The 115,343-nt window shown below is 45.7% G+C and carries 75 protein-coding genes, 1 other RNA gene and 3 pseudogenes (2 of these 79 only partly in view); 52 read left to right on the forward strand and 27 right to left on the reverse strand.

Annotation, left to right across the window (positions count from 1 at the left end):
* Nucleotides 1–291: the 5' end (the start) of a Holliday junction branch migration protein RuvA gene (gene ruvA, locus BQ7489_RS10985; RefSeq protein ID WP_072532141.1), read on the reverse strand. Its footprint begins 306 nt before the window's first position; only the first 291 of its 597 coding nucleotides appear in the window; it begins with the start codon at nt 289–291; its stop codon lies beyond the left edge, outside the window.
* Between the two features lie 156 nt (nt 292–447).
* Between ruvA and BQ7489_RS10990 the strand changes: the two genes are divergently transcribed.
* Entirely contained in the window at nt 448–1,347 is a 900-nt protein-coding gene (locus BQ7489_RS10990; protein ID WP_072531036.1) for a diaminopimelate dehydrogenase, read from the forward strand.
* Between the two features lie 149 nt (nt 1,348–1,496).
* Here the strand turns inward: BQ7489_RS10990 and BQ7489_RS10995 are convergent, their stop codons facing one another.
* From BQ7489_RS10995 to BQ7489_RS11005, 3 genes are read right to left on the reverse strand one after another with little or no spacing between them, the layout of a single operon-like run.
* Nucleotides 1,497–3,848: an ABC transporter permease gene (locus BQ7489_RS10995; protein WP_072531037.1), complete on the reverse strand. Its 2,352-nt coding sequence runs from the start codon at nt 3,846–3,848 to the stop codon at nt 1,497–1,499.
* A 15-nt stretch (nt 3,849–3,863) separates the two neighbouring features.
* A complete protein-coding gene (locus BQ7489_RS11000) occupies nt 3,864–4,562 on the reverse strand; it encodes an ABC transporter ATP-binding protein (RefSeq protein WP_394334069.1) in 699 nt (232 codons plus the stop codon).
* A 55-nt stretch (nt 4,563–4,617) separates the two neighbouring features.
* Complete coding sequence (locus BQ7489_RS11005) at nt 4,618–6,969, reverse strand: FtsX-like permease family protein (RefSeq protein ID WP_072531038.1); 2,352 nt, start codon at nt 6,967–6,969, stop codon at nt 4,618–4,620.
* A 405-nt stretch (nt 6,970–7,374) separates the two neighbouring features.
* On the opposite strand from BQ7489_RS11005, the gene BQ7489_RS11010 reads away from it, so the two are divergent.
* The 20 genes from BQ7489_RS11010 (at nt 7,375) to folE (ending at nt 38,024) form a co-directional block, all read left to right on the forward strand.
* Nucleotides 7,375–8,742: a sigma-54-dependent transcriptional regulator gene (locus tag BQ7489_RS11010; RefSeq protein ID WP_072531039.1), complete on the forward strand. Its 1,368-nt coding sequence runs from the start codon at nt 7,375–7,377 to the stop codon at nt 8,740–8,742.
* On the forward strand, nt 8,739–10,013 hold the full coding sequence (locus tag BQ7489_RS11015) for a sensor histidine kinase (protein WP_072531040.1): 1,275 nt from the start codon (nt 8,739–8,741) through the stop codon (nt 10,011–10,013). Before BQ7489_RS11010 ends, BQ7489_RS11015 begins: the two co-directional genes overlap by 4 nt.
* A 165-nt stretch (nt 10,014–10,178) precedes the next feature.
* Nucleotides 10,179–12,665 carry a glycosyl hydrolase 115 family protein gene (locus tag BQ7489_RS11020; protein ID WP_317042540.1) on the forward strand — a complete coding sequence of 829 codons (2,487 nt, stop codon included), beginning with the start codon at nt 10,179–10,181 and terminating at the stop codon, nt 12,663–12,665.
* Nucleotides 12,587–13,162, forward strand: a complete 576-nt coding sequence (locus BQ7489_RS17905; protein ID WP_317042541.1) for a hypothetical protein — start codon at nt 12,587–12,589, stop codon at nt 13,160–13,162. Before BQ7489_RS11020 ends, BQ7489_RS17905 begins: the two co-directional genes overlap by 79 nt.
* Nucleotides 13,163–13,300: 138 nt before the next feature.
* Nucleotides 13,301–14,929: a family 43 glycosylhydrolase gene (locus tag BQ7489_RS11025; protein ID WP_072532143.1), complete on the forward strand. Its 1,629-nt coding sequence runs from the start codon at nt 13,301–13,303 to the stop codon at nt 14,927–14,929.
* Between the two features lie 97 nt (nt 14,930–15,026).
* The gene (lgt, locus tag BQ7489_RS11030; protein ID WP_072531041.1) at nt 15,027–15,851 is read left to right on the forward strand and encodes a prolipoprotein diacylglyceryl transferase; all 825 of its coding nucleotides are present in this window, start codon (nt 15,027–15,029) and stop codon (nt 15,849–15,851) included.
* Nucleotides 15,852–16,046: 195 nt separating this feature from the next.
* A complete protein-coding gene (locus BQ7489_RS11035; RefSeq protein ID WP_072531042.1) occupies nt 16,047–19,169 on the forward strand; it encodes a SusC/RagA family TonB-linked outer membrane protein in 3,123 nt (1,040 codons plus the stop codon).
* Nucleotides 19,170–19,184: 15 nt separating this feature from the next.
* Nucleotides 19,185–20,924 carry a RagB/SusD family nutrient uptake outer membrane protein gene (locus tag BQ7489_RS11040; RefSeq protein WP_083580703.1) on the forward strand — a complete coding sequence of 580 codons (1,740 nt, stop codon included), beginning with the start codon at nt 19,185–19,187 and terminating at the stop codon, nt 20,922–20,924.
* A gap of 32 nt (nt 20,925–20,956) precedes the next feature.
* Complete coding sequence (locus BQ7489_RS11045; RefSeq protein ID WP_072531043.1) at nt 20,957–22,762, forward strand: glycoside hydrolase family 32 protein; 1,806 nt, start codon at nt 20,957–20,959, stop codon at nt 22,760–22,762.
* Between the two features lie 232 nt (nt 22,763–22,994).
* A complete protein-coding gene (locus BQ7489_RS11050; protein ID WP_072531044.1) occupies nt 22,995–25,403 on the forward strand; it encodes a 2,6-beta-D-fructofuranosidase in 2,409 nt (802 codons plus the stop codon).
* Nucleotides 25,404–25,492: 89 nt separating this feature from the next.
* On the forward strand, nt 25,493–27,361 hold the full coding sequence (locus tag BQ7489_RS11055; RefSeq protein WP_072531045.1) for a glycoside hydrolase family 32 protein: 1,869 nt from the start codon (nt 25,493–25,495) through the stop codon (nt 27,359–27,361).
* 238 nt (nt 27,362–27,599) lie between these two features.
* Complete coding sequence (locus BQ7489_RS11060; RefSeq protein WP_072531046.1) at nt 27,600–28,763, forward strand: MFS transporter; 1,164 nt, start codon at nt 27,600–27,602, stop codon at nt 28,761–28,763.
* Between the two features lie 6 nt (nt 28,764–28,769).
* Nucleotides 28,770–29,660, forward strand: a complete 891-nt coding sequence (locus tag BQ7489_RS11065; protein ID WP_072531047.1) for a carbohydrate kinase family protein — start codon at nt 28,770–28,772, stop codon at nt 29,658–29,660.
* Between the two features lie 173 nt (nt 29,661–29,833).
* Complete coding sequence (locus BQ7489_RS11070; RefSeq protein ID WP_072531048.1) at nt 29,834–32,578, forward strand: hybrid sensor histidine kinase/response regulator transcription factor; 2,745 nt, start codon at nt 29,834–29,836, stop codon at nt 32,576–32,578.
* A 94-nt stretch (nt 32,579–32,672) separates the two neighbouring features.
* Nucleotides 32,673–33,314: a DUF3256 family protein gene (locus tag BQ7489_RS11075; protein ID WP_072532145.1), complete on the forward strand. Its 642-nt coding sequence runs from the start codon at nt 32,673–32,675 to the stop codon at nt 33,312–33,314.
* Nucleotides 33,315–33,664: 350 nt separating this feature from the next.
* A complete protein-coding gene (locus BQ7489_RS11080) occupies nt 33,665–34,573 on the forward strand; it encodes a peptidoglycan DD-metalloendopeptidase family protein (protein WP_072531049.1) in 909 nt (302 codons plus the stop codon).
* A 175-nt stretch (nt 34,574–34,748) separates the two neighbouring features.
* Nucleotides 34,749–36,086, forward strand: coding sequence for a BT_3928 family protein (locus BQ7489_RS11085; protein ID WP_072532146.1), 1,338 nt, complete (start codon nt 34,749–34,751; stop codon nt 36,084–36,086).
* Between the two features lie 24 nt (nt 36,087–36,110).
* Nucleotides 36,111–36,866, forward strand: a complete 756-nt coding sequence (tpiA, locus tag BQ7489_RS11090; protein ID WP_072531050.1) for a triose-phosphate isomerase — start codon at nt 36,111–36,113, stop codon at nt 36,864–36,866.
* 106 nt (nt 36,867–36,972) lie between these two features.
* A complete protein-coding gene (locus BQ7489_RS11095) occupies nt 36,973–37,440 on the forward strand; it encodes an SPOR domain-containing protein (protein ID WP_072531051.1) in 468 nt (155 codons plus the stop codon).
* Nucleotides 37,437–38,024 (forward strand): GTP cyclohydrolase I FolE, encoded by a 588-nt coding sequence (gene folE, locus BQ7489_RS11100; protein ID WP_072531052.1) that lies wholly within the window; start codon nt 37,437–37,439, stop codon nt 38,022–38,024. Before BQ7489_RS11095 ends, folE begins: the two co-directional genes overlap by 4 nt.
* Nucleotides 38,025–38,032: 8 nt before the next feature.
* Here folE and dnaG read toward each other — a convergent pair whose 3' ends face one another.
* From dnaG to BQ7489_RS11120, 4 genes are all read right to left on the reverse strand, one after another.
* A complete protein-coding gene (gene dnaG, locus BQ7489_RS11105) occupies nt 38,033–40,174 on the reverse strand; it encodes a DNA primase (RefSeq protein WP_072531053.1) in 2,142 nt (713 codons plus the stop codon).
* A 56-nt stretch (nt 40,175–40,230) separates the two neighbouring features.
* The gene (locus BQ7489_RS11110) at nt 40,231–40,887 is read right to left on the reverse strand and encodes an HAD-IA family hydrolase (protein ID WP_072531054.1); all 657 of its coding nucleotides are present in this window, start codon (nt 40,885–40,887) and stop codon (nt 40,231–40,233) included.
* A gap of 84 nt (nt 40,888–40,971) precedes the next feature.
* Nucleotides 40,972–41,973: a malate dehydrogenase gene (locus BQ7489_RS11115; protein WP_072531055.1), complete on the reverse strand. Its 1,002-nt coding sequence runs from the start codon at nt 41,971–41,973 to the stop codon at nt 40,972–40,974.
* 207 nt (nt 41,974–42,180) lie between these two features.
* Complete coding sequence (locus BQ7489_RS11120) at nt 42,181–46,563, reverse strand: hybrid sensor histidine kinase/response regulator (protein ID WP_072531056.1); 4,383 nt, start codon at nt 46,561–46,563, stop codon at nt 42,181–42,183.
* A 329-nt stretch (nt 46,564–46,892) separates the two neighbouring features.
* Between BQ7489_RS11120 and BQ7489_RS11125 the strand changes: the two genes are divergently transcribed.
* From BQ7489_RS11125 to BQ7489_RS11180, 12 genes and pseudogenes are all read left to right on the forward strand, one after another.
* Entirely contained in the window at nt 46,893–50,000 is a 3,108-nt protein-coding gene (locus BQ7489_RS11125) for a SusC/RagA family TonB-linked outer membrane protein (protein ID WP_072531057.1), read from the forward strand.
* A 7-nt stretch (nt 50,001–50,007) separates the two neighbouring features.
* On the forward strand, nt 50,008–51,723 hold the full coding sequence (locus BQ7489_RS11130; protein WP_072531058.1) for a RagB/SusD family nutrient uptake outer membrane protein: 1,716 nt from the start codon (nt 50,008–50,010) through the stop codon (nt 51,721–51,723).
* Nucleotides 51,724–51,850: 127 nt separating this feature from the next.
* A pseudogene (locus tag BQ7489_RS11135) lies at nt 51,851–53,350 on the forward strand (glycoside hydrolase family 43 protein); the annotation flags it as partial.
* 49 nt (nt 53,351–53,399) lie between these two features.
* Complete coding sequence (locus tag BQ7489_RS11140) at nt 53,400–54,791, forward strand: glycoside hydrolase family 28 protein (RefSeq protein WP_072531059.1); 1,392 nt, start codon at nt 53,400–53,402, stop codon at nt 54,789–54,791.
* Between the two features lie 239 nt (nt 54,792–55,030).
* The gene (locus tag BQ7489_RS11145; protein WP_072531060.1) at nt 55,031–55,498 is read left to right on the forward strand and encodes a hypothetical protein; all 468 of its coding nucleotides are present in this window, start codon (nt 55,031–55,033) and stop codon (nt 55,496–55,498) included.
* A 33-nt stretch (nt 55,499–55,531) separates the two neighbouring features.
* Nucleotides 55,532–56,488 carry a biotin synthase BioB gene (gene bioB, locus BQ7489_RS11150; protein WP_072531061.1) on the forward strand — a complete coding sequence of 319 codons (957 nt, stop codon included), beginning with the start codon at nt 55,532–55,534 and terminating at the stop codon, nt 56,486–56,488.
* Complete coding sequence (gene bioA / locus BQ7489_RS11155; protein ID WP_072531062.1) at nt 56,478–57,764, forward strand: adenosylmethionine--8-amino-7-oxononanoate transaminase; 1,287 nt, start codon at nt 56,478–56,480, stop codon at nt 57,762–57,764. The genes bioB and bioA overlap by 11 nt, the downstream gene beginning before the upstream one ends.
* 30 nt (nt 57,765–57,794) lie before the next feature.
* Nucleotides 57,795–58,952 (forward strand): 8-amino-7-oxononanoate synthase, encoded by a 1,158-nt coding sequence (locus BQ7489_RS11160; protein ID WP_072531063.1) that lies wholly within the window; start codon nt 57,795–57,797, stop codon nt 58,950–58,952.
* Between the two features lie 26 nt (nt 58,953–58,978).
* Nucleotides 58,979–59,650: a DUF452 family protein gene (locus BQ7489_RS11165; RefSeq protein ID WP_072531064.1), complete on the forward strand. Its 672-nt coding sequence runs from the start codon at nt 58,979–58,981 to the stop codon at nt 59,648–59,650.
* Complete coding sequence (bioC, locus tag BQ7489_RS11170) at nt 59,635–60,384, forward strand: malonyl-ACP O-methyltransferase BioC (RefSeq protein ID WP_072531065.1); 750 nt, start codon at nt 59,635–59,637, stop codon at nt 60,382–60,384. The genes BQ7489_RS11165 and bioC overlap by 16 nt, the downstream gene beginning before the upstream one ends.
* 14 nt (nt 60,385–60,398) lie before the next feature.
* Nucleotides 60,399–61,046, forward strand: coding sequence for a dethiobiotin synthase (bioD, locus tag BQ7489_RS11175; protein WP_072532148.1), 648 nt, complete (start codon nt 60,399–60,401; stop codon nt 61,044–61,046).
* A gap of 9 nt (nt 61,047–61,055) precedes the next feature.
* Nucleotides 61,056–61,979 (forward strand): DMT family transporter, encoded by a 924-nt coding sequence (locus BQ7489_RS11180; RefSeq protein WP_072531066.1) that lies wholly within the window; start codon nt 61,056–61,058, stop codon nt 61,977–61,979.
* Nucleotides 61,980–62,011: 32 nt separating this feature from the next.
* Here the strand turns inward: BQ7489_RS11180 and BQ7489_RS11185 are convergent, their stop codons facing one another.
* Nucleotides 62,012–62,335 (reverse strand): hypothetical protein, encoded by a 324-nt coding sequence (locus BQ7489_RS11185; protein WP_072531067.1) that lies wholly within the window; start codon nt 62,333–62,335, stop codon nt 62,012–62,014.
* A gap of 292 nt (nt 62,336–62,627) precedes the next feature.
* Between BQ7489_RS11185 and BQ7489_RS11190 the strand changes: the two genes are divergently transcribed.
* From BQ7489_RS11190 to BQ7489_RS11215, 5 genes are all read left to right on the forward strand, one after another.
* Complete coding sequence (locus BQ7489_RS11190; RefSeq protein ID WP_239496947.1) at nt 62,628–63,086, forward strand: DUF805 domain-containing protein; 459 nt, start codon at nt 62,628–62,630, stop codon at nt 63,084–63,086.
* A gap of 150 nt (nt 63,087–63,236) precedes the next feature.
* Nucleotides 63,237–63,626 carry a zinc ribbon domain-containing protein gene (locus BQ7489_RS11200; protein ID WP_083580581.1) on the forward strand — a complete coding sequence of 130 codons (390 nt, stop codon included), beginning with the start codon at nt 63,237–63,239 and terminating at the stop codon, nt 63,624–63,626.
* A 223-nt stretch (nt 63,627–63,849) separates the two neighbouring features.
* Nucleotides 63,850–64,611, forward strand: coding sequence for an SDR family NAD(P)-dependent oxidoreductase (locus BQ7489_RS11205; protein ID WP_072531068.1), 762 nt, complete (start codon nt 63,850–63,852; stop codon nt 64,609–64,611).
* A gap of 133 nt (nt 64,612–64,744) precedes the next feature.
* On the forward strand, nt 64,745–66,532 hold the full coding sequence (locus BQ7489_RS11210) for a fimbrillin family protein (RefSeq protein WP_239496948.1): 1,788 nt from the start codon (nt 64,745–64,747) through the stop codon (nt 66,530–66,532).
* A 16-nt stretch (nt 66,533–66,548) separates the two neighbouring features.
* Nucleotides 66,549–67,421 (forward strand): fimbrillin family protein, encoded by an 873-nt coding sequence (locus BQ7489_RS11215; RefSeq protein WP_072531069.1) that lies wholly within the window; start codon nt 66,549–66,551, stop codon nt 67,419–67,421.
* Nucleotides 67,422–67,633: 212 nt separating this feature from the next.
* On the opposite strand, the gene ssrA is transcribed toward BQ7489_RS11215, so the two are convergent.
* The 14 genes from ssrA to dxs all read right to left on the reverse strand — a co-directional run bounded on the left by ssrA (nt 67,634) and on the right by dxs (nt 83,053).
* Nucleotides 67,634–68,030, reverse strand: a transfer-messenger RNA (tmRNA) gene (ssrA, locus tag BQ7489_RS11220).
* A 93-nt stretch (nt 68,031–68,123) separates the two neighbouring features.
* On the reverse strand, nt 68,124–69,095 hold the full coding sequence (locus BQ7489_RS11225) for a type I phosphomannose isomerase catalytic subunit (RefSeq protein ID WP_072531070.1): 972 nt from the start codon (nt 69,093–69,095) through the stop codon (nt 68,124–68,126).
* Between the two features lie 167 nt (nt 69,096–69,262).
* Nucleotides 69,263–70,681, reverse strand: a complete 1,419-nt coding sequence (locus BQ7489_RS11230) for an NADH-quinone oxidoreductase subunit N (protein ID WP_072531071.1) — start codon at nt 70,679–70,681, stop codon at nt 69,263–69,265.
* 9 nt (nt 70,682–70,690) lie between these two features.
* Nucleotides 70,691–72,172, reverse strand: a complete 1,482-nt coding sequence (locus tag BQ7489_RS11235) for a complex I subunit 4 family protein (protein WP_072531072.1) — start codon at nt 72,170–72,172, stop codon at nt 70,691–70,693.
* Between the two features lie 63 nt (nt 72,173–72,235).
* Nucleotides 72,236–74,125: an NADH-quinone oxidoreductase subunit L gene (nuoL, locus tag BQ7489_RS11240; RefSeq protein WP_072531073.1), complete on the reverse strand. Its 1,890-nt coding sequence runs from the start codon at nt 74,123–74,125 to the stop codon at nt 72,236–72,238.
* Between the two features lie 32 nt (nt 74,126–74,157).
* A complete protein-coding gene (gene nuoK, locus BQ7489_RS11245) occupies nt 74,158–74,475 on the reverse strand; it encodes an NADH-quinone oxidoreductase subunit NuoK (RefSeq protein ID WP_072531074.1) in 318 nt (105 codons plus the stop codon).
* A 2-nt stretch (nt 74,476–74,477) separates the two neighbouring features.
* Nucleotides 74,478–75,008 (reverse strand): NADH-quinone oxidoreductase subunit J family protein, encoded by a 531-nt coding sequence (locus BQ7489_RS11250; RefSeq protein ID WP_072531075.1) that lies wholly within the window; start codon nt 75,006–75,008, stop codon nt 74,478–74,480.
* A gap of 7 nt (nt 75,009–75,015) precedes the next feature.
* Nucleotides 75,016–75,483, reverse strand: a complete 468-nt coding sequence (locus BQ7489_RS11255; RefSeq protein ID WP_072531076.1) for a 4Fe-4S binding protein — start codon at nt 75,481–75,483, stop codon at nt 75,016–75,018.
* Between the two features lie 11 nt (nt 75,484–75,494).
* On the reverse strand, nt 75,495–76,595 hold the full coding sequence (nuoH, locus tag BQ7489_RS11260; RefSeq protein WP_072531077.1) for an NADH-quinone oxidoreductase subunit NuoH: 1,101 nt from the start codon (nt 76,593–76,595) through the stop codon (nt 75,495–75,497).
* Between the two features lie 20 nt (nt 76,596–76,615).
* Nucleotides 76,616–78,238, reverse strand: a complete 1,623-nt coding sequence (locus BQ7489_RS11265) for an NADH-quinone oxidoreductase subunit D-related protein (protein ID WP_072532152.1) — start codon at nt 78,236–78,238, stop codon at nt 76,616–76,618.
* 21 nt (nt 78,239–78,259) lie between these two features.
* On the reverse strand, nt 78,260–78,850 hold the full coding sequence (locus BQ7489_RS11270; RefSeq protein ID WP_072531078.1) for an NADH-quinone oxidoreductase subunit B: 591 nt from the start codon (nt 78,848–78,850) through the stop codon (nt 78,260–78,262).
* Nucleotides 78,841–79,191 carry an NADH-quinone oxidoreductase subunit A gene (locus BQ7489_RS11275; RefSeq protein ID WP_072531079.1) on the reverse strand — a complete coding sequence of 117 codons (351 nt, stop codon included), beginning with the start codon at nt 79,189–79,191 and terminating at the stop codon, nt 78,841–78,843. The genes BQ7489_RS11270 and BQ7489_RS11275 overlap by 10 nt, the downstream gene beginning before the upstream one ends.
* Nucleotides 79,192–79,808: 617 nt before the next feature.
* Entirely contained in the window at nt 79,809–81,149 is a 1,341-nt protein-coding gene (gene trkA, locus BQ7489_RS11285) for a Trk system potassium transporter TrkA (protein ID WP_072531081.1), read from the reverse strand.
* A complete protein-coding gene (gene dxs, locus BQ7489_RS11290) occupies nt 81,146–83,053 on the reverse strand; it encodes a 1-deoxy-D-xylulose-5-phosphate synthase (RefSeq protein WP_072531082.1) in 1,908 nt (635 codons plus the stop codon). Before dxs ends, trkA begins: the two co-directional genes overlap by 4 nt.
* An 87-nt stretch (nt 83,054–83,140) precedes the next feature.
* On the opposite strand from dxs, the gene BQ7489_RS11295 reads away from it, so the two are divergent.
* From BQ7489_RS11295 to BQ7489_RS11305, 3 genes are all read left to right on the forward strand, one after another.
* Nucleotides 83,141–84,127, forward strand: a complete 987-nt coding sequence (locus BQ7489_RS11295; protein WP_072531083.1) for a GSCFA domain-containing protein — start codon at nt 83,141–83,143, stop codon at nt 84,125–84,127.
* The gene (locus BQ7489_RS11300) at nt 84,103–86,568 is read left to right on the forward strand and encodes a bifunctional UDP-N-acetylmuramoyl-tripeptide:D-alanyl-D-alanine ligase/alanine racemase (RefSeq protein WP_072531084.1); all 2,466 of its coding nucleotides are present in this window, start codon (nt 84,103–84,105) and stop codon (nt 86,566–86,568) included. Before BQ7489_RS11295 ends, BQ7489_RS11300 begins: the two co-directional genes overlap by 25 nt.
* A 360-nt stretch (nt 86,569–86,928) precedes the next feature.
* Nucleotides 86,929–88,191, forward strand: coding sequence for an acetylxylan esterase (locus tag BQ7489_RS11305; protein ID WP_239496994.1), 1,263 nt, complete (start codon nt 86,929–86,931; stop codon nt 88,189–88,191).
* Nucleotides 88,192–88,303: 112 nt separating this feature from the next.
* Here BQ7489_RS11305 and BQ7489_RS11310 read toward each other — a convergent pair whose 3' ends face one another.
* From BQ7489_RS11310 to BQ7489_RS11320, 3 genes are read right to left on the reverse strand one after another with little or no spacing between them, the layout of a single operon-like run.
* Nucleotides 88,304–89,773 carry an MFS transporter gene (locus BQ7489_RS11310; RefSeq protein WP_072531086.1) on the reverse strand — a complete coding sequence of 490 codons (1,470 nt, stop codon included), beginning with the start codon at nt 89,771–89,773 and terminating at the stop codon, nt 88,304–88,306.
* 52 nt (nt 89,774–89,825) lie between these two features.
* Complete coding sequence (gene kduI, locus BQ7489_RS11315) at nt 89,826–90,749, reverse strand: 5-dehydro-4-deoxy-D-glucuronate isomerase (protein ID WP_072531087.1); 924 nt, start codon at nt 90,747–90,749, stop codon at nt 89,826–89,828.
* A 30-nt stretch (nt 90,750–90,779) separates the two neighbouring features.
* A complete protein-coding gene (locus BQ7489_RS11320; RefSeq protein ID WP_072531088.1) occupies nt 90,780–92,168 on the reverse strand; it encodes a PTS galactitol transporter subunit IIC in 1,389 nt (462 codons plus the stop codon).
* A gap of 323 nt (nt 92,169–92,491) precedes the next feature.
* On the opposite strand from BQ7489_RS11320, the pseudogene BQ7489_RS17910 reads away from it, so the two are divergent.
* From BQ7489_RS17910 to BQ7489_RS11365, 11 genes and pseudogenes are all read left to right on the forward strand, one after another.
* Nucleotides 92,492–93,652, forward strand: a pseudogene (locus tag BQ7489_RS17910) (glycoside hydrolase family 88/105 protein); the annotation flags it as partial.
* 36 nt (nt 93,653–93,688) lie between these two features.
* Nucleotides 93,689–94,558: a pectinesterase family protein gene (locus tag BQ7489_RS17915; protein ID WP_317042551.1), complete on the forward strand. Its 870-nt coding sequence runs from the start codon at nt 93,689–93,691 to the stop codon at nt 94,556–94,558.
* Between the two features lie 111 nt (nt 94,559–94,669).
* Nucleotides 94,670–97,924, forward strand: coding sequence for a SusC/RagA family TonB-linked outer membrane protein (locus BQ7489_RS11330; RefSeq protein ID WP_072531089.1), 3,255 nt, complete (start codon nt 94,670–94,672; stop codon nt 97,922–97,924).
* 29 nt (nt 97,925–97,953) lie between these two features.
* Nucleotides 97,954–99,903: a RagB/SusD family nutrient uptake outer membrane protein gene (locus tag BQ7489_RS11335; RefSeq protein WP_072531090.1), complete on the forward strand. Its 1,950-nt coding sequence runs from the start codon at nt 97,954–97,956 to the stop codon at nt 99,901–99,903.
* Nucleotides 99,904–99,932: 29 nt separating this feature from the next.
* Nucleotides 99,933–101,555, forward strand: a complete 1,623-nt coding sequence (locus BQ7489_RS11340) for a DUF5123 domain-containing protein (protein WP_072531091.1) — start codon at nt 99,933–99,935, stop codon at nt 101,553–101,555.
* A 143-nt stretch (nt 101,556–101,698) separates the two neighbouring features.
* Nucleotides 101,699–103,276, forward strand: coding sequence for a pectate lyase family protein (locus tag BQ7489_RS11345; protein WP_072531092.1), 1,578 nt, complete (start codon nt 101,699–101,701; stop codon nt 103,274–103,276).
* A gap of 254 nt (nt 103,277–103,530) precedes the next feature.
* Nucleotides 103,531–104,973, forward strand: coding sequence for a pectate lyase family protein (locus BQ7489_RS11350; RefSeq protein ID WP_072532154.1), 1,443 nt, complete (start codon nt 103,531–103,533; stop codon nt 104,971–104,973).
* A 394-nt stretch (nt 104,974–105,367) separates the two neighbouring features.
* Nucleotides 105,368–106,336: pseudogene (pelA, locus tag BQ7489_RS17805) on the forward strand (pectate lyase); the annotation flags it as partial.
* Nucleotides 106,337–106,345: 9 nt separating this feature from the next.
* Nucleotides 106,346–107,497 carry a dienelactone hydrolase family protein gene (locus BQ7489_RS17810; RefSeq protein WP_394334081.1) on the forward strand — a complete coding sequence of 384 codons (1,152 nt, stop codon included), beginning with the start codon at nt 106,346–106,348 and terminating at the stop codon, nt 107,495–107,497.
* Entirely contained in the window at nt 107,494–109,218 is a 1,725-nt protein-coding gene (locus tag BQ7489_RS11360; RefSeq protein ID WP_072531094.1) for a pectinesterase family protein, read from the forward strand. Before BQ7489_RS17810 ends, BQ7489_RS11360 begins: the two co-directional genes overlap by 4 nt.
* A gap of 172 nt (nt 109,219–109,390) precedes the next feature.
* Nucleotides 109,391–113,851: a hybrid sensor histidine kinase/response regulator transcription factor gene (locus tag BQ7489_RS11365; protein ID WP_072531095.1), complete on the forward strand. Its 4,461-nt coding sequence runs from the start codon at nt 109,391–109,393 to the stop codon at nt 113,849–113,851.
* Here the strand turns inward: BQ7489_RS11365 and tamL are convergent, their stop codons facing one another.
* Nucleotides 113,852–115,343, reverse strand: the 3' portion of a protein-coding gene (gene tamL, locus BQ7489_RS11370; protein ID WP_072532155.1) for a translocation and assembly module lipoprotein TamL. Its footprint extends 836 nt past the window's final position; only the last 1,492 of its 2,328 coding nucleotides appear in the window; its start codon lies beyond the right edge, outside the window — the gene reads right to left on this strand; it ends in the stop codon at nt 113,852–113,854.

A 115,343-nucleotide genomic window follows, 5' to 3' on the forward strand; every position in this document is an offset into this window, starting at 1 on the left:
CAGTTCAGACGGCGTCAGGGCCGACAGGATCATGCGTGCCGTATTGCCTCCGATACCCGAAACCGTAATGAGCAGCAGGAACAGTTCGCGTTCCTGTTTGGTTACGAAACCGTAAAGTACGTATGCATCTTCACGGATGGCTTCGTAGATATATAGCTTTACCTCTTTCTTGTTCTGGATGGTCGAGTAGGTATTCAGCGAAATGTTTACGGCATAACCCACTCCGTGACATTCCACTACGGCCAGTGCCGGAGTGATTTCAGTCAGTTCTCCTTTTACGTATTCAATCATATATCTGTTAATAAAGATAATGCAAAAATATGAAATCATAAGTAAACGCAGAAAATAAAATATGAAATATTTAAAAACATAGCCTGGAGGCTTGTCTGGAAATGTTCTAATTCCGTATATTTGTCAATCAAACAATAAATAAATCAAACAATTGATATGAAAAAGATTAGAGCTGCCGTAGTTGGATACGGAAACATTGGTAAGTTTACATTGGAAGCGCTGGAAGCTGCTCCCGATTTTGAAGTCGCAGGTATCGTGCGCCGTCATGGTGCAGAAAACAAGCCTGCCGAATTGGCCGGTTATCCTGTTGTCAAAGATATCAAAGAACTGAAAGACGTGGATGTGGCTATCCTGGCTACTCCTACCCGTAGCGTGGAACAGTATGCAAAGGAAATCCTGGCTTTGGGTATCAATACCGTCGACAGTTTCGATATCCATACCCAGATTACTTCATTGCGCCGTTCATTGGGCGAGACAGCCAAGGCACACAATGCCGTATCTGTCATTTCTGCCGGATGGGATCCGGGAAGTGACTCGGTGGTACGTACGTTGCTGGAAGCCATCGCTCCGAAAGGTATCACTTATACTAATTTCGGCCCGGGGCGCAGTATGGGACATTCTGTAGCGGTGCGTGCCATTGCAGGTGTCAAGGACGCGCTGTCAATGACTATTCCGGTAGGGACAGGAATCCATCGCCGTATGGTATATGTGGAACTGGAAGAGGGTGCCGATTTCAAGACTGTTGAGGCTGCAATCAAGTCGGATGCCTATTTCGTGAATGATGAAACCCATGTTATCCAGGTCCCTTGTGTAGACGACCTGAATGATGTTGGTCATGGAGTGAACCTGGTCCGTAAGGGGGTATCCGGAAAGACACACAACCAGTTGTTCGAATTCGATATGAAAATCAATAACCCTGCTTTGACAGCTCAGGTATTGGTGTGTGTAGCCCGTGCTTCCATGAAACAGCAGCCGGGTTGCTATACGATGATTGAAATTCCGGTAATCGACCTGCTGGCCGGTGACCGTGAAGAGCTGATTTCTCATCTGGTATAATCACTTGTCATGGTGATATAGCTTACGTTATTTGTTGATTCTATAGGACAGGATGTCTCGTTTCCCTGATGTTTTGAGTGGGAAGAGACATCCTGTCCTTTTTTCAAAATAGGGATTACCTGTATTGGAGTATTGTGCCGTAAGGATGATCAGTCTTGTTTCAGGAACCGGATAGGACTGCCTTTCAGAATTTCCTTGCAGCTTGTGCCGATAATCAGCAAGGTAAACGCGCCGACAACCAGGAGGGGGAGCAGGAAATGCATGACATTTATTCCGGAGCGGTATTGGAAGCCTTCCAGCCAGTGGTGCATTGCCGGATATGTTATAAGGGTGCTGACGGTGAATGCAACGCCTAGATACCGGATAAACGGACGTGCCAGATAATACAGGATCTGTTCCGGCCCGGCTCCATGGATGCGCCGGATGCAGAGTTCTTTCAGGCGCATGCGGACTGTGAAACGGATCTGCCCGAACAGTCCGAAGAATGTCAACAGCAGGCTGATGGCCGTGTATAGCAGCAATACATCCGAGAGTGATGTCGTATCCTTGTTCTCGTTCAGGAAAAACTGGTGGTCGTCTGTGAAACTGAATGGGGTATCCGGATAACGTTCTTCCCATTTTTCCTGAAGTTTCTTTATGAGTTTCCGGTCTGCTTCAGGCTCCTGCCGGTTGATACGTACCGTGAGACAGGCAAAGTCGGAAGGTGTTCCTTGGCGTATTTTCAGGTGCAGCGGGTAGACGGGCTTGTCCAGGGACAGCTTGACGAAGTCTTTGATGACACCGGCTATAGTTTCTCCCTCCCAACTGGCTTCGTCTACATACCGGGTGACGGGTTGTCCTATCGGATTTTCTCCGGACGGAACAAACATGTGGATGAAAGTCTCGTTGACCAGTATCGGTCGGGGAAGCCGGGAGAGGCGTTGCATGGTCTGTACGGAATCCTGCAGTTCCATCCGGTAGAAGGACAGAAAATTCTTGTCACATTCAATCATGTCGACCAACTGGACATGGTTCTGGTCCTGTCCGGGTAGTATGACGGCTATCATACCACTGTAGATGCCGCTTGATGAGGCGGTGGCATCGGCGGTCTCTTTCCATCCTTTTACCTCCTGGAGCCAGTTGCCGACGGCTGGAGTCCCCGTTCCCTCATGGTAGAGGGTCAGGGTATGGCGGAAACGTTCCCCTCCTGACGTTATGAGTGCAGTCTGGCTCTGGATAATAAGGAAGGCCGATAACAATCCCAGGGTAAAGGTAAACTGCAGTGTCTGTAGTGATCCGGTAATGAAACGGCGTTTCCGCCCGGTATAGAAGTCGCGGTAACGGCTTTCTGACAGATGGATCAGTTTCCGGCTGGTGTACAGGGATGGCACTACGGCCATGAACGCAAGAAAGACTGCCAGCCATGGAAGTACCTGCCACGAGAACAGATAGCCAGTGGTGATCTGTGTGTCAAGCATCCGGTTGAAGACCTGTAGCCCGTCGTGCATCAGCAGCAGAGAAAACAGGAAGGAAAGCAGGATCAGCAGGAATGTATCTGTAAAAAGCTGGATACGGATATCCTTGCTGCCGGCTCCCATCAGCATTTCAATGCGGAGGGTATGTATCTGCTTCAATAACCGGGAGAAACTGAGGTTGATATAATTGGAACATCCGATGAAGAGGATCAGCAGGGCGGCAACCAGTCCGATGTGCAGCATCTGCGGATTCCGATGCCGGAAACAGCAGTAATCGGCGTCTTCCAGCCGGGTGTCGAAATATGATTCCTGCAGGGTTTGTGCCTGGTAATGTCCGGTGCCCAGCAGGCAGGGAAGTTCTTGCCCGGCCAGATGTTTCCGGAATGTCTGCAGGTCTGTTTCCGGATGCAGCATCAGATAGCAGTTGATTCCTTGTTCAGGCTTCAAGGCAAGCAGGGCGTCTGTCTTCAGTACACTTTGGTCGGGATGCCGGTATACGGCGGCAACGCGTACAAGCTGTTTCCCGTAAAAAGGAAGAGTCAGTACGTTCCCTATACATTCTGCTGTACCGAATATCCTCGTGGCGGTTTCCTGACTTAGGGCTACCTGGTCGGGGCGGGTAATGGCTTCCCGGATATCTCCTTGAAGTACCTGCAGAGGGAAGAAGCGGGTGAAGTTTGAATCGGTTGCCATTACATGGTCTAGCCGGAAAATCTCCTTCCCGACCTGTACCTGGATTTTCTCTTGTGTCTGTGTGCGCAGGAAACTTTCGGCTTCGGGCAGGGCTTCCATGATTTCGGGAACGCTTCCGCCGTATACAAAACTTCCCTGTACGGTTTTGTCGGATACCGGCATGGGTTGGGTGAGGCGTACGATGCGGTCACGGTTGGGATTACCCGATTCGATGTTCGATTCATACGTCACGAAGGCTGTCAGCAGGCAGGTGAAGCAGATTCCTGCTGTCAGGCTGAAAAGTGAGATGATGGTGAAAAGCCTGTCGTGTCGCCAACCGTGCAGGATGAGCCTGATGTGTTGTATAAGTGTCATATGTTTTCTGGAGCGTTAAAGGGATGTCTCGGTTACTATCTGTCCGTCGAACAGGTTGATGATACGGTCGGCATAGCCGGCGTCATGGCGGGAATGGGTTACCATGATAATGGTGGTGCCTTCCTGGTTCAGTTCGGTAAGGAGTTCCATCACTTCCTTGCCGTTCCTGGAGTCCAGGTTACCGGTAGGTTCGTCGGCCAGTATGATTTTAGGTCCGGCTACCACCGCCCGGGCTATGGCTACACGCTGTTGCTGACCTCCTGAAAGTTGCTGGGGGTAATGTTTGGCACGGTGGCTGATAGACATCCGCTTCATGACTTCTTCTACCTTCCGTTTCCTTTCGGATGCGGGAATGCCCATGTAAAGCAGGGGGAGTTCGATGTTTTCGTATACGTTCAGTTCGTCGATGAGGTTGAAGCTCTGGAATACGAAGCCGATGATTCCTTTCCGTAGTGCGGTACGTCTGGATTCGGGAAGCATGGCCACTTCGTTTCCGTTCAGGACGTAGCTTCCTGCTGTCGGGTTGTCCAGCAGGCCGAGGATATTGAGCAAGGTCGATTTTCCACAGCCGGAAGGTCCCATGATTGCGACGAATTCTTTTTCCTTTATTTCCAGGTTTACGTTGTTCAAGGCCCATGTCTCCACTTCGTCGGTGCGGAATACTTTCTGCAGGTGGGCTACACTGATAATCGGATTTGAGTCTGTTGTTACCATATGCATGTTTTTTGTTTGGTCCGTTGTTTTTGACAGGTTATATATAATGCCGATGTTATTCTGCCCTCATGATGTCGGCGGGGTTGATCCGTACGGCTTTATGGATCTGCCAGCAGAGTGTACCCAGCGTGAGGAGGCCGACGATGGCCAGAGCCCACAGGAAGATGGCAGGTTCTACAGGGACTTTTACCGCATAGCCGAGGGTATAGTAATGGATCAGCAGCAGGGATGCGGGGACTGCGGCGACGAAGGCAAGGCCCAGCATGTATACGTATTTGCGCCACAGCAACCGGTAAAGGTCTCTGTTTCGCGCTCCGTTTACCTTGCGGAGGGCTATTTCACGGTAACGCTGGCGGATGTCGAAAAGTGACAGTCCGAACAGGCCGAGGCATGAGATGATGACGGCCATTCCGGCAAAGATGCCGTAAAGGGTGGCTGTACGGTGTTCGGCCGCATAGATGTGTCTGACTTTATTCTCGAACAGATCATATTCAAAGTCTTCTGTGCCGTACACTTCTTTTTCCACTTTCTTCAGGAAACCGGTTACCGCCTTTTCCTTTCCCGGATAAAAGGCTATCTGGTAGTAGTCGCTGTATGAGAAGTTACTTACCGAAAAGATCATCGGCCGGATACCGTCACTGATCCGCCCGTCGTAATAGTCGTCAATGACGGCCCGTATGGGGAGTGCGTTGTCGTCTCCTTTCAGCTTGATGGACTTGCCCAGGCAGCTGGTGTATCCCAGGGCTTTCAATGCGGCTTTATTGACCACATAGAAGGATTCGAAACCGGACAAGTCGTCCGTTTCTGTTTCTGCCGTGGAAATACTTCCTTCGATGACCGGCAATTCATAGAGCCTGAAGAATTCGGGGGTGGCATACCAGTTGTAGAGCGGGACCACTTGTCCGTCGGCACCGATGGCGTCCAGGGTATATTCACTGGTTCCCAGCCAGGTGGCGTCACTTGTCCATGTTTCAATGTCGGGGCAGGAATTCAACAGCGAGGCTATCTGCCGCACCCGGCTTTTCCGGTTTTTCCGGTCTTGGGCCTTGTAGTCTTCACTTTCATGGTACAGTTTGGCTATCAGTATGTCTTTGGTCCGGAAACCGGGATCGGTCTGTAACATGACGTCCAACTGCCTGTTGAAGTAGCAGGCCAGGATAACCAGGACAAATGTTAGCAGGTACTGGAAGAAAAGCAGTCCCATACGCAGGCGGACCGACTGCCGGGAGTGGGTCGTGACATTCAGGCGTACGGCCGGAACTGTACGGGTATACTTCAGGTAGGGATAGACGGATGCAAGGAGTGGAAAAAGTAGCAGCAACCCTATCGACAGTATGCCGTCGAACGGAGTGTAGCTGAATCTCGTACCGAAGAACCGGGCTGTAGGGTGGCCGGTTAGCTCCACTGCCGCCCAGGCTACGGTCAGGGCTGCAAGCATCAGTAAGAGGTTTTCGGCGTAGATTTGCAGGAAGATGCTTTTCGGAGATGCGCCGAATACTTTCTTTAGGCAGTATTCACGTGTACGTTTCTGCATGAATACCAGATAAAGGTTGATGAAATTCAGCAGTCCGGTAAGCAGCAGGATGATACATACCGCCGTGAATATATGGAGCTGCTGCCGGTTCCCCCATTGATAGATACTGTCAATGGAACTTCCCAGTCCCGACCAGTACAGGTCTTTGTCGGATATCAGCTTGAACTGGTAACTTCTCCAGCCCGGATTGGACGGGCTTACCGGGCGTCTGATCCTGCCCGATGCGGCAATCTTCTTCAGGTCGGTTCCGGGAGTGAAGGAGTAGAATTCGATCGGCATCCTTGACCATAGGCTGGCCTGGAGAGAAGAGACCAGTATGTCGAAGTTCAGGAAACATTTGTTGGCCGGATCTTTCAGAATTCCTCTTACGGTCAGTTCTTTTCCGTTCGAGAACAGCAGTGTCTTCCCTACCGGATTTTGTGCTCCGAACAGTCTCCTGGCAAAGCTTTCCATCAGGAGGGCCGATTCGGGGGTGTCGAGCGATAGTTCACCTTGTACGGTCTCGAAGTGGAAAAGCTGGAAGTAGTTATCGTCGGCTACCAATGCCTGCAAAGGATAACGGTGTCTGTCTATCAGTACGAATTCGTTTTCCAGCGGAATGACGGTTGCCTTCGTCCTGATCCAGGCAGGATCGATGACGGCACTGTCCGATTCAAAAGTCAGCCCTCCCAGGTATCGGTTCCCTTCCATTTCTATCTCGATTCCGTACACCGAATTCCGGTCGGAACAATGACTGTCTACCGTCAGTTCCCGGTAGATGTAACGGATCAGGATGATACTGCACGCCAGACTGAAGGCCAGTCCCAACAGGTTGATTACCGTGTAGGTCCGGGCATGCAAGAGAAACCGTAAAGCATATTTCATCGTTTTCATATAATATATGGTGTTGTGTATGTGTGTCTGTCTTCGTGACCGGGTATCCGGATGGCACCAAAGGTATCATATCCTTCGGTAATTTTACCGGTGTTTTCCTGAATTTTAATTTCAAAAAGTGTGCCAACTATTCAAACTGTTGTAATACAGCGATATATGCAAATATTGAAACTTATAAAAGTGTGCGTATACGCACAAAAAACGTGCGATGTAGCACGTACAGCACAATTTCTTTTTTTCTATATTTGCCTGTACCGTAAGGAGTGCGGTAGATAATAGGCCGATCTGATCTTATCACCTTAGTGATAAGATCGTTTCACCAATGTGATAAGAATTTATCACTCGGGTGATAATATCTTTTCACTCGGGTGATAAAATGAACGGATACTGTAAAACAGATGGATTATGGATGAAAAAGGGAAAATATTGATTATAGACGACAATGAGGATGTGCTTTTCGCTCTCAACCTGCTGCTGGAGCCTTATATGGAGAAGGTCAAGGTGACTACGCAGCCTTCCAGAGTGGAGTATTTCATGAAAAGTTTCCGGCCGGACGTTATCCTGCTGGACATGAATTTCCGTCGGGACGCCATCAGCGGGCAGGAGGGTTTCGATTGTCTGGAACAGATTCTGGCACTTGACCCTCAGGCGGTTGTTGTGTTCATGACTGCCTATGCCGATACCGACAAGGCGGTACGTGCCATCAAGGCGGGGGCTACCGATTTCGTGTCGAAGCCTTGGGAGAAGGAGAAACTGCTGGCTACACTTTCGTCGGCCGTGAAGCTGAGCCGTTCACGGCAGGAAGTGGGACGCCTGCAGAATCAGGTGAATATCCTGCAGGGAGGGGATGATCTGCCCGAACTGATTGGAAATTCGCCGGCTATGATGCGGGTTAGGGAAACGGTGGCGAAGCTGTCGGATACCGATGCCAATATCCTGATTCTGGGAGAGAACGGAACCGGGAAGGACTTGGTGGCCCGCATGCTGAAGTTCTTTTCCCCGCGTCGGCAGGACGTTTTTGTGACTATCGATCTGGGCAGTATCCCGGAGCAGCTGTTTGAAAGTGAGCTGTTCGGCTATGAGAAGGGGGCGTTTACGGATGCCCGCAAGTCGAAGCCCGGACGGATGGAAATGGCTTCGGGGGGAACCTTGTTCCTGGATGAGATAGGTAACTTGTCGCTGCCTATGCAGGCAAAGCTGCTTACCGCTATCGAAAAAAGGTGTATTACCCGGTTGGGGGCGGTAGAGCCGGTATCGATCGATGTACGACTGATCTGTGCCACCAATGCCGACCTGCGTCGGAAGGTGGACGACGGGACTTTCCGGCAGGATTTGCTTTACCGTATCAATACCATCGAGCTTCCTATCCCTCCCTTGCGTGAAAGAGGGGAGGATATCCTGCTTCTAGGCAGTCATTTCCTTACTTTATATAACAGGAAGTACAAGAAGGAGATCCGTGGCATGACCCGGGAGGCGAAACAGAAACTGATGAGGTATGGCTGGCCGGGCAATGTACGCGAGCTGCAGCATACCCTGGAGCGAGCTGTAATTCTGGCCGACCATCCGCTGCTGCGTCCCGATGATTTCCTGTTCCCTCCTTCCGGAAAATCGGTAGAAACGCCGGCCGACGGTGAACTGAATCTGGAGAAGGTGGAACGGAATGTGATAGAACGGGCTTTGCGTGCGAGCGGAGGTAACATGACGCGTGCGGCCGAACTTCTGGGAATTACCCGGTTTACCTTGTACCGGAAAATGGAAAAGTTGGGATTATGAAAACATACGTTTGTTCTTTGGTGGCCCATATCCTGGGTCTGGTACTGTCTGTTGCAGGTGCCATGCTGGCGTTTTACTGGCAGTTGTGGTTCTGCCTGGCGTTATGCGTACTCGTGGCGGCAGGACTGTGCTGTAACCTTTACCGGGTCCAGATGAAGCAGGTGGAAATGATGAGGCGGATTGTGGAGGGGATGAAACGCTCCGACTTCAGTCAGTTGCCTTATCCTGTTTTCCGTAACAGGGCCATGAATGAACTGGCTGCGGAATGGACTTCGGCCATAAAACAGGTCAGGGAGCGTCTGGCAGATGAAGAGGTGCGTCGTCAGTATTATGGAAATCTGTTGGATACGGTAGATACGGCTGTAGTGGTGGCCGACGGCGACGGAAGGAACGAATGGATGAACAGGGCCGCCCGGGATTTGTTCGGCGATGTACACCGGATGCCGGATGAAGTATGGGACGGAATCAGAAAGAATGACCCGGTGATCCGCCTGGAAGGAAGCGTTCCGCCTGTTGATCTGGCCTTGTCGGCAGTCAGGGTGCAGTTGCAGGGGCGTGAATGTTACATGGTGAGTCTGAAAAACATCCATGGGGCACTTGAAAAGAATGAGATGGAAGCCTGGCAGAAGTTAATCCGTGTCCTGACCCATGAAATAATGAATTCCATCAGTCCGATTATATCATTGTCGGAAACGTTGAGTGAACGCACGCAGAGTCCCGGATCAGACAAACTTCTGCAGGAGCATATCCGGCAGGGGCTGCAGGTCATCCACCGCCGCAGCAAGGGATTGCTCGAATTTGTCGAGAATTACCGTAAGCTTACCCGTATTGCGTCGCCAGTGAAGCGTTCCGTACAGGTCTCTTCCTTTTTCTCCGATTTACGCCGCCTGTTCCCCGATGAGGCCTTGCGTTTCGGTGAAGTTACGCCCTCGTGTGTAGTGCAGGCCGACCGTGCCCAGTTGGAACAGGTGTTCATAAACCTGTTGAAAAATGCCCGGGAGGCTTGTTCCGGCATCCCTTCCCCAAAGATAGAGGTCGAGGCTCTTTCCTGTTCGGGAGGTGTCACCTTTATGGTCCGTGACAATGGGGTGGGTATCCTTCCGGAAGTGGCCGAACGGATTTTCGTGCCTTTCTTCACCACAAAGTCGGGAGGGTCCGGAATCGGATTGAGTCTCTGCAAGCAGATCGTATCTCTGCATGGGGGATACATCCGGGTAGCATCGGAGCCGGGTAAGGGATCCTGCTTTACTTTGTTTTTTCCGGAAAATTAATTGTATCTATATTCGATTGTCGGTCAATTTGTCCATGGCGGGTATTGCTACATCCCTTAATGAATGATTTTGAGATAAAAACGATACGGATGTGGATTATAGTCTGGACAGTTTTTTTATTTTTGTATGGAAAAGCCGATAAAGTAATTTTAGGATATATATTGTATGAAACAGATTGTCATTATTTCCATTATTCTTCTGACGATGTTCGGATATACAGGCAAGTGTGAACCGGTAAAGACTGGCCTGTTGAGTGGGGTACCTCAGTATGTCCGGTATGAAGGTTCGTCCGGTGCTTTCTGCATTGTGGCAAAAGGTAAGGCGGCTGCCGTCTGTGTCTCTCCTGAAGATTGGGAGGGGGTGATCCGTGCGGCCGGTGACCTGGTAGACGATATTTATAAGGTAACGGGTGTAACAACAAGTCTGGAGAAGGTCACTTCACCTGTATCACAATCCGTCATCATCGGTACAGTGGGGAAGAGTCCCTTGATAGACCGGCTGGTTGCCGAAGGTAAAATAGATGTGTCTGCTATCAAAGGACGGTGGGAATCGTTTCTGATACAGACCATAGACGGAAATCTGGTTGTTGCCGGAAGTGACAAACGTGGCACTATCTATGGTATCTACGACATTTCGGAGAAGATGGGGGTATCGCCGTGGTATTGGTGGGCGGATGTACCGGTACGTAAAAGTCCATCTGTCTATGTGGCGGCCGGCAAGTACGTCCAGCCTTCGCCTAAAGTGAAATACCGTGGCATTTTCATCAATGATGAATGGCCTTCGTTCGGTGGTTGGGCATCGGCTAAGTTCGGGGGATTGAATTCACAAATGTATGGCCATCTGTTTGAGCTCTTGTTGCGCTTGAAGGCAAACTATTTCTGGCCGGCTATGTGGGCTACAGCCTTCAATGAGGATGATCCGCAGAATCCTGTTCTGGCAGACCTATACGGTATCATTATGGGGACATCGCATCATGAACCGATGATGCGTGCCCACAAGGAATACACGAAGAGAAAAGAGGAGGTAGGGGCATGGAATTATGCCACGAACAAGGAGAACCTTGATAAATTCTTTCGGGAAGGGTTGGAACGGAACAAGAATTTTGACAACCTCATCACCATTGGTATGCGTGGCGACGGTGATGTGGCAATGGGTAACGGCAGTGATGAAGAGAACATGAAGGTATTGCGTGACGTGATAAAAGGGCAACGTCAGATCATACAAGACGTGTACGGGAAAGATCCGTCGGAGGTTCCGCAACTTTGGGCGATCTTTACCGAGGTACAACGGTATTACGATAAGGGATTTACGGTGCCTGATGATGTGCTTCTGCTCTTTTGCGACAATAATTGGGGCTATATCCGCCGGGGTGGCCCATTGAAGGAGAAACAACGTAAAGGAGGATTGGGCCTGTATTATCATATTGATATGAACGGAGGCCCGTGGAATGACCGTTGGGTGAATACATCGCCCATACCGAAACTCCGAGAGCAGTTTCATCTGGCCTATGAAACCGGAATCGATGACTTGTGGATCATTAACGTCGGCGATTTAAAGCCTAAGGAACTCCCTATTGATTTCATTATGCGTTATGCCTGGAACCCGGATGCCATTCCGGCCGACAAGGTAGATGAGTATACGCGGGAGTGGGCAGGACAGAACTTCGGTGACGAATATGCGGAGGATGTGGCCGACATCGTTTCAAAATATGCCAAGTATAATCTTTGGCGCAAGGCCGAGGTACAGGTTCCCGGTATCTTCAGTGTGGTGAATCACCGGGAGACAGACCGGGTGGAACGGTTGTGGCAGGATTTGGAAGAAGAGGCGGAACAGCTCCGGGCACGTATTCCGAAAGAAGAGCAGGATGCCTATTTCCAGTTGGTGTATTATCCGGCGGTCGCATCTTCCGGCATAGCCCGGATCTATTCGGCCGTTACCAGGAATCGTCTTTATGCCCGTCAGGGCCGGCCGTCGGCAAACGGCTATGCTAAGTTGGCGGAAACCTTGTTCGAAAGGGATTTGAGTCTCAGCCGGTACTATAATGATACGTTGGCAAACGGTAAATGGAAGAATATGATGTCCGACATCCACATTGGCTATACCCAGTGGTCGATGCCTGAAAAAGCCAAGTTACCTGAATTGAAATCGGTCGACCGGTTGGAAACTCCGGCCATGGGAATCAGTGTAGAAGGAAGCGAGGCGACGGAAGCAGAGGGAAAACTGGAACTTTCGGTATTCGACGCCTTGCTTGACCAGACATATTATATTGATCTCTTTAATCGTGGCAAGGGTAGTTTTGATTTTACGGCCGTGGCATCGCAACCTTGGATCAAGGTCAGCACCGGAAAAGGGAAAGTAACGGAAGAGAAACGGATTGAGGTCGGCATTGATTGGGAAGCGCTTGCCGACGGAACACACGAGGCCCGTCTGGATATTCAGAGTGAAAAGGTGGATGTGCCAGTCGTGATACGGGCCGTAAAGGGAAGAGTGCCTGAAAGTGACGCACCTTACTTCGGGAATCTGAGTGGAAGCGAATTCTCCATACCTGCCTACCTTTATAAACAATTAAGAATGTGCCGGCTCAGAAAGCTTCATGGACTGTCTTGCCCGATTTGGGTAGAGGGAAGGCGTGTATGGGTATCGTTCCGGTAACGACAGAGAGCGTATCTCCCGGAGATGCACCGTATCTGGAATACCAGGTATTGTTGCCCGATACGGGGAATCTGTCCGTCTGCATCGGTATTCTGCCGGTACAGGATGTCTATCCCGAAAGGGGGTTGCGCATTGCGGTAGGTCTTGATGATAAAGAGCCGCAGGTAATCGATGCGCGGCAAGGATTCCATGACGAGTTCAGGGAATATACCCGGGCTAATCTTGCCAAATCGCCCAATCTGAAACCTTTGCCCGGGCAGGATACAAGTATCAGGCTTCTCGGGAAAGGGCAGCCCCGTCGTGACGAGGTATTCGACAACCAACGTTGGCTTACCGTAAAATTGGATGTGGAAAAGGCCGGTATGCACACCTTGAAAATTTTCATGGTCGATCCTGAAATTGTCCTTGAACGCATTGTCGTGAATCCCGACAACCGCTATCCGAGTTATTTTGGTGCTCCGGAGAAACGGCACGGACAGGAAACCGGCCTTGATTGACAGACATGGGGATGACCGGATGTTACAAGGATATGAATGCGTTTGATTTTGTATGAATAAATTGTTTTATACCGCAGGCGCATGTTTTTTAATCCGAATTTATTATTTTTGAATCAGTATATATTTTATTATGATGACATGAAGAAAAGAAACCGTTTTATCCGTATGATTGTACCGGCTCTGCTGGGCGCTTTTTCCTGGTTTCATACGCCTGAGGTGCCGGCGGCCAATCCGTTCCTGCCTTTGTGGGAATACATCCCTGATGGGGAGCCTTATGTATTTGAAGACCCCGACCAACCGGGCAAGTACCGGGTCTATGTCTACGGGTCGCATGATTCCATGAAGACAGAGTATTGCGGGCGCGAGCAAGTGGTGTGGTCGGCTTCGGTGGATGATTTGAACAACTGGCGCTATGACGGAGTGATATTCGAGTCGAAGACCGATGCCGAAGGCAATCTGCTGAATGTGGACGGTACCGGTGATATACTTTATGCCCCCGATGTGGTGGAAGTGACGGGTAAGGACGGGAAGAAGACCTATTACCTTTATCCCAACAACCAGGCTGGCGGACGCAACGGTATGATAGCCAGGTCCGACCGTCCTGACGGACCGTTTACGGTATGCAACTGGAGCAAGGAATCACCCAAGACTACAGATGGAGTATTGGCCTTTGATCCGGCTGTATTCGTGGATGACGACGGACGGGTATACGGCTACTGGGGCTTCGAGGAGTCGTTGGGTGCCGAGCTTGATCCCGCTACCATGGCTACCGTAAAACCGGGGACCCGGATTGTGAAGGATATGGTATCAAGCCGCAAGCAGGACGGGGTATTCCGCTTTTTCGAGGCTTCGTCCATCCGGAAGATCAAGGATAAGTATGTCTTTATATACAGCCGTTGGACGGCCGAAGGTGAATTCGGTTTTCCCGGCAGCAACTATACATTGGCTTATGCCTATAGTGACAACCCATTGGGGCCTTTCACTTATGGCGGTACGCTGATTGACGGCCGTGCCCGTGGTGTGGATGCCGAAGGCAAGCCTATCCTGACGGCTACACCGGGTGGAAACACCCACGGCAGTATTGTGGAGATTAAAGGCCAGTGGTATGTGTTCTATCACCGCCAGTGCGGAACGAACGAATACGCCCGTCAGGCAATGGTGGCTCCCATCGAAGTGAAGGTGACCGAGGGGCCTGGAGGTAAAGTGGAGATAACGGAAGGGGAATATACGTCCGAGGGTTTCGAAACGGACGGTCTTAATCCTTATAAGCGCTATTCGGCCGGTATTGCCTGTTACTATACAGGACCGCGTCCGGCCTATAACGAGTGGCCCAATTTCTTCTTTTCGGGCTCTTACGTTCAGCCTACGTATGGTGACGAGACGAATTTCGATGCGCTCTATGACCTGCGTGTGAACAGCAATCCGGTGGTGAACAATACGGCAGGTTCCATTGTCGGATACAAATACTTTAACTTCGGCCTTCTTGATCCGGATAAAGAAGCCGAGCTGCTCCTCTCCCTCAGACCGTTGGGAGTGGAAGGTACTGTCGACGTCATGGTGGGCAGTCCCTGGAGCACCGCCGGAGGGGTGAAGATCGGTACGTTGCACCTGGACAGGGATGCCCGGCAGGAAATTACCGAGATGCGTATTGATGTTCCGAAAGCCAAGGATTTCAAGGGTAAGCAGGCCTTGTTTTTCGTCTTTTCCTCTGATACGCCCGACAAGTCCCTTTGTGAACTCCATAACCTGGTATTTGCCGGACGCTGAGGCCGGATGTCTTTTTTAGGAGCGGATTACACGTTACCTTTTTCGGTTTCTCACATTTATTCGTACCTTTGCTGGCAAAACAAAAGAGAATAAAGACATGATAGCAAGTATTGTATGGGATGTAGACCCCGTGTTGGTGCGCCTCGGATCGGTTGAGCTTCGTTGGTACGGGCTGATGTGGGGGGTGGGATTCATCCTTGCCTATGAAATGGTATCCCGGCTGTTCAAGAAGGAGAAATGTCCCGACAACTGGGCTGACAAGCTGTTTGTATATTGTATTGTCAGCAGTGTGATCGGAGCCCGGTTGGGGCACTGCCTGTTTTATGAGTGGGATTATTATGGAGCCCATCCGATAGAGATCCTGAAAATATGGAAGGGTGGTCTGGCCAGCCATGGCGGTGTGTTTGCCCTGATTCTGGCTCTGGTATGGTACTCGAAGAAAGTCACGCGGAAAAGTGTATGGTGGCTGTTCGACCGTATGATTCCGGCCGTGGCCGTGGTATGTATGTGTATCCGTTTCGGTAACCTGATGAATTCGGAGATTTTCGGATTCCCGACTTCCGCGCCATGGGGATTTGAGTTCATACGTTCGCGTGAATGGCAGGAACTTTATAACCGTGACGGTGTGGCCCAGGCTTGTCATCCTACCCAGATATATGAGATGCTTTACTGCCTGATAGCTCTGATCGTTTCATGGGTGATGTATTACAAGTATCATCTGCAGAAATACATCGGACTGATAACAGGTGTGTCACTGATCATCTTTTTCGGTTCCCGTTTCGGGTTGGAATTCATGAAGAACCCGCAGGTTGCGCAGGAAGTGGGGATGACTTTGAACATCGGTCAGCTCCTGAGCCTTCCTCTGATATTGCTTGGTATTTATCTTATTGTAACCTGTAAGAAACGTAGGGAAGAATTCTGATACTCTGCTATTTCCGGTTCCCGATAATAAAAATGTTTCATCCTCCACAAAGAATGTTTCATGTAACATTATTTGTGGAGGATGAAACATTTTTTATATACCGTTTTATGCCGACTCTGTAATTTTACGGCACCGTTTTCGGACGGTATGGTATTTAAATTCAATTTTTATGTTAAACTTAATCTATATGTGTAAATGGGAAGCATAAGAAGAACATTCTGTCTGACACTCCTATTTGTTATGGTGTGTTCAGTGCTGCGAGCACAAAGTTTACAAGTTTCGGGAACTGTCGTTTCCAAAACAGATGGGGAGCCTGTTATCGGGGCTACTATCCTTGAACGTGGTACAACCAATGGTACGATTACCGATTTTGACGGTAAATTCTCTTTGACGGTAAATCCGGCATCTGAAATCTCAATTTCCTATATCGGTTTCAAGACTCAGATATTGAAGCCCCAGAGCGTGATGAATGTCATTCTGGCAGAAGATACGGAAATGTTGCAGGAAGTTGTTGTAACGGGTTACACTACCCAGCGTAAGGCTGATTTGACAGGTTCTGTAGCTGTTGTTTCTACCGATGCGTTGAAAACGGCTCCGGACCCAGACCCGATGAAAGCTTTGCAAGGAAAAGTAGCTGGTATGACAGTTACGACCAACGGTTCTCCGAGTGGTACGGCTACGGTACGTATTCGTGGTATCGGTTCTTTCAACTCTTCTCAGGATCCGCTTTATGTGATCGATGGTGTGCCTACCAACATGTCTCTGAATTCATTGAATGCCAATGATATTGAGAGTATGCAGGTATTGAAGGATGCGGCTTCCGCTTCTATCTATGGTTCACGAGCTTCTAATGGTGTAATCATCATTACTACTAAAAAAGGAAAGAAGGCAGACAAGGTGAAAGTAGATTTCTCTGCTAATCTGACTGCTCAGTTCTATTCTTCTCAGTCATTGATGGATGTATGTAATTCATCGGAATACGCCACTGCTATGGCGCAGGCTGCATTGAATGACGGACTGGATCCGGTGGCGTATGCCAGCAACTATGGCCTGAACTTAAATGCAGCTTCGGGTACACCGATTACAGTTTGGGACCCGAGTACCAGCCAGTATATGAATTATACGGTCAATGGTTTGTATGCCGGATATATCAACAGCAAGAAGACGATGCGTTATGCGGATACAGACTGGTTGGATGAAATTTCAAGAGTCGGTTTTTCGCAGAATTACGATATCTCTCTTTCTCATGCGAATGACAAACATTCTACCATGTTCTCATTGGGTTACAAGAAGAACAACGGTATCTTGAAATATACGGATTTTGAGAATATTTCAGCCCGTATGAACTCTTCATACAATGTGAACAAGTATATCACTATCGGTGAAAATTTCACGATGACTTATTCAAGTCAGGTGGATTGCGCTCCGATGGAAAATGCGTTGAAGATGGCGCCGATTGTGCCGGTATATGAAGAAGATGGAACCACTTTCTCTGGTCCGGTGGGTGGTATGAGTGACCGTCAGAACCCGATGCGTGAACTGTATCACAACAAAGACAATCATTTGGACTACTGGCGTCTGTTTGGTAACGGATATATCGATATCAAGCCTTTCAAAGGTTTTGTATTCCGTTCTAACTTCGGTATCGATACGTATAACTCACTCATTAACTCAATGACACATACCTTCCATTCTGATATTGTCAACAATGACATTGCGAAGACGACATTGACCAATAAGAATGAGGTGAACTGGACATGGTCAAACACCATCAACTACAATTTCAAGATTGCGAAGAAACATGATTTCAATGTTTTGCTTGGATCTGAATTGTCAAAGCAGAGTTCACTTGAATTCGGTGCTTATTCAGAAGGTTATGCATTGGAAGATGTGGATTATATGTGGCCGAACGCTGCTACAGGCGTCATGAAGAATACAGGTGCGAAAGTGGGTTATCGTCTGGCTTCTTTCTTTGGTAAGATTGACTATAACTTCGATGACTTGGTGCTGGCTTCATTTACTATCCGTCAAGATGGCTCTTCCCGTTTTGGTAAAGGTCACCGTTGGGGTACTTTCCCGGCAGCTACATTGGGTTTGCGTGTATCTAAATGGATCAAAGCAAACTGGATGGATGATTGGAAAGTGAGATTGTCTTGGGGACAGACTGGTAACCAGGCAATTGATAACAATGCACAGTTTGGCTTGTATGTAGTGGATTACGGATTGGACCGTGTGACTTCAACGGCATACGACTTGTTTCTTCAGGGTTCAGGAACCTTCCCTTCAGGATATCGTGCAACTCAGCTTGCCAATCCTAATTTGAAATGGGAATCTGCTACACAGTATAACGTAGGTACCGACTTTACACTCTTGAACGGCAGTTTGTATGGTACGATCGATGGATATGTGAAGAATGTAGGTGACATGTTGATCAATCCGGCTTATCTGGGTGCCATTGGTGAAGGTGGTAATTCTTGGTTGAACGGTCCTTCTTTGCGCAACTGGGGTATGGAATTCAACGTAGGATACCGTAAGTCACTTGCTTGTGGATTGGGTTTGGATATCAGTGCCAATGTCGACTTCTTCCGTAACAAGGTTACTTATCTGCCGTCGACTACTACTGGAGCTTATGCCCATACTTCTAGAGAAAACTTGGTACAGTCTGGCATGCCTTATGGCTCTTCAGTAGGTTATATTGTAGAAGGCTTGTTCCAGAACCAAGCTGAAGTAGACGCTTCCGGACAAGCTAATGCCCGTGTAGGTGGTTTGAAATATAAAGATGTAGATGGAAACGGCATCATTACTCAAGATGACCAGGAGTGGATCTATAATCCGGTTCCTGCTTTTTCTTATGGTTTGAACATCGTATTGAACTACAAGAATTTCGATTTGACAATGTTCTGGCAGGGCGTTTGCAATCAGGATGTATATAACAACCAGAAAGCACAGACTGACTTCTGGAGTATTGTGGATGCTGGTTCTAACAAAGGAACCCGTTTGTTGGATGCCTGGAATACAAACAACACCAGTTCTACTATTCCGGCTTTGACTACCAATAATACTGCCGATGAAGGTAGAGCTTCCAGCTACTATGTAGAAAATGGATCGTATATGAAATTGCGTACCCTCCAATTTGGATACACTGTGCCTACTACTTTCTTGTCTAAGTTTAAGATGTCTAGTGCCAGAATCTACGTGTCAGGTCAAAACCTGCTGACTATCAAAAGCAAGAGTCTGACTTGTCCGGACCCGGAAAATCCGAACTGGAATTACCCGCTTGCAACTTCTGTATCATTTGGTTTACAAATTGGTTTCTAATTTAAAATAATGAATATGATGAAAAAATATATACTGCTGGCAGCTTGTGCATTGGGTTTGTCACTGAGTAGCTGTGAAGATTTCTTGAATTATACTCCGACTGCAGTAGTAGACGAAGACAAGGCCTTCTCAGATCCGGAGAAAATGGTAAATGCGGCTTACGCTATGTTGGGCGACTGTTGGTACACTTACCCGTTCAACTTGTTCCCTTATGGTGACGTGAGTTCAGACGACTGTCTGAAAGGTGGTTCAGGAACCACGGATACAGGTTATCATGCTTTCGATATCTGGACTACTCTGACTGCTACTACTCCTGGTGAGATGGATGAATTGTGGTATCGTCTGTATGTAGCTATTTCTCGTTGTAACCGTGCATTGCTTGCGTTGGAACGTAATGGCGATCAGTTAGGCGAAGATGTGAAAGCGCAGCGTATAGCCGAAATGCGTTTCTTGCGTGGACATTTCTATTTTAAACTGCTCACTGTGTTCCGTCAGATTCCTTGGATTGACGAGCAAGTAGTGGAAGATAATGCGTATGAACAGGTCAGCAATACTGCCTTGAATTATGAACAGCTTTTCCAGAAAGTGATTGATGATTTTAAGGCGGCTTATGACGTGTTGCCGGTGAAAGAGCCGGGTGAAGACGGTCGGGCCAATAAGGTAGCGGCTGCCGCTTATCTGGCTAAATGCTATCTGACTTTGGCTTGGGGAGACGGATATGAAGCTACTACTGGTGAAAGCCATATCAACTCTGAATACATGCAGAAGGTGGTAGACTATACGGATGAGGTAGTGGCTTCCGATTACGGATATCTGGAAGATTATGGTGACATCTTCTTGCCTGCTTACAAGAACAGTAAGGAGTCTGTCTTTGCTGTACAGTGTTCGGATTACGAAGATGACAATACAACTTATGGACGTGCCAACTGGTCGAACATGCTGAATGGTTGCTGGCAGATGTGGTCTTGCGGATGGGATTTCCACAAACCTTCTCAGAATCTGGTGAACGCCTTCAAAACCAAGAACGGCCTTCCGATGTTTGATGACTATAATAATGAAATTGATTATCCGATTAACGGTCAGCCGACCAGTCAGAAATGGGATCCGCGTTTGTTCCACACTGTAGGTATGCCGACCTTCCCTTACAAGTATGAAGCTGAATATACGATGACTACTGCCAATTCACGTACGCCGAATACTTACGGATACTACACTTCCTTGAAAGAAGTTCCTCAACGTTCTGAAGGAGAAACCTATAACGGTTCATGGCAAGCTTTTGCAATGAATGATTACGTATTCCGCTATACGGACGTAATGCTGATGCGTGCGGAAGCACTGATTGAGCTAAACAGATTGAGCGAAGCGGAGAACATCGTAAATGATATCCGTAACCGTGCTGCACAGTCGGTCGACAAGCATATCAGCTATGCAAAAGACCAGTGTGAGATTGCTCTCTATCCGGACAATTATTTCTCAAACAAGGAAATTGCACGTAAATGTCTGCGTTGGGAACGTCGTCTGGAAATGGCCATGGAAAACGGACGGTTCTTTGACTTGCGTCGTTGGGGTATTGCCTCAGAAACATTGAATGCTTATTTTGAAAGTGAACAGCATGACGTTTATGAGGGTCAGCCCTATGGACAGTATTACAAGGATGCTCATTTTACGTCTGGAAAGAACGAATTCTTCCCTGTGCCATACAATCAGATGTTCTACATTCCTGGATTGTATACTCAGAATAAAGGATATGAATAAATTGTGGATAGGATGATTAAAATATTATTTTTATGAAAAAGTATACATATACAATAAAAGCTGTGCTTTTGGGAGCCTTTTTAGCGATGGTACCATCTATGCAGGCAGAAGACTTGTCTGTCCGTCACTTGGCAAACGAGCAGAATATAATTGTCCTGGATCAGGCGAAGAAGTTTTTACTTCTTCCCGTCCAGGAGGACGCTCCCGAAGGTAAGATCAATGTCATCATTGATAATGAAGCACAGTTAGGACAGAGTATCAACATCCGTCTGGCCCGTGAAAAGGTTGATTATTATGTTCCTTTGGATTTGTCTGCCTATGCCGGTAAAACATTTTCTGTAGATGTTACAGGGGTTCCGGCAGAAGCCTTGTGTTGGAAAGAAATCAGTTTGTCGGATACATTCGACATGTCCAACCGGGAGGTTTTCCGTCCGGTTTATCACCATACTCCGGTTTACGGATGGATGAACGATCCTAACGGAATGTTCTATAAAGACGGTGTCTACCATCTGTATTTCCAGTATAACCCTTACGGATCCATGTGGGGAAATATGACGTGGGGACATGCTACAAGCAAGGATCTGGCTCATTGGACTTACGAAGGTACTGCCATTCTTCCTGATGCGTGGGGTACAATTTTCAGTGGCTCCTGTGTAGTCGACAAGGACAATACGGCCGGCTTCGGAAAAGGTGCTGTGGTAGCATTCTATACTTCGGCCAAACCTACTCCGTGGGGTGACGTGCAGTCACAGAGCATGGCCTATAGCTTAGATAACGGCAAGACGTTTACCAAATATGAACATAACCCGATACTGACTTCAGCCGAGCGTGATTTCCGTGATCCGAAAGTCTTCTGGTATGCTCCGGGAAAGCATTGGGTAATGATGCTGGCCGTGGGACAGGAAATGCAGATATATTCATCTCCTGACCTGAAGAATTGGACAAAGGAAAGCAGTTTTGGTTCTATGCAGGGGGCACATGGTGGTGTCTGGGAATGTCCGGACCTGGTAGAAGTGCCGGTTGAAGGCAGCAAAGAAAAGAAATGGGTGCTGATCTGTAACTTGAATCCTGGAGGACCTTTCGGAGGCAGTGCCACACAGTATTTTGTCGGTTCTTTCGACGGGAAGAAATTTGTGAATGAATCGCCTACCGTAACCAAATGGCTTGACTGGGGAAAAGACAATTATGCGACGGTTACATGGAGTAATGCTCCGGCCGGACGCTGCATTGCATTGGGATGGATGAGTAACTGGCAGTATGCCAACAATGTTCCTACCAAGCAATACCGCAGTACGAACACTATTGCCCGTGACCTGACACTTTTCCGCTCTGGAAATGAACTGTACTTGAGAAGTACCCCTTCGGCTGAAATCCAAAAGGCACGTGACGGAAAGGTGAATATACCATCCTTCAAGGTTGAAGGCAAACATGAAATCGCAAACTTGTTTGAAGGTAACGAAGGTGCTTATGAGCTGGTAATGAAAATTCAGAATGCCGGAGCTTCCAGAATCAAGTTCTGTCTGCAGAACGGAAAAGGTGAGGAAGTGGCCATGTATTATGATACGGTACGCAAGCAGTTCGTGATGGACCGCAGTAAAAGTGGAATCGTTGACTTCAGCCGTGATTTCCCTGCTGTGACTGCAGCGCCGGTGGAAGGGACTGACGAGATAAGTCTGCGTCTGTTTGTAGACCGTTCCAGCATTGAGGCCTTTGGTGACGAAGGAAAATTTGTAATGACCAATCTGGTATTTCCTGCAGAGCCTTATAACAAGTTGGCTTTTGAAGCGGATAAGGGTGGTTATACAGTCAAGTCACTGAATATTTATAAGTTGAAATAACTGGTTTCAGGGAGACATCTTTGTCGGACCCTGTATGGAATGAAAGCTGGGCTTGGATTATGCCTGATGGAAGGTGTTATATCCGAGTTTATAAAAATGTTACATCGTGTAATAAAAATGTTTCATGAAACAAATTTGTTATACGATGTAACATCCCTTACACATGCCAGAGAAATGCTTGCGTACCTTTGGCGCAAATAAAAATCAACTCTTTCATACAAATTTTAATGCTATGAAGACTGAAAAGAAACAGCTTTGCAATCGTATGGGAGCCGCAATCCTGCTGCTCGCTTTAGCTTGTGTGAACGGATACGCACAAGAAGAAAACAAATCATCAAACAACGACGGTAATTCGAAGGAAGAAGGTAACCGTAATGTAATGTTGAATGCTGCCAGTGCCAACGGACCCCGTGAAATCCAGATAGGTCTTCCCTCTGCAGATGTGAATGTATTGGAAAATGGTATGCCCGTTACTTATGCAACGAATCCTCATACCGTAAATTCATTGTGGCGTGCCGATGCCAGCTTGAGTCATGTGGGACTTCTTAAAATTTCAGAAACGGCTATTACGACCGGTAATATCGGATATGCGGTAAATTCCTTTACTCAGTTAGGACAGAAAGGTTTCCATGGAACTTTGGACTATAAGTCCAATCATTTCGGTATGCAGGAATTTTCATTGAACCTGAACGGTGAAATTGCAAATGACTGGTTCTATAGTGGTAGTATCTATCAGGATTTCGATCCGGGAACATTCAAGATAAAATCGACTCCGTTCCAGGACAGAACTCAAATATATAAGTTTGCATTGACCAAGCGTTATAATAATAACCGTGGTGAATTTACGGCTATGTATCATTACAGTAACAGCCATCCGGTATATAACTATGCCACTCAGTCGGCTCCGTTTATATATGTGGGTGACGGTAGTGTGAAGGAATTCGGTAAATTTGCTCTCGGTACTACGTCATATCTGCCTGTAGATAATGAAATGATGTATCGTGACATGCGTACAGGCGAGTTGTATAAGACTACGCTTTATGATGCTGCGCTGAATAAGGGAAGTGAATTTTCTTTGATGAACAATTATAAATGGGATAACGGACTGGCATGGAAAGTCGCTTTGAAATACGATCATGCTACAGGTGCATGCGTGTATCAGACCCCGATGGAACTGACTCAGCGTAACAAGGCGATTGATTATCAGTATGAGGCTGCCGACGGTTCCATGAAAACTTATGACGGTGAATATGTACAGAGCCGTATGTCATGCCTTAACCGCGGATATATTGATGAAGTCATGTTCACTACCGAGTTGTCCCGTAAGTTATCGAACGGAACATGGCGTCTGGGATTGAATGAATGGTATTATAATATAGACTATACTTCGAACACTACCATGTACGATCAGTCTGTGCCTATGGATGGAAGTTATCCGGTACGTCTGTGGAATCCGGCTTTTGCGACTTTTGCAACCCGTTCTTATGGAGGGAACGGATATTATTATGATTTCAACAAGAATGCTTCGGAATATTATAAAGGTCATGAAAACAAGATAGCTCTGTATTTCACTCACGACTGGGATGTAACGGAACGTTTCAATCTGTACTACGGGGCACGTATGGAATATCAGGCACTCCGGGGAAACAATGCGGCCGTGAGAAATGCTAATGGTGACTTTGTTGGCCGTTTTGCCAATTATTATATCGGAGCCACAGCAGTACCGGTATATGATGCCGACGGTAACCAGACTGGATATGCTGCCGGAAATGCGGGTACAGCCGGCGCCGTAACTATCGAACCTACCCCGATGAATCATGACTGGTTCAATTATGCCTTGAGTGCTGCCGCTACGTACAAGCTGACTTCCAAGTTCGGTTTTACCGGTGACTTCACCTATATTGTACAGCATCCTAAAATCGAAAACTTTGCTCCGGCTACCTTGCCGAATACCGACAAGATTTCCGTTCCTCTGGGACGTGCCGGTATCTATTTCAACAATGAATGGTTGAGCCTGACTTCATTGTTCTCATATATTTCGAAGACCAACAATAACTCGACCCTGAACCTTCAGCATGCCATAAACGGTGTGAATGAAATTCTGGCGGCCCCGCTTAACTATGATATCAAGACATTGGGATGGACTACCGACGTAGTGGCCACTCCGTTCAAAGGTTTTGATCTGCACTTCCTGTTCACTTACCAGAAGCCGACCTACAAGAAATATGAAACATCTGTCAAGTTCTCCGACGGATATGTAGGCCAGATCAACGCAACTGGAAATATCGTGGCAGAAATACCGCAGGTTATAGTTGAGATCGACCCGAGCTATATGATTACCAAAGATTTGAAAATCTGGACCAGTTTCCGTTACTTCAGCAAGACATATGCAAATATCAATGATGCATATTATTTCAACGGACGTTGGGAAACCTTCGGAGGTCTGAACTGGCAGGTCAACAAAAATTTGAGTGTGGGATGTTCTGTTGTCAACTTCCTCAACCAGACCGGTGCGAAAGGTAGTATTGCCGGAGCCGAACTGGTACAGAAAGAGGATGCCGACAAGTACGCAGGAACTGTAATGGCCGGTAGCTATATTCGTCCGTTTACCGTTGAATTCTCTGCACAGCTTAAATTCTAACAAAGTTTTGATATAGGTATTAGATTAGATAAGATTTCAATAGGTTTAATTATATATAAGATAAGTCTTTAATAAAAAATTAAGATATCATGAAAAAAAATATCATTAACCTTGGGATGGGAATGGCACTTGCATGCAGCATGATAGCATGCCAGTCCCAGAAGAATGGGATTACCTTTGAACATCAGGGGGATACATTGACGGTTGTACATATTACAAATCCCTCGAAATATCTGTTGCTCCCTATTCAGGAATCATCTGTTGAAGGCAAGGTGAAGCTGGATACAGGAAATCCTGCCGATGTGGCCATGGATGTACGTCTGGCTGTTGACAGTGTAGAATATTTTGTACCTTTCGAACTTCCGGCAGGTGCAAAGGAGGCTACTGTCACTATCGGTAAGGTTCCTTCAAAGGCTGTATGCTGGGAAAATATCCAGCTGGCTGATACCTTTGATACATCGAATACCGATTATTACCGTCCTGTTTATCACCATACTCCGCTGTATGGCTGGATGAACGATCCTAACGGAATGGTATATAAGGACGGTGAATATCATCTGTATTTCCAGTATAATCCTTACGGTTCCAAGTGGGGTAACATGCACTGGGGACATTCAGTAAGTAAGGATCTGATCCATTGGGAGCATCTGAAACCAGCCATTGCTCGTGATACGCTGGGTCATATATTCTCTGGAAGTACGGTGGTCGACAAGAACAATACCGCAGGTTACGGTAAAGATGCCTTGATTGCACTTTATACTTCGGCCAGTGACGAACACGGACAGATCCAGTGTATGGCATACAGTACCGACAACGGACGTACCTATACTAAATATGAGAAGAATCCGGTTCTTACTCCGTTTGACGGACTGAAAGATTTCCGTGATCCGAAAGTATTCTGGTATGAGCCGGCCCAGAAATGGTATATGATTGTTTCGGCCGATAAGGAGATGCGTTTTTATTCGTCTTCCAACTTGAAGGACTGGGAGTATGTAAGTGCTTTCGGAAAAGGATATGGAATACAGCCGAACCAGTTTGAATGTCCCGATTTTATCCAGTTGCCTGTAAACGGTGACCCGGATAACAAGAAGTGGGTGATGATTGTGAACATCAATCCGGGATGTCTTTTCGGAGGTAGCGCTACCGAATATTTTGTAGGTGATTTTGACGGTAAGGAATTTAAATGTGAAACCAAGCCGGAGGTTACCAAATGGCTCGACTGGGGTAAAGACCATTATGCTGCAGTCTGCATTTCTAATCTGGAAGGACGTGAAGTGGCAGTTCCATGGATGAGCAACTGGCAATATGCCAATGTGACACCGATCCGTCAGTATCGTGGTGCCAACGGTCTGCCTCGTGAACTGTCATTGTATACAAAAGACGGACAGACATATATGGCAGCCAACGTAGTGAAGGAGGCTCAGGTGTTGCGTAAGGAAACCCGTAATGTGGGTAACTTTGAAATAAAGAATGAATACGGTATAGATATCTTCCCGGCTAATGACGGCGCATATGAATTGGAAATGGACGTCATTCCGGGGTCGGCTCAGGTTGTGGGCCTGGAACTGTATAATTCAAAAGGCGAGAAATCAAAGATTTATCTGGATATGAAAGCAGGCAAACTGGTGATGGACCGTACGGAAAGCGGTTTGATAGCTTTCGGTGAAAAATCGGAACCGCATGCACTGGAAACCCATGACCGCCGTAAAACGAATTCCATCAACTATAAGAATGATTTCGCATTGGGTACCTGGGCGCCGCTTTCACTCTGTGAAGGAAAGAAATTCCATCTTGACATATTTGTTGACAAATGTTCTGTCGAAATTTTTGCTGACGGTGGACGTATCGCTATGACAAACCTGATATTCCCGACAGAACCGTATAACAGCATTCGTTTTTATTCGGAAGGAAATGCGGCAAAGGTGGAAAACCTGAACTTATATAAGTTAGGTCTGTAAACCGGACATCCTGGAAGTGAAAGTTCTAGGGAAACTATGAAGCACGTCGAACGGCAAGATATCCGCATCTGTTGGTGATGTCTTGTTCGGATAAAAATCTGATTTTCCTGGTAAAGTCAGTGTCCCTTGCTGCTTTCATCGATGAAGACAGGCAGAAGTTCAATACTGCTGCCTGTAAGGATGTATGGACTGGCCTGGTGAACCATGTAATAGAAATTACAGAAATAAAAATAATATTATGACAACAACAAATAAAATAAAAATAGGACAACTTATCCCTGTGATGCTTTGCTTCTTTGCCATGGGATTTGTTGATTTGGTGGGGATTGCCTCAAATTATGTGAAGGCAGATTTGAATCTGACCGATGGAGAGGCAAATATATTCCCGTCATTAGTATTTTTCTGGTTTTTGATCTTTTCTGTCCCGACAGGAATTCTGATGAACAGAATCGGACGTAAAAAGACTGTATTGCTCAGTTTGGTCGTAACTTTCCTGTCTCTGCTGATCCCTATTTTCGGAGACAGTTACGGTATCATGCTCTGTTCATTTTCTCTTTTGGGTATAGGTAATGCGTTGATGCAGACATCCTTGAACCCGTTGTTAAGTAACATTATATCTGGCGACAAGCTTGCAAGTTCACTGACATTCGGCCAGTTTGTAAAGGCTATCGCATCTTTCCTGGCTCCTTATATCGCCATGTGGGGAGCAACTCAGATTATGCCTACATTCGGCTTGGAATGGCGTATCCTGTTCCCGATCTATATGGTCATCGCTATAATTGCTCTGTTGTGGTTGGGGGCAACTCCCATCGAAGAGGAAAAACCTGATAAGGCTTCCGGGTTTGCCGCATGCCTCAAATTGCTTGGAAAACCTTTCGTGTTGTTATGTTTCCTGGGTATCATGTGCCACGTAGGAATTGATGTAGGAACCAATACAACGGCGCCTAAGATTCTGATGGAGAGACTTTCCATGACATTGGAGGAGGCTAGTTTCGCTACCAGCCTGTATTTCATATTCCGTACATTGGGTTGTTTTTCGGGTTCTATCATTCTTCAGAAAGTTTCTGCAAGACTTTTCTTTGCAATCAGTGTGGCTTGCATGATCCTTTCAATGATAGGTCTGTTCGTTTCACATGATCTGGTGGTTATCTACATAGCCATAGCTTTGGTTGGTTTCGGTAATTCCAACATATTCTCCATAATCTTTTCACAGGCATTGCTTTACTTGCCTGAGAAAAAGAATGAGATTTCGGGTTTGATGATTATGGGACTTTTCGGCGGAACCATATTCCCGTTGTTCATGGGATTTGCCAGTGATGCCGTTGGGCAGGCTGGTGCAGTCGGAGTTATGGCTGTAGGAGTCCTTTATTTATTGTTGTATATGTTTAAAATAAAAAAATAATTGACTATGAAAAACAATACTCTTGTTGTTGGCATGGGCGAAGCACTGTGGGATGTGCTTCCTGAAGGAAAGAAATTGGGTGGAGCACCGGCTAATTTTGCTTATCATGTATCGCAGTTCGGATTGGACAGCCGTGTGGTAAGTGCAGTCGGTGACGATAAGTTGGGAATGGAAATTCTGGATAATTTCCGTGAAAAGGAATTGAACAGTATGATTGAAATAGTACCGTATCCTACGGGTACAGTACAGGTGGAACTGGATGCTGCCGGAGTGCCTTGCTATGATATCAAGGAAGGTGTGGCATGGGATAATATTCCGTTTACTCCGGCATTGGAGGATCTGGCTCATAATACCCGTGCGGTTTGTTTCGGTTCTCTGGCACAGCGCAGTGTAGTATCACGTGAAACGATCAACCGTTTTCTGGATGCTATGCCTCAGGACAGTGATGTTCTGAAGATCTTTGACATCAACCTCCGCCAGTCATTTTATACGAAAGAAATCCTATGTAACTCATTTAGAAAATGTAATATATTGAAAATCAACGATGAAGAGCTGGTTACTGTTAGCAGGTTGTTTGGTTATCCGGGTATAGACCTGCAAGACAAATGCTGGATATTGCTGGCTAAATATAACCTGAAGATGTTGATTCTGACTTGTGGCGTTAACGGTAGTTATGTGTTTACACCGGGTGAAGTTTCTTTTGTAGAGACTCCGAAAGTGAATGTAGCTGATACAGTGGGAGCCGGTGATTCGTTTACTGCTGCTTTTGTCGCTTCATTGTTGAAAGGACTTTCTATCAGGGATGCTCATAAATTGGCAGTACAGACATCAGCTTATGTATGTACACAGAATGGCGCTATGCCAGTGTTGCCCGACTACCTGACGTCAGGGAAATAATTCTCCGTTCACAGATTAGGGTTTGCTTCCGGGCAAGCTATTTTCGGACGGATTTTTAGAATAGAAGGATAGTCCCGATATTCGTTATGGCTTGATGCCGTACCGGATATCGGGATATTTTTTGGAAAATTGGAGTTTATCCGTTATTTTTGTAGTATAAACCTCAATAATACATGAAATATACCTTATTCCTCCTTTTTTCTGTTATAGGAATTCTTGGCCTTTTGGTAGGTTGTACTTCTGAAAAGCCTCGTTTTGTTATCGGGGTGTCTCAATGTAGTGATGATGAGTGGCGGGAACAGACAAATAAGGAAATCCGTCGCGAAGCTCTCTTTTATCCGGAAGTGGAGGTTAAAATCCGCTCTGTGAAGGATGATAATGTAGCTCAGGAAAAAGATATTGACCGGTTTATTGATGAAGGCGTCGATTTGTTGATTGTAGCGCCTAATGAAGCCGATGCGCTTGTGCCGGCTATCGAAAGGGCCTATGATGCCGGTATTCCGGTTGTGCTGTTTGACAGGAAGGTACATTCGGATAAATATACGGCTTATGTGGGGGCTGACAACTATGAGATCGGTTATCAGGTGGGTGAATATATAGTAAGCCGTCTGCAAGGTAAAGGGCAGATTGTGGAGCTGACCGGACTGATAGGTTCTTCTCCGGCTGTAGAGCGTCACCGGGGAATGATGAAAGCTTTGAAGCAGGCGCCTGATATCCACGTCTTGGCTTCCGTTGATGCGGCATGGCTCCGTGAATCGGCCGAAAAGGTGTTTGATTCCATTCAGACGGTTTACCCTCATATCGATCTTGTTTTTGCCCACAATGACCGTATGGCGGTAGGGGCATACGATGCCGCTGTCGGGAAAAAACGGGATAAGGATATCCTTTTTGTAGGAATTGATGCTCTGGCAGGAAAAGGGAATGGAGTGGAACAGGTGATGGCCGGTCATCTCGATGCATCTTTCATTTATCCTACGGGAGGAGACCGTGTCATGCAGGTGGCGATGAATATATTGGAAGGGAAACCATATACCCATGATTCGAAGCTGTCGACAGCATTGGTCAACCGCTCGAATGCACGTATCATGCAGATGCAGACGGAGCATATATTTCAGCTGGATAGCAAGATTGAGGTCCTTGACAGTAAGCTGGATGCATTCCTGCTCCGCTATTCGGCCCAACAGATGTTTCTGTATGCCTGCATCGTAATCTTGATATTGGTATGTACCCTGCTGTTTTTTGTAGTGAGAGCCTTCTGGACCAAGAACCGTCTGAATACTGAACTTTCTGAACAGAAACGCCATGTGGAGGAACAGCGTGACCAGCTGATAAACCTTTCGAAGGAGTTGGAGAAAGCAACACATGCGAAGCTGGCTTTCTTTACGAATGTATCGCATGATTTCCGTACTCCTTTAACCTTGATATCCGATCCGGTAGACCAGTTGGCGGAAAGCAAGAATTTAAATGACCATGAGCGTTTCCTGTTGAATATTATCCGGAAGAATGTAACGGTCCTGTTACGGTTGATAAATCAGATTCTGGATTTCCGGAAATTTGAAAACGGGAAGCTTCATCTCCATCTTTCGGAATTTGACATATCCCAGGGAATCCATGAATGGACGGAAGCTTTCCGTACGTTATCTTACCGGAAACACATCCATTTCAATGTTACGGTTGAACCTGAGAGTGCAGGCTATCTGATGATTGCTGATGCGGAAAAGATGGAACGTATTACCTATAACCTGCTTTCAAATGCGTTCAAGTTCACCCCCGAAAACGGCAAAATCGAGGTAAAACTTTCCCGCTTCGACAGAAATGGAGAGGGTTGGTTGTGTTTCCAGGTATCGGATACCGGTATGGGGATGCCGGCGGAGCATGTGCAGCATATCTTTGAAAGTTTCTATCAGATTGATGTGCATCATGCCGGTTCCGGAATCGGTCTGGCTCTGGTCAAGGCCTTTGTTGAGATGCATAAAGGTACAATCCGTGTGAAGAGTGCGGAAGGGAAGGGTACACTTTTTACTGTTGAGGTGCCTATGAAACAGGCTGGTACGCTGGAAAAGGGCTTGGAAAAGAATGCCATTATGGATAACCTGAAGGAAGGAGCTGTATTGGCTGCCGATCAGGAAGGAGGGAAAATTGTAGCTGAAAAAGTTCCCGATGAAAGTAGGGAGACGGTGCTGGTGATAGATGATAATCAGGATGTCCGGGATTATGTGAAGATGCTTCTGGAAGACCAGTATGCTGTAATTGAAGCAACAAACGGACAGGAGGGGTTGAAACAGGCTATGAAGTATGTTCCTGATATCATTATATGTGATGTCATGATGCCGGTTATGGACGGGATGGAATGTTGCCGCCGTCTGAAGTCGGAAGTACAGACTTCTCATATTCCCGTGTTGATGCTTACTGCCTATACGATGGATGAACAGAAAGTCAAAGGTTATGAGTGTGGTGCTGATTCCTATATGTTGAAGCCGTTCAGTGCGAAGCTGCTGCTGACGCGTTTGCGTAACCTGCTGGATAACCGGAAAAGACTGCAAAACTTCTTCGGAGATAAAGGAGGATTGAAGAAGGAATCTATAGCAGAGCCGGATAAGGATTTTCTGGCTAAACTGTATTCCTTGATTGACGGCAGTTTGAGTGATCCTGATCTTAGTGTGGAGGATCTGGGTGGTAAGATAGGTATGAGCCGGGTCCAGCTTTACCGGAAGACAAAGGCGCTGACCGGTTATTCTCCCAATGAATTGCTCCGTATTGCACGTCTGAAAAAAGCGGCTGCCTTATTGGCTTCAACCGACAAGACCATAGCCGAAATAGCCTACGAAGTAGGATTCAGTGCTCCGTCCTACTTTGCCAAGTGTTATAAGGAGTATTTTGGAGAGAATCCTACTGATTTCCTGAAGCGAAAAGGATAGAAATTTGCATGCTTACGGATAAAGTGGTTGGATGATTCGAATTAATCCGTATCTTTGGCGCGTTTATTGGTTCTAGATGGAGAAAAATATGGATATGAAACGGATATATTTACTGTTTGGTGTACTTGCGCTTTGCCTGGGAGCATATGCCCAGGATCTGAAATCACTGTTTGTAGCAATGCCCGATTCTTTGTCGCCCTTGTTGACGGAGGTGAACCGTGCCGATTTCGGTGATTTCCTGGATAGTAAAATGAAGGCGGAGGTAAAGAACCGTTTCGGAAAATCGTCGGAGATGACCCGACTGACCAGTGATTACCTGTTCTTGAAGCTGACGGGAGCAAGTACGGTAGAGATGAAGCTGCTGCCGTTGAATGATTCTGTTAAGATCGTTTGCGTGGTATCCACTTATATGGGTCCGGTGCCCGATAGTAAAGTGACGTTTTATGATACAGACTGGAAAATGCTTCCGGCCGATGATTTTCTGACTATACCCGGAGAAGACCGTTTCTACAGGACACCGGTGTCTGATATCGAGGCAGATTCTTTGAAAAATCTGCGGTTACGGGCAGATATGTATCTGTTAAAGGCCGAACTCTCGGCTGATGACAATACCTTGTCATTTATTTATACCACCCCTGAATACATGGATAAACAGTCGGCGGCAGAACTCAGAAAGTATTTATGGGGAAAGCCTTTGAAATACCAATGGAAAGATGGGCGTTATGTTCCTGAGTAATGATGCGTACGTGTTTTTATGGAAAGGTTGCCGTATGATTTTTCAATGCTGTTTGGAAATAAATCTTAAAAAAAAGAGTTGAATAAAAAACGTTTGCCTTAAAATGTGTTCTTCAACATAGAATTAACTTTATCTTTTATTTTTGCAATAAAAATACATGAAAAATCGTTAATACCCTATGGGATTATAATATTATTTTGATAACTTTGAGACAGTTTTTTGAATATCGACAGATAATCTGTCAAGATTTATTTTGAATTGTTTCAAACCAGTAATGGTATTCTAGCATTCGGCATTGAGCTTCAAAAGGCCTGCCGATTGAATACACGCTGAAAAATATTATAGTTCTAATGATTTTAAAATGTATTAAAACAGTAGCGGTTGCAGCATTTGCTTTAGTAAGCATCAATGTCTCAGGACAGGATTTGCTGGCTAGACAGGCTCCAATCGACAGAAAACTTAAGGCAGTTGATTCTGTGGCGTTGATTCGCCAGATTAAAGCGGAGCAGGCAGCTTATCCTGCATATAGTCTTTATCCGAACTGGAATAATGATAGAGTTCATGCTTATGGCAATACGGTTCAGATTCCGGACAGTTTCCGCATAGACCTGACAGGTTTCTGTATGCCTACTACACATACCATCATTACATCCAAATGTGGTCCACGCTGGCGGCGTATGCATAACGGACTTGATATCAAGGTCTATATCGGCGATACAATCCGGGCGGCTTTTGACGGGAAGGTACGTATGGTAAAATATGAACGCCGTGGATATGGCAAGTATGTGGTGATTCGTCATGATAATGGGTTGGAAACCATCTACGGGCATCTGTCAAAACAGATTGTAAAAGAAGATGAATATGTTAAGGCCGGCGATCCGATAGGGTTGGGAGGTAATACCGGTCGTTCTACCGGATCACATCTTCATTTCGAAACCCGTTTCTTGGGTGAAGTGATCAATCCGGAGTTCCTGTTTAATTTCCCTCAGCAAGATATTGTAGCCGACAGCTATCTGTTTATCCGTGGAGCTAATCGTTATGATTACCAGCGTACGCGTGCGATGGCTGCTTTGAAGAGCGGTAAAACGGTTACGGAAGCTGCTGAAAAATCGGCTATCCGTTATCATAAGATCCGTCGTGGAGATACATTGGGAAGCATTTCACGTAAATACCATGTATCAATTGACCGTCTGTGTAAGATCAATGGAATACGTCGTACTACAATCCTGAGAATCGGTCAGGTATTGAGGTGTTCGTAATTGGAAAATAGAAATTGAATTTTGATGTATAGCATGCAAGGAGTAAAGGCCGGGAACGGACTTTACTCCTTGTGCCTTTTAATGCGGTCTATGGGATGACAATTCTTGCCTTTTTAATTGGGCGATTCTTCGAAAATAAGTAACTTTGCCACACTTAATGAATATGAACCCGAATTTGGAAGACAAGCAGATACATAAGATTCGTGTGATATGGGTGAATATCTGCCGTTTCATATTGGCGGCTGTATTTATCTTTTCCGGTTTTGTGAAAGCCAATGACCCGTGGGGGACTGTGTATAAGATTCAGGACTACATGGAAGCGTGGGGAATTGCACATATGTTCCCCGATGTAACTCCGTTCTTGTCGGCACTTGTTATGGGAGTACTTGAGTTTACACTTGGTTTTTACCTGTTGGTCGGTATCCGTAGGAGACTGGTAGCCACATTGCTGTTGCTGATGATGGCATTTATGACTCCATTGACACTATGGCTGGCAATAGCGAATCCGATATCGGATTGTGGCTGTTTTGGTGATGCCGTGATTCTTACCAATTGGGAAACTTTCTGGAAAAATGTAGGTTTGCTGATAGCGGCGATATCGGTCTTCAAATGGCGGAAAACCCTGTTGCTTAAATGGGTGACGGATAAGGTAGACTGGTTGATGGCTCTTTATGGAGTTATTTTCATCATATTCTTTTCCATTTATTCTATCCGTGAATTGCCGGTTTTTGATTTTCGTCCTTACCATATCGGAGCTGATATCCGAAAAGGAATGGAAATACCGGATGGGGAAAAGCCTACAGTGTATGAAACGACTTTCATTTACCGGAAGGATGGAGTGGAAAAGGAGTTTACAATTGATAATTTCCCTTCGGATACGACGTGGACTTTTGTTGATTCACGGACACGCGTCAAAGAAAAAGGATATGAACCTCCTATTCATGATTTTGCAATCATGTCGGTTGATGACGGTTCTGATTTGACAGACGAGATTCTGGATACGGATAATTATACATTCCTGTTGGTTTCACCACAGTTGTCAAAGGCTGATGAAAGCGGAATGGATCTGATAAACGAGGTTTATGATTACAGTGTGGAACATGGTTACCGTTTCTTGTGTGTCACTTCTTCGCCTGATGAAGACATCGTGAAATGGCAGGACCGTACGGGGGCGGAGTATCCCTTCGGACTGATGGATGAGATAACTTTAAAGACAATGATCCGCTCCAATCCGGGACTGATGTTGTTGAAGAAAGGTGTGGTGTTGAATAAATGGAGTGTAAACAGGATTCCGGACGAGTATCAGCTGAGTGATTCCCTCGACAAGCTTCCTCTTGGAACCATTAATCAACATAGTACGGCATATAAGCTGATGGCGGTGACAGGCTGGTTTTTCGGTCCGTTATTGTTCCTGTTGCTGTGTGATATGCTCTGGCTGAGATGGAAGAAAATCCGGCAGGCAAGGAATACCAATCAATCGCAACAGGCTGAAAAGAAAAATGATTTGATTTAAATAACCCTTTAAATTTTAAACAAAATGAGAAAAAACATTGTAGCAGGTAACTGGAAAATGAACAAAAACCTGCAGGAAGGTATTGCATTGGCTAAGGAATTGAACGAAATGTTGGTTGCAGACAAACCTAATTGTGATGTAATCATCTGTACTCCGTTTATTCATTTGGCTTCTGTAACTCCTATTGTTGACGCAAATGTTATCGGTGTAGGAGCAGAAAACTGTGCAGATAAAGTTTCTGGTGCATATACAGGTGAAGTTTCTGCTGAAATGGTTGCTTCTACAGGTGCACAATATGTAATCCTCGGACATTCAGAACGCCGTGCCTATTACCATGAAACAGTGGATATCCTGACAGAAAAGGTTAAATTGGCCTTGGCTAACAACCTGAAGCCTATCTTCTGTATCGGTGAAGTTTTGGCAGAACGTGAAGCAAACAAGCAGAATGAAGTTGTTGAAGCTCAGTTAGCTTCTGTATTCTCTTTGTCAGCTGAAGATTTCTCTAAGGTTATTTTGGCTTACGAACCTGTATGGGCTATCGGTACCGGTAAGACTGCTACTCCGGAACAGGCTGAGGAAATCCACGCTCATATCCGTTCTTTGGTTGCTGCTAAATATGGTAAGGAAGTGGCTGAAAATACTTCAATCCTCTATGGAGGTAGCTGTAAGCCTTCAAATGCAAAGGAATTGTTTGCAAAGCCAGATGTTGACGGTGGTTTGATCGGTGGTGCTGCATTGAAGGCTGCTGACTTCAAGGGTATCATTGATGCTTTCAAATAATCCAGAGATAAATCTTAATCAGATAAGTTGATGACGGGAGATTCCGCAAGGTAAATGCTCCAGGCGGAATTTCCTGTTATCTTGTTTAATATTAAAATGCCGGTAAATGATGAAATACCTTTTATTACTGATTTTCTTTCTTTCGGCTGCAGGAGCAAATGCCCAGCAGACGATTGTCGAAAGCCTGCAGACCAGACGTGCGGGAGAAGGTACTGTCACTATCCATCAGGATGCAAGTATCGCTTCATTGATCGGAAGCCGATATGTGACTAACGGTGCTGAGGGGAACGGTCAGAAGACTTTGAAAGCAAAAGGTTTCCGTGTACAGGTATATGCCGGGAACAATTCCCGCGTAGCCCGTACTGAAGCAAATGTGACTGCCAATAAAGTAAAGGAGGCATTTCCGGAAATGCCGGTATATACTTATTTCCAGCCTCCCCGTTGGCTGTGCCGTGTCGGTGATTTTAAGACTATAGAAGAGGCACATGCAGCTATGCGTAAGCTGAAAGGCAGCGGTGAGTTTAAGGAGGTTTCGATTGTACGTGAACAAATTAATATAGTTATTGAAGAATGATTGATACAAACTTGTTGAGTTTCCCTGAAGAGAAGGTTCAGAAGCTGATGATGCATTATAAGGAAATTTTAGCGATTCTTGGAGAAGATACGGAACGTGAAGGTTTGCTTAAGACACCTGAACGTGTGGCAAAGGCTATGTTGACATTGACACGGGGGTATGATGTGGAACCCAGGGAAGTGTTGGCGAGCGCTAAATTTAAGGAAGATTACCGGCAGATGGTAATAGTCAAGGATATCGATTTCTTCTCGTTGTGCGAGCATCATATGCTGCCTTTTTACGGTAAGGCTCATGTTGCTTATATCCCTAACGGTTATATTACAGGTTTGAGCAAGATTGCACGTGTGGTCGATATCTTTTCACATCGTCTACAGGTGCAGGAACGTATGACAACTCAGATAAAGGAATGTATCCAGGAAACTCTGAATCCGTTAGGAGTGATGGTTGTAGTGGAAGCCCGTCATATGTGCATGCAGATGCGGGGTGTAGAGAAACAGAATTCCATTACCACGACGTCCGACTTTACCGGTGCTTTCAGTCAGGCGAAGATTCGTGAAGAGTTTATGAATCTGATTAACAGATAAAAAAGTTTTTAGAGTTTCAGTACGACCCGGTCGCCTGCATTTTGTGCCATTACGCTTTGGGTCTGCTGTAATTCCTTGTACCGTTTCATTATGTCAATGTAGCGTTCAGGGTTATTGGCGATTGCAGGGTCGGATAATGCCAGGAGTGTATGTTTCATTTCTTCTTCTACAATCGACAGCTTGAAGTCGAGTAACAGACGTGGTATCAGTTCATAAAGCCGTTCTTCGTCGGTTATGATTTTCTGTGCTTTTGAATGATATTTGCTGAGCTGGTAGCGGTCACTTACCATTTCTGCCGCCAGCTTGCTGACTTCCGGATCCGGATGCGTAAGGAAATAACGTTCTGCCACGAAATCAGGATTTTGTAGTCCTGATTCTGCTTCTTTCAGAATTCTTCTGTGCAAGGGTACATGGAATTGCAGTTCATCTTCTTTCAGGCTGTCTGCAATGTATCGGATAACGGTAAGTGGAATAGACTCACCGTTTTCATTCTCAATATAGCACATAGCCTTTTCTCCATACCGGATCAGCATGCGTACCAGTTCCTCTTCTTTGGCAAAGAATACCTTCTGTTCATTTCCTTCGGCCGGAATATATGATTTGTAGCTTTCATCCAAAGGAGGCTGTTCCGGCAGGTGTGACATATCATCTCCTCCGTTCTGCAGGGGAAGGGTTTGTTTTCCTTCTGTTTCCGGAGTTATCCCGGTAAATGGAGGAGGTGTATTACTTCCTTCCTCTATAGCGGAGCCGGCAGATTCTGTATTTGCCTGTATGGCTTTTTGCTGTTCCCGCTGTTCGCGTTCTTTGCGGCGGGTGTCTTCCTTGAATTTGGTTTCACGTGCCTGTTCTATCAGCTTGGCTGTAGCCTCGACCAGGATCTTTTCCTCCATCTGAAGCAATTGGCTGCTTTCACGGATGTATACAGAACGTACTATCGCGTCGGGGATGACCGATATGCTTTTTACTATACTAGAAATCAAAGAAGCACGTTTGATGGGGTCTTTTCCGGCTTCTTCCATCAGAAGGTTGGTCTTGAAACGGATAAAGTCCACTTCATGTTCATTGATATACGCCTGATAGTCGGTAGCATTATGCTTGCGTGCAAAACTGTCCGGATCATCGCCGTCGGGCAGCAGGCATACCTTGATATTCATCCCTTCTTCCAGCAACATGTCAATTCCCCGGATGCTGGCTTTGATTCCGGCTCCGTCACCGTCATAGAGTACAGTTATATTATTGGTGAAGCGGTGTATCAGTCGGATCTGATCGGATGTAAGGGCTGTCCCCGAAGAGGCGACTACATTTTCAATACCACTCTGGTGCATGGATATGACATCGGTATATCCTTCTACAAGGAAGCACCGGTCCTGGCGGACAATAGCCTGTTTGGCAAAGTATATACCGTAGAGTTCCTTGCTTTTATGGTATATTTCAGATTCCGGAGAATTTACATATTTCATTTGCACATTTTTGGTCTGTGCACTTAAAACACGTCCGCCGAATGCAACGACTTTACCGGATAACGTATGTACGGGAAAGATTACGCGCCCCCAGAAGCGGTCGCGCAGACTGCCGTCGTCTTTTTTATAGCAGAGTCCGGTTTTTATCAGGAAGTCTTCCTTGAAACCCTTTTGAATTGCTTCCTTGGCGAAGGCATCACGTTTGTCGGGGCAGTATCCCAACTGGAATTTCTTGATGATGTCATCCCGGAACCCGCGGCTCCGGAAATAGGTCATGCCTATCCGTTGCCCTTCCATGTCATTGTAAAGTATGTTCTGGAAATATTCGGATGCGAACTGGTTGACAACAAACAAACTTTCACGCAGGCTATGCGCCTGTTTCTCTTCATCAGTCAGTTCACGTTCCTTTATCTCGATATTGTATTTCCGGGCAAGCCATTTCAACGCTTCGTAATAGGAGAGCTGTTCATGTTCCATGATGAAATGCACTACATTCCCTCCCTTGCCGCAACTGAAGCATTTACATAAGCCCTTGCTTGGGGATACGCTGAATGAGGGAGTCTTTTCGTTATGGAAAGGACACAGACCTATGTAGTTGACTCCCCGTTTGCGGAGAGTAACAAATTCCGATACCACATCAACAATCTGTGCAGCATCCAATATACGGTCTATGGTTACCTGGTCTATCATAAGTCAATAGCAAAAATAATAAAAAACGGAGTGTCTTCAGTGTAAAATCCGGGGGATTATAATAATAGTCGTTCCAGTTCGTCGTAGTTTGCAGCCAGATAGGTCGCTCCGGCAGCGGTCAATTCTGCTGCGTCTCCATATCCATACAGGACACCGATGCAGTCCAATCCTACTTCTCTAGCTCCGATCATATCGAATTTCCGGTCGCCTATCATGACAATTTCATGTTTATCTGTTATGTTTAGTTCCTTGATAATGTGGCGGATGACATCAGCTTTTGTGTGGATAGTCCCTTCTTCGTCCCGGGCTCCTATGTAATCGAGATACGGGGCCAGTTTGAAGTGGCGGGTAACAATTTCTGCCATTCTGATTTTCTTGGATGTACAGAGAACCAGAATTTTTCCGGCGTCTTTCAAATGTTGCAGAAATTTGAATACACCTTCATAGGGTTCTGCTTCATAAGCTCCCAGTCGGGCATAACGTTCACTGTATATTCTTGTCGCTTCGTGTGCCTGTTCGGCTGTAAAATGATAGAAGTCTTTGAAAGAATCTTCCAGTGGAGGACCGACAAACGGGCGGAGTTTTTCCAGGTCTTCTATATTGATGCCGAAATGCCGGAGTGCATGTTGTGCACATCTTTGGATGCCTTCACCCGATTTCAATAAAGTTCCGTCCAGGTCAAAGAACAAGTATCTGTAATTTTTAACGGCCATGATGAATTCTATATCGGATTAAGAAAGAAAGAGGGGGCTGAATTTCAGTCCCCTCCATTTTTGTTATATCGAGCAATGAATTGATTACTTGATGTTCGGGTTCAATTTGTTCCATTCAGAAATAGCAGGAAGAACGCCCATAGAGATTACTTCATCACGCAATTCACACAAGTGAGCATAGCTCTTGTCCAGAGCAGCCTGTTCTTCCGGAGTACCCTTCAATTCAGCGCAGTGGCAACCGTCAGCTGTAATTGAAGTTTCCCAAGCCATCATGATGTGGTCATACTTATCGTTTGAGATATAAGTACCAGCCGGCCAGCGGAATGCTTTGCCACCCATAGCGGCACCGATCATTTCGATAGAAACGTATGCCGGGCTCTGGAATGAAGAACGGCCACGCAGGTTGATGATGTTTGCACCACCTTTTGTTACTTTCTGCTGGATTTCAGCCCATTGTTCTTTAGTCAAAGCGTCAGTACCGATTATGTCGATCAACGGTTTGCCGTTTACTTTTGCTGTTGAAGCAAATACAGCCATCTGTTCGCCGTGACCACCGTAAGTACGGCAGTTTTCAACAGCATCCATAGATACTCCGAAGTGCTTAGCCAATTCGCTGCGCAGACGAGTTGAATCCAAAGCTGCCAAAGTAGTAACCTGGCTTGGTTTCAAACCAGAATACAGCAATGTAATCAAACCGGTAATATCGGCCGGGTTGAAGATGACAACGATGTGTTTAACATCCGGACAATACTGTTTTACATTCTTACCGAATTCTTCAGCGATAGCAGCATTGCCTTTCAACAGGTCTTCACGGGTCATACCTGCTTTACGGGCAGCACCACCTGAGTTAACGATATATTTTGCACCAGTCAGCGCTTCTTTGACATCAGAAGTGTAAGTTACGTTTACACCTTCGAAACCGCAGTGGTATAATTCTTCAGCTACACCTTCCAAACCTGGAGCATATGGATCGTACAAGCAGATGTTAGGAGTCAGTCCCATCATGATAGCAGTCTGGGCCATGTTAGAACCGATCATACCGGCAGCACCAACAATAGTAAGTTTTTCGTCAGTTACAAATTTCATAATTCTTAGTGTTTAAGTTATGTTATATAGATTGTTTCCGTTTCGTTTTTGCACTGCAAATATAGGAAAGTTCTTTGGGTAAACGAATCATTATTTTATGAAAAAAATGGGGTTTGTATTAATTACGGAAAAATTTCACTATTTTTAATTTTGATATTTCGTTTTTGTAAAGGGGAGTTGGCAAATTAGAATATACTTCTTCTCTTTTTAGGAGGATTTATGGGCTTGTTTATTATTCTCTTGGTATTCTGTAGGAGAAACTCCGTAATATTGCTTGAAACTTTTGCTGAAATAATGAGGGTCGCTGAATCCTGTTTTGTATGCTGTTTCGGCCACATTGAATTCTTTTTCCTTTAACAGCCTGGCGGCTTTTTTCATGCGTATATCCTTTATATATGTAATAGGGGATTTCCCGGTCAATGATTTCAGTTTTCTGAAGAAAATAGTCCGGCTGAAGTTAAAGTATTCCACCAAAGTATCGACTGACAGGTCCGGATTGCTGATTTCCCGTTCCATGATGGCAGTAAGTTTTTCCAGAAATTCAATGTCTTTTGAAGATAAGGAAGTCGTTATTTCTTCTTTCGGGACAGATGGATCCGTTTTATTGGCAGTAGGTGAAAGGTAGTATTCCTGCAGCCTTTTTCTTTGTGCCAACAGATTGCTTACACATGCCTGTAAATGAGAGACATTGAAGGGTTTTTCTATATATGCGTCCGAGCCTGTTTCTAGTCCTTTCAGTCTGCTTTCAATATCAGCTTTGGCAGTCAACAGGATGGTCGGGATATGGCACACCGTTATATCCTGCCGTAATTCTTGCAGCATCTGGATTCCATCTTTGTAAGGCATCATGATATCAGATATAATAATGTCTGGAATATATTTTCTGGCCTGTTCCAGTCCTTCGCCTCCGTTGCAGGCTTCTATAATCTGGAAATCGGAAGAGAACAGTTCCTTTATAAATTCACGCAATTCGTCATTGTCTTCAACTATCAGCATGATATCGTTACTTTTATCCGGATTGATGGTTTTACATTCTTCATTTTCATCCCTTATTATCGGATAGCGGATGTCGTGGGCCGTTGAGTCATTCAGGATAAATTCTGTCTCTTTATTGAAATGGTTTTTCCCTTTGGGGATGCTGAAGGTAAAGCAACTTCCTTTTCCTGTTTCACTTTCTACTCCGATTGTACCTTTATGCAGTTCTACCAGTTCCTTTGCGAGTGAAAGTCCGATACCTATACTCGGATTGGCCATGAAATCCTGGTAAGTATTACTTTCAAATCTTTCGAATATTTTCTTTTGGGATTTTCTGCTGATTCCTATGCCTTCATCTTTAATGCCGATTATGAAAGCAGATTCCGTCTCTTCGATGCTGATGTATATGTTTTTGTCGTCAGGGGTATATTTGAATGCGTTGGAAAGCAGATTATAGATTATCCTTTCAATCTTGTCAACATCACACCATACATAGGCCTGGTTTATGGAGTGTTCGAAATGAAGGGCTATATTACGTTTTTCAGCCAGTGCATAGAAATCTTGTAAGATCCGGTCTATTAATGGCAACAGATCGGTTTCCTGTACGTAAAGTTTCATCTTGTTGTTCTGTACTTTATTGAAATCCAGGATTTGGCTTACCAGATTGAGCATACGGTCGCAATTATGCTTGATTGTCTTTAATTCCCTTTTTGTTTCATCTTGTACGGAATCTTTCTGTAAAATGGATTCCAACGGACCGATAATCAATGTTAACGGAGTCCTTAGCTCGTGAGAAATGTCGGTGAAAAGCTTTACTTTAAATTGGGATATAAGTTCTTCTTTCAGGGCTTTGTCTTTCAACTTGTAGAAAATCGTATATATTCTCAAGATCAGGATTAATATGAGGATTCCTGTCAGTACATAAAGGATTCTGGCATAAGGGGTTTCCCAGAAAGATGGCAGTACTTCAATGTCCAGAGTCCGTTCATTGTCAACCCATACGCCTTCACTGTTCGTCGATTTGATTCTGAATACATACTTGCCATGTGGCAGGTTGGTATAGATGGCTTCCCTTCTGTCATTGACAATCCGGTATTCCTTGTCGAATCCTTCCAACATATAGGCATATTGGATATCTTCCGTGTTGGACATGTCGAGGGCCGAATATTTGATGGATACGATATGGGCTGTATGTGGAATCTTTACAATCCGGGTTTCATTTATTGCTTTGTTTAATATCCGGGTGCTGTCATTAGGGGTCACTTCTTTATTATCGATATTTAATGAAGACAGGAAAATCGGTGGTATGAATGTATTCTTGAAAACTTCATCAGGGTTGAAGTAGAAGATGCCTCGGTTGGTACCTAATTGGATCTGTCGGTTGTCGAATGTTCCTACACCTTCGCTGAATTGAATGTTGAATGCTTGCAGGTCATTGTCATAGTGCTCGAAGCTTTTATCCTTGAGATTAAACTTGATCAATCCTTTTTCGGTTGCCAGCCATAGGTTTCCGGCATGGTCGTCCTGAATTGTATAGATGATGTCGGCTACAAGGCCGCTATTCTGGGAATAGGAACGGAAAACGGCTTTATCCGACTTGAATTCAACCAGTTCATCCAATCCTCCTCCGAATGTCGCCGCGAATATCCTGCCGGATGGCAGACATTTGATCATATGTACGTCGTTATTGCTCAGACTGGTATTGTCTTTAGATACCCTATACTGTTCAAGGAACTCTATATCTTCCACTTTGGAAAAGTCGGCATCGAAAACAAGGACTCCTGCAGTTGTAGATATCCATATTCTGTCATATATATCTTCGGTAATATGGCGTGTTTTGTAATATCGTCTGATTGGGTAGTTCTTTAGCCGGTTGTTGTGGTTGATGAACCTGATTTTTCCCGTTGAAGTATCTACCAAGTTGATTCCGTTTCCATATGTCGCAATCCATATCCTTCCTTTTTTGTCCTGATATACAAAATAGATATCGTTACTGCTCAGGCTGTAAGGATTGGCTGGACTGTGACGGAATTGGCTGATCTTGAATGTATTTCTGCCTTGTGGAACGAGACGGTAGATTCCATTCCCTTTTGTTGAAATCCAATAGCTCCCGGAGTTGTCCTGGAAGATATTGTAGACTTTTCCTATTTGTGTATCGGCGCTTTCATGGGAGACAATTTTGCCGGATAAGGACAAGCGTCCCGACACTTTTTTGTCTTTATCCAGTATGATCAGTTCCATATTGCGTGTCCCTACCCAGGTCCGTTGTTCCTTATCTACGAAAATGGCTCTTACCTCATTCTGGGATGAATTGGGATCTTGTGTGTCCAGTGTGGACAGATGGAAGAAATTATGTTGGAACGTAATCTTGTTCAGTCCTTTAGACTGGGTACTCATCCATAAGTTCCCTTGTCTGTCGGTCGTGATGCAGAAACAGCGGTCATTACACCTCCATGGAACGGCATCCTGTGTTATGTTAAACGGCACGAGCCGGTTGTTCTCTCTATCATAATAGGAAAGTCCTCCTCCTTTAGGGTGTACCCAAAGTATCTGGTTCTTGTCTTCAAAGATAATCATGCCGGTTTCCGTGGTCAGAGGTTGTCCGTATTCATCGTGTTTCAGAAAATAGGTGAATTTATGTGTCGAAGGGTTGTATACACTTGCCCCGAAAACCTGGTGGCTCAGCCATATCATGCCTTTAGAGTCAATGTAAACCGATTCGATGTGGTTATCGGCCAGTTCCGGGTTCGACTTCTTTGAAACGTGTGTAATCTGATCATCCTTTCCGATGAAGAAGCCGTCACTGTCTGTTATATAAAGCAAGGAACCTGTATTTGATTTAAGGATTTCCGTAATGTTAGCGTGGGTTTCTAGTTGTTTGTAACGGTACTGCTTTCTGTTCTTGTCGTAAATGTATATCTTGCCGTTTGTTGTTCCCAGTATGATTTGTCCGTCAGTTTCGGCGGCCGAATGGAAATTGTCGCCTTTGATAATTGTCTGTAATGTCTTGTGTCCGGGTTTGATCAGATATACTCCGTTGTCGGTCAATATCCATTCTTTTTTTTGCTGGTCCAGGAATACATTGTTGACGCTCTTGAAGGGGTGAATGGCAGGTTGGGCGAAGTGACTGAATTTGAGTTTTCTTTTTTTCAGACAGTTCTGGACGCGGACAGCTTTCCCGTTTTGCGGGACGAACCATACGATGCCGTTGGAAAAGATTCTGATTTGGTCGGCCGATGTTATATTGTCTACACGGACCTGGAGGAATGTTTCATACCAGGGATCGAACCGGTAAATTGAATTGTCGTAGCAGTAGACCCACAGGAACCCCAGACTGTCTTCTTTGACAGAAAGTATCCTGTTATTATTGAAGAGGACTTTGTTGCCGGCTTGCGATTTGTAATTGTAGAAGTTATATCCGTCAAATCTGCTCAGTCCGTTCCAGGAAGCGAACCACAATATGCCGTTGTGATCCTGGAGAATGTCATTTACCAGACCATGTCCGAGACCGTCATGGATTGTATAACCTTTTACCGCATATTGAGGTAATGTGGTAGCTGCAGTGTAAATGCTTGCCAATAAGGATATGAGTAATACAAGGAAGATGTGTTTCATGGTATTGATAAAATGTGTCAGGGCAAAAATAAAGAATAAATTGAAAGAAGTACCGTTTTTATTATTCAGATTTATGCTGTTCAGCAGGTTTTGCCGGATTTTCCATTTATTGTGTTAGAAATTCCACTTGGCAAGTCATTTTTTTATTTTCATTTACGAGTGAATTTTAATCTTTACTATACATGAAAAACAAAAACAAGTATCGTCAGTTATGTTCTAGGCTGAACCGGGCTGAAGGACATTTATCAAAGAATACGCTTCTGGCGTATGGATTATGCTTAGGTTTATCAACGGTCTCCGGTTATGTTTGGGCTGGCCCTGAAACCGGTATGTATGGTCATGTTGCTGGCAATATAGCCCAACAGGACATACACATTTCTGGTAAGGTAATCGATGACAAGGGTGAATCATTGATCGGTGTGTCCTTATTGGTAAAAGGCACTACGATTGGTACGATAACGGATTTCGACGGTAATTTTTCTCTCGATGTACCGTCTGATGCCGTTCTGGTGGTATCTTATGTCGGATATAAGACACAGGAGATTACGGTGGGAACCCAGAAGAATCTGTCGATCACCCTTTCGGCAGATAACCAGTTGCTGGATGAGGTGGTGGTAGTCGGTTACGGTGTCGTAAAAAAATCAGACCTTACAGGTGCTGTCGGTAGTGTGAAATCCGATATTATCGCTTCTAAAGGTTCTACATCCGTTATGGAAAGTCTGCAGGGACAGGTAGCAGGTGTTAATATCTCCCAGTCGTCCAGTCGTGCCGGTGATGGATTTAAAATTCAGATCCGAGGTAAAAGTTCGTTGAATGAAGCCGAGCCGTTATATGTAATTGACGGTGTTGTCTGTGATAATATGGATTTCCTGAATCCGATGGATATAGAAAAGGTTGATGTTTTGAAGGATGCATCTTCCACCGCCATTTATGGATCACGTGCAACGAATGGTGTTGTAATGATAACGACTAAAAAAGGTACGGCCGATGAATCACGGGCAACTGTCAGTTATGACGGCTATTATGGTGTGAAGACTACGGCCAACATGCCTGATTTCATGGATGGTGACAGCTTTATGAATTGGAGATTCTGGAGATATTTGGAGTCTTCGATGGACGCAAGTACAGGGCTGACTACCTGGAACATGACGGATGCCAATTATGAGAATTTCTGGGGAGGAGGAAGTCCGGTTGTCAAGAATATGTATCAAACCAAGAATTATACAGATTGGACCGATCTGGTGACCCGTACCGGATCACAGCAGAACCATTTTGTGAACATTACAGGTAACTCCAAGAACATGAGCTACCGTGTCGGGTTAGGATATCAACAGGAAGACGGTGTTTTATACGACGGATATGAACGATGGAACCTGAAGGGAGCGTTAGATCATAAGATTTCAGATAAATTGTCAGTTGGCTTTTCTACCAATATGGCCACTTCCTTGAAAGAGAGTGGAAGTAACTACTCTGTATTGGCCGGTTTCCGTATGACACCTACCATGCCAGCCTATTATTGGGAAGGGGAAAATGCCGGACAACTTATCGAACAGCCGGGTAAGGATGCTGCAATATATCCTAACGGAGGAGGTCCGACTTCAAATGTGAATCCGTTGGTCGACCGTGAAAACTCGAAAGATGATACGCGTGCGTATGATGTCATGGCGAATCTCTATCTGCAATACAGTCCGTTGAAGGAACTCATATTTAAGACTACTTTTTCTCCCATGTATTCGAAGACCCAGCGGGGAACGTTCTATAACGGACATACTCAGTCACGTTACGGAAAATCGAACATGGCAGAAAAATATAATGATGAAGTTTTCTCATATACATGGGATACACAGGCCAATTATCTGAAAACTTTTGGTGACCATAATATCAATGTGCTGGCTTTGTTCAGTGTTTATGACCAGCGGAAGGAAGGTGATTACATGGGGGTTGTAGATATGCCGTTCGATGTTGACTGGCATAATCTGGGTTCCGGTACAGTCCAGAGTCAGTCCAGTTATTATGAACGTGTGACAATGCTTTCTTATGTAGCCCGTATCAATTATACATATAAGGGAAAATATCTGGCTACTGTTTCTTCCCGTTGGGACGGAAGTTCCAAGTTCCAGAAAGGTAACCGTTGGGGTATGTTCCCGTCGGCTGCGTTGGCATGGCGTATTTCCGAAGAAGGTTTTATGGATTCTACCCGTAATTGGTTAAGTAACTTGAAACTGCGTGCCAGTTTTGGTGTTACGGGAAATAATGCCGGAGTCGGTCCGTATGATACGCAGGCATTGGCCAACATCAAGTATTATTATAATTTCGGAGGATCGGTAGCCAATGGATTTGGATATACTATGATTACTCCGGATCTGACATGGGAAAAAACGGTTGAATTCAATTTGGGATTGGATTTTGGATTCTTGGATAACCGGATCAATGGTACTGTTGATGTATATAACAAGAATTCCAGAGATTTGCTGATGGAAATGCAGACTCCGTATGAATTGGGCTCCTATACCGGATCTATTATCAGTAATGTCGGTAAAGTGAATAATAAAGGTATTGAGATCCAATTGAATACGGTGAATGTACAGACAAAGGACTGGAATTGGGAAACATCGTTCTCATTTGCCCGTAATATCAATACCATCAAGGAATTGAATGGCGGTACGGAGGACCTGGTAGGTAACAAATGGTTTATAGGTCATCCGATCGATGTTGTCTATGGATATAAATATACAGGAATTTGTACCCGGGAAGAGGCGCAGGCTATAGCCAATGACCCGAATATGAAGACAAAATTCTATGAAGGTGAAATGAAGGTATACGATAAGGATGGAAATGGGGAGATAAATGCTGATGATAAGATGATTCTCGGTCATTGTGCTCCTACATGGACCGGAAGTTTTGTTTCCAATCTCGCATATAAGAACTGGGATTTCAGTGTGAACGTATATGTCAGTCAGGGAGGAACCGTATATTCTCCTTTTATGGGTGAATTTACCGATTATTCCCAACGTGGAATGAACCGTATCAAGATGGATTTTTATGTTCCTGAAGGGGCGCCGGTCTTGGCAGAAGACGGATCCGTTACAACCCAGCAATCGACACATTACGGTGAATATCCGTTCCCGACCAATGGTACAAACGGTAAGGGTGGAGGAACGTTCTGGATGACAGGCGGTAATGAAGATCGTGCACAGAATTTCGTTGACAATTCGTATGTGAAGGTGAAGAACATTACATTGGGATATACTTTCCCCAGACATTGGTTGGAAAAATTGCATATATCCAATCTGCGTATTTATGCAAACGTGTTGAATCCGTTGACTTTTACAAAGTATAAAGGTTTTGATCCGGAATGGGCTGACGCAGAAGTGGGTGACGGAACCGGTGGTGTAAGTTCTAGAAGCTGGCAATTTGGTATAAACTTAAAATTCTGATATCATTATGAAAAAGATATTTATCTATACGTTGATCGCATCCTTTGCGTTTTCTTCATGCTCTGATTTTCTGGAGCAGGATAACAGGTCGAATGTTCCTTCTTCTGATTTCTACAATACGGAGAACGGCTTTACGAGCTTGATGAACAGTACCTATTCTTCAATGCGTGAATTGTATAATGTACAGCCTTATATGTTTGTTGCCGGTACGGATATTTACGCCGACGGTAAGAGTCAGGGAGTTGTTATGGGGCAATATACCTATACTACGGACGACAGTAACATAGAAGCTTTTTATGTCAGTTGCTATAAAGGGATACAGCTCGCAAACAGTGTCATAGCTTATGGTGAAACGACTGAGGAGTCATCTTCCCGTCTGCAATATATCGATGAAGCGCGCTATATCCGTGCATGGTATTATTTTCAGTTGGTGCAGCAGTTTGGTGGAGTTGTGTTGAATACTAAAATGTTTGATTCGGCCGAGATGAGCCACGCCCGTGCTTCTTTGAAGGATGTATATAAGTTTATTATTGATGAATTTGTCTATTTGGCTTCTGATCAGTCTCATCTGCTGGACCGTTCATCTTCCGGAGTGGGAAGAGTCAATAAGAGGGCGGCGGCCTTTTATGCTGCCAAGGCGTATCTGACTCGAGGATGGCTTGATGGCACAGGATATGAAGTTCAGGAAGAGAATATTGCAGAAGCGTCTGATTTTGACAATGCAATCACTTATGCATTGGATGCGATTGACGGTGAGTTTCCGACTTTGTCAATTGAAGAAGCTTTCGATGTGAATAATGAGGATAATGCGGAATTGTTCTGGAGTGTACAGTTCAGCAGCTCTTCCGTTGAAGACCCGGTGAAGGACGGTTCTTATCAACAGGCACAGTTCGGAGCATATCAGGGTGGAGCAGAGAAGCCTAGAAATAAGGCTATTGACGGAAACTTTGCTCCGGCATTACGTTTGCAGCAAATGTATACCCGGGGTGACGGGCGTCTGGAACAGACTTTTATGTTGGAGTTTCATGAAGCTTATTTCGACTATTATACGAATCCTACCTCCAAAATCCTGTACTATTATGCACCGGCTTGGGCTACAGATGCTGATATTGAAGCATGGAGGGCCGATGATCCGAATGGAATCAAGGCTGAGACGGTTGTCAGCAAGACAATAGCCGAAGGAGGTATCGCTCCGTCCAATGGACAGCCAGCAACGTATAAAGACCGGCGTTCACAGGATTTCGGAAATGCCTGCATCAAGAAATTTGATGATTATACGGAAACTTCCATTTCAAACAGAAGTACACAGTGTAGTATGCATGATGTTGTATTGGCACGTTTGGGAGAAGCTTATCTGATAGCAGCAGAGGCATATTATAAAAAGAATGAGTTGGAAAAGGCTGCTGAAATGATCAATGATTTGCGGAAACGTCCGGGAACGGTAAAAGCTGGATTTGAAAGTGATATGTCTGTGAAGGGTAGTGACATTACGATTGATTTCATTTTGGATGAACGTGCCCGTGAGCTGGCCGGAGAATATGTACGCTGGACAGACTTGAAACGTACTCATAAATTGGTTGAATATGTAACTCAATATAATGAAGACGGTGTATCGGAGGCCGCAATGACAGGTCCTGACGGCAAGTATAAGATTTTGCGTCCTATTCCTCAGGCTGCCATAGATCTGAATAAGGCACAGGTGGAACAGAATCCGGGATATTGATAAATTATTTTATATTGAAGGACCATATGCGGGAAGCTTGTCTGCATATGGTTCTTTTAACTGAATTATATATAGAATGAAACGTACATTAGCTTTATTTATTATAAGCGGACTGGCCGGTGCTCTGATGGCACAGGATGTTGGGATGAGGCAGGCAGATGTCCTTCCCGTATGGGGAGACCAGGGGAACGGCACTTATGTGAATCCGATCCTGAATGCCGACTATTCCGATCCGGACGTAATTCGTGTAGGGGACAAATATTATATGGTCGCCTCCGATTTCCATTTCCTGGGAATGCAGGTGCTTGAATCGGATGACATGGTCAACTGGCGTCTGCTTTCACAGGTGTATTCCCGGTTCGATTATCCTGGATGGGATAGCAACCAGCGTTATGCCGGAGGCTCATGGGCACCTTCCATTCGTTTCCACGACGGTAAGTTCTGGATCTTCTTCTGTACTCCGCATGAGGGACTTTTCATGACGAATGCTACGGATCCTGCCGGACCATGGACTCCGCTGGTGAATGTCTGCAATGTTCCTAAATGGGAAGATCCTTGTCCGTTTTGGGATGAGGACGGACAGGCTTACCTGGGCCGGAGCATACATGGAGCGGGTCCTATCATTATCCATAAGATGAGTGCCGACGGTACCAAGCTATTGGATGAAGGCCGTACGGTCTATACCGGACCGGTTGCCGAAGGTACCAAGATTCATAAGTGGAACGGATATTATTACCTGAGTATTCCCGAGGGAGGGGTACAGGGGGGATGGCAGACTATTCTCCGTTCGAAGAATATATACGGTCCTTATGAAAAGAAGGTGGTTTTGGAACAGGGGAGCACTTCAATCAACGGTCCTCACCAGGGAGCCATTGTCGATACTCCCCAAGGAGAGTGGTTTTTCTACCATTTCCAGCAATATGATCCGTTGGGCCGTGTGGTACATCTCCAGCCGATGCACTGGAAAGACGGTTGGCCCGTAATCGGAGTGGATATGGATATGAATGGTATAGGGGAGCCTGTACGTGTATGGACCAAACCGAAGACCGGAAAGGTACAGCCACCGTCTGTACCGCAGACGGATGACGCTTTCTCTTCTCCGGAATTGTCTTTGCAGTGGCAGTTCAACCATAATCCGGCAGATGGGGCATGGTCGCTTACCGAAAAGAAAGGGACACTTACCTTGCATGCTTTGCAGGCCGATGATTTTTTGTCGGCACGTAATACCCTTACACAGAAAACGATGGGTTATCTTGGTGAAGCTACGGTCAAGATGCTGGCCGGAGGTTTAGCCGAAGGACAGCGTTGTGGCTTGGCATGTATCGGGAAACGGAATGTACTTGTCGGACTGATGAAACGGCAGGGTAAGGTTTCCTTGTATCTGGAAAAGAACGGGGAGGTTGTACAGACATTGCCGTTCAGTGGCAGAACGGTCTATTTCCGGATGACTGCGGATGCGGCAGCCAACCGTTATGCGCTGGCCTATAGTGCCGACGGTAAGTCATTCCGGCAGATGGGCGACAGCTTTACCATGCAGTTCGGGAACTGGAAAGGAGTACGTGTAGGCCTTTATTGTTATAATACCGAGAAATCGGAAGGGACGGTTGGTTTTGATGATTTCGTTTATCGGCATGACGGTCCTCAATCGGAGTAATTACATTTAAAAAACTGAATTTATGAAACAGATAAAATGGGGTGTGATATTCTTAATGGTAGGTGGCTTGTTGTCGGCATGCGCTGTGAAGGATACTTCTTCGGAAACGGAACTTACTCCCCAACAGCAGATTATCAACAGCATTGCACTTACTTCTTTCCCCGACCGGACTGTCGTGGTGGACGTTCCGGCTGATACCCTCCGGTCACTGAAGGTGCTGCAGAATGCTGTCGATTCATGTTCGTTGGCGGGAGGAGGTACGGTCAAGGTCAATCCGGGAAAATATTTCCTGAATGGGACCTTGCACCTGAAAAGTGACGTGAATCTCCGTCTGGAGGAAGGTGCCTGTCTGCAGTTCAGCGGAAAGGCTTCCGATTTTCTGCCCGTAGTCCATACCCGTTGGGAGGGGACCGAACTGTATGGCCATTCACCGATGATTTACGCTTATCATGCCAGTAATATCGCCATTACAGGAAAAGGGATCATTGATGCACAAGGCGGTAAGGAATTTGCCGCATGGAGCCGGATTGAGGCCTATGACCGCGACCGCCTGCGTGAGATGGGCGACAAGCTGGTGCCTGTCCATGAACGTGTTTTCGGTGAGGGGACCGTACTGCGCCCCTCATGTATCCAGCCGTTCGGCTGTTCACGTGTGCTGATAGAGGGTATCACGGTCAAGGATTCACCATTCTGGACTATTCATCCGGTCTATTGTGACAATGTGATTGTGCGTGGGGTGACAATCGACAGTCATTTTCCAAATAATGACGGTTGTGATCCGGAATCCACTTCGAACGTACTGATCGAGAATTGTACGTTCCGTACCGGTGACGATGCTGTAGCCATCAAATCCGGGCGTGATACCGACGGGCGCTTCATAGGACGTCCGTCCAGAAACATTGTAATCAGGAACTGTGTTTTCCATTCGGAGTGTAACGGGCTCTGTATCGGTAGTGAAATGTCGGGGGGAACATCGGATGTCTATATGGATAACATTGAAATCGGGACGGTCAAGAACGCCATCTATTTCAAGTCGAATCGCGACCGGGGAGGTTATATACGCAATGTGGTGGTCGACAGTATCCGGATTGAACGGGCCAAAGGTGCCATTCTCCGTTTTGAAACCAACTATTTCGGATTCCGTGGAGGTAATTACCAGGCTTTGTATGAAAATTTCCGTATCAGCAATGTGCAGGCAGGTAAGGCCGACAATTATGCTGTGTTCATGGATGGTAATGACGAGCATCGTATCAGTAGCATACAGATCGACAATTTCCATGTAAAGGAGGCCAAGTTTCCTTATTACCTTATGAATACAGAGAATGTCCGTTTTACCGGTTGTACGGTCAACGGAAAAGAGATTCCGGAGCAGCCGGAAGAGGCGGGGGAAAAGGTTACATTGGATGTTTATTGACTTGATCCGGGTATGAGACTTGATGTTTTTATCTTATCACTTGGGTGATGATAACTTATCACTTCAGTGAAAGGATATTATCACATGGGTGATAAGTTCTTTTCACTGGAGTGATAAAATAACTGTTTTTGGCATGGATGACCGATGGATCCGATACTGCCGTATGCGGAAACAGATTTATCAGGGCATTGTCTTGCAGATGTCTTGATTTTAGCTAATTTTGCAGCAAACAGAATTTTATGTATAGACAGCCGTTACATCATACAGACAGAATGGTCCGCTTCCGCCGTTGGAGCCGGAAGAAATATGCTGTGCTCTGCAGTCTGCATTGTCATGTGACTATAGGTAGCGTGACAATGGGAATTGCTGACAGAGCTCTGAGCAAGACCGGGTGTCGGGTTGGCTGTAGCAACGGTTATGCCGGACATATAGCGTGTGATGATGATATGGGGGGATACAGTCCCGATGATGAGGCTGTCCGCGATTCTGTAGCAGATTCGTTATGGAGGAATGTGGTGGCAGAATATGTTTCTGTTTTCCAGGTTCGTGCCTTACGGTCTTGTGTGCCGGGAAATGCAGGTACCGGCTGTTGTCTTTTGATCGTTTGTTTTTTGTGGGCGGTTACCGCCATATTATATAGGTGGCGGACAAGTGTCAATCTTCAGGAAGGAAAGGTTTTCACTTGTCCGTCACCTTGTTTTATATAGGTCGGATACCTCCTTATTAAATAATTTTATGATATGCTTAAGAATCTGGAATTGAAAATAGAAAAAGGAGATTCGGTTACGCCGGAAGAAGCCTTGTGGTTACTCGAAGAGGCTCCTTATGAGGAGTTGTGTGAATCTTCTCACCGTATTACGTGCAAATTCGCTTCCATGCAGTTCGATATGTGCAGCATTATCAATGCCAAGTCGGGAAAATGTCCTGAAAACTGCAAATGGTGTGCACAGTCGGCCCATCATGCGACGGGTGTGGAAAGTTATGGACTGGTCGATGAAAAGGAATGTCTGCGCCATGCTAAAGCCAATGAGGAACAGGGTGTGGCCCGTTTTTCATTGGTTACGAGTGGACGTCGTCCGCTTTCTTCCGAAATGCCGGGGCTGTGCCGTAATTTCGCCTATCTGAAAGAACATAGCAGAATCAGGTTATGCGCTTCTCTGGGATTGGCTACCGAAGAACAGTTGAGGGCTCTGCATGAGGCAGGAGTGAGTCGTTACCATTGTAATCTGGAGACGGCTCCGTCCTTTTTCTCCGAACTTTGTACCACTCATACGCAGGAATCGAAGATAGAGACACTGAAGGCAGCCCGTAAGGTGGGGATGGATGTTTGCAGTGGCGGTATCATCGGTATGGGCGAATCGAAGAAACAACGTGTAGAATTCGCCTTTACGCTACGTGGTCTGGAAGTGCAGTCCATTCCTATCAATCTGCTGCAGCCCATAAAAGGTACGCCGTTGCAGGACATGCCTCCGTTGTCTGAAGAAGATATTATCCGTACCATAGCCATGTTCCGCTTTGTCAATCCTACGGCTTATCTCCGTTTTGCCGGCGGACGTTCACAGCTGAGTGACGCTGCGGTACGTAAATCATTGTATGTCGGGATCAATTCGGCCATCGTAGGCGATCTGCTTACTACATTGGGGTCGAAGGTATCCGAGGATGTAGAACGTATAAAGGAGGCAGGTTATGAATTATGATTTGATTGTCGACAAATTCGACAGGGAGCATTTATGGCATCCCTATACGTCTACCGTCGATCCGTTGCCTACCTATAAGGTGAAGAGTGCGGAAGGATGTATCATTACGTTGGAAGACGGTACCCGCCTGATAGACGGGATGTCTTCCTGGTGGTGTGCCGTGCATGGGTATAACCACCCTTGTCTGAACAAGGCGGTAGAAGAACAGCTTCATAGGATGTCGCATGTGATGTTCGGGGGACTGACGCATGAACCGGCTATTGCGCTGGGTAAACTGTTGCTAGGCCTGGTTCCTCCGTCCATGAATCATATCTTTTATGCCGACAGCGGTTCGGTGGCCGTGGAAGTGGCCTTGAAGATGGCCGTTCAGTACCAGTTTGCGTCGGGACACCCTGAAAAGAATAATTTTGTGACTATCCGTTCGGGCTATCATGGTGATACATGGAACGCCATGTCGGTATGCGATCCGGTGACAGGCATGCACAGTCTGTTCGGTCCGGCGTTACCGGTCAGGTATTTTGCACCGTCCCCCCAGTGCAGGTTCGGTGCAGAGTGGGATGAGTGCGATATACAGCCTCTGGAGGAGATTATCGTACAGCACCACCGGGAACTGGCCGGTCTGATTCTGGAGCCGATAGTACAGGGAGCGGGAGGAATGCGCTTCTATCATCCGCAATACTTACGTGAGGCTGCCCGTTTGTGCCGGCAGTACGGCCTGCTGCTGGTCTTTGACGAGATTGCTACAGGGTTCGGGCGTACCGGAAAGCTGTTCGCGTGGGAGCATGCCGGAGTAGAGCCGGATATCATGTGTATAGGTAAGGCACTGACCGGGGGATATATGACATTTTCGGCTGTGCTGGCCAACAAGGAGGTGGCCGGCTGTATTTCTTCCCATTATCCGAACGCTTTCATGCATGGACCTACATTCATGGGAAATCCTCTGGCTTGTGCCGTAGCCAAAGCATCGGTCGAACTGTTGCTTTCTTCCGGCTGGCAGGAAAAGGTACGGAGTATTGAATCCCAACTGAAAAAGGAACTGGCTCCGGCTGCATCCTTGCCTCAGGTGGCCGATGTCCGTGTGTTGGGAGCTATCGGGGTGATAGAGATGAAAAAGCCGGTAGATATGGCGTGGATGCAGCGTAGGTTTGTGGAGGAAGGCATCTGGGTGCGTCCTTTCGGTAAACTGGTCTATATCATGCCTCCGTTCATAATCCGTCCTGATGAACTTTCCAGGCTGACAGCTGCATTGGTCAAGATTGTGAAGGAGACGGAATAGGTAATGTGGATGATGCAATAAGAAAGACAAATGGATACAACAGACAGTTATTATCAGGAAATTTTGGATGGGTTGCAGCAGGAAGGTAACCTGCGTAGCCTGCCGGAAGCGGAACACTGTGAAAAATGGATATGTCGGGATGGGGAAAGGTTGCTGAATCTTTCTTCCAATGATTATCTGGGGCTGGCTGCCGACAGGCAACTCCGGGATTCATTCATGGCGGGACTGGATGAAGAAGAATTCCTTTTCTCATCTTCTTCATCACGGTTACTTACCGGAAACTTTTCGGTCTACACTGAACTGGAGAAACTGATGGCGGAGACATTCGGTACGGAAAGCACACTGGTTTTCAGCAGTGGTTATCACATGAATACCGGAATACTTCCGGCTGTAACTGACTCACATACGTTGATTCTGGCCGACAAGCTCGTACATGCCAGCATAATCGACGGGATACGTCTGTCGGCAGCCCGGTGTATACGTTATCGTCATCAGGACTACCGTCAGCTTGAGACATTACTTTCAAAAAATCATGCGGATTATGAGCGGATCATCATTGTGACGGAAAGTGTTTTCAGCATGGATGGCGACGTCGCCCCGTTACCTTTGCTGGTGGAGATGAAGAAGCGTTACCCCCATGTCATGCTCTATGTGGATGAGGCACACGGAATCGGTGTCCGCGGCAAGCATGGTCTGGGCGTGGCGGAAGAGCAGGGATGTATACAGGATATAGATTTCCTTTGCGGTACATTTGGAAAGGCCATGGCTTCGGTAGGTGCATATGTGGCGTGCCGTAAGGTGTTGCGTGAATTTCTGGTAAACCGTATGCGTACACTGATCTTTACTACGGCCTTGCCTCCGGTCAATGTGGCGTGGACGAAGTTTGTGTTCGGTCATCTGGACGGATTGCAGGAAAAGCGGGAGCATCTGGCTGCCATTTCCGCTAGGTTGCGGGATGCTGTCCGTGCCAAAGGATATGATTGCCCATCGGAGAGTCATATTGTTCCGCTGACTGTAGGAGAAAGCGGAAAGGCTGTGTTGAAGGCCTGTGAATTCCAACGCAAAGGATTTTATGTGTTGCCAGTCCGTCCGCCTACAGTACCCGAAGGGACTTCAAGATTGCGCTTTTCTTTGACTGCTGCGGTTACAGATGAAGACATGGACCGCCTGTTGGAGATTCTGGACTGACTTGTTACAATTAAATATAATGAGAAATGAAACAGTTGTTTTTGAAGAAAGAAGGAAATCCCCGGCTGTTGCTCTTTTTTTCGGGATGGGGTGCGGACGATCATCTTTTTGACCGGCCGGTAGCAGAAGGGTATGATTATATGCTTTGTTTTGATTACCGTAATCTGGATTTTGACTTTACATTGCTGGACGGTTATCGGGAAATCCGGCTATTGGCCTGGTCAATGGGAGTGTGGGCTGCCGGACGTGTCCTGGCGGGGCATGATGAATACAGCTTCAGCCTGAAGTTGGCTGTAAACGGAACCCCGTACCCGATACACGATACGAAAGGTATTCCGGTAGCTATATTCAAGGGAACGTTGGATCAATTTTCTCCGGCTACCCTGGTCCGTTTCAGACGGAGAATCTGCGGTACCACCGAGCAGGTAAAGGAATTCCTTTCGCATCATCCTTATCGTCCGGAGGAGGAATTGGGTGAAGAACTGGCGTGTCTGTGGCAGACTGCGGCAAAGGAATATGCAGATTCCTTGAAATGGGACAAGGCCATTGTCGGTATGCGTGACAAGATATATCCTCCGGTCAACCAATACAGGGCGTGGGGGGATACTCCGGTCTGTGAAGTGGATTGTGACCATTATGACGCCGGATTGTTTGACGGCTTGATCGGAGGAAGGGAGGAAATATGGACAAAGCCCTGATTCGCCGCCGTTTCTCGAAGGCTGTCGGCAGCTATACCCGGCAGGCGGATGTGCAGCGGAAGATAGCCGTACGTCTTTCGGGACTGGTAGACCGCTATGTACCTGTATCCAGCCGGAAGAAAGTGCTGGAGGTAGGGTGCGGAACCGGTTTGTTTACCCGTCATTTCTTACTGGAGTCACATCCCGAACAGTTGCTTCTGAACGATATATGTTCTGAAATGAAGTCGTGCTTTACCGATATTCTGGGTAAGAATATCCGTTTTGAGGCCGGTGATGCCGAATCCCTTGCTTTTCCTGGAGGGCAGGATCTGATTGTTTCCTGTTCTGCCATCCAGTGGTTTGAATATCCCGAACGTTTTCTGAACGGATGCCGTAGTTTGTTGAATAAGGATGGATTCCTGGCAATCAGTACCTTCGGGCCGGAAAACGTGAGAGAAATAACCTCATTGACAGATTCTGCATTACTTTACCGGAGCCTGCAGGAGCTCCGTTCCGGGCTGGAAAAAGAATATCAGGTAGTATATGCGAAAGAGGAACTTGTCGACATGTCTTTTTCATCTCCCATGGAGGTGTTGAGACATCTGAAAGAGACCGGAGTGACTGGAATACGGGATTTCCGTTGGACCAAGAGGACATTGTCCGATTTCTGCCGGAGGTATGAAGAACGTTACACGAAACCGGATGGGAATGTCTCGCTTACATACCATCCTATTTATATAATATGTAGAAAATGAAGGAGGAATTCAGAATGAAAGATAATGTATATTTTGTAAGTGGTATCGATACGAATATCGGTAAAAGTTATGCAACCGGATATCTGGCCAAGACCTGGAATGCAAAGGGAATACGTACCATTACCGAGAAGTTTATCCAGACAGGAAATACGGACATTTCGGAAGACATCGAACTTCACCGTCGGCTGATGGGTACCGGACTGCTGCCCGAAGACAGGGAAGGACTGACCATGCCTGAGATTTTCAGTTATCCCTGTTCTCCTCATCTGGCTGCGGAGATAGACTGTCGTCCGATTGATTTCAAAAAGATAGAAAAGGCAACGGAAGAACTCAGCAGGCGTTACGATGCGGTCTTGCTGGAAGGTGCAGGAGGCCTGATGGTACCTTTGACCCGTGAAATGTTGACAATAGATTACATTGCCATGAAGAAATATCCGCTAATATTTGTAACTTCGGGGCGTTTAGGGAGCATCAACCATACGTTGTTGAGCCTGGAAGCCGTCAGCAAACGGGGAATCAGGCTACATACGGTGGCCTATAACCTGTTTCCGGAAGAGGATGATGACATTATCCGCCGTGATACAGAAGACTATATCCGGAACCTGCTGGAACGGGAATATCCCGAAACGGAATTTGTTATTATACCGAAAATCGGTGGATAGGAGATAAATATGAGATTAAAGACTGGCTACTACCATTTGTTGGCTATACTGATTGTTGTAGTATGGGGAACAACCTACGTGGCAACTAAAGAGCTGATCCGTCACGGACTGACTCCGCAAGACATCTTTCTGTATCGTTTTACCATTGCTTATATTGGAATATGGCTTATTTCTCCACGCAGGTTGTTCACTGCCGGTCTGGTAGATGAACTATGGATGGCGGCTGCCGGATTTTTCGGAGGGTCGCTCTATTTTTATACCGAGAATACGGCTTTGGGAATCACACAGGCTTCGAATGTGGCTTTCCTACTCTGTACGGCTCCGCTTTTTACCACTTTTCTGTCCTTGGCCTTTTATCGGGAAGACAAGGTTACCAAAGGACTGATATATGGTTCGGTGCTGGCATTGGTGGGGGTTGCTATGGTCGTGTTCGACGGGAATACGAGCTTGAAGGTTTCTCCGGCGGGAGATCTGCTGACTTTGCTGGCGGCTTTCTCATGGGCCGTTTACAGCCTGATTATCCGTAGGATGACAGGCCGGTATCCTATTGTGTTCATCACCCGCAAGGTGTTTTTTTACGGGTTGGTCACTATTCTGCCGTTATACCTGATGCAGCCTCCTCACGATGCGATGGGTGAGTTGTTGTCCGACGCGAAGGTTTGGGGAAGCCTGCTTTTTCTTGCTGTTGTGGCTTCCTTGGGATGTTTTGTGTTGTGGAATGTAGTGCTGAAGAAATTAGGGACGGTACGTGCGTCTAACTATATCTATTTCAGTCCGCTTGTTACGTTGGCGGCTTCATCCGTTATCCTTCAGGAACGGATGAGTCTTCTTGCCATGACCGGTGCGGCATGTATCATGCTAGGCGTATATCTGGCTGAAAAATTTGGGACCGACAAAGCTCCGGGAGTTGGCGGAAGGTCGGGAAAGGAGTAAGCATCCGGGATTGATGGCCTGATGGCATATTCTTATGAATTGTAGAAGAGATTAATCTTTTTGGTCTTGATGTCTTCGATGTCGATTTCTGTCTTGTAAAGGTCAAAAAGGTTCAATGTCTTGAATGTATGGTCTACCAGGTCTTTTTTCACTTGTATGGTGATACCGCTACCCAGTGCGATCTTGAAAGAGTCTGTACCGGTGATATGTTTCAGGATTGCGGTACTTAATGTCTCGTTCTGGACTCTGCCTGCCAGGAGCACTGCATTTCCGAAGTTCTCGTCTTTGATTGTGATATTGATGGTATGAGCCTTCAATGCAGTTTCTAGTTCTTGGATATTATGGATGGTTGTCATGGATATGATGATTTTTTGATAAAGCGGGGCAAAGGTAGCTAAAAAGATTTTCTTTTCTACAAAGTTTTTTAGGGTTATTGTGCTGTCTGTTCATAACTTTTTTTTACAACATACTGTAACGTTTGTGGATAGATTTTGTACTTGCATGCATTGTTTCAGTATGTAGGTCGGTTTTTATGTGTTATGTAACATGTATTACTGTTTTTTTGAATGTAAAGTTATGATTTATATAAAAATAGTATAAATTTGTTTAGAGATATAAGTTGTTATAACCTTAAATTGTGATAAAGATATGTTGAAATGTGCTAAATGCGGACAGGAAATGGTTGAAGGAACAACCGTTTGTCCTTCGTGTGGAACGCCTGTCAGTGGAGGTGTCCTGAAACAGTTGCCTCAGATAGGATTCGGCGAAGCCATCAAATTATGTTTCAGTAAATACGCTACCTTTTCAGGAAGAGCGCGCCGTTCGGAATATTGGTATTTTGTCTTGTTCAACTTCATTATCGGACTTGTTCTTGGTATGATTCCGTTTTTAGGATGGGTACTCGGCATCATCTACAGTTTGGCTACTGTTGTGCCCAGTTTGGCTGTCGGAGCACGCCGTTTGCACGACAGCGGCAAATCGGCTTTGCTGTTGTTGCTGCTCCTGATTCCGGTAATCGGTGGTATTATTATCTTGGTTCTGACGCTGATAGATTCCGATAAGGGTGACAATCAATACGGACCGTCTACCAAGTATGTGGTAGAATAGATCTGATTCAATGAAAAAAATCTGGATCCCTTTGCTTCGTACGGTGGTACGGAATAAAGGGATTCGCTTTTATGCAGGCGAAAAGCCGGATGGATGGAACTGCCTGTGAAAATTATTTTTCATTTCTAACCATATAAATATAAATGACTTATGGCTTTGATAAAATGTAGTGAATGTGGACACGAAATTTCGGATAAGGCGACAATATGTCCTCATTGCGGGGCTGTGAATCCAATGAATGTAGGCGCAGCTTCTAATGGCAATCCGATGCATCAGACTATTATTGTCCGTCAGGAATCTAAGAAGTCGAACGGTGCAGGAACAGCCGGTTTTGTATTGTCCATTCTTGGATTTGTCTTTTCGTGGGTCCCTTTTCTGGGGTGGATATTGTGGCTTCTGGGGCTGATCTTTTCGTTTGTCGGCGTATTGAAAGCTCCACGTGGTCTGGCTATTGCTGGATTGTGCATTACATTCATATCTTTGATTATACTGATTGTTTTTGTCGGTGCTTTGGCTGCCATATTTACTTTCAGTTATTGATGGATCGGTGCAAATCATTAAGCCGGCTTCAAGGGCTGATACCTTTGGAGAATATGTCCGAAGCATACGGAAAAGGGTTGAAAAAATATGGAGCGCAAGGTATAATAAGTGAATAAAGATGAAAGAATGAATCCGGTTATAGCTTTTTGTCGGAAAGCATTTTATCTTTGCAGCCGGATAAGCAGGACAGACTAGACTTATTGTGTCGTTAAGATATGAAACTATGAAAGGAAAATTGATTTTTATTACAGGTGCCACAAGTGGTATCGGTGAAGGTTGCGCACGGAAATTTGCAGCTATGGGAAGTGATCTGATATTGAACGGGCGGAATGTAGAGAAGCTGGAAAGTTTGAGACAGGAACTGACAGCCCAGGGAGTCGACGTACTGACTCTGCCGTTCGATGTGCGTGACCGGAAAACCATGCGCCAGGCAGTAGATTCCTTACAGGGAAAATGGAAAAGCATTGATGTATTGGTCAACAATGCCGGACTGGTCATCGGACTGGATAAAGAATATGAAGGCTCGCTGGAAGAATGGGACGTAGTGATCGATACCAATATCAAGGCTTTGCTGGCCATGACACGGATGATTGTGCCGGGTATGGTGGAACGCGGATGCGGACACATCATTAACATCGGTTCTGTAGCCGGAGATGCAGCGTATGCAGGCGGTAGTGTATATTGTGCGACGAAAGCAGCAGTGAAAGCCCTGTCCGACGGATTACGCATTGACTTGGTAGATACGCCGTTGCGGGTGACTAATGTAAAACCGGGCTTGGTAGAGACAAACTTTTCGGTGGTACGTTTCCGCGGTGATAAGGGAAAGGCAGATGCTGTGTATGAAGGCATTCGCCCGCTTACAGGCGATGACATTGCCGAGGTTGTGTATTATGCAGCTTCTGTTCCGCCACATATTCAGATTGCAGAAGTGCTGGTAATGCCTACCAATCAGGCTACAGGTACGATTTGTTATCGGAAAAAATAGTTTATTTAAAAATGTTGGTTCTTCCCTATTTTTGTGAAAAAAACAGAAAACTATCAGGTGCTGGTCTGATGTGTTGAACAATAGCACTTGTTTGTGTGTAGATCTTAATGAATGGAAAAACGAATTTGAATAGATGATGCTATTGAAAAAACTGTGGGCTGCACTTTTTTGGGGAGGGGTATGCCTGATATCGTGCGACCGTACAGAAGATTTTCCTTTATCGAACAATAATGACTTTACATTGGAATTGGAGTGTGTCAAGTCAGCTTGGTCGCAGGACAGTCGTACGGTAATCGATGATGAAGGTCGTGGCAATTTTGAGGAAGGCGATCGCATTGATGTGTTGACAAAGGACGGAGAAGAAACCTCCAACGTCTGGTTGCAGTATGAGGGTGGAAAGTGGACCCCTTCTTTGAAACGCTTGGGTGATGGTCAGGGAACTTGGGCTGTATCGGCTTTGTTTCCTGTGCTGCCGCAGCCGGTAGGGGATGTAACACGGCGTATTCTTAATTTACCTTTGGATCAGAGCCTTGCTGCGAATAAGCAGGAAGCGGATATTCTTTTTGCCCGGACTACGGTCGGGCCGGGAGATACTTCAGCCAAGTTATTGTTCAAGCATGCCTTGCATCAGATTAATATTCATCTGAAAGGTTCTGTTCCGGAGGATTTGAAGTTGCAGATACGGAGCTGTACGAGCGGTGAGATTTCGCTGGTGGATGGGAGCGTGGCCTTGCCGAAGAAGACTTATTACTGGGTTACGCCACTGCAGACGGCAGACCATACGTATTCGGCTATTATTCTTCCACAAGATGCTTATGATTACCAGAGAGGAGAAGGATTGCTTCGTCTGACTTTTGACGGAAAAGAGATTTCCTATTCGCTTAGTACGGAAGTGCAGTCGTTCCAACCGGGAATGCAGACCACACTGAATCTGACATTGAAGTCTGAAGAGATAGATGATGTAGTAGATACGGAATTTGCCAATCAGACCCGTTGGGTATATGGCATAAATTCTCCGGCTTGTCCAGAGATAAATGAGCTTCAAACATATCCTGTATGGATGTCAAGTTTCCCGGAAGGGGTCTGGTTTCGGTATGATTATAATGGTTTGCCTGATAATGTAACTTATCTTACTTGGAAAGAAGGTTGTGGGTGGTATGACTGTAACAAGACGTTCGACTATAAAGGAGGAGATGGAAATTTGTGTTGGGCTGCCACAGCTTCTAATTTACTTCATTGGTGGTTGGAACATAACAGTAAATATGTGCAAGCATATGAAACTCGATATCCGGGAAATCCTTGTCCCAAGGAGTATCGTCAGATGACAGAAAGCGACCAGAATCATAGTGAGGTCTTTAATTTCTTCAAAAGGTCATTCCCGAACTTAGGTAGTTGGGAGACCGGTGGGGTCAATTGGTTCATTAACGGTGACGGCCGGAATTTGAATGCGAACTATAATACGGATTTTACAGGCTTTTTCTGTGAGGTGTTTTCGAAAAATGATGCCGTAGCTACAGAAACCCATAATATGTCGAAAGAGAACTTTAACTGTTGGATGAAGGATGCCTTCCGTACGAATAGGGCGATTGGTTTTTCTGTATTCGGTTTTGCCAATGCAGGTAGCGGTATGCATGCCATGACTATTTGGGGAGCAGAATTTGATGCAGATGGTAATGTGGCCTATTTGTATTTCTGCGATAATAACATGTCTGATCAGGATCCTAACTATGGGGCCATCAAAAGATTTAAAGTAATATATAAATTGGCGGGAAGCTCTGGAGACCGGACGAGAGAGACCTTCTTATCTCCCTTGGACAAGATGGATGGAACACCGTCAAAGGCGATTTCGACAATTTGTTCATTGACTTTAGTTGATTTACGTCAGGATCTCTGGCGGAAAGCTTTTCCTGAAATAAAATGATAAATAGAGTGATAAAATGAAAAAGAATTGTTTTTATGTGCTGGCAGCTGCATGGATGGCAGTATCTTGTACAACCGATGAAATTCCGACTCAGTCCTTTTCTGATCAGGCCATTACGATTGTGGCTAATGTTTCTCCTCATTCGCGGGCACCACAATTGGATTCTGATGGTAGCGGTAGTTTTACCAAAGGGGACGTAATGACCTTGTGTGTGGGAAAATCGGATGCGGATTATATTTCCATGGATTATGCATATCAGCAGGAGACTATTACGTGGGGAGGATTGAACTTACCGGAAAGTACCAGGGAGATAAGGATGGCGGCTTGCTATCCCAAGCAGACGGTAGGGGCAGATGGAATGTTTAAGTTTAATGTTTCGGCAGCTCAGAATAAAGATTTGTTGCTGTCTCCAGCTCAGACCATTGAAGTGGGAACGTCCTATGCGGTAAATCTTAATTTTAGGCATGCCTTGCATCGCTTGGACCTGACCTTTACTCAAGGAAATGGTTATTCTGCTGGTGATTTGGAAAATCTGTCACTTTCTTTGAATGCAAAGAATTGTTGTATGGTAGATGCTTTTAAGGGTGAGATTAAAGAAGTAATGTCTGAAAAAGCGCCATATACTTCTACTGGTATGACTGCTTCGTTTTATCTTGTTCCTCAGGAAACTTCCGGAGTCACATTAGATGTTACGGTGGGCGACCAAAAGAAGACCTTGGTATTAAGTGATTTGTTGAATCAGTTAGGTGAGCCCCAGAATAGTTTGAAGAGCGGAGCCAAATGTACAATTACGCTGAAGGTCGGTCGTGAAGGTATTGTAGTGGAAAGTGGTTCCATTGGCGCATGGGAAGACCAGGTGACAGTGGAGGGTGACCTTACAATCGGTTGACCTGTTTGTTGAAGCGATAGTATAAATCCCCTTATTGAGCTTGTTTCTGTAAGCTGATAAGGGGATTTCGTTATATAAGGATATCTGAAGCCACTGAAAAGGGAAATGCATTGGTAATTTACTTTATTTGACTTGACTTGGAGAAGTCAATTAATATACAAAACAAGAGAACATAAAAAAACCGCTGAAAATCAGCGGCCTTAAAAATACATTTGTGGAGCTGGAGGGATTCGAACCCTCGTCCAAACAAGGAAGCCATATGCTTTCTACATGCTTATCTCTGCCTTCGGTTTTCGTGCGTAAGCAAGACCAGAGCCACCTACTTGCGCCTTAGTTCCTAAAATTTCATTCCAACTGCGGAACAAGGCTGGAACTATTCCCGATTTTACTGCACCGCTTTACCAAACGCCTCGGAACAAGAGCTTTTGAGCGATGTCTCGTTTCCATCACTGTGACGGAAATAAAGTTAATCTACTATACTTCGATTAAGCAGCGAGAGCATAAGATTCGTTGCCAGATAAAAGTTCAGTAACTGAGATTATAGTGCAAATCACTGACGCACTGCATGCTTACATACCACATCTCTCGCTGTCAAATCCAGTCAACCCCGAATGATGAGTATTTGTGGTGCAAAGATAGATGTTTGCAAATGAATTACCAAATGTTTTGTGCCAAAAAGATATCGGGCCCGGATAAAGATACTTATACGTATGTCTCGAGAAACTTCACATGATGGTCAGGGATAACTGAAAGGCTTTCGGTTGTTGCGGGGAACAAAACGGATTCACCCGATTTTAGCTCCAGTCTGTATCCGTTATTGTCGGTAATAGTACACGAACCTTCCAGACATACATAGATTACGAATGAGTCCAGTTCCTTGTAGTCCATAGTCATGTTTTCCGTCAAGTCATAAAGGCAGGTTGTGAAGTAGGGGCATGCAACCAGTTCTACCGGTTCGTTCATTTTCGGTGTATAAGGCGTTCGATAGTCCTTTTCTACCGTGTAGTTGATAGCCTCTTTTGCCAGTTCGGTATGCAGTTCACGTGGATTTCCATCCTTGTCTTTACGGTTAAAGTCATAAATACGGTAGGTGATGTCGGATGTCTGTTGAATTTCGGCTATCAGGCAACCTGCGCCGATGCTATGGATACGTCCGGCGGGCAGGAAGAATACGTCTCCCGGCTTGACGGTATATTCGGAAAGGACATTGCAGATGGTATTGTCTGCCACCATCTGTGTGTATTGTTCGGGAGTGATATGCTGTTTCAGTCCGGGACAGATACGTGAATTCCCGTCTCCGTTACTGATGACGTACCACATTTCAGTCTTTCCCATGGAATTATGGCGTTTCATAGCCAGTTCATCATTTGGATGTACCTGAATGGAAAGATCTGCCTTTGCGTCAATAAATTTGACCAGCAGTGGAAATTTTCCATTGAAACGTCTGTAATTTTCTTCACCTACCAGTTTTCCCCGGTATTCGTGTATTATGTCTGTGAGACTCTTGCCGGCATCACTGCCGTTGGCAACAATGGATTCATTGCCCGGGACATCGGATATTTCCCAGCTTTCGCCTACCTGCTCTTGCCGGTTGGTGAGATGCTTGAACGGAATTATCTTGTTTCCGCCCCAGATTGTAGTCTTAAGAATGGGCCTGAATTTTAAGGGATACATAAATTTAGTATCTTTTTGTTGTTTTGGTGGCAAATGTATTAAAAAGAATCCGCTTCATCAACGTGTTTTTTCATTTCAGTTGTTAAAGTATCAGTATTGGATATAAAAAAGGATCAGGTACGGATTGTTGTCTGTACCTGATCCGGATTATAATAGGTTTGTTTCTTTTACATTAGGGCTGTATTGGAAAGCATCTGGTATACCGTACTGCAGATACCCAGCAGGATAACACCTAGCAGGCAGATGAAGAGGCTGGCACGTGTCAGTGCACTGCTTTTGAACGTTGGCAAAGGGTTATCGTTGGGAGTAATGTACATGGCTTTTACAATAAGCAGGTAATAGTACAGTGAGATGATTGTATTGACCAATGCCAAGAATACTACCAGCCAGTGTCCTCCGTGAAATGCGGATGCAAATACGAAAAACTTGGAGAAGAATCCGGCAAACGGTGGGATACCGGCCAGTGAGAACAGGGCCAGTGTCATTACAAAACTCAGTTTCGGGTTCGTCTTGTATAGTCCATTATAGGCATCTCTGTCTACCGTTCCGTTATTGTGCTGTTCAATGGTGTTTATGACACCGAATACAGCCAGATTAGCTACGATATATACCACTACATAATATACCAGTGAGGCCATGCCTTGTGCAGAAGCTCCCATTACTGCCAGCATGATATAGCCTGCCTGAGAGATACTACTGTAAGCCATGAACCGTTTCAGGTCTTTCTGCAGGATAGCAAAAATGTTGGCTATGGTAATGGTGAGAACTACTACGATACTCAGCATCAATTCCCAGCTGTCGGCCATAGGGGCGAACACTTTCAGAAGGATACTCATCAGGGCAAATGCTGCTGCACCTTTTGATATGACTGAAAGGTAAGCACTGACTGTTGTGGGTGCTCCTTGATAGGTATCTGGTGTCCACATGTGGAATGGTACCAGGCTCAGTTTGAATCCGAGGCCTGCAAAGAAGAATACCATGGCCATAATCTGGAGTGGAGTCCCGGAAATTACCGTGACAATGTCATCGAAATACATGGTTCCGCATGTTCCGTAGATGAGTGACAGTCCATATAGCATCAGTCCGGATGAGAACATGGCATTCAGAATGAATTTAGCTCCGGCTTCGGCGCTGTGATGACGGAATCTGTCGAATGCAACCAGACATGCCATCGGAATGCTGGCAAGCTCCAGTCCTACGTAGAACAGCAGGAAGTTTCCCGCACTGACCATGTAGTACATACCTAAAAGAGTAGAAAGTGTCAGCAGGTAGAATTCACCGGCCTTGAAGCGGGTGTCTTTACGTGACAGCCATGTATCGGCCTGGAGGAATACAAGTAAAGTACCTGTAGTCAGTATGGTCTTGACGACTGATGCCATCGGTGTACTTTGATACATGCCTCCGAAGGCTTCGGCCGTAGTAGGAACTATGTTCAGCACAATCTGGACAATCAGAAGGCCGCAAGATAATGTCTGAAGCGCTTTGTGGTTAGGCGCTTTTAATATCAGGTCGGCAAGCAGTATGACTATCAGGATGATGGCCAGACTGATTTCTGCCTGCATGGAGAATATTGCACTTATATCCATATTTCAAGATTAATGTATTAATTGTGAAATGATTGGTTCAACACTGCCGCTGATAACATGGCTTACCCAATATGGGGCCAGTCCCAGACCGGCTACAGCAATGATCAGGCAGATAACGGCAAAGCGTTCGTCCCAGGTTGCGTCGGTCAGTTTCAGATGTTCCGGATTCTTACAAGTTCCGTATAGGATTTTACCTACTACACGCAGAATGTAGACAGCGGTGATTACGATACTCATCGTTGCTACGATGGTGCATACACGGTGGAATGTATCCGGATTCTGGAATGATCCGACGAATACGGTCATTTCTGCGATGAATCCGCTCAAGCCTGGCAGACCCAGGTTGGCAAGACCGGCAATGACATATCCTACAGCCAGGAAAGGCATGATCTTCATCAGTCCGTTTAACTGGCGGATGTCTCGGGTGTGGGTGCGGCCGTAGATCATACCGATCAAGGCAAAGAAGAGGGCCGTCATCAATCCGTGGCTCAGCATTTGCAGGATAGCACCAGTTGCGCTGACTTTAGTCATCATCAGTAAGGCAAAAAGTACGAGGCCGCAATGGCTTACGGAAGAGTAGGCATTGATGTATTTCAGGTCGGTCTGTACCACTGCACTGAAGGCACCGTAAACGACCGAAATAGTAGTAAGAACCAGGAAGAAATCTCCCCAGATAGCAGCTCCGGTAGGCATCAGGAACATGGCTATGCGGAAGCATCCGTAACCACCCAGTTTCATTAGTACACCTGCATGCAACATAGATACTGCTGTAGGGGCTGAAGCGTGACCGTCAGGACTCCATGTATGGAACGGGAACAGGGCTCCCAGAACGCCGAATCCGAGGAATACCATCGGGAAGAATATGCGTTGCATTTCGGTAGGAATCTGATGCTTTACAATTTCCAGAATATTCATGGTTTCGGCTCCGGCACCATAGTAGATTCCGAGAATACCGATCAGCAGGAAGGCAGATCCTCCCATTAACATCAGGGTCAGTTTCATGGCTGCATATTCTTTCTTGCCGCTTCCCCAGACACCGATCAGCAGATACATTGGTATCAGTGCCACTTCATAAAACATGAACATGGTGAACAGGTCGGTCGAAATGAAGAAACCGAAAACACCGGTACTCAACAGAGTAAACCAAAGGAAATATTCTTTTGTCAACGGTTTCAGTTTCCATGAAGCGAATGTACCGGTAAATACGATGATGGAGCTCAGCAGCAGCATCACAACAGATATTCCGTCTACTCCGACTGAGTAGGCGATGTTCAGTGGGGCGTACCAGGTGATACTGTCGGTGAAAAGCATCTCATCAGTGGCACCTCCGTTACGTAATCCTATATAGGATATAGTCAGATAGGCAGCAAGAACCAGCAGAATGGATGATCCTGCCACCATTACTCCTCGAACCTGATTGACGTTCCGGGCAATCCATAACCCGAGCAGCATCAGCAGAGGAATCAATACGAAAAGACTCAGTATATTCATTTTCTTGTTTACTTTTTCTTTTGGCGCGTCATTCCGGTTTTAGCGGATTGATGCATACCCTGGTTATACTAACAATAATACGGCAGTAAGTACAATGATACCACCTAAGAACCACATGGTATAGCTTTGTACTTTTCCGCTCTGGATAGGCTGTACGGTTTCGCCGGCTGCATTTGTACACCAGGCCATGAAGTTCATGAACTGGTCGATAACATGACGGTCGAACCATGCCAGCGGAGTGGAAACGCAACGAAAAATGATCTTTTTGGTTACGAAGAGCCAGATCTCATCCATATAGAAGCGTTTGTAGGCAGCTCGATGCAAGGTGCTGAAGCGGCGTGCCAGCATTTCGGCAACCGGCTGTTTTTCGCGTGCATACATCCACGTAGCCAGAGCAATACCTATGATGGCAATGATGATGCTGGTTACGGCTACCTGTGTATTCAGGTGAATGTCGTATGATTCTCCGTTTGCGGAGATGAAGTGACCGAATGGGATAAATCCGGCAACAATAGTTACCAGGGCCAGAAACATCAGTGGGAATGTCATTGTAAGCGGACTTTCATGTGGCGTGTGTGCTGCATGGAGTTCCTTGTTTTCTTTGCCCCAGAAGATGCAGTAATATAGGCGGAACATATAGAATGCTGTCATTCCGGCAATGATGGCCATGATCCAGCCGATTACCGGGCTGAACTGGAAGCAGGCTGTCAATATTTCGTCTTTTGAGAAGAATCCGGAAAATGGAGGGATACCTGCAATGGCCAGACATGCGATACCGAATGTGATATGGGTGACAGGCATATATTTGTGCAGGCCTCCCATTGTTTCCATTTCGTTACTATGTACGGCATGGATGATACAACCGGCACCCAGGAACAGGAGAGCTTTGAACATGGCATGTGTAAACAAGTGGAACATACTGGCCATATATCCTAAGCCGCCTTCATGAGGATTCATAGCGGTGCATACGCCTAAAGCAACCATCATGAAGCCTATCTGTGAGATGGTAGAAAAGGCAAGGACACGTTTGATATCGCTTTGGGCACATGCAACCGATGCGGCATAGAAGGCTGTGAAGGCACCTATGTATGCCACCCAATGTAATGTTCCGGGAGCAAAGCCGATGAACAGCGGGAACATACGGGCTACCATATAGACACCGGCTACAACCATGGTGGCCGCATGGATCAATGCAGATACCGGAGTAGGGCCTTCCATGGCGTCGGGTAACCAGATATGTAACGGGAACATGGCGCTCTTACCGGCACCACCCACAAACATCAGTCCTAAAGCCCAGGGTAAGACCATGCCGGCTTTCATGAGCTGTTCTTCACTCGGACTGAATGTGAAGGTCTGCATGTAATATCCGTAGATCAGGATGCCAATCAGGAAACCTAAATCGGCGAAACGGGTTACGATAAAGGCCTTCTTACTGGCTGCGATAGCTTCCGGCTTGGTATAGTAGAAACCGATCAGCAGATAGGAAGATACACCTACCAGCTCCCAGAATACGTACATCTGGAAAATGTTTGTTGCGACAACCAGGCCTAACATGGAGAAGGTAAATAGAGAAAGGAAAGCGTAGTAGCGTTGGAATCCTTTCTCACCTTTCATATAGCCGAAGGAGTAGATGTGGACCATGAGTGACACGGTACTGATGACAACCAGCATCATGACAGAAATGGGGTCCAGCATGATACCCATGTCGATGTGCAGTGAATTGGTGAACGGCAGCCATTCGATGTTCCACGGAGTAAGTGTAGCATACACTCCTTCGGCAGTACGTGGCGCCGTAAAATAGTTAAACGCAGTGAAATAACTCAGTACGGCCACCGCAGCAAGCGACAGGGTACCGATGAATCCCGCTACGCGATGCTTCATATACATACCGGCCAGTCCCAGAATCAGGAAGCTCAGTACGGGAAGCAGAAGAATTAATATTGTATATTCCATGAGGATTTCTGTTAGTTTAATTCATACTCGTGTTAACCTTTCAGGTCGGTAATATCATCGGTAAGTACTTGCTTGATATTACGGTATACATTAATGATGATAGCAATGGCAACAGCTGTTTCTGCGGCGGCTATGGCTATTCCGAACAGGCTGAAGAAATGTCCTTCCAATTCTCCCGGAAACAAATAGCGGTTGAATACGGCAAAGTTGATGTTGGTTGCATTCAGCATGAGCTCAACCGAGATGAGCAATGCCAGCAGGTTCTTTCGAGTAAAGAAGCCATAGATTCCGCAAAACATCATTACAGTACTGATGACCAGGTAATGTATTACATGAATTTCTATTTCCATACTTATTTTTCCTCCTCTTCTTTGTTTTTACGGGCGATAAGAATACCACCGATCATACATGCCAGTAATAATACGCCTACAACTTCGAACGGCAGTACATACTGATATTTTCCGGTCCCGATCAGATCCAACCCGATTTCACGTGCTGGAAGTTCCTCTCCTTGCGGTATCATGTTCAGGGCGAAACCGTTCGTGAAAACCAGGAAAAGTACCAGGGCTGCACCTATGAGGGTGGTGAGCAGTACGCTGACCAGCTTGGCTTTACCTATTTTGTATTTCATATTCTTGTCCGACTGGGTCAGCAGGATTGAAAATACATAAAGTACTACGATACCTCCGGCGTAGACCATCAACTGGACGGCTCCCAGAAAGGTATATCCCAGGATACCGTAAATGGCTCCTGTTCCGAACAGCACAAACAGCAGGTAAGTAGCGGCGCGCAGAATTTTACCTGTCGTTACAGATAATATTGAGCAGACCATGATAGCGGCAGCTACTACATAGAATACGATTTCTTGAAGTGTTATTCCCATATTCTTTTTATTTAGCTAATGTTGAACCTTCATGGTTCAGTGTCATGACGAGTTTCTCTTTTTCGAACACCGCGTTTTCAAAGTCGTTGGTGAATTCGATGGCGTGGTGCGGACATGCATTTGTGCACAACTGGCAGAACATGCAGGATCCGAGATTATATTCGTATTTCACTAGAACCTTTTTCTTTTTTCCTTCTTCGTCTTCACGCATTTCCGAAACTACTTTGATGGTTCCGTTCGGGCAAGCCATCTGGCAAAGTCCGCAGGCAATGCAGTGGTGATGGTTTTCTGCATCGTGGATCATTACCAACCGTCCACGATGACGTTCCGGGATATGAAGTGTCGTATGGCGGTTCTCGGGATATTGTTCGGTAACCTTCGGCTGCCAGAAAACTTTCATAGAGGTGCGCATGCCTATCAACAGGCTCTTGATGCCGGAAGCATATCCTTCTATATATTCTTTAAAATTACTCATAGCTGTTTATTTCAAAAAACTAAACCAAAAACTTTACAAATGGTCATCAGTAAAAGAACCAATAGGGATGCCGGCATGAGGTATTTCCATTCCAGTGTCAGTACCTGGTCAATACGCAGACGCGGGAATGTCCAGCGGATCCACATAAGCAGGAATACGATGAAGAATGTTTTACCTACAAACCAGATAACTCCCGGGATATAGTCCATTACTGCGTTGAATCCGTCAAGTCCGGCTATATGGAACGGCATCCAGCCTCCCAGGAAAAGTGTAGTGGCGATACCTGCGGTGATGAACAAGTTCAGGTATTCGGCCAGGTAGAAGAAACCGAAGTGCATGCCGGAGTATTCGGTATGGTAACCGGCTGTCAGTTCCTGTTCCGCTTCGGCCAGGTCGAACGGGCCACGGTTCGCTTCAGCATTACCGGCAATCAGGTAGATGATGAAAGCGGCGATGGCAACAATATGTCCTTTGAAGATGTTCCATCCGTTAGCCTGGGAAGTTACGATTTCCTGTATGTCCATTGTCCCGCTCATCATGACCATTGTCAGTACGGTAAGTCCGATAGACAGCTCATAGCTGATGATCATCGCACCGCTTCGTACCGCACCGATGATGGTGTATTTGCTGTTACTGCTCCAACCGGCCAGCAGGATTCCCAACACACCGATGGAAGATGCGGCCAGCACGAAGAATATACCGATATTCATGTGAAGTATTTCACCTCCTTTGTTCCATGGCAGACAGGAAAATGTCAGGATGGAAGCAAGGATTACGAGAAAAGGAGCCAGATTATAAAGGAAATGGTCGGAATTCTTTAATTCGATGATTTCCTTGGTCAGGATTTTCAATACGTCGGCAGGGACCTGGAGGAGACCTCCTTTACCGCCTACGCGGTTCGGGCCTATACGGCACTGGAATGCTGCACAGACCTTACGTTCCATGTATATGAGGACGATGGCAAGTACGGCATAGAGCACTAGTATAATCACGCCTACAACTAATCCTTCCAGGAAGATAGCCAACCCTTCGGGCATAACACTGCACAGGGCAGAATGGATAGCCATGAAAAGCGGCTGCAGGTTATAGTAATCTAAAAATGACTGGTTCATAATTTTTTTATTAAGATTATTTATCTGTCAATGTCTGGCACTACATAGTCGAGTGTTGCACCGATTGCAATCAGGTCGGCTATTTTATTTCCTCTACAGGCTGTATCCATCGAATGAACCAGAGGAAGTCCTGTGGAGCGGTAGTGGAGACGGTAGGGCGATTTGTCTCCATGGCTTTCGATCATGACCCCGAATTCGCCACGGCTGCTTTCAACCGATGCCGAGAAGTTGCCTTCCGGTAATTTGATGATAGGTTTGGTCTTGACGCGGAATTCGCCTTCCGGAATATTGTCGATAAGTTGTTCAAGTATGTTGCAGGATTCCAGAATTTCATCCATACGGACCATGTAGCGGGCGAATGAATCGCCTTCCGTATAAAGGATTTCCTTGAAGTCGACTTTGTCGTACACCCCGTACGGATGGTGCTTGCGCACATCGTTGGCCCATCCGGAGGCTCTTCCGGTACCTCCTGTCGCGCCCAAGGAAATGACTTGTTCCTTAGTAAGTACTCCTACACCTTTCAGACGGGTTTCGGCAATGACGTTGCCTGTAAATATGTCATGGTAGTCTTTGATGACACTACGCATATGTTTGATGAACTCTTTTACTTTACGCTGGAAATCCGGATGCAGGTCGGCCTGTACACCACCTATCATGTTATAATTCTGGATGAGGCGTCCTCCGGTAGTTTCTTCCAGAATATCGAGAACCATCTCACGTTCACGGAAGCCATAGAAGAACGGGGTAAGTCCACCCATATCCATTACGACGCAGGAGTAGAACAGCAAATGGGAGTCGATACGTTGCAGCTCGTCCATGATGGTACGTATATACTGTGCACGTTCCGAGATTTCAATGCCGGCAGCCTTCTCGATACACATGCAGAGGGCGTGGCGGTTCTGGTTGGCACTCAGGTAGTCCAGACGGTCGGTCATGGCCAATGTCTGCGGATATGTCAGACTTTCACTGATCTTTTCTACACCGCGGTGGATATATCCGCAGATCGGGTCAATCTTGCAGATTGTTTCTCCATCCAGTGAGGTACGCATACGGAGTACTCCGTGGGTAGAAGGGTGCTGCGGACCTATATTGATCACGAAATCCTTCTGGTTGAAAAGAATGTTCTTCTTGTCGGCTATGGTTCCGTCCGGATTCAGGTAATATTCGTCGGTCTCGTCGGCATTTTCTTCGTTTTCCATATTCAGCGGATTCGAATTCATGTCGTAATCTTTGCGGAGCGGATAACCTACCCAGTCCTCACGGAGGAAGATCCGTCGCATGTCCGGATGGTTCAGGAAGCGGATACCGAAGAAATCGTATACTTCACGCTCCTTGATTTCCGCTGTTTTCCATAAGTCGTATACTGAAGGGATAAATGCATTTTCGCGGTCGGGTGTCAATGTTTTCAATACTACCCGTGCATATGTTTTGCTTGATTCCAGATAATAGAGTGCTCCCAGGCCGGCTTCTCCCCAATCCATACCTACTATGTCGCGTAAGTAGTCCATCGGCTCCTCTTTGTCGTGGCGTAACGCTTCCGCTACTTTACGGAAAGAGTCGACCGGGATGGTTATGACCGTTTCCCCTTGCCCGGTGATGGTTGCATCGGGAACCAGCTGTAATATTTTTTCTTGTATATTCATCATATGTAATAATCGGCTAAATTATTTTTCTTCTTTCGGTTCTTCTTTCTGGCGGTTGGCGCCCAGGAATTTCTCTACTTTTATTTTGCGCTGCAACTGCATCATTCCGTAATAGAATGCTTCCGGGCGTGGAGGACATCCGGGAATAAATACATCTACAGGGATAATCTTGTCGATACCGTTTACTACATGGTATGATTTGATAAACGGGCCTCCGGAGATTGTACAACCTCCTACGGCAACTACATATTTAGGTTCGGCCATCTGGTCATAAAGACGTTTCAGTACCGGAGCCATCTTGTAGGTAATGGTACCCATAACCATGATGAGGTCTGCCTGGCGGGGGGAGTTACGTGTTACTTCAAAACCGAACCGTGCCATATCGTAGCGGGCGGCGCCCAAAGCCATGAATTCTATTGCACAGCAGCTGGTACCGAAGTTCAATGTCCAGAGGGAGTTGCTCCGTCCCCAGTTGATCACTTCGTCTATGGTGCTGAGTATGATTCCTGCGCCGTCACGGTTCAGCTCGTCGACCATTCTTTCAAGATAGTCGTTGTTCTTGAATTCATCGTACTCCATTGAACGGATAGCGGTACGTTTCTTTACTTCCATTCCAGCGCTCCTTTCTTCCAGGCATAAGCCAGGCCTAAAATTAATACCACCAGGAAGAAGCCGATGCATACCAATGCATATGTTCCTACTTCCTGTACAACTACAGCCCACGGGAACAGGAATACGGTTTCAATGTCGAACATCAGGAAGAGGATGGCAAAAAGGTAGTAACCTACCTTGAACTGCACCCAGCTCTTGCCTCGGGTCGGAATACCGCATTCATACGGCTCACCTTTCTGCGGATTGGTTGAGCGCGGGGCAATCAGTTTTGCAATCGTCATGGCCGCAACAACCAATGCAATGGCTGTAAGAATAACTACAACTAAAAATGTAAAAAACATATATAATTTTAATTTGAATGATTCAAAAAATAAGATACCTGCCGATAAAACGCTTTTACCGGCATACGATTGTGTTTATTGGATGGAATCAGATTTCTAGATTATGATATGTTCCAGCAGATAGATATAATTGCAGGAGTGTCTCCTGGCGGCATACGGAGGGTAATATGCCTTGCCGGTCGTGTATGAAGGGGATAAGTCTATGGTTATGAGGGGCGACGTTGTAGTATATAACGTTGATTTTGTGTTGTATGTGTCAGGATGGGGAATTGATACCGTTTGAACCGGCTGGTTGGAGTTCTTTTGAAGAAGAAGGTATTCAATAGTCTTTGTCAGAGGATCCTGCGGAGATTCGAATTGTGCTTGTGGGGATACTGGAGTATTCTGACAAGCCTGTTTGGAGCCTGCCGGATCCGATGTGTTGAAAGAAAGCCCTATAATAAGATTCATTATAAGGATCAGAACGAAAATTATAATAGTCTCAGTCCGTTTACCCATGTCGCACCTATTGAAAAACGCTGCAAAGATAGTAATTTTTTTCGGTCGGTGAGGGGCATATATATAATAAAAAATGTCAGAATTGTCATGTCATGTTAAAAAGTTACCGGGCATTTATGTCAGTTGAAGAATTTTTCCAGCTTCTTTATCATCATGCCCAGGCAGAAAACCACTACGTGGTCGTTTTCCTGAATCGTTGTATTACCGGTTACCAGGATTCCTTCTCCATTACGGATCAGTCCTCCGATTGTAGCTCCTTTCGGAAGTCCGGCATCCTTGACCTGGCAGCGGGTGATCCGGGCATTAGGCTTGACTACAAACTCGGCTACATCGGCGTTGGCGAAAGTGAGGCATTTCACGTTAGATACGTCTGCATCCAGCATCATCTGGTAAATGTGGCTGGCGGCTATGAATTTCTTATTGATGACGGTACCGATATCCAGACTTTCGGCCATGCTGATATAATCGACATTTTCCACTTCGGCCACAGTTTTGCTGACACCCAGACGTTTGGCTGCCAGACAAGCCAGAATGTTGGTTTCGGAGCTGCCGGTCAGGGCCACGAAAGCTTCCGTATTCTTGATGCCTTCTTCCATCAGCAGTTCCATGTCACGTCCGTCACCGTTGATGATCATGACATCATTGTCTACCAGTTCCGTCAGGCGGTTGCAGCGGTTAATGTCACATTCAATGATTTTGCTGCGCATATATTCGGGCATATACTGGACGGTCCGGACGGCTATCCGGCTTCCTCCCATTATCATGACATTCCGGATATCGGCATAGTTTTCCTTACCGGCAATTTTCCGTATGTAGGGAATGTATTTTTTAGTTGTGGTGAAATATACGATATCGTATAGCTGTATGACATCGTCACCGCGTGGGATGATGGTTTCGTTGCCACGCTTTATGGCGACAATATGGAACGGGATGTTTCTTCCTCCCAGTTCATGTAAAGGTACGTTCAGGATTTCGGCGCTTTCACGCATTTTGGTTCCCAGTAGGACCAAAGCTCCGCCGGCAAATTCCCACCATTGCCGTATCCAGCTCATTTTCACGGCGTCGACAATGTCTTTGGCCGCCAGCAGTTCGGGGTAAATCAGAGAGTCGACTCCCAGTTTGGCGAAAAACTCCTTGTGCTTGGGCAGCAGGTATTCATAATTGTCGATACGGGCTACTGTTTTCTTGGCACCCAGGCTGGTCGCAAGCATACATGCTGTCATATTCTGACTTTCATTGGGGGTAACGGCTATGAACAGGTCGGCTCCGGCCACTCCTGCCTCTTTCAGTCCTGATATGGATGTGGGCGACAGGTTGACTGTCATCAGATCGAAGTTGTTACCCATGCGGCTGAGCTTTTCTTCATCTTCATCCATCAGAATGATGTCCTGTTTTTCTCCAGACAGAAGTTTGGCCAAATGGGTGCCGACGTTTCCGGCACCGGCAATGATTATTTTCATAGATTCAGCATGTGTTTTAAAGTGTTACATATATTGTCTTCTCCGAGTCCGCAGATTTCATACAGGTCTTTTACAGGACCATGCTGTATGAAGCGGTCGGGGATTCCCAAACGTCTGATTTCCGGGTAATAGCTGTTGTTCGACATGAATTCCAGAATGGCACTTCCCATGCCTCCCTTCAATACCCCGTCTTCGATGGTCAGGATTTTCTTGAACTTCCTGCCGATGGAATGTAGCATTTCCTCATCCAGCGGTTTCAGGAAACGCAAGTCATAATGGGCGATGCTGCCTCCGGTTTCTGTCTCGGCTTTCTGTATGGCTTTTGCTGCTGTATTTCCTATAGGGCCTATGGTAATGACAGCCAGGTCTTCCCCTTCTTTCATGATGCGTCCTTTCCCTATTTCAACCGCTTCCAGTTTGCATTTCCAGTCGGTCAGTACACCTTTTCCTTTGGGATAGCGGATAACGAACGGTCCCTGGTCGGGCAGTTGGGCAGTATACATCAGCTTCCGCAACTCGTGTTCATCGTAAGGCGAAGAAATGATCAGGTTCGGAATAGGGCGCAGGTAGGCCATATCGAATACTCCATGGTGGGTAGGTCCGTCTTCACCTACCAGTCCCGCACGGTCGAGGCATAATACTACGTTCAGTTTCTGTATGGCTACGTCGTGGATCACATTGTCATATGCCCGTTGCATGAAGGAGGAATAGATGTTGCAGAATGGCAGCAGTCCTTCTTTTGCCATCCCTCCCGAAAAGGTAACGGCATGCCCTTCTGCAATTCCCACATCAAACGCACGGTCGGGCATGGCTTTCATCAGTATGTTCATGGAGCACCCTGTCGGCATAGCCGGGGTGACACCGATAATCTTTTCGTTCTGCTGTGCCAGTTCCAGCAATGTATTTCCGAATACGTCCTGGAATAACGGAGGCATACCTGTAGTGTCGGCAACGATCCTTTTTCCGGTTTCCTTATCGAAAATGCCTGGAGCGTGCCATACGGTGGCTTCTTCTTCGGCGGGTTTGAATCCTTTGCCTTTGACGGTGTGTACATGAAGGAGTTTGGGCCCCTTCATGTCTTTGATCTCTTTTAAGACACGTGTCAACGTCAGTACGTCGTGCCCGTCTACCGGGCCGAAGTAGCGGATGTTCATGCCTTCGAAGATATTCTGCTGCTGGGTAAGCATCGATTTCAGGCTGTTGTTGAACCGTATCAGGCTTTTCTTGCGCTCCTCGGTAAGTATCCCCCATTCATGGAATTTTTGTGAAAGCTTGTAGCGTAGCTTGTTATATCTTTCAGAGGTTTGGAGGTTCAGCAGATATTGTTTCATGCCACCCACGCTACGGTCGATGGCCATGTTGTTGTCATTCAGTATGATAAGCAGATTGTTCGGGGTGGATGATGCATTGTTCAGTCCTTCGAATGCAAGTCCGCCGCTCATGGAACCGTCGCCTATGACAGCCACCACATGGCGGTCGTCTTCTCCTTTTCTGGCAGCTGCTACAGCCATACCTAAGGCAGCCGATATGGAATTGGATGCGTGTCCGCACGTAAATGTGTCATATTCGCTTTCTGCCGGTGACGGGAAAGGGCACAGACCGTTCAGCTTCCGGTTTGTACAGAAGCGGTCTCGTCTGCCTGTCAGAATCTTGTGTCCATAAGCCTGATGGCCTACATCCCATACGATGCGGTCATAAGGCGTATTGAAGGTATAATGAAGTGCAACTGTCAGTTCAATGACCCCTAAGCTCGAGCCAAAATGTCCTGGGTTGCGTGACAGTTCATCAATGATCATCTGTCGGAGTTCATGGCAGATTTCCGGCAGTGATTCGGCGGGAAGATGGCGCAAATCCTTCGGGCTATTTATTCTATTCAACAATTCGTAAGAAGTGGGTTGTTCCATCCGTTTGTAAATATTAATAATACAAAAGTACGACAAATACTTGTATTGTGCTTACATTTGCATCAAAAAATATAAGACCAGTTTAATATGGAGTTCCGGACTAAAGTAGAATTACCCGTCGGGAAATGGAATATCCGTCATTCCGACAAATTGATGTTGTGGGGGTCCTGTTTTGCCGAAAATGTCGGGAAATTGTTGGTCGACAGCAAGTTCCCGTGTATGGTCAACCCTTATGGCATTTTGTATAATCCAATGTCGATATCCCGTGCGTTGAATGAGATACTGGACGGGAAAGTCTATACCTTGGCCGACTTGCGTTGTGACAGGGGACTATGGTACAGCCTGATGCATCATGGTTCTTTTTCTGATCCGGATGCTGAATCGTGTCTGCAACGGATCAATCTCCGGATTGGTGAGGCATATAGTTCTCTGCCGGAAATCCGGTGGATGGTTTTCACTTTCGGAACGGCCCGGGTATACGAATGGAAAGAAACGGGGGAGGTTGTGGGCAACTGCCATAAATTGCCCGAAAAATGTTTCGAGAGGCGCCTGCTGGATGTGGAGGAGATTGTGTCGGCATATACCCGGTTACTGGAAAAGCTGCATGAAATGAATCCGGAGTTGCAGATATTGTTTACGGTGAGTCCCATCCGCCATTCGAAAGACGGATTCCATGGTAATCAGCTGAACAAGGCTGTATTGCTGCTGGCTGTCGACAAGTTGTGCGGTCTGTTCGATTTCTGTCATTATTTTCCTGCTTATGAAATCATGATGGATGAACTGCGCGACTATCGTTTTTATGCCGACGACATGCTGCATCCCAATCCGGTTGCCGTTGCGTATATATGGGAGTGTTTTTGTTCGACATTTTTTGACCGTCGGACAATGGCCGTCATGAAAGAGTGGGATGATATCCGTAAGGGGCTTAATCATGTACCGTTTAATGCCGATTCGGAATCATACCGGAGTTTTTTAAGTCAAATTCTGTTAAAGATAGAACGGTTAAAGGAAAATTTTCCGTACTTAGATGTGCAAAATGAAATTATATTATGTCAAGCTCGATTGAAGAAATAGCTTCTGTTTTGGGAGCCGAAAGATTTGGAAACAGTGAAGGGAGGATAGATTGGATTTTGACGGACAGCCGTTCGTTGTGTTTCCCTGAAGAGACTTTGTTTTTTGCTTTAAAGACTAAACGTAACGATGGACATAAATATATCCGCGACCTATATAATAAAGGTGTGCGCAATTTCGTGGTAACCGATATACCTGAAGATCTGGCGCATTATCGTCATACCAATTTCCTGAAAGTGGGGAATACCCTGAAGGCGCTTCAGAAACTGGCTGCCCGGCACAGGGAACAATTCCAGGTTCCCGTTATCGGTATTACCGGAAGTAACGGGAAGACGGTGGTCAAGGAGTGGCTTTATCAGTTGCTGAGTCCGGAAAAGGTCATTACCCGTTCTCCACGCAGTTATAATTCACAGATCGGTGTCCCGCTGTCGGTATGGCTGATGAACGAGCATACCGAATTGGGTATTTTTGAAGCCGGTATCTCGGAAATGGGTGAGATGGAGTCTTTACAGCATATCATCCAACCCACCATCGGTGTCATTACAAACATAGGAGGGGCCCATCAGGAAAACTTTCCATCGCTGCAGGATAAGTGTATGGAGAAGCTGCAGCTGTTCAAGGATTGTGACGTGATTGTCTATAACGGAGATAATGAGCTGATAAGCAGTTGCGTTTCTAAATCTCTGTTTACCTCCCGTGAAATAGCGTGGTCCATGAAGGACAATGAACGTCCGTTGTTCATCGAGCATATAGAGAAAGACGGAAGTGGTACTACCATCAAATACCGTTACCTGGGTTTCTTCAAGGAATACCGTATACCTTTCATTGATGATGCGTCTATCGAGAACTCCTTGAACTGCCTGGCGGTAGCCCTGTATCTGATGGTTTCTCCGGAGGATATTGCAGCGCGTATGGAGAAACTGGAACCTGTGGCCATGCGTCTGGAGGTGAAGGAAGGAAAGAACGGATGCGTGCTGATCAATGACAGTTATAATTCTGATTTCGCTTCGTTGGATATAGCACTCGATTTCATGTCGCGACGTACGGAGGACAAGAAGCGTCATCGTACGCTGATTTTGTCGGATATTCTGGAAAGTGGCCAGCCGAACAAGCTGCTATACCGTCAGGTGGCCGATCTGGTGCACAGTCGGGGTGTCGATCGTATTATCGGTGTAGGTGAGGGGCTGATGGAAGCCGCTTCGCGTTTTGAAGTGGAGAAGACCTTTTTCCGTACGACAGCCGAACTGATTGAATCGGGCGTCTTGTCGTCTTTGCGTAATGAGGTGGTTCTCATTAAGGGGGCACGTGCCTTCCATTTTGATGAGATTACCGATCTGCTGGAACTGAAAGTACATGAAACGATTTTGGAAATCAATCTGAATGCGTTGGTAGATAACCTGAACTATTACCGTAACAAGCTGAAACCCGAGACGAAGATGGTCTGTATGGTCAAGGCTTCGGCTTATGGAGCCGGTTCGTTTGAGATAGCTAAGACACTGGAAGACCATCGGGTAGATTACCTGGCGGTTGCCGTTGCCGATGAAGGGGCCGATTTGCGTAAGGCTGGTATAGGCAGTTCTATCATTATCATGAATCCGGAGCTGACGGCCTTTAAAACCATGTTCGATTATAAGCTGGAGCCGGAAGTCTATAGTTTTCACCTGCTGGAAGAACTGATCAAGGCTGCCGAGCGTGAAGGTGTTTCCAATTTCCCTATTCATATCAAGATTGATACGGGTATGCACCGTCTGGGATTTGCTCCCGATGAAATGCCCCGGTTGGTAGACCGTCTGCACCGCCAGTCGGCTGTCATCCCACGTTCCGTATTTTCTCACCTGGTAGGAAGTGACTCCGAACGGTTCGATTCATTTACCCGGCGGCAGATCGAAACCTTCGAAAAAGCTGCGGCTGCCCTTCAGTCCGGATTTTCGCATAAGATTTTACGTCATATCTGTAATACGGCCGGTATCGAGCGTTATCCGGGGGCACAGTTTGATATGGTCCGGCTGGGAATCGGGTTGTATGGAATCGATCCGTTCACAAACCGCATCCTGCATAACATCAGTACATTGAAGACTACCATCCTGCAGATTCATGATGTGCCGGCCGATGAAACGGTGGGATACAGCCGTAAAGGGGTGTTGGAACGTGATTCGCGTATCGCCGCTATTCCTATCGGTTATGCCGACGGTCTGAACCGTCATCTGGGGAATGGACACGGATATTGCCTGGTGAACGGCAAGAAGGCTCCTTATGTAGGGAATATCTGTATGGATGTATGTATGATTGATGTGACCGACATCGACTGTAAGGAAGGCGATAAGGCTGTTATTTTCGGTGACGAACTGCCGGTTACCGTATTGTCGGATCTCCTGGATACGATTCCATATGAAATATTGACCAGTGTGTCGAACCGTGTGAAACGTGTCTATTATCAGGATTGATTGAAGGCGGATGCTGTACCGGATCTGCTGTTAGATAGAGAGGTAGAGGGTATTTTTCGAAGGGAAAAATACCCTCTGTCTTTATGTCTTTCCGGAGGGACTTGGAAAGATGAAGTTCTTTGTTACAGGATACGCAGTCGTTTCAATCGGAAGATAAAGTTGTCTGTGTCCGAAGATGAAGTTGTTTTAATCGGAAGATGAAGGTCTTTCGTGAAAAGATGAAGTTCTTTTTCTCAGGTCGTTTTTCTCTTTTTTGTTACATTTGTAACTAATGGTATCTAAATAGTTAAATCCTTAATCTGTATTATCATGAAATTGAAAAAGAAATTGAAAGTGCTGACTTTATTGGTCGCTATTATTATGTTTGGGCATATCTCTGTATCTGCCGAGAATTACCCTTATCGGAGTGATGTGTTATGGGTAACGGTTCCCGATCATGCCGACTGGCTTTATAAGACCGGTGAGAAAGCGGAAGTGGAGGTTCAGTTTTACCGCTATGGTATTCCTCAGGACGGGTTGAAAGTAAATTACGAGATAGCCCCCGACATGATGTCCGACGGGAAGACCGGTGAAGTGACTCTCAAGAATGGCCGGGCCGTCATTGATATGGGGACAATGAAACAGCCCGGTTTTCTGGATTGCCGTCTGACGGCTTCTATAGGTGACAAGAAATACAGTCATCATGTAAAGGTCGGTTTTTCTCCGGAAAAGCTTCAGCCTTATACGAAATTGCCGGCCGATTTCACTCAGTTCTGGGAAAAGAATATGGCTGAGGCAGCCAAATGTCCGATGAAATATACGCAGAAATATGTGCCGGAATATTCGACGGAAAAGGCCGATTGTTATTTGGTCAAGCTACAGTGTTTCCGTCCGGGGAATTACGTCTATGCCTATCTTACCCGTCCGAAAGCAGAAGGGAAATACCCGGTCGTGCTCTGTCCTCCGGGAGCGGGGGTGAAAACGATCAAGGAGCCTAAGCGTCATATCTATTATGCCGAAGAAGGTTGTATCCGGCTTGAAATGGAAATCCATGGTTTGAATCCGGAACTTCCCGAGCAGGATTTTAAGGATATTTCGGCTGCTTTTGGCAATTACCTGGTCAATGGAATAGACAACCGTGACAACTATTACATGAAGAAAGTATATATGGCCTGTGTGAGATGCATTGATTTCCTTACCTCTCTGCCCGATTGGGACGGTAAAAATGTAATTGTACAGGGAGGAAGCCAGGGAGGAGCGTTGGCTCTTATTACAGCAGGATTGGACAAGCGTGTGACAGCCTGTGTGGCCAATCACCCGGCATTGAGTGACATGGCCGGCTATAAGGCGGGCAGAGCCGGAGGCTATCCCCATCTTTTCAAGAATTATAAGGGTATGGACAAAACTGACATCCTGAATACGCTGGAATATTATGATGTAGTTAATTTTGCACGTCAGATCAAGGTGCCGGTGTATATGACGTGGGGATATAACGATAATACCTGTCCGCCTACAACCAGTTACATTGTCTATAATATTCTGGATTGCCCGAAAGAGGCGCTTATTACCCCTATCAATGAACATTGGACTTCGGAAGCTACGGAATACGGGCATTTGAAATGGATTCAGAAGCATTTGAAATGAATGCTTCCGGAGAGTGAAAAAGAAATCCGGTCTGGCTTGTGGCCGGACCGGATTTCTTTTTGGCTTTCAGATCTTATATCTTGGAATCAAGATTCTACAGTTTCCGGATATTTTATACTTCAACCAGTTTATATTTAGGAACCATAATCTTCATCATGATCCAGCTGAACATATAGGCCAGAGAAGCTACGATAAATACAATCATATAACCGGCGTCAATGCCTTCAAATCCCAGGAATGACATGTTGGTTTCCTTTGAATAGGTAAAGAGCAGACCGGAGCATTGGTTGAACAGCAGACAACCTACACCACCGGCCATACCGCCGATACCGGTTACGGTTGCTACTGCCGATTTCGGGAACATATCACTTACTACTGAGTATACGTTTGCACTCCAGCTCTGGTGTGCAGCACCGATAATACCGATAATGATGATAGGATACCAGCATGAAACGCTTCCTGCCGACTGAGCGAACAGACCGATCAGCGGGAAGAAAGCGAAGATCAGCATCGCTTTCATACGACCTTTGTACGGGTCCATCTTTTTCTTCTCGATAAACATGGTTGGAAGGTAGCTACCGTACAGTGAAAGCATTGAAATCAGGTACAAGGTAAAGATCAGCATCTTACCCATAGTTGAATCAGAAGTATATCCGTACACGTCGCGGATATAGGCCGGAGCCCAAAACAGGAAGAACCACCATACACCGTCAGGTAGGAAACGTCCGAAAATGACAGCCCAAGTCTGGCGGAATGTGAATGCTTTCCAAAGGCCGATTTTAGGTCCGTCATCTGTAGTTGCTGTTTTTTGTGTGTTTTCTGTAACGGTATCCTGTTCAATATATGCCAGTTCTTCGGCATTGACATGTTTGCTTTTCTGCGGTTTGTCGTATACCTTGTAGAACAGAATCATCCATACCAGACCGCATCCACTCATTACGATAAACGCCATTTCCCATCCGAAACTGCTGGCTACAACCGGAATAATGAACGGTGCTACCAATGCACCTATCTGTGCACCGGCATTGAACAGACCTGTTGCAAAACCACGGTCTTTCTTCGGGAAGTATTCGGCTGTAATCTTGATAGCTGAAGGGAAGTTACCCGATTCACCCATGGCAACGATACAGCGCATGAAGATGAATAGCCATACACTGACGGTTGATATGGCAAGAGCGGTATTTCCGACGGTTTTCAGCATAGCCAGGTTTTCACGGGCTGCACCGAATGTGAGCATCCATTCACCACCGACGATTCCGTTAGTCAGGATACTGCAAATGGAATGTAGGGCAGCGCCCACAACCCATGTGCCGAAGCATATCAGATAACCTTTTTTAGTCCCTACCTTATCGATGAATTTACCGACAAACAACATGCTGATGGCATATACGATAGAGAAGACACCTGTAATTGTACCGTAGTTGGCATCGGTCCAGTTTAATTCGGGGGCGATGAAGTCCTTCCATGTCAGTGAAAGGACCTGACGGTCCATATAGGTGGCGGCGGTTGCCAGGAACAGCATCGTACAGATTACCCAGCGGTAGTTGGTCATTTTTCCGCCGGTTTCTTTAACATTACTCATTGTATAGAATTAGTTTTTTAGGTAAAAGTTTATAAATTAGATTTTTAGGGTTTTATCTCATTTCTGTGTATTCAATCTTGTCCATATCGCCATAATCCAGGTTTTCACCGGCCATACCCCATATAAACATGTAGTTGCTGGTTCCGGCTGCTGCATGGATTGACCATTCGGGTGACATGATGGCCTGTTCGTTTGCCAACCATACCAGGCGTTCTTGTTGAGGTTCACCCATCAGGTGGCAGATCATGTTACCCGGAGTAAGGTTAAAATAGAAATAGGCTTCGATACGACGGCTGTGTACGTGTGCCGGCATTGTATTCCATACACTACCCGGTTTAAGTTCGGTCAGTCCCATCTGCAACTGGCACGGGCCTTCTTCCAGTACATTGTTTACAATCAATTGGTTGATGACACGGTCGTTGCTGTCTTCCATCTTTCCGGCAGCGAATGAATTGGCTTTCAATGAGCCTTTACGTCCGTCTAGAGTAATCCATTGGGTCTTGTAAGCCTTATGTGCTGTAGCCGAGTTCAGATAAAATTTGGCAGGTTTGCTGGCATCTTTACTCTTGAAGGTAACTTTCTGGTTGCCTCTGCCGATATAGAGGGCTTCCTTGAAGTTCAGGTTATATTCCTTTCCGTCGACTGTTACAATACCTTCACCACCTATGTTGATGACACCTAATTCACGGTTGAACAGGAAATACGGGGCTTTCAAAGGATCGATGGTATCCAAGGTGAGTTCTTTATTCACCGGCATTGCACCACCAAAGATAAAGCGGTCATACATGGAATAGGTGAGGTTGATTTCATCTGGAGCCATAACCTTGTCCATCATGAAACTGCTGCGCAATCTTTCTGTATCGTAGGTTTTTACATCCTGCGGATTGCATGCTGTCTGGATTTTGTAACTGGTAATCTGGGCATTTCCTGATAAAGCGGTGATACCCAACATCATTGCGATTGCTAATTTTTTCATGTCTTTATGTTTTTATATTGTTTATTTATATTATTGATTGTTGCGACTTTCTTTTATGATTCTGCTCCGATTGAATATGGCCATAGCCAAAGTACAGAGAACCAGAATGATGGAGCCAATGATTTTCAGATTGTACATCAGATGGAATATAAGCCATGAGAAGAGGCTTGATGCGAAGTCCAGTGCTCCTCCCTGGAATCCGTCCGGTATTTTTACGGCCGAGTCGCCGGTCTTTTCGTATACGTCTTTCGCTGCCTGGGTAAAGAATGGGGCCAGGTCGGTTACAAAATAGAGGCCTACAATCAGTGCTACCAAACCGATAATAAAGGTTTTCAAGACGTTACCGTTTGTGATTGGAAGAACTGCCGGGAACAGATAGAACATACCGGCCAGTGAAGCCAGAGGAAGGAATTGGTTGCCCGGCAAAACGACAGACAGGAATAATGTTACCGGAATCAGCAGCAGGGAAACTACCAGTGTGGTAGGATGTCCGATAACCAGAGCCGGACTCATTCCGATATTCAGACCGGCGCTGTTTTTGAACTTGCGGGCAATCAGTTCACGTGTTGCGTCTGATATCGGGCGCAGACCTTCGATGAACAATGCCGTGACACGTGGAATAAGTTCCATTACGGCTCCCATCTTGATACCCAGTCCCAAGATAGAGGGAATATTGTCAACCAGCTGCCGGCTGTTTTCACAGGCAAGGGCACCGATGGCGCATCCGACGATAACTCCCAGGAATAGAGGTTCTCCCATAATGCCGAATTTCTTTTTCATGCCTTCAGCGTCGATATAGAGTTTGTCGAAACCAGGAATCAGATCCAATGCCTTGTTGATGACTACAGCAAAGGGAACGAAACCTTGGCAGAACGGTTGTGGAATGGATATTCCGTCCATCTTATCGTAATATGATTGGAATTGCTTGCTGGTCAGATCGGCCATGACCAACGTGATGATATAGCAGATGATGGCAGCAAAGAATCCCCACCAGATATTGTCGGTTGCGAAGTAGACTACTGCTCCGATAAAGGCAAAATGCCAATAGTTCCATAAATCGATGTTGACGGTCTTTGTCGTTTTGGTCAGCAACATTACGATATTGACTGCCAGACATACCGGAATGATGAAGGCTCCTACCGATGTGTTATAGGCAACAGATGCGGCGGCTGGCCATCCCATATCAAAGATTCCTAGACTTAATCCGTAAATTTCGGTTACTTTTTTCAGTGGATCTCCCAGACTACTGGTCAGAAGGGCTGTAATGACAGAGAGTCCTACAAATCCGACTCCGACTAATAAACCGCTTTTTAAAGCTTTTCCGAATTTAATACCTATGCATACTCCGAGTATTGTAAAAATAATAGGCATCATAACGGCCGCGCCCAGGCCGATGATATAACTAAAAACTTGTTCCATATTCTTCTGTTTGTCTTTCTATAAATAGAGGTTTAGGGTTAATAAATAAAATGTTTTGCATCAAAAGTACTTTGTTTTCTTATAATTTGCAATTCATTTAGTGTTAAAATCTTAATTAAATCAAATTAATAACATTTTTTTCAGTGTTCGTACACAATTTTTTTAGTGTTCGCACACAATAATTATAAGAGGTGGTTAATTAATCTACTTATAAGCACAGAAAATCCACATCTGTTACATGGGTTATTTGTTATATTTGTCAATAGAAATAACTTTAATATTAAGATATGGGAAACAAAGGAATAGTATTGGGGTGTCTGGGAATGTTCGCCTTCCTGTTTGGAGGTATACAGGCTAAGGCCGATATTGTGGAACAGCAGAAGCCGTGGTCGGTGAGAATGGCCGAATCGGAAATGGTGCGCTGGCCGGAGTCCTGGCAGCTGGATTTCCAGCCTGCATTGAAGTGGGATTATTGTCACGGGTTGGAACTGGGGGCTATGCTCGATGTCTATGACCGGTATGGTGATTCTAAGTTTTTTGATTATGCAGTGGCCTATGCCGATACGATGGTAAATGCCGACGGAACGGTAAAGAAATACAAGTTGGCAGATTATAGTCTCGACCGTGTAAATTCGGGAAAGATTCTGTTCCGTATTTATGAGCAGACAAAAGATAAAAAATATAAGAAGGCGCTTGATCTGTTCAGAAGTCAGTTCGACGGTCAGCCACGTAACGCCGACGGTGGATTCTGGCATAAGAAGATTTATCCGCATCAGATGTGGCTGGACGGAGTATATATGGGTGCACCTTATCTGGCGGAATATGCTTTCCGGAATAATGAGCCGGATTCTTATCAGGAGGTAATCAGGCAGATAAAGCTGGCAGCTTTACATACTTACGATCCGGAAACTGGCCTGTATCGGCATGCCTGCGATGTAAGTAAGACTGAAAAGTGGGCGGATAAGTCTACCGGGCAGTCTCTTCATACTTGGGGGCGTGCTTTGGGATGGTATGCTATGGCCATTGTCGATGCGCTTGACTATATCCCTTTGCATGAGGAAGGGCGTGATTCGGTCCTGGCCATATTCGACAATATAGCCAAGCAGCTCAAGAAATACCAGAGTCCGGAAGGTTTGTGGTATCAGGTGATGGACAGAAGCGGTGATGAAGGCAATTATCTGGAGTCTTCCTGTTCGTCCATGTTTGTCTATTCCTTGTTGAAAGGAATCCGCAAAGGTTATCTGCCGGCTTCATATTTTTCGGTTGCACGGAAAGGATACGAAGGGATTCTGAATGAGTTCATTAAGGTAGATGATAACGGGTTGGTGTCGATTACGAAAGCATGTGCGGTTGCGGGCCTTGGCGGCAAGGTCTATCGTTCGGGTGATTATGACTATTATATCCATGAACAGATCCGTGACAATGATCCGAAGGCTGTCGCTCCGTTTATTATGGCCTCATTGGAGTGGGAACGTTTACCGAAAGAACAGAGGCGCTTTGCGGAACCTCGCCAGTTGGTGGTGGCTCAGGACGGTTCCGGTGATTACCAGACAATAGCCGAGGCATTGGAGGCGATAAGGGCTTTTATGGACTTTGATGTGAAAATTTATGTGAAGTCCGGAATATATAAGGAGAAGCTGGTTGTTCCTTCATGGATTCAGAATGTGGAGATTATAGGTGAGGATGTCAACAATACGGTTATCACTCATGCCGATCATGCCAATATGAACCATATGGGAACGTTCCGCACCTATACGGTTAAGGTAGAGGGAAGCCATATCACTTTCCGTAACATTACGATTGAAAACAATGCTCCCCGGTTGGGACAGGCGGTTGCCCTGCATACGGAGGGTGATTGTCTTCGTTTCATCAATTGCCGTTTTCTGGGTAATCAGGATACGGTATATACCGGAGTGGCCGGTACCCGTCTTTATTTTGACCATTGTTATATTGAAGGGACTACCGATTTTATATTCGGACCGTCTACAGCCTGGTTCGAGGAATGTGTCATTCATAGTAAGGCCGATTCTTATGTGACTGCAGCTTCTACACCACAGAATGTCATGTATGGTTACGTGTTCAACAAATGCAGGCTGACTGCAGATGATTCTGTAAGTAAAGTTTATCTAGGACGTCCGTGGAGACCTTACGCCTATACCTTGTTTATGAATTGTGAGTTGGGTAAACATATTGTTCCGCAAGGCTGGAACAACTGGAGGAACAAGGCTAACGAAAAGACTGCACGTTATGCAGAATTTAAGAATTCAGGAGAAGGAGCAGATTTATCAGGACGTGTGGCTTGGTCACGGCAACTGTCTGATAAAGAAGTGTCTGAAATAAATCTAGATTCGGTCTTCTCGACAACAAGTGAATGGAATCCTTGTAAATAAAAACAATTATTATATAACTAAAAACAAAAAATGCACATAGAAGGATGTGTTTAAAATGAACTTTGCACACTGGATTTTTTTAAATGACACTATTTTAAACACATCTTTTTTATGTATTATCAACAAAAACTGAGAAGAAATGTTTTGACTTTCTTGTTGGGCTTGTTTTGTCTTGTTTCTTTTGCGCAGGGACAGCAGGTTCAAGGTATCGTGAAAGACAAGACAGGAGAGCCGATGATCGGCGTAAACGTATTGGTAAAAGGTACTACAAACGGTACTATTACAGGTATTGACGGTGATTTTATTCTTACAGGAGTAAAGAAATCGGATGTATTGTCTTTTACTTATATCGGTTATAAGGGAAAAGAAGTCAAGTATGAAGGTCAGGCTACCTTAAATGTAACCATGGAAGAGGATTCCGAGACTCTGGATGAGGTTGTGGTGATCGGTTATGGTACAGTCAACAAGCGTGATTTGACTGGTGCAGTTGCTTCAGTCAGCTCAGAAAAGATTGCTGCGGTTCCGGTTTCCAGTGCGGCAGAGGCTTTGACCGGTAAACTGGCTGGTGTGAACATTACTACAACTGAAGGTTCTCCTGATGCAGAGATGAAGATACGTGTACGTGGAGGTGGATCCTTGTCGCAGGATAATTCTCCGTTATATATAGTTGATGGTTTTCCTGTATCAAGTATCAGTGATATTGCTCCGTCTGAAATTCAGAGTATTGACGTATTGAAAGATGCTTCTTCAACAGCTATCTATGGTGCCCGTGGTGCAAACGGTGTAATTATCGTGACTACAAAGAGTGGTTCTGAAGGTAAGACTCAGGTGGATTTCAACGCTTCTTATGGATTCAAGAAGGTAACTAAGTTGGTTAAGGTGATGAGTCCTTATGACTATGTAGCTTATCAACACGAATTGGGGTCTACGGATTATGGTAATTATCAGGATCTGGATATCTGGAAGTCGGTTGAAGGTGAAGATTTCCAGGATGAAATCTTCGGTCGTACCGGTAACCAGACTCAATATAACGTAAATGTGAGCGGCGGTAGTAAGCAGATCAAATATAATGTAAGCTACGCTCACAACGGTGAGGAAAGTATTATGTTGGGATCCGGTTACAGCAAAGATAACATCAATGCAAAGATCAATGCAGAATTGAGCAAATGGATGACATTGGATTTTAATGCTCGTATGAGTTATACTACAATTGATGGATTGAGTGGTGGTGCCGATACAAACGAATCTAATGCTGCAAATTCAATTGTAGCCAATTCGGCCCGTTTCCGTCCTGTTGATCCGCTGACCTCCAATTCTGATGATGATGAAAATAATACAGGTACTCAGAAGGATCCGTTGGAACGTCTGCTTGCTACTTATAAGAAAAAATCTACTCTCAATCAGAATTATAACGTAGGTTTGAACTGGAAGCCATTCAAGAATATTACAATCCGTTCTGAATTCGGTTATGGATGGAAATATGAAAATACGGATCAGGTATGGTCGTCTGACGCAGTCCAGAATTCAAAACTGGGTTATAACGGTCAGCCGCAGGCAGTATTTAACCGTGATGTGACCAAGAACTGGCGTAATGCGAATACCATTACTTATGACAACAAGAAAATGTTTGGCGGACGTGACCGCTTGAATGTCCTGTTAGGTCATGAAGTAAGCAGCAGTCAGGAAACGACTTTGGAAAATACTTCTGTTGCTTTTCCTACATCTATGACTATTGATGAAGTTCTGGCCAATATGGGTGCCGGTACTGCATTGCCTAATCAGACCAATATTGGTATTAAAGATAATATGGTATCTTTCTTTGGACGTGCGAATTATACATTGATGGATAAATATCTGATGACAGTGACAGTACGTGCCGATGGTTCCAGCAAGTTTGCTAAAGGTAATCAATGGGGTGTCTTCCCTTCTGCAGCATTGGCTTGGCGTATTTCGGATGAAGCATTCATGAAAAACACTTCCAAGTGGCTGTCTAATCTGAAATTGCGTCTGAGTTTCGGTACAGCCGGTAATAACCGTATTAACTCAGGTTTGATGTACAGCACGTTCTCTTTGTCTGGAAACACATCGAAGGCACCTTTCTTTGATGAAAACCGTGGATCTATGTTGGAACATGGAACTACCCTCTCTAATCCGGAGCTGAAATGGGAAACTACCATTACCCGAAATTTGGGTATTGACTTTGGTTTCTGGAACAACCGTCTGTCGGGTTCTGTCGATGTTTATTGGAATACGACAAAAGACCTGCTTATGCAGACTGAGATTCCGTCCAATACCGGTTACAGCTATCAGTACCAGAATTTCGGTAAGACCTCGAATAAAGGTATCGAATTGTCGTTGAATGCTGTGATGCTGGATAAGAAGAATGCCAGTTTGAATTTTAATTTCAATATTTCTTATAACAAGAACCGGATTGATGAATTGAACTCTGATAATCCGTGGCAGCAGTCTTATTCATGGGCTGGAAGTACATTGGCCAAATATGAAAACTATTGTGTGGAAGAAGGTGGTAGCCTGGGAGAAATCTGGGGGTATAAGACAAACGGTTTCTTTACAGCTTATGACCCGGTATCTAATCCGAACGGTGAATTGGTGCTGAACGGTACCAGTTGGGCATTGAGAGACGGTATCCAGGATAACAGTAAATCAATTACCGGTGGTACTTTGTATCCGGGTGCATTGAAGTTGGTATGTGATGAGAACGGTGAACCGGTAAAACAGAGACTGGGAAATACGGTTGCTCCTGTAACCGGTGGTTTCGGTTTTGATGGAACAATCGGTAACTTTGATTTTAACCTGTTCTTCAATTATTCGGTAGGTAACCAGATTATTAACGGTACCAAGTTGGCTTTGTCATTCTACACCGGTTCGGCCAAAGGTTATAACCTGAATAATGATTTCTCTTTGGCAAACGGCCGTTATACTTGGATTGACCCGAGTACAGGTCTGAATCTGGGACGTCCTAGTGTCAATACGATTGAAGCTTACGGAGGTGCTGAAAATTTGATTGCACGTCTGAATGAAATCAATGCGAATGCTGCTATCTATAATCCGGCTGCAGTTTCAACTATGCAGTTGACAGACTATGCTGTTGAGGATGCTTCATTCCTGCGTATCAATAATATTACTGTAGGTTATACGTTGCCGAAGTCATGGGCTAAGAAAGTGTTTGCCCAAAGAATCAGAATCTATGTGACAGGCTATAACTTATACTGCATTACAAATTATTCTGGTGCAGATCCTGAAGTGGATACAAGCAGTAAGAAGAATCCGATGAACCCGGGTGTTGACTATGCTGCATATCCGAAGAGCCGTTCATTTGTCGGTGGTATCAATGTTACATTCTAAAAAACAATATTAAGTTTGGAGATTATTTTATGAAAAATATAGTAAAACTGTTTATTCTGGGTGCCGGGGTCCTTTCAACAACAGCCTGCTCCGATTTTCTGGAACAGAATTCACCTTCGGACCTGACGTCTGAAACCATATCTCAGTCAAGTTATTATACAGGACTGACTGTCAATAAGATTTATGGCGACCTGACAAATGACATTACTTACTCACAGGCAATTCCTATCATTTGGGGATTGAATTCCGATTGTGAATTGGTGGATGGCTTGGGAGATGATGCTGTCAATTCTTCCAGTGAACGTGGTAACATGAACTATAATGCGAATCCGGGCTGGTCTAAGTTAAGTGATATGTGGACCAAGATGTATGGTGCCATAGAGAATGCTAATCTGGCTATTGACATGGTCAATAACAGCCCGTTGGTTGCGGCTGGAGGTTCTGAGGCGACTACCATGCTGCGTTATAAGGGAGAAGCCCTGACATTGCGTGCCATGCTTTATCTGGATCTGATCCGTTTCTTTGGGGATATTCCGATGAAACTTGAACCGAGTCAGTCTGATTTGAGTAATGCATATCTGGCAAAGACCGACCGTGATGTCATCATGGACACTTTGATGGTCAATTTGAAGGAGGCCATTGAGTATCTGCCATGGGCCGGTGAAGTTTCTACATACACTACCGAACATGTAACCAAGGGTTATGCACATGCCTTGCTGGCACAGATTGCTTTGACCCGTGCGGGATGGGCCATCCGTGAAAAGGCAAAAGAAGGTTATGAAACTGCTACTTATTCGGATCCCACCTATCCAACTCAGCGTTGTGATGCCGCTACCCGTAAGGCAATGTATGAACTGGCATTGGAACATTTGAGCGCAGTAGTTTCCAATTCTACACATAATCTGAATCCGTCGTTCGAGAATGAATGGTATCTGCTGAACCAGCGTGAACTTGATCAGACTTACCGTGAAAATATCTTTGAAATACCGATGGGACTGGGTGTCAGCGGTGAATTGGGTTATACTGTCGGGGTCCGTATAAACGGTGCGAGTGCCTATTACGGTGCCAAGGGTAATTCATCCGGTAAGATGAAAGTGACTGCACCTTTGTTCTGGTCATACGACAAGAAGGACCAGCGTCGGGACATTACTTGTGCACAGGTACAGTTGAAGGAAGAGAATGGTGCTATTAAGGAAAGCTTTATCGGTAATTCTCCTTTTGCCATTTATGTAGGGAAATGGGATGTCCGTAAGATGGATGAAGAATGGCGTCAGTCGGCTATTGCTACAGGTAATGCCAAATGGATGACCGGTATCAATGTTGTCCGTATGCGTTATTCTCAGGTATTGCTGATGTATGCAGAAGTCATGAACGAATTGGCTGGTCCTGACGGAAGCTATAGCGGTGATGCCGGTTTGACAGCCCGTCAGGCATTGAAGGAGGTTCATTGCCGTGCGTTTGCCGATGCTGATAAGGCCGATGCCGAAGCTTATGTTAACGGAATCGCTGCAACGAAAGATGCTATGTTCGATGCTATCGTCGATGAAAATGCGTGGGAACTTGCCGGTGAAGGAGTACGTAAATTTGACCTGATCCGTTGGAATCTGCTGGCTGAGAAAATCAATGAATTTAAAGATGCCTATGTTTCTCAGATGCAGGATGAGGTGAACGGTTATCCGGAGAAAATCTATTTCAACTATTCGGATGCTGCACAGACTACTATAGACATGTCTAGTATCACCTGGTATGGTCTGCCTGAAGGAAAATCTGATAAAGATTATGATGACAGTAAGGATTTCTTCGGTAAAGAAAGAGTGGATGATGCTCAGAAGAATCTGAAGATAAATCTTCCTTCTATTTCCAGTGGTCTTGTGGGGGACAATGTAGAAGTTATCAACCGTTATCTGCTGCCGATCGGATCAACTACGATTTCTGCTGCTGGCGGAGCATTGCATAATTCTTACGGATATACAGATTAATCATTGCAAATCAAATAAAGGAATAAAAGATGAAAAACATTAAATATATTGCTGGTACAGGAGTTTTGATGCTTATGTCTGCATTCAGCTTCGTTTCATGTACCGATGGTAATGATTGGGATGTAGACAAATCTTACGACCGTGTATTCAGTGTGCAGGAAGACAAGATTTCTGTGTCGGAAGATGCTACTACTGCCGAGGTGTCATGGACTACTGTAACCGGTGCTACAAGTTATATCATTGAAATCAGTACCGATAGTCTTTATAACGATATTGAGATGGGTGGCTCTAATGCTGTGGTGTACGGTTCAGACAATTCAATTGTTGAAAGTCCGTATGTCATTACAGGTTTGAAGGCTGATACAAAGTATTTCTTGCGTATGAAGGCCGTAGCCGACGGCAAGCAGGATTCCAGATGGTCGTATCTGGATGACTATAGCTTTACGACAAAGACAGAGCAGATTTTTGAATCACTTTCCGGTAATGATTTGAAAGCTGAATCTGTGACTTTACGTTGGGAGGCTGGAGCCGATGTAGAACGAATCGATATTACTGATGCCAATGGAGCGGTAGTCGTTTCTTATAACCTGTCGGCCGATGAGAAAACAGCCGGAACTGCTACAATTTCAGGTCTGACTCCGTTGACCTCTTATACAGCTACGCTGTACTTGGGTGAAACCAAACGTGGTGTACTCGAATTTACAACAACAGCACAGGTTCCAGATGCGGACTTTACATACAATTTGGCAGCAAGCGATTCGTTGAATAATGCAGTTCTGGAAGATCTGTTGGCTCAAGGTTATCAGACAGTGAATGTTACTTTGGCAGCAGGTGCCGAATATTACAATGAAGAAACTCTGGATATTCCTGACGGAATGTCTGTAACGTTCTTTGGTATGCCGGGAGATAAACAGGCTGTGGTAGGAGTCAAGAATTTCAATCTGGAAGGAACACATGCATTTGTCAATTTTGAAAATGTTGAATTGACGGGTGAGTATGGTGAATATATCATCAATCAGGATGTTGAAGCTACGGTTGGTACCGTCAAGTTCAGTAACTGCTTTATTCATGACTTCAAGCAGTGTCCTGTCAGAATGAAGGAATCGGATGCCAAAGTGATTAATGAACTGATCTTCGAAAAATGTACGGTATATGGTTCTACAAGCAGAACATACAGTTTGGTACATGTGGATGCCGGAAGCGGTAAGGGTACGATTCAAAATGTCCGCTTTACCCAATCTACTATCGTCTATACGGGTAAGAGTTTTGTATACAGTAAGAATACTAACTTCACTTCGCTGGTTATTGAAGATTGTACGTTAAGTAAGGTAATCGGTAGCGGTGATTATCTGTTGGATTGTGGCAGCGATTCTTACGGCCCTTCCGAAGGTGTTACCATCAAGAATACAATTCTGGGTAGTACGGCAACCGAAACGACAAAAGGTATCCGTGCTTCAGGCAATGTGACTGTTGACAATTCATACCAGACAAGTGACGTTTATTTCACAGGCAATAAATTCAGCGGACTGACGGATTATGAAGGAACAGAGGCACAGTTGTTCCAGGATCCGGCTAATTTTGACTTTACTATCATTGATAACAGCTTTGCCGGTAAAGACAATTGCGGTGATCCGCGCTGGTATAAAAAATAACGTATAAGGTTATTGTATTGTAATAGAAGGAGATATGTCTTCCTGACATATCTCCTTTTTTAATGATTCTCTGTAGGGAGAGAAACATTTCAGATGTCTTGTCTTTACCCGATAACTATTTCCTTAATTCTATTATTAATAATATGTCAAATAACTGTATAAGCGTTTTATGCGTTTTTTTTCTGCTTACTTTTATTTCGTGTTCAGGTGATGAACCCAAGTTGGGTAATACTCCGGATGCCAATCCGGAAAATCCTACACCTGAAAAACCAGGTGATGATGGCAGTGCCTCCACCCTTCCGGAGTATGATGCTCCTGACCGTTCCAGAATTATCGCATTTCCCGGTGCATATGGAGCCGGCCGTTATACGGCAGGAGGTGCCGGAGGCAAGGTTTATGTTGTCTCTTCATTGAAAGATGACGGATCTGTCGGAACATTGCGTCATGCTGTGGAAGCTTCGGGAAAAAGAACCGTGGTCTTTGCTGTAGGCGGAGTCATCGAATTGGCCAAACAACTGGTGATAAAGAATGATGATATAACAATAGCCGGACAGACAGCTCCGGGAGCAGGAATCTGCTTGAAAAACTATACGTTACGGGTAAATGCCAATAATGTCATTATCCGTTTCATCCGTTGCCGTATGGGGGATGAGTGTAAGACTGAAGACGATGCGATGAACGGTTATCAGAGTTCCTATCCGGGCAAGAAGAACATCATTGTCGATCATTGCTCCATGAGCTGGAGTACCGATGAATGTGCCTCTTTTTACGGGAATACAGATTTTACCATGCAGTGGTGTATCGTAAGTGAGAGTCTGACCAACTCGGTCCATGTCAAAGGAGGACATGGATATGGAGGCTTGTGGGGAGGTAGTCCGGCTACTTTCCATCATAATCTGCTGGCACATCACAGTAACCGTACACCACGTCTCTGCGGAAGCCGCTATTCGAACCGTGCGGACATGGAAAAGGTGGAATTGTGCAACAATGTGGTCTATAACTGGGCGAGTGAAGGTGCATACGGTGCACAGGGAGGTTCTTATAATGTCCTGAACAATTATTATAAACCGGGTCCTGTAGCGGCACCAAAAAAGGTACATTGCCGTTTCTTTACAGCCTATGTCGATGACGGAGAGAACAACCAGGCTAAAGGGGTAGCAGGGATGTTTTATCTGGCCGGGAATTACATGGATAATTCACGTACCGATCTTTCCAGCAGCCAGCAGAAGGAGATAGCGGCAGCCAATGCCGACAATACCTGTTCTACGGCGTTTGTTGTCAAGAATGACGAAGTCCCGGTTAAAGGATTGCTGTTAGCTTCACGGGTCGAGATTTCGGATGATTATACTTATCTGCAGTCGGCAAAGGATGCATACGAATCTGTTCTGGCCTATGCGGGAGCTTCTGACAAACGTGATGCAATCGATACCCGTATTGTAAAGGAAACACGCGAGGGAACGTACACGTACCATGGCTCGAATGGAAGTGATTACGGATTCATCGATACCCAGAAGGATGTGGAAGGATGGGCTGAATATACTGAGACCCGAAGCTCATTGGCTGATACCGACCAGGATGGTATGCCTGATGACTGGGAAAAAGAGAAAGGGTTGGCCCCGGATGATGCATCTGACGCTGTAAAATACAATTTAAGCAAGGAATATACCAACTTGGAAGTTTACTTGAATGAGTTGGTCAAAGATTTATACCCTGAATTTTAAAGGCTTGTTTTATTTTCAGGCCGGTATATCTTTCATCCGTGTAGAATAAATGAAGGTTTCTGGTGGAATTTTTGTGTATATGACTAAAAATACGGCAGATAAAACATATTTTTTATGTCCGGTCATAAAGAAAGGTTTATTTTTGGACGTTTTTCTGATGTAATTTGTTGATATTAAAATAATGTGCTTCTATGAAAAATGTATTGTTTAGCATTTCTTTTCTGGCATTGACTATGTCTTTGGCTTCGTCACCTATGTCGGCATTACCGGCGGTCGGCGGAGGGGTTGTCCCCTTGAAGGAGTATCCGGCTCCCGACCGTTCACACATCCCGGCATTTCCCGGAGCAGACGGGGCAGGCAAGTATACATCCGGTGGAGCAGGTGGAAAGGTTCTTGTGGTCCGTTCGTTGAAAGATGACGGGTCGGAAGGGACTTTGCGTTGGGCTATCCGCAAGAAGGGGCCGCGTACCATTGTTTTTGCGGTAAGTGGAATTATTGAGCTGACCGAACCGTTGAAGATACATAACGGTGATGTGACAATTGCGGGGCAGACGGCTCCGGGAGACGGTATCTGTCTGAAGAACTATACGTTCAATATCCAGGCCGATAATGTAATTGTCCGTTTTATCCGTTCACGGATGGGGGCCGATGCCAAACGGAAAGGAGACGATGCGATGAATGCGTTCCAGAATCACCGGAATATCATCATCGACCATTGTTCCATGAGCTGGAGTACCGATGAATGTGCTACGTTCTATGACAACAGTAACTTTACTCTGCAATGGTGTATCATCAGTGAAAGCCTGGCCAATTCCATTCATGAAAAAGGGGCTCATGGATATGGTGGCATCTGGGGAGGACAGACAGCTTCTTTTCATCATAATCTGTTGGCAAACCATACCAACCGTACCCCGCGTCTGTGTGGCAGCCGTTATACAGGTAAGCCGGAGGAAGAGAAGGTGGATCTGTTCAATAATGTGATCTATAATTATGGAAGCGCGGGAGCTTATGCCGGTGAAGGAGGAAGCTATAATTTTCTGAACAATTATTATAAGCCGGGACCGTTTACCGCAACCAAGTCGTCGTACAAGCGTTTGTTTACAGCATATGCCGATGACGGGAAAAACAATAATGTCAAAGGAGTACATGGCGTGTTTTACTTTAACGGGAATTACATGGATCCTACCTGCAGCAGTCTTACAGACAAGCAACGTCAGGATATGATGAAGGTGAATAAGGATAATACGGTGGGGTTGGTTGTTAGCGGCAAGTTTGCTCCGAAGAATGAACTTTTGTCCGACAAACCGTTTGAAATAGCGGAACGGTCTACCTTGCAACCGGCATGGGATGCCTTCGAGTCTGTTCTGGCGTATGCAGGTGCTTCTTACAGGCGTGATTCATATGACTGCCGTATTGTGGATGAGACTAGAAAAGGTATTTACAGTTATACGGGAAGTCATGGAAGTTCGTTAGGGATAATAGACCAGCCGAGTGACGTCGGTGGATGGCCGGAATATAAAACGGCGGAAGTCCCGGCCGACAGTGACGCCGACGGTATGCCGGACGCATGGGAAAAGGAACATGGTCTGGATCCGGAGGACGCTTCTGATTCCGCCGGATATAACTTGAGTGCGGAATATACGAATCTGGAAGTCTATATGAACGGTCTGGTCAATCATTTATATTCTCAGAAATAGCGAGGATTATAACGGTGGAAACAAACCGTCAGGAAAAGGACTTGAAATGTTGGAGGAGATAACTTGAAATTTTAGATAAAAGAACTTGGAATCTTGGATGGAAGACCTTGATGTTTCTGAAAAAGAACCTGATCTTCCGGAAAAGATTTCAAGTTCTTTTTTTATGATGGAAAATCCGTCCGTGATTACCGGAAAAACGTTTTTTATCAGATTTATCATCTTGACGGTGAAATAATCACCATATTAGAACAATTATTCCCTTTGAAAACTTCGGATTTTACGTATTTTTGGTCGTAAATCTAAAAATCTAATTACCATGAACTGGAAAAGATATTGTGTATATGCAATGATGTTGGGGGTGGGGATGTATGCCGAGGCTCAGGACATTCCATCCATGAAGCCTTTTTCCGATGGTATCCACCATTGGAATCTGGTGAATCCCGACCGGAACTATAAGCGTTTTACGCCGGAACAATATGTGAAGATAGCCGATAATTTTGTAGCGTACCAGAATGAGGACGGCGGCTGGCCTAAGAACATTGACTGGCAGGCCGAACTGAATACGGATTCCGTTAAGGCTACTATAGACGGTCATCAGCGGAGAAGTACGCTTGATAACCGGAATACCTATTCGCAGATTGAATATCTGGCCCAGGTCTATACGTTGACAAAAGTCTCCAAATATAAGGATGCGGCCCAAAGAGGTCTGGATTTCCTGTTGCGTACCCAAAAGAAGAACGGTGGATGGAGAGGTTGGGATGTGGATGCAATCACGTTCAATGATGAGGTGTCTACAGGTGTGCTCCGTCTTTTTCTTCATATCAATGAAGGGGACATAAATTTCGGTTGGTTGGACGATACGACACGCAGGCGCATCTATCAGGCTTTTGAAAAGGGAATTGACATGATTCTGCGTACCCAGTATGTACAGGACGGGGTAAAGACCGTATGGGGGCAACAGCATGATAATGAAACTCTTTTGCCCACAGGAGCTCGTTCGTTCGAGCTGGCGTCTCTTACGGCCGGCGAAAGCTGTGATGTCATCAGTCTGCTGATGGAAATCCCGCATCCTTCTGCACAGATTACAGAAGCTGTAAAATCGGCAGTAGCCTGGCTGGAAAAAGTAGCCATCAAGGGTATCCGTGTGGAACAGGTCGCTGTTCCGGCCGATAAGGCTACCAATCCGGAGTATCCGTTCGATCGGGTTGTGGTAAAGGACAGGAAGGCTCCCCGTATCTGGTCGCGTTATTATGAGATGACCGACAATACGCCGTTTATGTGTAACCGTGACGGGGTGAAGGTGTACAGGCTGTCGGATGTAAAACCCGAACGCAGGGTAGGGTACGACTGGTATACCTATGCTCCCGAACGTATATTGTCGGCCTATCCCGGCTGGCTGGAGCAGGTAGAGCGTGACAGTAATTTTGCCGGTTACGAGGTGGAAGACAATATGCCTTCGTTCTACAGGCAGATGAAGCAGTTGCTCACTTATCCGATGGCGTGGGAGAATACTACTGGAAAAAGTTTCGGGCAATGGCGTGAAGAGGCCAGAAACAAGTTGCTTGAATGTATGCAGCCGGCTCCTCCGGCAGCGCCTTATGACATGAAGGTGATCGACAGTGAAAAACGTGATGGATATGTCGTACAGAAGATTGTGTTCAATCTTTCGGAATGGTACCGTGTGCCTGCCTATCTGCTGGTACCCGACGGTAAGGGGCCTTTTCCGGGAGTGTTGTTGCTTCATGACCATGGAGCCCATTTTACAATCGGAAAGGAGAAGATGGTACGACCGTTCCATGTTTCGGAAACGATAATGAAAGATGCCGACAACTGGTCGGTTGTGTGCTACGACGGTCAGTATGTAGGCGATTATCTGGCCAAAAACGGTTATGTGGTATTGGCTGTCGACGCCCTTTTCTGGGGTGAACGCGGACGCAAGGAATATGCCCGTTATGATTCCCAGCAGGCTTTGGCGGCCAATATGTTGCAAATGGGAATGAATTGGGGTTCTTTGATTGCGTGGGATGACATACGGAGTGCCGAGTTTCTGGCATCTTTGCCTCAGGTAGATAAGGAAAAGGTCGGTACGATGGGATTTTCCATGGGGGCGCACCGTGCATGGATGACCGCTGCAGCTACCGATGCCGTCAAGGCTGGGGCTGCTGTATGCTGGATGAATACGACCGACAGTCTGATGACATTGACAAATAACCAGAATAAGGGCGGTTCGGCCTATTCCATGCTTATACCGGGTATCCGTAATTATATGGATTATCCGCATGTGGCTTCTGTAGCCTGTCCGAAGCCGATGCTGTTTATCAACGGGCTGAAAGACAAACTTTTCCCGGTGGAAGGAGTGAAAGAAGCGTATCGTATCATGCAAGGAGTCTGGGAGAGTCAGTCGGTCCCAGACCGTTTCCAGACCAAGTTGTATGATCTGCCTCATTTTTGCAGTAAGGATATCCAGCGCGATATCCTGGAGTTCTTTAACAAGGAATTTAATTATACACATACAGGAAAATGAAGAAATTACAGTTATTGATTGTAGCGTTGGCGGTATTGTGCTTGTCGGCGTTTAAGTCGGATCACGTCATCACTATTTTTATGATCGGTGATTCAACCATGGCCAACAAGACATTGGATGCCGGTAACCAGGAACGTGGTTGGGGACATGTATTGGGAGGCTTTTTTACGGAAGATGTCCGTGTAGACAATCATGCCTTGAACGGGCGCAGTTCGAAAAGTTTTATAGACGAGGGGCATTGGAAGAAAGTGATAGACAACGTGCGTCCGGGTGACTATGTGTTTATCCAGTTCGGTCATAACGATGAAAAGCCGAAACCCGACCGTCATACCGATCCGGGTACTACTTTTGATGAAAATTTGCGGAAGTTTGTCCGTGAAACCCGTGAAAAGGGAGGGATACCTGTATTGTTCAATTCGATTGTACGGCGGAATTTCGGGGAGAATCCGAATGCTGTAACCGATGATGACTTCCGTAAGGAGAAGGCTGATGAAATTGTGGAGGGTGACACGCTGGTCGATACGCATGGAAAATACTTGGATTCACCCCGTAATGTGGCTAGAGAGATGGGAGTATGTTTTATCGACCTGAATGCTGCCACGAAGAAACTGGTGGAATCTTATGGTCGTGAAGGGTCGAAGAAACTTTTCATGTGGATTCCCGAAGGTGTTTCTCCTGCCTGTCCGAAAGGTCGTCAGGATAATACTCACCTGAATGTGTTCGGAGCCCGTCAGGTAGCCAGACTGGCTGTTCAGGAAATTGAAAGCAAGATACCGGAACTGGCCAAATTTGTACGCTATTATGATTTTGTTGTAGCTAAGGATGGTAGCGGCGATTTCTTTACCGTACAGGAAGCTATAAATGCTGTACCCGATTTCCGGAAAAATAAGCGTACTACCATTTTAGTCCGTAAGGGTGAATACAAGGAACGTGTCATCATTCCTGCATGTAAGATCAATGTATCTTTGATCGGGGAAGACGGAGCCGTCATTACGGACGATGCTTATGCTTCCAAGCTTAATATATTGGGTGATCCGATGTCTACGTCCGGTTCATCTACCGTGTATGTCTATGCTCCCGACTTCTATGCCGAGAACATAACGTTTGCCAATACGGCAGGACGGGTAGGACAGGCAGTCGCCTGTTTTGTAGACGGCGACCGGGCCTATTTCAAGAACTGCCGTTTCCTGGGTAATCAGGATACGCTCTATACGTACGGCAAGGACAGCCGGCAGTTTTATGACCATTGTTATATAGAAGGGACTGTCGACTTTATATTCGGTTGGTCTACAGCTGTGTTCAAGGATTGTACCATCCATAGTCTGGGAGACGGTTATGTTACCGCTCCGTCGACCGACAAAGGAAAGAAGTACGGTTATGTATTCTGGAACTGTAAGCTGACCGGAGCAGATGAGGCCCGTAAAGTTTATTTGTCCCGCCCCTGGCGTCCGTATGCGCAGGCTGTCTATATTGAATGTGAGATGGGCAAGCACATTGTTCCGGCAGGATGGAACAATTGGGGTAAGAAATCGAACGAGTCTACCGTGTTTTATGCCGAATATAAGAGTACTGGTGAAGGAGCTGACGCTGCGGCCCGTGCATCGTTCAGTAAACAGTTGAAAGATGTTTCCGCATATCGTCCGGAAGAGGTTTTGAAGGGTTCCGACGGGTGGAATCCGGTTGCCAACGGCAATGCGTTGCTGAAGGAAATAAAGCGTTAAGCGTTTTTAGTCATCCGCAAATTGTCTTTTGTGATGTCTTTAGCCTGGATAGAATAGGGACTTCCGACGATTTGCGGATGATTTTTGATTTGTTTGCCGAAAGAAAAATTCTCCTGTTTTTTCTATTTTTCTTACTTTTTCTTATTTTTGCTTTAATTGCAGGAATAGTAATATGAAAAAACGTTTGCTTTATCTCTTGATGTTTCTTTTGTCCGGTTTGTCTGTAAAGGCACAGCTGAACTGTACATTTACCCATTATTCATTGGAGGATGGGTTATCCGAGAATTCCGTAATGGATATGGTGCAGGACCATGACGGACTGATATGGTTTGCTACATGGGATGGTGTAAACCGGTTTGACGGGTATGACTTCAAGGTATATAAAGCGCGTCAGGGCAATGATTTGATGTGGAGTTCAAACCGTGTAGACCGCGTATGCGTGGATAAAAACGGTGATGTATGGTGCCTGACCTATGACGGACGGGTATCGCGTTTTGACAAGCGGATGGAACATTTTACTGAAATACCGATTGACGGTAAAGGTAAGAATCTGGTCATCACTTCAATTGTGACCTTGAAGAACGGAACCATATGGCTGTTGACTGATTTGGACGGAGGTGTCCGTGTAACGACCGATCCTGAAACAGGACGTCTGTCGACAAAAGTCTATCTTTCTACTGTTACTGACCAGCATAGCGAACAGATCAATTCTGTTTTTCTGGATTCCAAGAACCGGGAGTGGCTCTTGACACGTAACGGATTGTTACGTATCGACGGGAATACAGGGAAAAGTACCTCTTTTTTTGTCAATTCACATGCAAATGGAAGAAATAACCAGAACCAGCCGTTCTATTCAGCCTTGATGATGGATAATGCCATCTATTTCGGTTCTACTCTCGGGCGGATATGGAAATATTCGTATTCATCGAAAGACGGTGATATGTTCAATCTGCATGAATTGGCCGTCAAGGATGATGTGGTGTCTTTGGGCAAATTGCCGGGTAAGAAGTTGGCGATAGCTACCCGGACGAATGGTTTTGCTGTAGGTAATTCCAAACTTGATTACGTCACCTATTATAATGGAGAAAAGTTGGGATTTGATTTTCAAAGTTATCCAGTTCAGTCCATGTATGTTGACAGCCGTAATGAGTTATGGTTCGAGATAAGGAAAGTGGGATGTGTGGCACATTTCAATACACATACCGGGATTTTCAAGGTAGAGCAGATGATGGTGGAACGTGATGCTGCCGACCGTTCTGTTCCTGCATTCAAAATCTGTGAAGACACCAAAGGTAATCTGTGGGTTCATCCGTTAGGGGGAGGCTTGTCTTGGTTTGACCGTCAGAGCAACAGACTGCTTCCTTTTTATGACGAAGTTGGTTCTGTTACCTGGCGCTTTTCAAACAAACTGCATGCCATGATGATCGACCGCCAGGGAAATCTTTGGCTTGGGACTCATTCCAAAGGTCTGGAAAAAGTCACATTTTATGAAAGCGAATTTCACCGGATAAAACCGATGGATTGCAACTATGATACCAATGCCAACCAGGTCCGTTCTTTGTGTCAGGATAGCAGGAAACGTTTCTGGGTGGGAACGCGTGACGGAAAGATATCTCTTTATGCTTCCGATTATACTTACTTGGGATATCTTACCGAAGCCGGGACTGTCAGTAAGACCGGCAAGGAATTGCGTGTCTCGTCATATAAGATTATAGAAGATTCAAAAGGAAATATCTGGATCGCTTCAAAAGGTGAAGGTGTTATCCGCCTTGTACCGCAGGGAGACTCATACCGGATAAGCCGGTATACGTATGATGCTAGGAATATCTACAGCTTGAGCCATAACAGTGTATACGATCTGTGTGAAGACCATTCCGGACGTATCTGGGTGGTTACGTTCGGCGGAGGACTCAATTATATGCTTCCCCAGATAGACGGAAGTTACCGCTTCATCAATTATCGGAATAACCTGAAATCTTTCCCGATGGACCGTTGCTATAAGGCTCGTCGTATCCTTCTTGACCAGAAAGGTATTTTGTGGTTGGCTACTTCCAACGGGCTGTTGGCCTTCAGTGAGAAGTTTACCCGTCCTGAGAATATTGAATTCAAGCTGTATGCCCGTGTTTCGGACAATCTGGACGCACTGAGTAATAATGATATTTATGATATTTTGCTGACCAGTAGGAACCGCCTGTTCTTTGCGACCTTCGGTGGTGGGCTGAATGAACTAAAAAGCCTGGATAGAAAAGGTAATGCACGGTTTGCATCTTTTGGAACCCGGAACGGATTGCCGGCCGATGTCCTGTTTTCTTTGGCGGAAGATAAAAGCGGTAATATCTGGATAGGTTCGGAAGGTGGTTTGAGTAAGATGAACATAAATACCTATCATTTCGACAATTACCTGAAACCGGAATTGGGGGACGAATTGTTGTTTGAAGAGGCTACTGCCTTACGTGCCGATGACGGGCGTCTGTTGTTCGGGTCGAATAGAGGAGTGTTGGCTTTTCTTCCGGAGCAGATCCGTAAGAATACCTATATTCCGGAACTGGTCTTTACCGGTCTGAAAATATCGAACAGAAATGTAGTGCCTGGCGTCGGTTCTGTCCTGCCCGAGTCCTTGAACAGCCTGAAGAATCTGGTTCTGTCGCATAAGGAGAATACGATAACCGTTTCTTTTGCTGCTCTTGACATGACTTATCCTGAAAATGTCCGTTATGCCTATATTCTGGAAGGATTCGATGACGGTTGGAATTATGTAAACAAACAGCGTACTGCAACTTATACCAACCTGCCTCACGGTGATTATGTGTTGAAGGTGAGATCGACCAATAGCGCTGGAATGTGGGTCGACAATGAGCATATATTGCCCATTAAGATTGAGCCTTCGTTTTGGGAGACCCCTTATGCTTATGTGCTGTATGCGGTTTTGTTCCTGTCTGTCTTGCTGGGAGGTACCTATATTCTGTTTGTCATTTTCCGACTGAAACATGAGGTTTCCGTCGAACAGCAGGTTACGGCTATGAAGCTGCGCTTTTTTACGAATATTTCTCATGAATTACGGACCCCTTTGACTCTTATTGAAGGGCCGGTAGAATATATCTTGAAACATAAGGATTTGGATAAGGAGATACGTGAGCAGTTGCAGGTTGTGGAAAGGAATACCAACCGGATGTTGAGGCTGGTCAACCAGATTTTGGATTTCCGTAAGATTCAGAACAATAAGATGAAGCTTTGTGTAGAGCAGGTGGATATTGTACCTTTCGTACACCGGATTATGGATAATTTCCAGTCGCTGGCCGAGTCGAATAAGATTGATTTTATTTTTGAGACTGAGTGCCAGTCCTTGAAATTATGGATTGATGCGGATAAGGTCGAAAAAATTGTCTTCAACCTGTTGTCGAATGCGTTCAAATATACTCCGCAAGGTAAGTGCATCACAGTGTTTATCCGCGAAAATGAAGATACAGTTCAGATAGGAGTACAGGATCAGGGTATCGGAATTTCTGAAAAGAACCGTGATTCTGTGTTTGTGCGTTTTGAGACGTTGCTTGATAAGAATCTGTTTAATCAGAACAGTTCGGGCATAGGATTGGCTTTGGTTAAGGAGTTGGTTGAGTTGCATGGTGCAGAGATTCGTGTGGACAGTAAAGAGGGTGAAGGCAGTTGCTTTACCGTAGAGTTCAAGAAAGGGAAAGAACATTATCCGGAGAATACGGAATTTATTATCTCGGATAATGTGGAAATGGAGAAGAAGGGTACTGGTCAGGCATTTGTGCCTTCGGTTCCGAAAGATGCCGACGGACGTGAAGATGCCGGAGGTCTGAATGTGATGGAGCGTAACACCATTCTTCTGGTTGAAGATAACCTTGAACTGCGTTTCTTCTTACGGAGTATATTCAGCAACCGGTTCCATATCGTTGAAGCCTCCAATGGTGCTGAAGGTCTGGAAAAGGCTTTGAAGTATGTTCCGGACATTATTATCAGTGATATCCGTATGCCTGAAAAGGATGGGATTGAAATGACAAAGGAATTGCGCGATAATCTGCTTACCAGTCATATTCCTATTATTCTGCTTACTGCCAAAACGGATACGGACAGCAAGCTTCAAAGCATGGAACTGGGGGTAGACAGTTATATTACCAAGCCGTTCAGTGCCGTCTATCTGGAAGCTCGTGTCAATAACCTGTTGGGACGCCGTCAGAAGTTGCAGCAATATTATTGTGAACATTTGATGGATATTCGTGAAAAGTCTGAAGAAAAGAAGGTCGAGGAAGAAGACGTGGATACGATGTCTGTACAGGACCGGCAGTTCCTGGAGAAGTTGACGGAGTTGATGGAACGTCATATGGATAACGGTGATCTGGTGGTCGATGATCTTGTACGTGAAATGGCAGTCAGCCGTTCAGTATTCTTCAAGAAGCTTAAATCATTGACCGGACTTGCTCCCGTTGAATTCATCAAGGAGATGCGTGTCAAGCGTGCGGCCCAACTGATAGAAACCGGAGAGTTTAATATGACCCAGATTTCATACATGGTCGGTATCAATGATCCCCGGTATTTCAGTAAGTGCTTTAAGCAACGTTTCGGGATGACTCCTACCGAGTATAAGGACCGTTCGAAATCAAAATCATGATCAGAAAGGATATCCGATGGCGAAATGTATTCCCATGCCTTTCTTGAAATCGGGTATGTTATAGTATCCTTTCTTTTCTGTATCGTATGGTACATGTAGGGCGATACCCCAATCCAGTCGGAGTACGATGAATGTCAGGTCGTATCGTAGGCCGATACCTGTGCCTAATGCGATATTATCAAAGAAGTTCTTGAAGGTGAACTGGGCGTCCGGACGTGCCGGGTCTTCCCGTAACAGCCAAACATTCCCGGCGTCAAGGAAAGTGGCTCCGTCCAGATTCCCTCCGAAGAGGTTGGAAAGCAGGCGGAATCTGTATTCTATATTTGCTTCCAGCTTGATATCGCCGGTTTCATCTACATAAGAATAGTTGTTTGACTCGGCCGGATGGAACCGTCCCGGGCCAATGGACCTGATTGTAAATGCACGGATGCTGTTGGCTCCTCCCACATAGAACTGTTCACTATATGGAGCGATAGTCTTGTTTCCGTATGCCCAGATGATTCCTGCCATGAATCGGGTTGCAATCTGATTCTTTTCGTTCAGATAGAACAGCGGACGGATTTCTGTGGTCCCTTTCAGGAATTGGGCGAAAGGTGTTCCCAGCAGTTTCTTGTTCTGTTTACTGAATCCTTGTCCGAATGTGGCATAGATCAGTGAAGTTACGTTACCTGCCGAAGTTATGGAGTTTTCCCACCACAGACGGATTTTTTTCTTTTTCCATGAGTTGTCATAGGTGAATGTGTATGTAACCGATGGGATAAACTGGTCGTCCAGACTGTGGAATAACATCGGGTTGGCCGTTGCGATGGAGTCAAAGGTTGCGGTTCTGTGTTGCAGATGGTTGAATGACAGATTCAGTGGAGTGACTGTATGTTTCATGCTCCGTGATGGCTGGAAACTGTATGAAACTTCTCCGCCGAACGACAGCATCTTGAAATATTTTGCACGGTTCAGCTGTTCGGCATAAAGTTTGAAATTGGTTTGTGCCGGATACATATATGTATTGGCACGGTTCTTGACCCATGGTAGGATAAGCCGTGGAAATTCAAGAGACAGACTGGCTCCCAATTCGTATGAGTTCATGACAGACTTTTCTCCTTCAACGGTTGAACTGGTCTGCCATTCATAGGATCCTCTCAATTCCAGGTTGAGTGATGCTGCCATTCTCCGGAAGTTTTTCCGGCTGACCTTGAATATGGCTCCCGGTCCGATCTGCTTTGTACTTTTATTGGTTACATTGAATTCCAGTTCGCTGTCGTAAGGCAGGTCGAATACGGAATTGACCCGTATATCCAGTGTGTCGTTCCCATTGGAACGTGGAATATATTGGAATTCACTGAACTTGAATACATTCAGTCGGGCCAAGGCTTCTTGCGTATAATTCTGCCGGATCTGGGAGTAATATTGTCCGGTATCATACAGGAAACGTTTGCGTAATACGCTGTAGCGGATACCGGGCTTTTTACCTGCATAATGGATAGTAAAATTACGC

Origin of the sequence: Bacteroides ilei, from assembly GCF_900128495.1 — a bacterium.
Lineage (GTDB): Bacteria > Bacteroidota > Bacteroidia > Bacteroidales > Bacteroidaceae > Phocaeicola > Phocaeicola ilei.

Bases quoted from the DNA above. Each gene is read 5' to 3' on its own strand.
- BQ7489_RS11310 (WP_072531086.1), bottom strand. From the start codon at position 89,773: ATGAGTAATGTTAAAGAAACCGGCGGAAAAATGACCAACTACCGCTGG.
- BQ7489_RS11250 (WP_072531075.1), bottom strand. From the start codon at position 75,008: ATGGGAATAACACTTCAAGAAATCGTATTCTATGTAGTAGCTGCCGCT.
- BQ7489_RS11045 (WP_072531043.1), top strand. From the start codon at position 20,957: ATGAAAAAGTATACATATACAATAAAAGCTGTGCTTTTGGGAGCCTTT.
- BQ7489_RS11190 (WP_239496947.1), top strand. From the start codon at position 62,628: ATGTTGAAATGTGCTAAATGCGGACAGGAAATGGTTGAAGGAACAACC.
- BQ7489_RS11000 (WP_394334069.1), bottom strand. From the start codon at position 4,562: ATGGTAACAACAGACTCAAATCCGATTATCAGTGTAGCCCACCTGCAG.
- BQ7489_RS11120 (WP_072531056.1), bottom strand. From the start codon at position 46,563: ATGAAACACATCTTCCTTGTATTACTCATATCCTTATTGGCAAGCATT.
- bioA (WP_072531062.1), top strand. From the start codon at position 56,478: ATGAATTATGATTTGATTGTCGACAAATTCGACAGGGAGCATTTATGG.
- BQ7489_RS11145 (WP_072531060.1), top strand. From the start codon at position 55,031: ATGTATAGACAGCCGTTACATCATACAGACAGAATGGTCCGCTTCCGC.
- BQ7489_RS11020 (WP_317042540.1), top strand. From the start codon at position 10,179: ATGAAACAGATTGTCATTATTTCCATTATTCTTCTGACGATGTTCGGA.
- BQ7489_RS11340 (WP_072531091.1), top strand. From the start codon at position 99,933: ATGAAAAACATTAAATATATTGCTGGTACAGGAGTTTTGATGCTTATG.
- BQ7489_RS11160 (WP_072531063.1), top strand. From the start codon at position 57,795: ATGGATACAACAGACAGTTATTATCAGGAAATTTTGGATGGGTTGCAG.
- BQ7489_RS11330 (WP_072531089.1), top strand. From the start codon at position 94,670: ATGTATTATCAACAAAAACTGAGAAGAAATGTTTTGACTTTCTTGTTG.
- BQ7489_RS11185 (WP_072531067.1), bottom strand. From the start codon at position 62,335: ATGACAACCATCCATAATATCCAAGAACTAGAAACTGCATTGAAGGCT.
- bioD (WP_072532148.1), top strand. From the start codon at position 60,399: ATGAAAGATAATGTATATTTTGTAAGTGGTATCGATACGAATATCGGT.
- nuoK (WP_072531074.1), bottom strand. From the start codon at position 74,475: ATGGAAATAGAAATTCATGTAATACATTACCTGGTCATCAGTACTGTA.
- BQ7489_RS11075 (WP_072532145.1), top strand. From the start codon at position 32,673: ATGAAACGGATATATTTACTGTTTGGTGTACTTGCGCTTTGCCTGGGA.
- BQ7489_RS11140 (WP_072531059.1), top strand. From the start codon at position 53,400: ATGAAACAGATAAAATGGGGTGTGATATTCTTAATGGTAGGTGGCTTG.
- BQ7489_RS11125 (WP_072531057.1), top strand. From the start codon at position 46,893: ATGTATGGTCATGTTGCTGGCAATATAGCCCAACAGGACATACACATT.
- BQ7489_RS11255 (WP_072531076.1), bottom strand. From the start codon at position 75,483: ATGAGTAATTTTAAAGAATATATAGAAGGATATGCTTCCGGCATCAAG.
- BQ7489_RS11055 (WP_072531045.1), top strand. From the start codon at position 25,493: ATGAAAAAAAATATCATTAACCTTGGGATGGGAATGGCACTTGCATGC.
- BQ7489_RS11270 (WP_072531078.1), bottom strand. From the start codon at position 78,850: ATGGAAGTAAAGAAACGTACCGCTATCCGTTCAATGGAGTACGATGAA.
- BQ7489_RS11335 (WP_072531090.1), top strand. From the start codon at position 97,954: ATGAAAAATATAGTAAAACTGTTTATTCTGGGTGCCGGGGTCCTTTCA.
- BQ7489_RS11230 (WP_072531071.1), bottom strand. From the start codon at position 70,681: ATGGATATAAGTGCAATATTCTCCATGCAGGCAGAAATCAGTCTGGCC.
- BQ7489_RS10995 (WP_072531037.1), bottom strand. From the start codon at position 3,848: ATGACACTTATACAACACATCAGGCTCATCCTGCACGGTTGGCGACAC.
- BQ7489_RS11200 (WP_083580581.1), top strand. From the start codon at position 63,237: ATGGCTTTGATAAAATGTAGTGAATGTGGACACGAAATTTCGGATAAG.
- BQ7489_RS11345 (WP_072531092.1), top strand. From the start codon at position 101,699: ATGTCAAATAACTGTATAAGCGTTTTATGCGTTTTTTTTCTGCTTACT.
- BQ7489_RS11130 (WP_072531058.1), top strand. From the start codon at position 50,008: ATGAAAAAGATATTTATCTATACGTTGATCGCATCCTTTGCGTTTTCT.
- BQ7489_RS11060 (WP_072531046.1), top strand. From the start codon at position 27,600: ATGACAACAACAAATAAAATAAAAATAGGACAACTTATCCCTGTGATG.
- BQ7489_RS11225 (WP_072531070.1), bottom strand. From the start codon at position 69,095: ATGTATCCCTTAAAATTCAGGCCCATTCTTAAGACTACAATCTGGGGC.
- BQ7489_RS10990 (WP_072531036.1), top strand. From the start codon at position 448: ATGAAAAAGATTAGAGCTGCCGTAGTTGGATACGGAAACATTGGTAAG.
- BQ7489_RS11300 (WP_072531084.1), top strand. From the start codon at position 84,103: ATGTCAAGCTCGATTGAAGAAATAGCTTCTGTTTTGGGAGCCGAAAGA.
- BQ7489_RS11040 (WP_083580703.1), top strand. From the start codon at position 19,185: ATGATGAAAAAATATATACTGCTGGCAGCTTGTGCATTGGGTTTGTCA.
- dnaG (WP_072531053.1), bottom strand. From the start codon at position 40,174: ATGATAGACCAGGTAACCATAGACCGTATATTGGATGCTGCACAGATT.
- BQ7489_RS11350 (WP_072532154.1), top strand. From the start codon at position 103,531: ATGTCGGCATTACCGGCGGTCGGCGGAGGGGTTGTCCCCTTGAAGGAG.
- BQ7489_RS11095 (WP_072531051.1), top strand. From the start codon at position 36,973: ATGATGAAATACCTTTTATTACTGATTTTCTTTCTTTCGGCTGCAGGA.
- BQ7489_RS11050 (WP_072531044.1), top strand. From the start codon at position 22,995: ATGAAGACTGAAAAGAAACAGCTTTGCAATCGTATGGGAGCCGCAATC.
- BQ7489_RS11210 (WP_239496948.1), top strand. From the start codon at position 64,745: ATGATGCTATTGAAAAAACTGTGGGCTGCACTTTTTTGGGGAGGGGTA.
- BQ7489_RS11025 (WP_072532143.1), top strand. From the start codon at position 13,301: ATGAAGAAAAGAAACCGTTTTATCCGTATGATTGTACCGGCTCTGCTG.
- nuoH (WP_072531077.1), bottom strand. From the start codon at position 76,595: ATGAACCAGTCATTTTTAGATTACTATAACCTGCAGCCGCTTTTCATG.
- kduI (WP_072531087.1), bottom strand. From the start codon at position 90,749: ATGAAAAAATTAGCAATCGCAATGATGTTGGGTATCACCGCTTTATCA.
- BQ7489_RS11295 (WP_072531083.1), top strand. From the start codon at position 83,141: ATGGAGTTCCGGACTAAAGTAGAATTACCCGTCGGGAAATGGAATATC.
- BQ7489_RS11165 (WP_072531064.1), top strand. From the start codon at position 58,979: ATGAAACAGTTGTTTTTGAAGAAAGAAGGAAATCCCCGGCTGTTGCTC.
- BQ7489_RS11115 (WP_072531055.1), bottom strand. From the start codon at position 41,973: ATGAAATTTGTAACTGACGAAAAACTTACTATTGTTGGTGCTGCCGGT.
- trkA (WP_072531081.1), bottom strand. From the start codon at position 81,149: ATGAAAATAATCATTGCCGGTGCCGGAAACGTCGGCACCCATTTGGCC.
- BQ7489_RS11205 (WP_072531068.1), top strand. From the start codon at position 63,850: ATGAAAGGAAAATTGATTTTTATTACAGGTGCCACAAGTGGTATCGGT.
- BQ7489_RS11180 (WP_072531066.1), top strand. From the start codon at position 61,056: ATGAGATTAAAGACTGGCTACTACCATTTGTTGGCTATACTGATTGTT.
- BQ7489_RS11035 (WP_072531042.1), top strand. From the start codon at position 16,047: ATGGGAAGCATAAGAAGAACATTCTGTCTGACACTCCTATTTGTTATG.
- BQ7489_RS11070 (WP_072531048.1), top strand. From the start codon at position 29,834: ATGAAATATACCTTATTCCTCCTTTTTTCTGTTATAGGAATTCTTGGC.
- BQ7489_RS11215 (WP_072531069.1), top strand. From the start codon at position 66,549: ATGAAAAAGAATTGTTTTTATGTGCTGGCAGCTGCATGGATGGCAGTA.
- bioB (WP_072531061.1), top strand. From the start codon at position 55,532: ATGCTTAAGAATCTGGAATTGAAAATAGAAAAAGGAGATTCGGTTACG.
- BQ7489_RS11080 (WP_072531049.1), top strand. From the start codon at position 33,665: ATGATTTTAAAATGTATTAAAACAGTAGCGGTTGCAGCATTTGCTTTA.
- BQ7489_RS11005 (WP_072531038.1), bottom strand. From the start codon at position 6,969: ATGAAAACGATGAAATATGCTTTACGGTTTCTCTTGCATGCCCGGACC.
- nuoL (WP_072531073.1), bottom strand. From the start codon at position 74,125: ATGGAATATACAATATTAATTCTTCTGCTTCCCGTACTGAGCTTCCTG.
- BQ7489_RS11265 (WP_072532152.1), bottom strand. From the start codon at position 78,238: ATGAATATACAAGAAAAAATATTACAGCTGGTTCCCGATGCAACCATC.
- BQ7489_RS11110 (WP_072531054.1), bottom strand. From the start codon at position 40,887: ATGGCCGTTAAAAATTACAGATACTTGTTCTTTGACCTGGACGGAACT.
- dxs (WP_072531082.1), bottom strand. From the start codon at position 83,053: ATGGAACAACCCACTTCTTACGAATTGTTGAATAGAATAAATAGCCCG.
- bioC (WP_072531065.1), top strand. From the start codon at position 59,635: ATGGACAAAGCCCTGATTCGCCGCCGTTTCTCGAAGGCTGTCGGCAGC.
- BQ7489_RS11360 (WP_072531094.1), top strand. From the start codon at position 107,494: ATGAAGAAATTACAGTTATTGATTGTAGCGTTGGCGGTATTGTGCTTG.
- BQ7489_RS11235 (WP_072531072.1), bottom strand. From the start codon at position 72,172: ATGAATATACTGAGTCTTTTCGTATTGATTCCTCTGCTGATGCTGCTC.
- BQ7489_RS11065 (WP_072531047.1), top strand. From the start codon at position 28,770: ATGAAAAACAATACTCTTGTTGTTGGCATGGGCGAAGCACTGTGGGAT.
- BQ7489_RS11320 (WP_072531088.1), bottom strand. From the start codon at position 92,168: ATGGAACAAGTTTTTAGTTATATCATCGGCCTGGGCGCGGCCGTTATG.
- BQ7489_RS11275 (WP_072531079.1), bottom strand. From the start codon at position 79,191: ATGTTTTTTACATTTTTAGTTGTAGTTATTCTTACAGCCATTGCATTG.
- folE (WP_072531052.1), top strand. From the start codon at position 37,437: ATGATTGATACAAACTTGTTGAGTTTCCCTGAAGAGAAGGTTCAGAAG.
- BQ7489_RS11010 (WP_072531039.1), top strand. From the start codon at position 7,375: ATGGATGAAAAAGGGAAAATATTGATTATAGACGACAATGAGGATGTG.
- BQ7489_RS11365 (WP_072531095.1), top strand. From the start codon at position 109,391: ATGAAAAAACGTTTGCTTTATCTCTTGATGTTTCTTTTGTCCGGTTTG.
- BQ7489_RS11015 (WP_072531040.1), top strand. From the start codon at position 8,739: ATGAAAACATACGTTTGTTCTTTGGTGGCCCATATCCTGGGTCTGGTA.
- BQ7489_RS11305 (WP_239496994.1), top strand. From the start codon at position 86,929: ATGTTTGGGCATATCTCTGTATCTGCCGAGAATTACCCTTATCGGAGT.
- lgt (WP_072531041.1), top strand. From the start codon at position 15,027: ATGATAGCAAGTATTGTATGGGATGTAGACCCCGTGTTGGTGCGCCTC.
- tpiA (WP_072531050.1), top strand. From the start codon at position 36,111: ATGAGAAAAAACATTGTAGCAGGTAACTGGAAAATGAACAAAAACCTG.